General features: G+C 52.0%; 112 protein-coding genes, 1 tRNA gene and 1 other annotated feature (1 of these 114 running past the window's edge). Of the genes, 47 read left to right on the top strand and 66 right to left on the bottom strand.

Going from position 1 to position 114,512, the window contains the following annotated elements; all coding sequences use genetic code 11:
- Both grxC and SK33_RS00560 read right to left on the bottom strand, forming a co-directional pair.
- Positions 1 to 225, bottom strand: the 5' portion of a protein-coding gene (gene grxC, locus SK33_RS00565) for a glutaredoxin 3 (protein ID WP_003024152.1). It extends 27 nt beyond the left edge of the window; 225 of the gene's 252 nt are visible here — the first part of the coding sequence; it begins with the start codon at positions 223 to 225; its stop codon lies beyond the left edge, outside the window.
- A gap of 52 nt (positions 226 to 277) precedes the next feature.
- Entirely contained in the window at positions 278 to 709 is a 432-nt protein-coding gene (locus SK33_RS00560) for a rhodanese-like domain-containing protein (protein ID WP_003024148.1), read from the bottom strand.
- A 248-nt stretch (positions 710 to 957) separates the two neighbouring features.
- Between SK33_RS00560 and gpmM the strand changes: the two genes are divergently transcribed.
- Genes gpmM through SK33_RS00545 form a run of 3 tightly spaced genes read left to right on the top strand, consistent with a single transcriptional unit; the run spans position 958 to position 4,734 of the window.
- Positions 958 to 2,502 carry a 2,3-bisphosphoglycerate-independent phosphoglycerate mutase gene (gpmM, locus tag SK33_RS00555; protein WP_003837640.1) on the top strand — a complete coding sequence of 515 codons (1,545 nt, stop codon included), beginning with the start codon at positions 958 to 960 and terminating at the stop codon, positions 2,500 to 2,502.
- A gap of 33 nt (positions 2,503 to 2,535) precedes the next feature.
- Positions 2,536 to 3,795, top strand: a complete 1,260-nt coding sequence (gene envC, locus SK33_RS00550; protein ID WP_229235822.1) for a murein hydrolase activator EnvC — start codon at positions 2,536 to 2,538, stop codon at positions 3,793 to 3,795.
- A gap of 3 nt (positions 3,796 to 3,798) precedes the next feature.
- Entirely contained in the window at positions 3,799 to 4,734 is a 936-nt protein-coding gene (locus tag SK33_RS00545) for a divergent polysaccharide deacetylase family protein (RefSeq protein WP_003024138.1), read from the top strand.
- On the opposite strand, the gene SK33_RS00540 is transcribed toward SK33_RS00545, so the two are convergent.
- The 3 genes from SK33_RS00540 to kbl form a co-directional block, all read right to left on the bottom strand.
- A complete protein-coding gene (locus SK33_RS00540; protein WP_003024135.1) occupies positions 4,735 to 5,772 on the bottom strand; it encodes a glycosyltransferase in 1,038 nt (345 codons plus the stop codon). It abuts the gene before it with no gap.
- 192 nt (positions 5,773 to 5,964) lie between these two features.
- Positions 5,965 to 6,990 (bottom strand): L-threonine 3-dehydrogenase, encoded by a 1,026-nt coding sequence (gene tdh / locus SK33_RS00535; protein ID WP_003024132.1) that lies wholly within the window; start codon positions 6,988 to 6,990, stop codon positions 5,965 to 5,967.
- 9 nt (positions 6,991 to 6,999) lie between these two features.
- Positions 7,000 to 8,196, bottom strand: coding sequence for a glycine C-acetyltransferase (gene kbl / locus SK33_RS00530; protein ID WP_003024131.1), 1,197 nt, complete (start codon positions 8,194 to 8,196; stop codon positions 7,000 to 7,002).
- A gap of 215 nt (positions 8,197 to 8,411) precedes the next feature.
- On the opposite strand from kbl, the gene rfaD reads away from it, so the two are divergent.
- Genes rfaD through SK33_RS00495 form a run of 7 tightly spaced genes read left to right on the top strand, consistent with a single transcriptional unit; the run spans position 8,412 to position 15,683 of the window.
- Positions 8,412 to 9,344, top strand: coding sequence for an ADP-glyceromanno-heptose 6-epimerase (gene rfaD / locus SK33_RS00525; RefSeq protein WP_003827312.1), 933 nt, complete (start codon positions 8,412 to 8,414; stop codon positions 9,342 to 9,344).
- A gap of 12 nt (positions 9,345 to 9,356) precedes the next feature.
- Positions 9,357 to 10,403: an ADP-heptose--LPS heptosyltransferase RfaF gene (rfaF, locus tag SK33_RS00520; RefSeq protein ID WP_048218830.1), complete on the top strand. Its 1,047-nt coding sequence runs from the start codon at positions 9,357 to 9,359 to the stop codon at positions 10,401 to 10,403.
- 3 nt (positions 10,404 to 10,406) lie between these two features.
- Positions 10,407 to 11,375, top strand: coding sequence for a lipopolysaccharide heptosyltransferase RfaC (rfaC, locus tag SK33_RS00515; RefSeq protein WP_048218831.1), 969 nt, complete (start codon positions 10,407 to 10,409; stop codon positions 11,373 to 11,375).
- 16 nt (positions 11,376 to 11,391) lie between these two features.
- A complete protein-coding gene (locus tag SK33_RS00510; protein WP_178317504.1) occupies positions 11,392 to 12,675 on the top strand; it encodes an O-antigen ligase family protein in 1,284 nt (427 codons plus the stop codon).
- Entirely contained in the window at positions 12,668 to 13,681 is a 1,014-nt protein-coding gene (locus SK33_RS00505; protein ID WP_048218833.1) for a glycosyltransferase family 2 protein, read from the top strand. Before SK33_RS00510 ends, SK33_RS00505 begins: the two co-directional genes overlap by 8 nt.
- 1 nt (position 13,682) lies before the next feature.
- Complete coding sequence (gene rfaQ, locus SK33_RS00500; RefSeq protein WP_032950525.1) at positions 13,683 to 14,738, top strand: lipopolysaccharide core heptosyltransferase RfaQ; 1,056 nt, start codon at positions 13,683 to 13,685, stop codon at positions 14,736 to 14,738.
- Positions 14,739 to 15,683 (top strand): glycosyltransferase family 8 protein, encoded by a 945-nt coding sequence (locus tag SK33_RS00495; RefSeq protein ID WP_003837619.1) that lies wholly within the window; start codon positions 14,739 to 14,741, stop codon positions 15,681 to 15,683.
- Between the two features lie 30 nt (positions 15,684 to 15,713).
- Here SK33_RS00495 and SK33_RS00490 read toward each other — a convergent pair whose 3' ends face one another.
- Genes SK33_RS00490 through SK33_RS00475 form a run of 4 tightly spaced genes read right to left on the bottom strand, consistent with a single transcriptional unit; the run spans position 15,714 to position 19,736 of the window.
- Positions 15,714 to 16,721, bottom strand: a complete 1,008-nt coding sequence (locus SK33_RS00490; RefSeq protein ID WP_048218834.1) for a glycosyltransferase family 8 protein — start codon at positions 16,719 to 16,721, stop codon at positions 15,714 to 15,716.
- Between the two features lie 50 nt (positions 16,722 to 16,771).
- Positions 16,772 to 17,791 carry a glycosyltransferase family 8 protein gene (locus SK33_RS00485; protein ID WP_048218835.1) on the bottom strand — a complete coding sequence of 340 codons (1,020 nt, stop codon included), beginning with the start codon at positions 17,789 to 17,791 and terminating at the stop codon, positions 16,772 to 16,774.
- A 30-nt stretch (positions 17,792 to 17,821) separates the two neighbouring features.
- Positions 17,822 to 18,619 carry a lipopolysaccharide core heptose(I) kinase RfaP gene (gene rfaP, locus SK33_RS00480; protein ID WP_048218836.1) on the bottom strand — a complete coding sequence of 266 codons (798 nt, stop codon included), beginning with the start codon at positions 18,617 to 18,619 and terminating at the stop codon, positions 17,822 to 17,824.
- Complete coding sequence (locus tag SK33_RS00475) at positions 18,612 to 19,736, bottom strand: glycosyltransferase family 4 protein (RefSeq protein WP_048218837.1); 1,125 nt, start codon at positions 19,734 to 19,736, stop codon at positions 18,612 to 18,614. The genes rfaP and SK33_RS00475 overlap by 8 nt, the downstream gene beginning before the upstream one ends.
- Positions 19,737 to 20,160: 424 nt before the next feature.
- Here SK33_RS00475 and waaA point away from each other — a divergent pair, with 424 nt between their 5' ends.
- On the top strand, positions 20,161 to 21,438 hold the full coding sequence (gene waaA / locus SK33_RS00470) for a lipid IV(A) 3-deoxy-D-manno-octulosonic acid transferase (protein WP_003837609.1): 1,278 nt from the start codon (positions 20,161 to 20,163) through the stop codon (positions 21,436 to 21,438).
- 8 nt (positions 21,439 to 21,446) lie between these two features.
- A complete protein-coding gene (coaD, locus tag SK33_RS00465; protein WP_003024099.1) occupies positions 21,447 to 21,926 on the top strand; it encodes a pantetheine-phosphate adenylyltransferase in 480 nt (159 codons plus the stop codon).
- Positions 21,927 to 21,964: 38 nt separating this feature from the next.
- Here coaD and mutM read toward each other — a convergent pair whose 3' ends face one another.
- The 4 genes from mutM to radC form a co-directional block, all read right to left on the bottom strand.
- Positions 21,965 to 22,774 carry a bifunctional DNA-formamidopyrimidine glycosylase/DNA-(apurinic or apyrimidinic site) lyase gene (gene mutM, locus SK33_RS00460; RefSeq protein WP_003024097.1) on the bottom strand — a complete coding sequence of 270 codons (810 nt, stop codon included), beginning with the start codon at positions 22,772 to 22,774 and terminating at the stop codon, positions 21,965 to 21,967.
- Positions 22,775 to 22,872: 98 nt separating this feature from the next.
- Positions 22,873 to 23,040, bottom strand: a complete 168-nt coding sequence (gene rpmG / locus SK33_RS00455) for a 50S ribosomal protein L33 (protein ID WP_003024094.1) — start codon at positions 23,038 to 23,040, stop codon at positions 22,873 to 22,875.
- Positions 23,041 to 23,060: 20 nt separating this feature from the next.
- The gene (gene rpmB / locus SK33_RS00450) at positions 23,061 to 23,297 is read right to left on the bottom strand and encodes a 50S ribosomal protein L28 (RefSeq protein WP_003024071.1); all 237 of its coding nucleotides are present in this window, start codon (positions 23,295 to 23,297) and stop codon (positions 23,061 to 23,063) included.
- Between the two features lie 218 nt (positions 23,298 to 23,515).
- A complete protein-coding gene (gene radC / locus SK33_RS00445; RefSeq protein ID WP_048218839.1) occupies positions 23,516 to 24,181 on the bottom strand; it encodes a RadC family protein in 666 nt (221 codons plus the stop codon).
- A 171-nt stretch (positions 24,182 to 24,352) separates the two neighbouring features.
- Here radC and coaBC point away from each other — a divergent pair, with 171 nt between their 5' ends.
- From coaBC to slmA, 3 genes are all read left to right on the top strand, one after another.
- Positions 24,353 to 25,573 carry a bifunctional phosphopantothenoylcysteine decarboxylase/phosphopantothenate--cysteine ligase CoaBC gene (coaBC, locus tag SK33_RS00440; RefSeq protein WP_113772692.1) on the top strand — a complete coding sequence of 407 codons (1,221 nt, stop codon included), beginning with the start codon at positions 24,353 to 24,355 and terminating at the stop codon, positions 25,571 to 25,573.
- The gene (dut, locus tag SK33_RS00435) at positions 25,551 to 26,009 is read left to right on the top strand and encodes a dUTP diphosphatase (protein ID WP_048218841.1); all 459 of its coding nucleotides are present in this window, start codon (positions 25,551 to 25,553) and stop codon (positions 26,007 to 26,009) included. Before coaBC ends, dut begins: the two co-directional genes overlap by 23 nt.
- 116 nt (positions 26,010 to 26,125) lie before the next feature.
- Complete coding sequence (gene slmA, locus SK33_RS00430; protein WP_048218842.1) at positions 26,126 to 26,722, top strand: nucleoid occlusion factor SlmA; 597 nt, start codon at positions 26,126 to 26,128, stop codon at positions 26,720 to 26,722.
- 82 nt (positions 26,723 to 26,804) lie between these two features.
- Here the strand turns inward: slmA and pyrE are convergent, their stop codons facing one another.
- Both pyrE and rph read right to left on the bottom strand, forming a co-directional pair.
- Positions 26,805 to 27,446 carry an orotate phosphoribosyltransferase gene (pyrE, locus tag SK33_RS00425; protein WP_003024058.1) on the bottom strand — a complete coding sequence of 214 codons (642 nt, stop codon included), beginning with the start codon at positions 27,444 to 27,446 and terminating at the stop codon, positions 26,805 to 26,807.
- Between the two features lie 65 nt (positions 27,447 to 27,511).
- Positions 27,512 to 28,228, bottom strand: coding sequence for a ribonuclease PH (gene rph / locus SK33_RS00420; protein ID WP_003024054.1), 717 nt, complete (start codon positions 28,226 to 28,228; stop codon positions 27,512 to 27,514).
- Positions 28,229 to 28,353: 125 nt separating this feature from the next.
- On the opposite strand from rph, the gene SK33_RS00415 reads away from it, so the two are divergent.
- Positions 28,354 to 29,217 (top strand): YicC/YloC family endoribonuclease, encoded by an 864-nt coding sequence (locus SK33_RS00415; protein WP_003024052.1) that lies wholly within the window; start codon positions 28,354 to 28,356, stop codon positions 29,215 to 29,217.
- Between the two features lie 259 nt (positions 29,218 to 29,476).
- Positions 29,477 to 30,094: a trimeric intracellular cation channel family protein gene (locus SK33_RS00410; protein WP_003024049.1), complete on the top strand. Its 618-nt coding sequence runs from the start codon at positions 29,477 to 29,479 to the stop codon at positions 30,092 to 30,094.
- On the opposite strand, the gene ligB is transcribed toward SK33_RS00410, so the two are convergent.
- Positions 30,091 to 31,770, bottom strand: coding sequence for an NAD-dependent DNA ligase LigB (gene ligB, locus SK33_RS00405; RefSeq protein WP_048218933.1), 1,680 nt, complete (start codon positions 31,768 to 31,770; stop codon positions 30,091 to 30,093). The two genes, SK33_RS00410 and ligB, sit on opposite strands and share 4 nt — an antisense overlap.
- Positions 31,771 to 32,031: 261 nt before the next feature.
- On the opposite strand from ligB, the gene gmk reads away from it, so the two are divergent.
- From gmk to recG, 5 genes are read left to right on the top strand one after another with little or no spacing between them, the layout of a single operon-like run.
- Entirely contained in the window at positions 32,032 to 32,655 is a 624-nt protein-coding gene (gene gmk / locus SK33_RS00400) for a guanylate kinase (protein WP_003024042.1), read from the top strand.
- Positions 32,656 to 32,709: 54 nt separating this feature from the next.
- Positions 32,710 to 32,985, top strand: coding sequence for a DNA-directed RNA polymerase subunit omega (gene rpoZ, locus SK33_RS00395; protein ID WP_000135058.1), 276 nt, complete (start codon positions 32,710 to 32,712; stop codon positions 32,983 to 32,985).
- 18 nt (positions 32,986 to 33,003) lie between these two features.
- Positions 33,004 to 35,118: a bifunctional GTP diphosphokinase/guanosine-3',5'-bis pyrophosphate 3'-pyrophosphohydrolase gene (gene spoT, locus SK33_RS00390; protein WP_048218843.1), complete on the top strand. Its 2,115-nt coding sequence runs from the start codon at positions 33,004 to 33,006 to the stop codon at positions 35,116 to 35,118.
- A 4-nt stretch (positions 35,119 to 35,122) separates the two neighbouring features.
- Positions 35,123 to 35,812, top strand: coding sequence for a tRNA (guanosine(18)-2'-O)-methyltransferase TrmH (trmH, locus tag SK33_RS00385; protein ID WP_032950540.1), 690 nt, complete (start codon positions 35,123 to 35,125; stop codon positions 35,810 to 35,812).
- A gap of 5 nt (positions 35,813 to 35,817) precedes the next feature.
- Entirely contained in the window at positions 35,818 to 37,899 is a 2,082-nt protein-coding gene (recG, locus tag SK33_RS00380) for an ATP-dependent DNA helicase RecG (protein ID WP_048218844.1), read from the top strand.
- Positions 37,900 to 37,941: 42 nt separating this feature from the next.
- Here recG and gltS read toward each other — a convergent pair whose 3' ends face one another.
- Positions 37,942 to 39,147 (bottom strand): sodium/glutamate symporter, encoded by a 1,206-nt coding sequence (gene gltS, locus SK33_RS00375; RefSeq protein WP_003024029.1) that lies wholly within the window; start codon positions 39,145 to 39,147, stop codon positions 37,942 to 37,944.
- A gap of 225 nt (positions 39,148 to 39,372) precedes the next feature.
- Here gltS and xanP point away from each other — a divergent pair, with 225 nt between their 5' ends.
- Together xanP and SK33_RS00365 are read left to right on the top strand one after the other, a co-directional pair.
- Positions 39,373 to 40,764: a xanthine/proton symporter XanP gene (gene xanP / locus SK33_RS00370; RefSeq protein ID WP_003024026.1), complete on the top strand. Its 1,392-nt coding sequence runs from the start codon at positions 39,373 to 39,375 to the stop codon at positions 40,762 to 40,764.
- Between the two features lie 121 nt (positions 40,765 to 40,885).
- Positions 40,886 to 42,595 carry an AsmA family protein gene (locus SK33_RS00365; protein ID WP_048217049.1) on the top strand — a complete coding sequence of 570 codons (1,710 nt, stop codon included), beginning with the start codon at positions 40,886 to 40,888 and terminating at the stop codon, positions 42,593 to 42,595.
- 42 nt (positions 42,596 to 42,637) lie between these two features.
- Here SK33_RS00365 and SK33_RS00360 read toward each other — a convergent pair whose 3' ends face one another.
- From SK33_RS00360 to SK33_RS00320, 9 genes are all read right to left on the bottom strand, one after another.
- On the bottom strand, positions 42,638 to 43,315 hold the full coding sequence (locus tag SK33_RS00360) for a D-lyxose/D-mannose family sugar isomerase (protein ID WP_032937161.1): 678 nt from the start codon (positions 43,313 to 43,315) through the stop codon (positions 42,638 to 42,640).
- A gap of 49 nt (positions 43,316 to 43,364) precedes the next feature.
- Entirely contained in the window at positions 43,365 to 44,225 is an 861-nt protein-coding gene (locus SK33_RS00355) for a ketose-bisphosphate aldolase (protein ID WP_003024018.1), read from the bottom strand.
- Between the two features lie 80 nt (positions 44,226 to 44,305).
- A complete protein-coding gene (locus tag SK33_RS00350) occupies positions 44,306 to 45,157 on the bottom strand; it encodes a class II fructose-bisphosphate aldolase (RefSeq protein ID WP_003024015.1) in 852 nt (283 codons plus the stop codon).
- A gap of 11 nt (positions 45,158 to 45,168) precedes the next feature.
- Entirely contained in the window at positions 45,169 to 46,260 is a 1,092-nt protein-coding gene (locus SK33_RS00345) for a PTS fructose transporter subunit IIC (RefSeq protein WP_048218845.1), read from the bottom strand.
- Between the two features lie 26 nt (positions 46,261 to 46,286).
- Positions 46,287 to 46,607 (bottom strand): PTS fructose transporter subunit IIB, encoded by a 321-nt coding sequence (locus tag SK33_RS00340; RefSeq protein WP_003844521.1) that lies wholly within the window; start codon positions 46,605 to 46,607, stop codon positions 46,287 to 46,289.
- 19 nt (positions 46,608 to 46,626) lie between these two features.
- The gene (locus tag SK33_RS00335; RefSeq protein WP_003024008.1) at positions 46,627 to 47,097 is read right to left on the bottom strand and encodes a PTS sugar transporter subunit IIA; all 471 of its coding nucleotides are present in this window, start codon (positions 47,095 to 47,097) and stop codon (positions 46,627 to 46,629) included.
- 26 nt (positions 47,098 to 47,123) lie between these two features.
- Positions 47,124 to 48,677 carry a BglG family transcription antiterminator gene (locus tag SK33_RS00330; RefSeq protein ID WP_048218846.1) on the bottom strand — a complete coding sequence of 518 codons (1,554 nt, stop codon included), beginning with the start codon at positions 48,675 to 48,677 and terminating at the stop codon, positions 47,124 to 47,126.
- Positions 48,678 to 48,999: 322 nt separating this feature from the next.
- Positions 49,000 to 51,318: an alpha-xylosidase gene (gene yicI, locus SK33_RS00325; protein WP_048218847.1), complete on the bottom strand. Its 2,319-nt coding sequence runs from the start codon at positions 51,316 to 51,318 to the stop codon at positions 49,000 to 49,002.
- 10 nt (positions 51,319 to 51,328) lie between these two features.
- The gene (locus SK33_RS00320) at positions 51,329 to 52,711 is read right to left on the bottom strand and encodes a glycoside-pentoside-hexuronide family transporter (RefSeq protein WP_048218848.1); all 1,383 of its coding nucleotides are present in this window, start codon (positions 52,709 to 52,711) and stop codon (positions 51,329 to 51,331) included.
- A 291-nt stretch (positions 52,712 to 53,002) separates the two neighbouring features.
- Between SK33_RS00320 and SK33_RS00315 the strand changes: the two genes are divergently transcribed.
- A tRNA-Sec gene (locus SK33_RS00315) sits at positions 53,003 to 53,097 on the top strand.
- A gap of 71 nt (positions 53,098 to 53,168) precedes the next feature.
- On the top strand, positions 53,169 to 53,750 hold the full coding sequence (locus SK33_RS00310) for a DUF6680 family protein (RefSeq protein WP_048218849.1): 582 nt from the start codon (positions 53,169 to 53,171) through the stop codon (positions 53,748 to 53,750).
- Position 53,751: 1 nt separating this feature from the next.
- Here the strand turns inward: SK33_RS00310 and SK33_RS00305 are convergent, their stop codons facing one another.
- On the bottom strand, positions 53,752 to 53,943 hold the full coding sequence (locus tag SK33_RS00305; RefSeq protein ID WP_003844491.1) for a toxin-antitoxin system HicB family antitoxin: 192 nt from the start codon (positions 53,941 to 53,943) through the stop codon (positions 53,752 to 53,754).
- Positions 53,944 to 54,079: 136 nt separating this feature from the next.
- Between SK33_RS00305 and SK33_RS00300 the strand changes: the two genes are divergently transcribed.
- From SK33_RS00300 to SK33_RS00290, 3 genes are all read left to right on the top strand, one after another.
- The gene (locus SK33_RS00300; protein WP_048218850.1) at positions 54,080 to 54,370 is read left to right on the top strand and encodes a SymE family type I addiction module toxin; all 291 of its coding nucleotides are present in this window, start codon (positions 54,080 to 54,082) and stop codon (positions 54,368 to 54,370) included.
- Between the two features lie 117 nt (positions 54,371 to 54,487).
- A complete protein-coding gene (locus SK33_RS00295; RefSeq protein ID WP_044700470.1) occupies positions 54,488 to 54,664 on the top strand; it encodes a hypothetical protein in 177 nt (58 codons plus the stop codon).
- A gap of 405 nt (positions 54,665 to 55,069) precedes the next feature.
- Complete coding sequence (locus tag SK33_RS00290) at positions 55,070 to 55,444, top strand: Rap1a/Tai family immunity protein (protein WP_016151201.1); 375 nt, start codon at positions 55,070 to 55,072, stop codon at positions 55,442 to 55,444.
- A 116-nt stretch (positions 55,445 to 55,560) separates the two neighbouring features.
- Here the strand turns inward: SK33_RS00290 and misL are convergent, their stop codons facing one another.
- Positions 55,561 to 58,365: an intestinal colonization autotransporter adhesin MisL gene (gene misL / locus SK33_RS00285; protein WP_048218851.1), complete on the bottom strand. Its 2,805-nt coding sequence runs from the start codon at positions 58,363 to 58,365 to the stop codon at positions 55,561 to 55,563.
- A gap of 74 nt (positions 58,366 to 58,439) precedes the next feature.
- Positions 58,440 to 59,057 carry a helix-turn-helix transcriptional regulator gene (locus SK33_RS00280; protein WP_003023988.1) on the bottom strand — a complete coding sequence of 206 codons (618 nt, stop codon included), beginning with the start codon at positions 59,055 to 59,057 and terminating at the stop codon, positions 58,440 to 58,442.
- Between the two features lie 575 nt (positions 59,058 to 59,632).
- Here SK33_RS00280 and SK33_RS00275 point away from each other — a divergent pair.
- The 3 genes from SK33_RS00275 (at position 59,633) to SK33_RS00265 (ending at position 62,706) form a co-directional block, all read left to right on the top strand.
- The gene (locus SK33_RS00275; protein WP_048218934.1) at positions 59,633 to 60,403 is read left to right on the top strand and encodes a winged helix-turn-helix domain-containing protein; all 771 of its coding nucleotides are present in this window, start codon (positions 59,633 to 59,635) and stop codon (positions 60,401 to 60,403) included.
- Positions 60,403 to 60,867 carry a hypothetical protein gene (locus tag SK33_RS00270; protein WP_032950552.1) on the top strand — a complete coding sequence of 155 codons (465 nt, stop codon included), beginning with the start codon at positions 60,403 to 60,405 and terminating at the stop codon, positions 60,865 to 60,867. Before SK33_RS00275 ends, SK33_RS00270 begins: the two co-directional genes overlap by 1 nt.
- A 342-nt stretch (positions 60,868 to 61,209) precedes the next feature.
- Complete coding sequence (locus tag SK33_RS00265) at positions 61,210 to 62,706, top strand: C69 family dipeptidase (protein ID WP_005121531.1); 1,497 nt, start codon at positions 61,210 to 61,212, stop codon at positions 62,704 to 62,706.
- A 36-nt stretch (positions 62,707 to 62,742) separates the two neighbouring features.
- Here SK33_RS00265 and SK33_RS00260 read toward each other — a convergent pair whose 3' ends face one another.
- Positions 62,743 to 63,645: a LysR family transcriptional regulator gene (locus SK33_RS00260; protein WP_048218852.1), complete on the bottom strand. Its 903-nt coding sequence runs from the start codon at positions 63,643 to 63,645 to the stop codon at positions 62,743 to 62,745.
- Between the two features lie 104 nt (positions 63,646 to 63,749).
- Between SK33_RS00260 and SK33_RS00255 the strand changes: the two genes are divergently transcribed.
- The 3 genes from SK33_RS00255 (at position 63,750) to SK33_RS00245 (ending at position 66,085) form a co-directional block, all read left to right on the top strand.
- Positions 63,750 to 64,757 (top strand): zinc-binding alcohol dehydrogenase family protein, encoded by a 1,008-nt coding sequence (locus SK33_RS00255; protein ID WP_048218853.1) that lies wholly within the window; start codon positions 63,750 to 63,752, stop codon positions 64,755 to 64,757.
- 1 nt (position 64,758) lies between these two features.
- Positions 64,759 to 65,064, top strand: a complete 306-nt coding sequence (locus tag SK33_RS00250; protein ID WP_048218854.1) for a putative quinol monooxygenase — start codon at positions 64,759 to 64,761, stop codon at positions 65,062 to 65,064.
- 118 nt (positions 65,065 to 65,182) lie between these two features.
- Positions 65,183 to 66,085 (top strand): carboxylate/amino acid/amine transporter, encoded by a 903-nt coding sequence (locus SK33_RS00245; protein WP_003023973.1) that lies wholly within the window; start codon positions 65,183 to 65,185, stop codon positions 66,083 to 66,085.
- A gap of 28 nt (positions 66,086 to 66,113) precedes the next feature.
- Here the strand turns inward: SK33_RS00245 and nlpA are convergent, their stop codons facing one another.
- The 10 genes from nlpA to SK33_RS00195 all read right to left on the bottom strand — a co-directional run bounded on the left by nlpA (position 66,114) and on the right by SK33_RS00195 (position 76,005).
- A complete protein-coding gene (nlpA, locus tag SK33_RS00240) occupies positions 66,114 to 66,932 on the bottom strand; it encodes a lipoprotein NlpA (RefSeq protein ID WP_048218855.1) in 819 nt (272 codons plus the stop codon).
- 123 nt (positions 66,933 to 67,055) lie between these two features.
- Entirely contained in the window at positions 67,056 to 67,970 is a 915-nt protein-coding gene (locus SK33_RS00235) for an Rpn family recombination-promoting nuclease/putative transposase (RefSeq protein WP_048218856.1), read from the bottom strand.
- 210 nt (positions 67,971 to 68,180) lie between these two features.
- Positions 68,181 to 68,924 (bottom strand): 2-dehydro-3-deoxy-phosphogluconate aldolase, encoded by a 744-nt coding sequence (dagF, locus tag SK33_RS00230; RefSeq protein WP_032950565.1) that lies wholly within the window; start codon positions 68,922 to 68,924, stop codon positions 68,181 to 68,183.
- A complete protein-coding gene (gene dgaE / locus SK33_RS00225; RefSeq protein WP_048218857.1) occupies positions 68,911 to 70,020 on the bottom strand; it encodes a D-glucosaminate-6-phosphate ammonia lyase in 1,110 nt (369 codons plus the stop codon). The genes dagF and dgaE overlap by 14 nt, the downstream gene beginning before the upstream one ends.
- A gap of 3 nt (positions 70,021 to 70,023) precedes the next feature.
- Positions 70,024 to 70,884 carry a PTS system mannose/fructose/sorbose family transporter subunit IID gene (locus tag SK33_RS00220; protein WP_005121522.1) on the bottom strand — a complete coding sequence of 287 codons (861 nt, stop codon included), beginning with the start codon at positions 70,882 to 70,884 and terminating at the stop codon, positions 70,024 to 70,026.
- Positions 70,881 to 71,630, bottom strand: coding sequence for a PTS mannose/fructose/sorbose/N-acetylgalactosamine transporter subunit IIC (locus SK33_RS00215; protein WP_003023960.1), 750 nt, complete (start codon positions 71,628 to 71,630; stop codon positions 70,881 to 70,883). The genes SK33_RS00220 and SK33_RS00215 overlap by 4 nt, the downstream gene beginning before the upstream one ends.
- A 25-nt stretch (positions 71,631 to 71,655) precedes the next feature.
- Positions 71,656 to 72,141, bottom strand: coding sequence for a PTS system mannose/fructose/N-acetylgalactosamine-transporter subunit IIB (locus SK33_RS00210; RefSeq protein WP_003023959.1), 486 nt, complete (start codon positions 72,139 to 72,141; stop codon positions 71,656 to 71,658).
- Between the two features lie 12 nt (positions 72,142 to 72,153).
- Positions 72,154 to 72,579, bottom strand: a complete 426-nt coding sequence (locus SK33_RS00205; protein WP_003023957.1) for a PTS sugar transporter subunit IIA — start codon at positions 72,577 to 72,579, stop codon at positions 72,154 to 72,156.
- Between the two features lie 120 nt (positions 72,580 to 72,699).
- Positions 72,700 to 75,498, bottom strand: coding sequence for a transcriptional regulator DagR (gene dagR, locus SK33_RS00200; RefSeq protein ID WP_048218858.1), 2,799 nt, complete (start codon positions 75,496 to 75,498; stop codon positions 72,700 to 72,702).
- Between the two features lie 90 nt (positions 75,499 to 75,588).
- Complete coding sequence (locus SK33_RS00195; protein WP_048218859.1) at positions 75,589 to 76,005, bottom strand: GNAT family N-acetyltransferase; 417 nt, start codon at positions 76,003 to 76,005, stop codon at positions 75,589 to 75,591.
- Positions 76,006 to 76,135: 130 nt separating this feature from the next.
- On the opposite strand from SK33_RS00195, the gene SK33_RS00190 reads away from it, so the two are divergent.
- A complete protein-coding gene (locus SK33_RS00190) occupies positions 76,136 to 76,429 on the top strand; it encodes a YicS family protein (protein WP_008323809.1) in 294 nt (97 codons plus the stop codon).
- A gap of 94 nt (positions 76,430 to 76,523) precedes the next feature.
- Positions 76,524 to 77,906, top strand: a complete 1,383-nt coding sequence (locus tag SK33_RS00185; RefSeq protein WP_048218860.1) for a glycoside hydrolase family 1 protein — start codon at positions 76,524 to 76,526, stop codon at positions 77,904 to 77,906.
- A 46-nt stretch (positions 77,907 to 77,952) separates the two neighbouring features.
- On the opposite strand, the gene nepI is transcribed toward SK33_RS00185, so the two are convergent.
- Entirely contained in the window at positions 77,953 to 79,146 is a 1,194-nt protein-coding gene (gene nepI / locus SK33_RS00180) for a purine ribonucleoside efflux pump NepI (protein WP_003840662.1), read from the bottom strand.
- A 214-nt stretch (positions 79,147 to 79,360) separates the two neighbouring features.
- Between nepI and SK33_RS00175 the strand changes: the two genes are divergently transcribed.
- A complete protein-coding gene (locus SK33_RS00175; RefSeq protein ID WP_048218861.1) occupies positions 79,361 to 79,720 on the top strand; it encodes a type II toxin-antitoxin system RelE/ParE family toxin in 360 nt (119 codons plus the stop codon).
- Entirely contained in the window at positions 79,704 to 80,027 is a 324-nt protein-coding gene (locus SK33_RS00170; RefSeq protein WP_003023937.1) for a helix-turn-helix domain-containing protein, read from the top strand. The genes SK33_RS00175 and SK33_RS00170 overlap by 17 nt, the downstream gene beginning before the upstream one ends.
- A gap of 66 nt (positions 80,028 to 80,093) precedes the next feature.
- Here SK33_RS00170 and SK33_RS00165 read toward each other — a convergent pair whose 3' ends face one another.
- From SK33_RS00165 to rbsK, 8 genes are all read right to left on the bottom strand, one after another.
- Positions 80,094 to 80,546, bottom strand: coding sequence for a DUF1198 family protein (locus SK33_RS00165; RefSeq protein ID WP_003023933.1), 453 nt, complete (start codon positions 80,544 to 80,546; stop codon positions 80,094 to 80,096).
- Between the two features lie 125 nt (positions 80,547 to 80,671).
- The gene (gene uhpT / locus SK33_RS00160) at positions 80,672 to 82,063 is read right to left on the bottom strand and encodes a hexose-6-phosphate:phosphate antiporter (RefSeq protein WP_003023929.1); all 1,392 of its coding nucleotides are present in this window, start codon (positions 82,061 to 82,063) and stop codon (positions 80,672 to 80,674) included.
- 142 nt (positions 82,064 to 82,205) lie between these two features.
- Positions 82,206 to 83,534, bottom strand: a complete 1,329-nt coding sequence (locus SK33_RS00155; RefSeq protein WP_003023927.1) for an MFS transporter — start codon at positions 83,532 to 83,534, stop codon at positions 82,206 to 82,208.
- Between the two features lie 9 nt (positions 83,535 to 83,543).
- Positions 83,544 to 85,046 carry a signal transduction histidine-protein kinase/phosphatase UhpB gene (gene uhpB / locus SK33_RS00150; RefSeq protein ID WP_048218862.1) on the bottom strand — a complete coding sequence of 501 codons (1,503 nt, stop codon included), beginning with the start codon at positions 85,044 to 85,046 and terminating at the stop codon, positions 83,544 to 83,546.
- Positions 85,043 to 85,636: a transcriptional regulator UhpA gene (gene uhpA / locus SK33_RS00145; protein WP_003023923.1), complete on the bottom strand. Its 594-nt coding sequence runs from the start codon at positions 85,634 to 85,636 to the stop codon at positions 85,043 to 85,045. Before uhpA ends, uhpB begins: the two co-directional genes overlap by 4 nt.
- 153 nt (positions 85,637 to 85,789) lie before the next feature.
- Entirely contained in the window at positions 85,790 to 86,803 is a 1,014-nt protein-coding gene (locus SK33_RS00140) for an aldose 1-epimerase family protein (protein WP_048218863.1), read from the bottom strand.
- A gap of 11 nt (positions 86,804 to 86,814) precedes the next feature.
- Positions 86,815 to 88,131, bottom strand: a complete 1,317-nt coding sequence (fucP, locus tag SK33_RS00135; protein WP_003023919.1) for an L-fucose:H+ symporter permease — start codon at positions 88,129 to 88,131, stop codon at positions 86,815 to 86,817.
- A gap of 27 nt (positions 88,132 to 88,158) precedes the next feature.
- Entirely contained in the window at positions 88,159 to 89,079 is a 921-nt protein-coding gene (rbsK, locus tag SK33_RS00130; protein WP_003844463.1) for a ribokinase, read from the bottom strand.
- Between the two features lie 324 nt (positions 89,080 to 89,403).
- Here rbsK and SK33_RS00125 point away from each other — a divergent pair, with 324 nt between their 5' ends.
- Positions 89,404 to 90,189, top strand: coding sequence for a DeoR family transcriptional regulator (locus SK33_RS00125; RefSeq protein WP_003023916.1), 786 nt, complete (start codon positions 89,404 to 89,406; stop codon positions 90,187 to 90,189).
- A 1-nt stretch (position 90,190) separates the two neighbouring features.
- On the opposite strand, the gene ilvN is transcribed toward SK33_RS00125, so the two are convergent.
- The 3 genes from ilvN to ivbL all read right to left on the bottom strand — a co-directional run bounded on the left by ilvN (position 90,191) and on the right by ivbL (position 92,379).
- Entirely contained in the window at positions 90,191 to 90,481 is a 291-nt protein-coding gene (ilvN, locus tag SK33_RS00120; RefSeq protein ID WP_048218864.1) for an acetolactate synthase small subunit, read from the bottom strand.
- Positions 90,482 to 90,484: 3 nt separating this feature from the next.
- Positions 90,485 to 92,173 carry an acetolactate synthase large subunit gene (ilvB, locus tag SK33_RS00115; RefSeq protein ID WP_048218865.1) on the bottom strand — a complete coding sequence of 563 codons (1,689 nt, stop codon included), beginning with the start codon at positions 92,171 to 92,173 and terminating at the stop codon, positions 90,485 to 90,487.
- A gap of 107 nt (positions 92,174 to 92,280) precedes the next feature.
- Complete coding sequence (ivbL, locus tag SK33_RS00110) at positions 92,281 to 92,379, bottom strand: ilvB operon leader peptide IvbL (protein ID WP_003827118.1); 99 nt, start codon at positions 92,377 to 92,379, stop codon at positions 92,281 to 92,283.
- A gap of 521 nt (positions 92,380 to 92,900) precedes the next feature.
- Here ivbL and tisB point away from each other — a divergent pair.
- The 3 genes from tisB (at position 92,901) to emrD (ending at position 95,325) form a co-directional block, all read left to right on the top strand.
- Positions 92,901 to 92,990 carry a type I toxin-antitoxin system toxin TisB gene (gene tisB, locus SK33_RS00105; RefSeq protein ID WP_003840643.1) on the top strand — a complete coding sequence of 30 codons (90 nt, stop codon included), beginning with the start codon at positions 92,901 to 92,903 and terminating at the stop codon, positions 92,988 to 92,990.
- A 123-nt stretch (positions 92,991 to 93,113) separates the two neighbouring features.
- The gene (locus tag SK33_RS00100) at positions 93,114 to 93,947 is read left to right on the top strand and encodes a DMT family transporter (protein WP_048218866.1); all 834 of its coding nucleotides are present in this window, start codon (positions 93,114 to 93,116) and stop codon (positions 93,945 to 93,947) included.
- A gap of 193 nt (positions 93,948 to 94,140) precedes the next feature.
- Complete coding sequence (gene emrD, locus SK33_RS00095; RefSeq protein ID WP_003023905.1) at positions 94,141 to 95,325, top strand: multidrug efflux MFS transporter EmrD; 1,185 nt, start codon at positions 94,141 to 94,143, stop codon at positions 95,323 to 95,325.
- Here the strand turns inward: emrD and SK33_RS00090 are convergent.
- Both SK33_RS00090 and dsdC read right to left on the bottom strand, forming a co-directional pair.
- Entirely contained in the window at positions 95,252 to 96,334 is a 1,083-nt protein-coding gene (locus SK33_RS00090; protein WP_048218935.1) for a cellulase family glycosylhydrolase, read from the bottom strand. The two genes, emrD and SK33_RS00090, sit on opposite strands and share 74 nt — an antisense overlap.
- A 78-nt stretch (positions 96,335 to 96,412) precedes the next feature.
- Entirely contained in the window at positions 96,413 to 97,339 is a 927-nt protein-coding gene (gene dsdC, locus SK33_RS00085) for a DNA-binding transcriptional regulator DsdC (protein WP_048218936.1), read from the bottom strand.
- Positions 97,340 to 97,568: 229 nt separating this feature from the next.
- Here dsdC and dsdX point away from each other — a divergent pair, with 229 nt between their 5' ends.
- Entirely contained in the window at positions 97,569 to 98,906 is a 1,338-nt protein-coding gene (gene dsdX, locus SK33_RS00080) for a D-serine transporter DsdX (protein WP_048218867.1), read from the top strand.
- A gap of 17 nt (positions 98,907 to 98,923) precedes the next feature.
- A complete protein-coding gene (gene dsdA, locus SK33_RS00075) occupies positions 98,924 to 100,246 on the top strand; it encodes a D-serine ammonia-lyase (RefSeq protein ID WP_048218868.1) in 1,323 nt (440 codons plus the stop codon).
- Positions 100,247 to 100,248: 2 nt separating this feature from the next.
- On the opposite strand, the gene SK33_RS00070 is transcribed toward dsdA, so the two are convergent.
- From SK33_RS00070 to ibpA, 6 genes are all read right to left on the bottom strand, one after another.
- Positions 100,249 to 100,761 carry a radical SAM protein gene (locus SK33_RS00070; RefSeq protein ID WP_003023893.1) on the bottom strand — a complete coding sequence of 171 codons (513 nt, stop codon included), beginning with the start codon at positions 100,759 to 100,761 and terminating at the stop codon, positions 100,249 to 100,251.
- A gap of 14 nt (positions 100,762 to 100,775) precedes the next feature.
- A complete protein-coding gene (locus SK33_RS00065; protein WP_048218869.1) occupies positions 100,776 to 101,138 on the bottom strand; it encodes a DUF202 domain-containing protein in 363 nt (120 codons plus the stop codon).
- Positions 101,128 to 101,475, bottom strand: a complete 348-nt coding sequence (locus SK33_RS00060; RefSeq protein ID WP_003023888.1) for a YidH family protein — start codon at positions 101,473 to 101,475, stop codon at positions 101,128 to 101,130. The genes SK33_RS00065 and SK33_RS00060 overlap by 11 nt, the downstream gene beginning before the upstream one ends.
- A gap of 185 nt (positions 101,476 to 101,660) precedes the next feature.
- Positions 101,661 to 103,322, bottom strand: coding sequence for a putative transporter (locus SK33_RS00055; RefSeq protein WP_032950587.1), 1,662 nt, complete (start codon positions 103,320 to 103,322; stop codon positions 101,661 to 101,663).
- A 124-nt stretch (positions 103,323 to 103,446) separates the two neighbouring features.
- Positions 103,447 to 103,875, bottom strand: a complete 429-nt coding sequence (gene ibpB / locus SK33_RS00050; RefSeq protein ID WP_003840609.1) for a small heat shock chaperone IbpB — start codon at positions 103,873 to 103,875, stop codon at positions 103,447 to 103,449.
- Between the two features lie 92 nt (positions 103,876 to 103,967).
- Complete coding sequence (gene ibpA / locus SK33_RS00045) at positions 103,968 to 104,381, bottom strand: small heat shock chaperone IbpA (protein ID WP_003023882.1); 414 nt, start codon at positions 104,379 to 104,381, stop codon at positions 103,968 to 103,970.
- Positions 104,375 to 104,447 (bottom strand) — a sequence feature (ROSE (Repression Of Heat Shock gene Expression) occurs in the 5'-region of heat shock genes and acts as an RNA thermometer to modulate expression.). Its footprint overlaps the gene before it by 7 nt.
- A 238-nt stretch (positions 104,448 to 104,685) precedes the next feature.
- Between ibpA and SK33_RS00040 the strand changes: the two genes are divergently transcribed.
- The gene (locus SK33_RS00040) at positions 104,686 to 105,018 is read left to right on the top strand and encodes a YceK/YidQ family lipoprotein (RefSeq protein ID WP_003023879.1); all 333 of its coding nucleotides are present in this window, start codon (positions 104,686 to 104,688) and stop codon (positions 105,016 to 105,018) included.
- Between the two features lies 1 nt (position 105,019).
- Here the strand turns inward: SK33_RS00040 and SK33_RS00035 are convergent, their stop codons facing one another.
- Positions 105,020 to 106,246 carry a DUF3748 domain-containing protein gene (locus SK33_RS00035; RefSeq protein ID WP_048218870.1) on the bottom strand — a complete coding sequence of 409 codons (1,227 nt, stop codon included), beginning with the start codon at positions 106,244 to 106,246 and terminating at the stop codon, positions 105,020 to 105,022.
- A gap of 99 nt (positions 106,247 to 106,345) precedes the next feature.
- Between SK33_RS00035 and cbrA the strand changes: the two genes are divergently transcribed.
- Entirely contained in the window at positions 106,346 to 107,464 is a 1,119-nt protein-coding gene (gene cbrA / locus SK33_RS00030; protein WP_048218871.1) for a colicin M resistance lipid reductase CbrA, read from the top strand.
- 4 nt (positions 107,465 to 107,468) lie between these two features.
- Here the strand turns inward: cbrA and yidA are convergent, their stop codons facing one another.
- The 5 genes from yidA to dnaA all read right to left on the bottom strand — a co-directional run bounded on the left by yidA (position 107,469) and on the right by dnaA (position 114,512).
- On the bottom strand, positions 107,469 to 108,281 hold the full coding sequence (yidA, locus tag SK33_RS00025; protein WP_003023871.1) for a sugar-phosphatase: 813 nt from the start codon (positions 108,279 to 108,281) through the stop codon (positions 107,469 to 107,471).
- Positions 108,282 to 108,487: 206 nt separating this feature from the next.
- Positions 108,488 to 110,902, bottom strand: coding sequence for a DNA topoisomerase (ATP-hydrolyzing) subunit B (gene gyrB, locus SK33_RS00020; RefSeq protein WP_003844435.1), 2,415 nt, complete (start codon positions 110,900 to 110,902; stop codon positions 108,488 to 108,490).
- A gap of 28 nt (positions 110,903 to 110,930) precedes the next feature.
- Entirely contained in the window at positions 110,931 to 112,004 is a 1,074-nt protein-coding gene (gene recF, locus SK33_RS00015) for a DNA replication/repair protein RecF (protein ID WP_003023865.1), read from the bottom strand.
- Entirely contained in the window at positions 112,004 to 113,104 is a 1,101-nt protein-coding gene (gene dnaN, locus SK33_RS00010; protein WP_003023863.1) for a DNA polymerase III subunit beta, read from the bottom strand. The genes recF and dnaN overlap by 1 nt, the downstream gene beginning before the upstream one ends.
- A gap of 4 nt (positions 113,105 to 113,108) precedes the next feature.
- On the bottom strand, positions 113,109 to 114,512 hold the full coding sequence (gene dnaA / locus SK33_RS00005; protein WP_003023861.1) for a chromosomal replication initiator protein DnaA: 1,404 nt from the start codon (positions 114,510 to 114,512) through the stop codon (positions 113,109 to 113,111).

Raw genomic sequence — 114,512 nt, 5'->3', positions numbered from 1 at the left:
ACGCGCATCCAACGCATACAAGTCGTCACAACCGCCAATGTGCTGTGCATCAATAAAAATCTGCGGAACCGTCGTACGGCCACTGCGCTTGATCATCTCTTCACGCTTTACGGCATCGCCGTCAATCGGAAGCTCCTGGAAACTCACACCCTTGCTGTTCAACAGCGCTTTTGCGCGATGGCAAAACGGGCAGGTTGCTTTGGTGTAGATCTCAATATTGGCCATGACTTATCTCCAGTGTTCTTTTTACCCTGCGGCATGAAAGAAGACGGGTAAATTACTTGCCGCGAACCAGTGGCAGATTCTCACCACTCCAGCCCGCTACGCCGTCTTTCAGTACGGATACCTGCTCAAAACCGGCTTTAATCAGCGCAGTTGCTGAATCCTGGCACTGCATGCCTGAACCATCAACCACAATCACAGGTTTGTTTTTGTGTTTTTCAAGTTCGCCAAAATTGTTGGCTTTGATTTCGCTCGGCAGCAGGTTAGTGGAGCCTGCGATATGGCCTTTGCGGAAGTCGTCGCGCTGGCGTAAATCCACAACAACGGCGTCTTCTTTGTTGATGAGACGTGTAGCTTCGCCGCGAGTAATCACCTTCACTTTTGAGGTCAGGCTCTTAAACGTGGTAAATAATACAGCCGCCAGTAACGCAATCCAGGCGATACTCAAGACAGGGTGGCGACTAACAAATTGCATAATTTCTTGCATGGGGGGTAACAACTCCCGACTCAGTGATTAAAAAACCAGGAAAGGAGTATACCTGCGCGTTGGCGCAAATACAGCCAGAGCGTGCATTGGATTGCATTTTTGCGGGGCGCTACGGAAAAAAAAATGTAAATCGGTGTTCCCCTTAGCACGCGATCCCCCATTATTTGATCTTCGGGGGCTACTTTATCGATTCAGCTGTAGTAAAATTACGCAATTATTTTTTATCTCTTGAGTGTGAGGTTGTCGCAATGTCGGTTTCTAAAAAACCTATGGTACTGGTGATTCTGGATGGCTACGGCTATCGCGAAGACAGCCAGGATAACGCCATTTTTAGTGCTAAAACCCCGGTAATGGATGCGCTGTGGGCAAAACGTCCGCATACCCTGATTGATGCGTCCGGTCTGGAAGTCGGCCTGCCCGATCGCCAGATGGGCAACTCCGAAGTGGGTCACGTCAACCTGGGCGCGGGCCGTATCGTGTATCAGGACCTTACCCGTCTGGACGTTGAAATCAAAGAACGTACTTTCTTCGCTAACCCGGTGCTGACCGATGCGGTCGACCAGGCAAAAAATGCCGGGAAAGCGGTACACATCATGGGTCTGCTCTCTGCTGGCGGCGTTCACAGCCACGAAGATCACATCATGGCGATGGTAGAAATGGCCGCTGAACGCGGCGCTGAAAAAATCTATCTGCACGCTTTCCTTGATGGTCGTGATACCCCGCCGCGCAGCGCTGAACATTCACTGCAGAAATTCGAAGAGAAATTTGCCGCGCTGGGCAAAGGCCGCGTAGCGTCCATCATCGGTCGTTACTACGCTATGGACCGCGACAACCGTTGGGATCGCGTTGAACAGGCTTACGATCTGATGACGCTGGCGAAGGGCGAGTTCCAGTTCGCTACGGCGGTTGAAGGTCTGCAGGCTGCTTATGCCCGCGACGAAAACGACGAATTCGTTAAAGCCACCGTGATCCGTGCCGAAGGTCAGGCAGATGCTGCTATGGAAGATGGCGATACGCTGATTTTCATGAACTTCCGTGCTGACCGTGCGCGTGAAATCACCCGTGCGTTTGTTAACGCTGATTTCGACGGCTTCGCCCGTAAGAAAGTCGTTAACCTCAACTTTGTGATGCTGACCGAATACGCGGCAGACATCAAAACTGCGGTTGCTTACCCACCAGCATCTCTGGCCAACACCTTTGGTGAGTGGATGGCGAAGAACGAAAAAACGCAGCTGCGTATTTCCGAAACTGAAAAATATGCGCACGTGACCTTCTTCTTCAACGGCGGCGTAGAAGAGCCGTTCAAAGGCGAAGACCGCATCCTGATCAACTCTCCGAAAGTTGCGACCTACGATCTGCAGCCGGAAATGAGCTCTGCTGAACTGACTGAGAAGCTGGTTGCAGCGATTGAGAGCGGTAAATACGACACCATCATTTGTAACTACCCGAACGGCGACATGGTTGGTCACACCGGGGTGATGGAAGCAGCGGTTAAAGCGGTTGAAGCGCTGGATCACTGCGTTGAGCAGGTGACTAAAGCGGTTGAGTCCGTTGGCGGCCAGTTGCTGATCACCGCAGACCACGGTAACGCAGAGCAGATGCGCGATCCGTCCACCGGTCAGGCACATACTGCACATACCAACCTGCCCGTTCCGCTGATTTATGTCGGTGGTAAGAACGTCAAAGCAGTCGAAGGCGGCAAACTTTCTGATATCGCCCCGACGATGCTGACGCTGATGGGTATGGAAATCCCGCAAGAGATGACTGGTAAGCCGCTGTTCATCGTGGAATAATCCCTCCCCATGAGGGGAAAGGCGATTAATACCATCACTCGGGCCGTGAAACCGCGTAAGTTTTCAGTCAGGCCCTTGTTCTACGCCAGCGCGCTTAGCGCTGGCGTATTGCTGTGCGCCTTTTCCGCCCACGCGGACGAACGCGACCAGCTCAAATCGATTCAGGCCGATATCGCGGCAAAAGAACGCGCGGTACGCCAACAGCAACAACAACGTTCCACTCTCCTCGCTCAGCTTAAAGCTCAGGAACAAGCCATCGCCGTTGCCGCAAGGCAGTTACGCGAAACGCAGAACTCACTGGCACAGCTGAACGCGCAAATCGCAGAGATGAACGCAGCACTCGCGAAGCTGGAAAAGCAACGAGCAGCGCAAGAGCGCAGTCTGGCAGCCCAGTTAGACGCCGCGTTTCGCCAGGGTGAACACACCGGTATTCAGCTCATCCTTAGCGGCGAAGAAAGCCAGCGCGGACAGCGCCTGCAAGCCTATTTCGGCTACCTGAACCAGGCGAGGCAAGAAACTATCGCGCAGCTGAAACAAACCCGCGAAGAGGTCGACTCGCAAAAAGCCGAGCTGGAAGATAAGCAAAGCGAACAGCAGACGCTACTGTACGAACAGCGCGCTCAGCAGGCTAAGCTGGAACAGGCACGTAACGAACGCCAGAAAACGCTTTCGAGTCTGGAATCATCGATTCAACAGGGTCAGCAGCAGCTAGGCGAAATGCGCGCCAACGAATCGCGCCTGCGCAACAGCATTGCTCGCGCCGAAGCCGCAGCCAAAGCACGCGCGGAACGTGAAGCCCGCGAGGCGCAGGCCGTACGCGATAAGCAACAGGATGCATCACGGAAAGGCTCAACCTACAAACCGACCGAAAGTGAAAAATCTCTGATGTCACGTACCGGCGGTTTGGGTTCGCCACGCGGCCAGGCATTCTGGCCCGTTCGGGGTCCAACCCTACATCGTTATGGCGAACAACTGCAGGGTGAGCTACGTTGGAAGGGGATGGTTATTGGTGCATCCGAAGGCACCGAAGTTAAAGCCATTGCCGATGGTCGCGTCATTCTGGCGGACTGGTTGCAGGGCTATGGCCTGGTGGTCGTCGTTGAGCACGGTAAAGGCGATATGAGCCTGTACGGTTATAACCAGAGCGCACTGGTCAGCGTCGGTACGCAGGTTCGCGCCGGGCAGCCTATAGCACTAGTGGGTAGCAGCGGCGGTCAGGGCAGGCCGGCACTCTATTTCGAAATTCGTCGCCAGGGTCAGGCGGTCAATCCACAGCCGTGGTTGGGAAGATAAGTTTTGCCACAACAATTTCGTCGTCTACTACTCTCTCTCGCCAGCCTGCTGGCCTTCGCAACACCTGTTTTTGCTGGCAAACTCGCCATCGTCATTGATGATTTCGGCTATCGCCCACACACTGAAAACCAGGTACTGGCGATGCCTTCTACCATCTCCGTTGCCGTTCTGCCTAACGCCCCACATGCGCGTGAAATGGCAATCAAAGCGCATAACAGCGGGCATGAAGTCTTAATCCATCTGCCAATGGCACCGCTGAGCAAGCAGCCGTTAGAGAAAGATACTTTACGCCCTGAAATGAGCAGCGAAGAGATTGAGCGAATTATTCGCGACGCGGTAAGCAAAGTACCGAATGCGGTCGGTCTGAACAACCATATGGGCAGCGCGATGACCTCCAGCCTGTTTGGCATGCAGAAGGTGATGCAGGCGCTGGAGCGCTACGATCTCTACTTCCTGGACAGCATGACCATTGGTAACAGCCAGGCAATGCGCGCAGCGTCAGGGACCGGTGTGAAAGTCATCAAACGCAAAGTCTTCCTGGATGACACGCAAAACGAAGCCGATATTCGCCGTCAGTTTAATCGTGCAGTCGAGTTGGCGCGCCGCAACGGTTCCGCAATCGCCATTGGCCACCCTCACCCGTCTACGGTTCGTGTCCTGCAGCAGATGCTGTATAGCCTGCCAGCCGACATCACGTTGGTTCGCCCAAGCAGCCTGCTCAATGAACCGCAGGTGGATACCTCCAGACCAAACCTCACGCCACCGAAGAACGGTACACCTGATGCGCCGCGTAATCCTTTCCGCGGGGTGAAATTATGCAAACCGAAGCAGCCGTTAGAGCCAGTGTACGCCAGCCGCTTCTTCAGCGTGCTCGGCGAAAGCATTACCCAAAGCACGCTGGTGCAATATATGCGCCTGCAGTGGCAGGGCTGGCAATAATCACTCTTTGCTATCCAGCGTTAAATGAGCCAGGCGGCGCGGCGTCAGTGCTTTATCGCGCCACTGGCTAAAGCGGATGGCCCACAACAGCACCTGATAGCCCAGCTTAACGCTGCAAATATTGCTTACCATACGCTTGAACATACCCGACACGAATACTTCAGCAATCATGCGCTGGCGGATTTTCTCGTCTGGCTCTTTACGTATGCAATGACAAACGCGCAGCGCTTCGTAAATCACCTGCTGTTTGAATTCCGGGTAAATGGGAATACGCCCGGCGTAGTCGTGATTCATCTTATCCAGCAGACGGGTAATTTTGATGTAGTGGCGCTGGTAAGCGAGGTTTTTCAGCCCGGTGCGCGGCAGACGGCTAACAGATGCGCCGTGCAGGAAGTATTTATACAGAGGGATTTCCGTGTAACGCGCGCGCTTCGCATTAAACATAAACTCCGTCGTCCAGATAATATCCTGGTGATGCAGGCCAGACAGGAAGGTCAGCCCCGCGTCGCGGATAGTCTGATGACGATAAACGCCCATCCAGACAACGTGTCGCCAACGGCGGCTGGCTAACGCTTTGCGTAACCAGTCTGGCCCGGTCATCACGCCGGTAGAACGAATACGATCGGTAGGAATGGATGCCCAAGTGTGGCCGGTTTCCGCAATACACCAATCAGCGTTGCACTGCGCAACATCCAGGTTGTCTTTCAGCGCCATAGTCATCAGCGTTTCATACATTTCCGGGTAGGCAATATCATCGCCGTCTACGTACGCGATGTACTCCCCCCTGGCGACTTTCATACCGGTATTGCGCGCCGCCGAAACGCCCCCATTGCGCTGGTGCAGCAGATGAACGTGCGGATAACGATCCGCATAAGACTGAGCAAGCTCCGCAGAGTTATCCGTAGAGCCATCATTAACAATGATGATCTCCAGGTTCTTCCAGGTTTGCGCAATCAGCGAATCCATACACGCAATGAACGGTTCACCCGTGTTGTAAAGCGGCATAATGACGCTCAGGAGACCAGGGATATAGGTCATATCAAATCCAGCCAGACAATAGAGTAATCGGCACTTTTTAGCATATTAAGCGGTAGATTTTCAGAAAAAATTATTAATTCTTTAGCGGAAAATGCGCCGGGCGGGAGAGATTGTGCAGGCAAAAAACGCCCCGGATGATTAATGATAATCAACATCCGGGGACAACACACAGAATCCACAGGGTGGATACGGTTAATCCCAGCTCAGGATCACTTTCCCTGACTGGCCTGAACGCATCGCGTCAAAGCCCTGCTGGAATTCATCAATGGAGAATCGATGGGTGATGATCGGCGACAAATCCAGACCAGACTGGATCAGTGCAGCCATTTTGTACCATGTCTCAAACATCTCACGACCGTAGATACCTTTAATAAACAGTCCTTTAAAGATAACTTTCGTCCAGTCGATGGACATATCAGATGGCGGAATACCCAGCATAGCAATACGGCCACCGTGATTCATGGTGTCCAGCATAGCGCGAAACGCTGGCGGCGCCCCGGACATCTCCAGGCCCACATCAAACCCCTCGGTCATACCCAGTTCAGCCATCACGTCGGTCAGATTCTCTTTCGATACGTTGACCGCGCGAGTGATACCCATTTTGCGCGCCAGCTCAAGGCGATACTCATTAACGTCGGTGATCACCACGTGGCGTGCGCCAACGTGCTTCGCGACCGCCGCCGCCATAATACCGATTGGACCCGCACCGGACACCAGTACATCTTCCCCAACCAGATCGAACGACAGCGCCGTGTGCACTGCATTACCGAACGGATCGAAGATAGACGCCAGGTCGTCGGAGATATTGTCCGGGATTTTAAATGCGTTAAATGCCGGGATCACCAGGTACTCCGCAAAGCAGCCCGGACGGTTTACACCGACACCGGTGGTATTGCGGCACAGGTGAGTACGTCCACCGCGGCAGTTACGGCAATGTCCGCAGGTGATATGACCCTCACCAGAAACACGATCGCCGATTTTAAAGCCTTTAACTTCCTGGCCGATGCCAACAACTTCGCCGACATATTCATGCCCAACGACCATCGGTACTGGGATGGTTTTTTGCGACCATTCATCCCAGTTATAAATGTGAACGTCAGTCCCGCAGATGGCTGTTTTACGGATTTTAATCAGCAAATCGTTATGACCGACTTCCGGTTCAGGAACGTCTGTCATCCAAATGCCCTCTTCCGCTTTCAGTTTGGATAACGCTTTCATTTCACATCCTCAGGCAATAACGCCCAGTTGTTTACCAATGCGTGTGAACGCCTCAACAGCACGCGTAATCTGCTCAGGGGTATGCGCCGCAGACATCTGGGTACGGATACGCGCCTGGCCTTTTGGAACCACCGGATAGAAGAATCCGGTAACGTAAATCCCCTCTTTTTGCAGCTCGCGGGCGAACGCCTGCGCCACTACTGCATCACCCAACATCACCGGGATGATCGCGTGATCCGCACCGGCTAACGTAAAGCCTGCGGCAGACATTTGCTCGCGGAACTGACGTGCGTTCGCCCACAGGCGGTCGCGCAGGTCGCTGCCAGCCTCAACCATTTCCAGCACTTTAATGGAGGCCGCAACAATCGCTGGCGCCAGTGAGTTGGAGAACAAATAAGGACGGGAACGCTGACGCAGCCACTCAACAACTTCTTTGCGCGCTGCGGTGTAACCACCGGATGCGCCGCCGAGTGCTTTACCCAGCGTACCGGTGATGATGTCCACGCGACCCATCACGTCACAGTATTCATGAGAGCCACGACCATTTTCGCCGACAAAACCGACGGCATGGGAATCATCAACCATGACCAGCGCGTCGTATTTATCCGCCAGATCGCAAACGCCTTTCAGGTTAGCGATCACACCATCCATAGAGAACACGCCATCAGTGGCGATCAGGATATGACGAGCGCCCGCTTCACGTGCTTCTTTCAGGCGAGCTTCCAGTTCCACCATATCGTTGTTGGCGTAACGGAAACGTTTTGCTTTACACAGACGAACGCCATCAATGATAGAAGCGTGGTTCAGGGCATCGGAAATAATTGCGTCTTCTGCGCCCAGCAGCGTTTCAAACAGGCCGCCATTGGCGTCGAAGCAGGAAGAGTAAAGGATGGCATCTTCCATACCGAGGAATGCCGCCAGTTTTTGCTCCAGTTGCTTATGGCTATCCTGGGTACCGCAAATAAAGCGAACCGAAGCCATACCAAATCCGTGAGAATCCATACCCGCTTTTGCCGCTGCAATCAGCTCCGGGTGGTTGGCCAGTCCCAGATAGTTGTTCGCACAAAAGTTAATAACGTGGCTTCCGTCCGCCACGGTGATATCCGCCTGCTGGGCAGATGTAATAATGCGCTCTTCTTTAAACAATCCTTCCGCACGTGCGGTGTCGAGATCGTTGGTTAACTGTTTGTAAAAATCCCCACGCATTTCAATTCTCCAGACTGGGCAAATTTCAGCACATATTACCCAAAGCTATACGTTGATACGAGATGACGCATCATCACTTCTTCAAAATGAAGCATAAATCACGTGTACCCGCACGGCTTATCGGTGAATGGCTGAAGCCTGAGCCATGTAGTGATATGATAGAAAGTATTCGTGTCTGAGATTGTCTCTGACTCCATAATTCGAAGGTTACATTTATGATCATCGTTACCGGCGGCGCGGGCTTTATCGGCAGCAACATCGTTAAGTCCCTGAATGATAAAGGCATCACCGACATCCTGGTGGTGGACAACCTGAAAGACGGCACCAAGTTTGTTAACCTGGTGGATCTGAATATTGCTGACTACATGGACAAGGAAGACTTCCTGATCCAGATTATGGCCGGGGAAGATTTCGGCGATATCGAAGCGATTTTCCACGAAGGCGCATGCTCTTCCACCACCGAGTGGGACGGCAAGTATATGATGGATAACAACTATCAATACTCCAAAGAGCTACTGCACTACTGCCTGGAGCGTGAAATCCCGTTCCTGTACGCATCCTCTGCCGCCACCTATGGCGGTCGCACTTCTGATTTCATCGAATCCCGTGAATATGAGAAACCGCTGAACGTCTATGGCTACTCAAAATTCCTGTTCGACGAGTACGTGCGTCAGATCCTGCCAGAAGCCAACTCACAGATTGTTGGCTTCCGCTATTTCAACGTCTACGGACCGCGTGAAGGCCACAAAGGCAGCATGGCAAGCGTTGCTTTCCACCTCAATACCCAGCTTAACAATGGCGAAACACCAAAACTGTTCGAAGGCAGCGAAAACTTCAAACGTGATTTCGTTTACGTTGGCGATGTGGCTGCGGTAAACCTGTGGTTCCTGGAAAACGGGGTATCAGGCATCTTTAACCTCGGTACCGGTCGCGCAGAATCTTTCCAGGCCGTTGCTGACGCAACGCTGGCGTACCACAAAAAAGGCAGCATTGAGTACATTCCATTCCCGGAAAAACTGAAAGGCCGCTACCAGGCGTTTACTCAGGCAGACCTGACCAACCTGCGCGCCGCGGGCTATGACAAGCCATTTAAGACCGTTGCTGAAGGCGTAACGGAATATATGGCCTGGCTGAACCGCGACGCATAAGGCAGGCAATCTATGAGGATTCTGGTGGTTGGCCCGTCATGGGTGGGCGACATGATGATGTCGCAAAGTCTCTATCGCACGCTCAAGGCGCGCTTTCCCCAGGCGATAATCGACGTGATGGCACCTGCATGGTGCCGTCCGCTGTTATCGCGGATGCCGGAAGTCAATGAAGCGATCGCGATGCCGCTTGGGCATGGCGCTCTGGAAATTGGTGAACGGCGTAAGCTCGGTCATAGCCTGCGTGAGAAGCGCTATGACCGCGCTTATGTGCTGCCTAACTCGTTTAAATCCGCGCTGGTGCCCTTTTTTGCAGGTATTCCGCATCGTACCGGTTGGCGTGGTGAAATGCGCTACGGCCTGCTCAACGATGCGCGTGTGCTGGATAAAGACGCATGGCCGCTGATGGTCGAACGCTATGTGGCCCTGGCCTACGATAAAGGCGTCATGCTGTCGGCTAAAGATTTGCCGCAGCCTCTGCTGTGGCCACAGTTGCAGGTCAGCGAAGGTGAAAAGTCTCTAACCTGTAGCCAGTTCTCCCTTTCTGCCGAACGCCCCATCATCGGTTTTTGCCCAGGTGCGGAATTTGGTCCGGCGAAACGCTGGCCACACTACCATTATGCTGAACTGGCAAAACAGCTGATCGACGAAGGTCATCAGATTGTGCTGTTTGGCTCGGCAAAAGATCATGAAGCCGGAAATGAAATCCTGGCAACGTTAAGCGTTGAGCAGCAGGCCTGGTGTCGTAATCTGGCGGGCGAAACGCAGCTGGAGCAGGCCGTTATTCTGCTCGCCGCCTGCAAAGCGGTCGTCACCAACGACTCTGGATTAATGCACGTTGCCGCAGCGTTGAATCGACCTCTGGTAGCATTGTATGGCCCAAGTAGTCCGGACTTTACCCCGCCGTTGTCGCACAAAGCGCGGGTCATTCGTCTGATTACGGGCTATCACAAAGTGCGCAAGGGCGATGCGGCAGAAGGCTATCACCAGAGCCTGATTGACATCACACCCAAGCGTGTACTGGAAGAACTCAACGACCTGTTGTTACAAGAGGAAGCCTGACGGATGCGGGTTCTGATCGTTAAAACGTCGTCTATGGGCGATGTACTGCATACGTTGCCCGCATTAACCGATGCGCAGCAGGCTATTCCGGGTATTCAATTTGATTGGGTGGTGGAAGAAGGATTCGCGCAGATCCCTTCCTGGCATGCAGCCGTTGACCGGGTCATCCCAGTGGCGATTCGCCGCTGGCGTAAAGCCTGGTTTTCAGCGCCGATTAAAGCCGAGCGTAAAGCATTTCGCGATGCGGTACGTTTGCAGCAGTATGACGCGATAATTGATGCGCAGGGTCTGGTTAAAAGTGCGGCGTTGGTGACGCGTCTGGCACGTGGCGTCAAGCATGGTATGGACTGGAGTACGGCACGCGAGCCGCTGGCTAGCCTGTTTTATAATCGCAAACATCACATTGCTAAACAGCAGCATGCGGTAGAACGTACGCGTGAATTGTTCGCCAAAAGTCTGGGATATGCCAAACCGCAGTCGCAGGGTGATTACGCTATCGCTCAGCATTTTGTGAATGAATGTAATGCTGATACAGGCCAATATGCCGTATTTCTGCATGCCACAACACGTGATGATAAGCACTGGCCAGAAGCCAACTGGCGGGAGCTGATTGAGCTGTTAAATAATACGGGCATCCGTATTAAACTCCCCTGGGGCGCCCCTCATGAAGAAGAGCGCGCCAAAAGGCTGGCGGAAGGTTTTCCCTACGTTGATGTCCTGCCGCGAATGAGTCTGGAAGAGGTTGCTCACATTCTGGCGGGAGCAAAATTTGTGGTGTCGGTTGATACAGGTCTCAGCCATTTAACCGCCGCATTGGATCGCCCCAATATTACGTTGTATGGCCCAACGGATCCCGGACTGATTGGGGGATATGGGAAGAATCAATATACACAGCAGAGCCATTCCGGAAAATTGCAGGATCTGGACGCAAGCTTAGTCAACGTATCGCTAATTGATAATAATTTGCTTTAACTTTAAGAGACGAACCATGCTTCGCCAACACATGTTTTCTCGTTTTGTTTGTAGTATAAAAAATAATCCATTCGATTTTATATACGTCTTATTTTATGCTGGGATCCTGGTAACTCTTGCGATGGTGCTGGTCAATCCAGATGAAGCGCTGAAGGTATTTATTTTCTCCACGGCTCTGTCTCTGCCGCTCATAGGAAAAAATATAAAGCATGTGTGCAGTAACAAACAAAATCTGGTTTTGCCTGTTATGTTGCTGCTCTTTGGTTTACTCCAGATTATTTGGGTAGAAGTATTTAAACAATCTGGCTCAGCCTTTACCGGTGCCTATCGTTCATACCAGAACGGTGGCAAAGTGATGATTTTCACCGCGCTGGTTATGACCGCGCTGGCATCGCGAGAGCCATGTGCCAACAAAACTCGCATTACCAGTCTCTGGACGATTCTTACAGCAATAGGTTTGTATCTTTTCGCAGGCTACGAGGTCGTCGGGGCACCAGATATGATGACCTACCGTGTTGCGCTGGGCTTTGAACACCAAACCGGCACATCCTACGCTCTGACGCTAATTGCATTATTAGCGTCTCAGGCTATTATTAATCTCCGTCTAAAACACACCGTTGCACTCTATCTGTTACATTTTTTGATATCGCTGGCAGTCATCATCACAACGCAAACTCGGGCTGCTATTTTGGTATACCCGATCCTGAGTGTCGGCCTATTCCTGATGTACTATCGTCACAACCGCACCATGCTATTAAGGGCACTGCTGGGTTTTGTAATACTGGTGGGAGTTGCTGCGATTCCCTTAAAACCAATCATTGAAAGCCGCTATCAGAACTTCCTGGTCGATCTGCACTCTTATAATCAAGACAATAGTAATACCTCTATTGGTGCGCGACTGGCGATGCAACGGGCAGGGATTGAATCTGGGAAAGGTCATTACTGGGGGCAGTCACTTGAACAACGCGGAGCAGAAATTCAGCGACTTGCCGTGCAAGATACTTCCTTACAAGGGGCACTTGAGTTCATTAACGTCCACCTGCATAACGAAGTCATTGATACCTTTTCGCTAAAGGGCATCCCTGGGGTTGTTGTGCTACTCTTGCTCTATATCGCCATGTTTTTAACAGCTTACTGGCAACGTAGTCCCTTGTTGTTCGTTATCTCAGGCGCAATCGCTATCTATGGCTTGAGTGATTTATTATTGTATGCCAAAGGTGAAGCCCTGAGCAGCGTACTGGCGTTATGTGTAGCAGCAGTACTGAGCTCGAATCCAACAAGAGAACGATGCCATGGTTAACACTTCCGGTTATTTACTGAGCATTATTATACCTACATACAACAACGCTGAACTCATCACAGCGACGTTGGCGTCTATACATCAGAGCATCACTGATGATGTAGAGGTAATAATTGTTAATGATGGCTCTACAGATTTAACCGAAGAGCGTATAAATGCGTTTTACCGCGAAAAAGATTGCCATAATGTTAAATATATAAGCCAAAAAAATCAGGGCGTTGCAATCACTCGTAACGTTGGGCTTGCCCATGCGACAGGGAAATATATTGGCTTTGTAGACAGTGATGATATTGTCTGCGCAGATTATTTCACTATTCTTCTCCCTAAGTTGAGAGATGAAAAATATGACATTCTCGAATTTAATTTAACCCGAGATATAAAAAATCTGTATCAGAATTCATCTGGTATAGAAAACGACATTAGTCAGCACGAAATTATATTATCAGATGATAATTATACTCCTCTTCTGCCAATATTTCGGGCAGGGCAATGGCATCTCATGACAAAAATCTTCCGTCGTAACGTTATTGGCAACGATCGATTCGAAGAACATCGTCGGTATGAAGACATGATTTTCTGCCCTTTCCAATACTTTAAATGCCATAAAATATTAAAGATTGAAAACAAATTGTATTTTTACCGGAAAAATGAAAAGAGCATTACCGAGAACATTATTGATAGTGATGCGGAAAGTATCTTTTTTGCTATGCGAAAAATGTATAACTATATAAATAAAAATAGCGCAAAACGTACTGTTGCCACACTTATGATCATCAACTGTTTTCTGGAAGGACGTAAACTATTACGCAAGAAAAAAGGTTATTATCGCTACAGCGAAAGTATGCTGAATGACATTCAGAATGCACTAGCATGCTGCGATACGAAAATCGTCAAGAAAAAAATAATTCTTAAGATGAAATATCCCCATATTGATCGTTCTATTTCTGAAATAAGATATAAAACAATATCTGCTTTTAAGAACTTATTTTTTCGAAAGGGATTTTAACATGTTTGAAAAAATTGACCGAGTTCTTATTTGCAAGCTCAAGTTTTATGGGGATGTTCTGCTAACAACACCAGTCATTGCCAGCATTCGGGCTCGTTATCCACATGCTAAGATCGATCTGCTCCTCTATAAAGATACCAAAGCAATCTTAGCCGCCCATAAAGATATTAATAATTTTTATCTGATTGAGAAAAAACAGGGCCTGCTGTCAACAGTGAAAAATTACCTTTCAGTGCGTAAACAACTGAAGAAAAACCACTATGACCTGATTGTTAACCTCACTGAACAATGGCCAATTGGTGCGCTTATCGCCTCTTTACGCCGTCCTTCAATTGCCTTCCAGCGCGAAAAAGATCAGTGGAACCGGCTTTTTACGCGAGTAACACCCTCCATTGGGACGCATATTGTTGAACAAAACCTATCGATTCTAAAAGGCATTGGCTTTAGCGAAACAGAACTGAAGAAAGAGATGTCGCTGAGTTATCGTCAGGACGATTATCAACATCTGGTATCCCTGTTACCCACGTTGCCTACGCAGAAATATGTCGTTATTCAACCCACAGCCAGACAAGAGTTTAAATGCTGGGATGATGAGAAGTTCGCGCATGTTATAGATCACCTGCATCAGCGTGGTTTGCATGTTTATCTTACCTGTGGGCCAGCAACAAGTGAGCAGCAGCAGGTTCAGCGCATTGCTGATCTGTGCCAATCTTCCCCTGACCTGACGCTGGCAGGTAAAACGACCTTCCTGCAACTGGCTGCGTTGATCGACCATGCTGTTTTGTACATTGGTGTCGATTCTGCACCGATGCATATGGCAGCAGCGCTAAAGACACCGCAAGTTTGCCTGTTTGGCGCCACCAATTATCAACAGTGGAAGCCATGGTCGGATAAAGCCGTTTTGATTTGGGCTGGCGATTATCATCCGATGCCTTCTCGGGATGAACTCGACCGGTCAAAAAAATATCTGACATGGATACCGGAACAGGCCGTGATTGACGCTATCGATACGGTACTTCATGATAGTGGCTTTAATAAAGGTAATGAGAAAGCATAAATGGACAACAAAAATAACGTCATTAATATTGCTTACTGCACGGATGCCAATTATCTGGAATATGTAGCAGTGTCCATTATGTCTGTCATAATGAACAACCCGGAACAGGATCTGTCATTTTTTGTCTTTGTCTATGACGTTACTGACGAAGAAATCAATAAACTGCGTTCAACCAGTGATAAAATTCAGGTTATCAATATCGATAAAGAAGAGATTGAAAAGTATAATAATGACTTTGCAATCAAACACTTGAACCGTTCGACCTATATGCGTCTGGCCGTACCGCGCTTACTAAAAGATACCGTTGAGCGTTTTATCTACTTAGATGCCGATACCCTGTGTTTTGATAAGCTAAATGACATTAACAGCATTGATATCAGCAACGTCATTTGTGCTGTCAGTCACGACTCTCTCGATATTCACGATACAAAAAATGCCAAGCGTCTGGGCCTTAGTACTGGTCATTATTTCAATGCTGGTTTTTTGTATATTAACATTGAAAACTGGATCAAGTTTGATATTGAAAACAAAGCAAACACCGTGTTATTTGAACAAGGTAAATCCTTGCCTTACTTTGACCAAGATGCACTCAATATCGCAATAGATGGTAACGTTAAGTTTATTGATAACCGATGGAATTTTTTGTTCAACTGGTTTACCGATCAACAAAAAGAGATATTCTTCTACCAAAAAGATATTCTGCCAAGAATTATCCACTTCACTGGTGGAAGGAAGCCCTGGTATAAAGAACATACTGGGCTTTCACAGCAACTTTATCTCTTCTACCATCATTTCACGCCATGGCGAAATACTGCATTGCGCTCCTATGCTCCACGCATGAGACCTACTGATTATCGGGTCTATTCACGCCAGGAAGCTAAAAAAGGGAATTATTGCGCCTCGATCAAATGGTATTTGAAATACCTTAAGACTAAATTACGTTAATAAAAAACTCCCTTACGGGAGTTTTTTTACTTACTTTTTTAATTTTTCCCGCAAATAACCAATATAGCTTATTATCGAGGCGAAATATTTCCCTTGTAATCTTTCATGCCTTGATTTCTTTTTATATTGTTTTGGCGTTCTGGCGAGTAACAATGGAACATCCGCCCAAGGCGAAGCCTTCCAGGCGTCAACAAAAAACTGTGCTGAAGGATAATTTGCCCATGAATTCCAGGGTTTAGTCACGCCTATATAATGGATAAGGATGGTATCATCTGTTATATATTCTTTATAACTTGAGGTATCCTTACTTTTGAGTTCTTGTTTAATGCCGTAAATTGCATCATAAATTCTTGGTAAAAAAATTGTCTTACCAAAAAACATTATATTTAAGACATCCTGATCCAGAAAAGCGAATTTTCTTGTCTTATCCAGGAGGATCGAAAATGCTTCCGTGAAGAACTTTTGTTTTTTCCATTCTTTTAAATTTGCAAATATAACACCGGCATTGAAATATTGTTCGTTAAATTCCGGAGTATTAAGTCGCTGCGCGGCATACACCCGACTATCTTCAACATCCTGAATAACCGCTGCAACATGATGTTCCAGATTGATTTGTGTTAACTCAATAAGTGATCCTTTACATACAACATCAGCGTCTATATAGAGAAGATTATCGATCTTTTCGCTAAGATACTCAAACGCGATAAATCTGAAGTAGGTCGCGTGTGACCATGCATTCCCACACGGAAGGATCTTTAATCCTTCGGCATCCATCACATATACAGTTATATTGGTAGAAAACTGCTTAGCTAGTTTTTCTAATCTTTTGCGGTAATCTGAGTCAAGATAATCAGTAAAAAGATGAAAATGTATGCTGATATCTTTGTTATGTAGTAAAACGGACGACATCGAAACTGCCGCCCCAAACATAAAGTTTTGATCAACCCCCCAAGCAATATTGAGCTGTGGGGTTTGAGTTTCTGGAGCCCCAAAAACCTCAATGGTGTCTTTAATAGACTGATGACAATCAAAATTCATGTACTACACCTTTTTATAAGCTATCTGAAAATTATCTGCACATCTAAATACTAATGAGACCGTGCACTATGTAGTTTGTTTTTTATATACATCACATGACTAAGTATCGAACGAATATATTTACGCTGCACTCTTTCATGTCGTGATTTACGTTTATACAGTTTTGCTGTGTTTGCATTTAACAAGGATTTTTCCGCCCATGCGGATTTTTTATAGGCATCAATGAAGAATTTAGCCACCGGATATTTAGCCCATGTATGCCATGGCTTAGTAACACCGACATAATGTATTAATACAGTATCATCTGTAATATAATCCTTGTAAATTTTATCATTTTTATTTTTCAGTTCCTGATCAACACCATAAATGCAGTTAAAATCTCGTCTCAGGAAAATGACATTACCGACAAACAATATATTCAGAACATCCTGGTCAAAATACAGAAGTTCCTTTTGGCGTTTATCTAAGATAGAAAATGCCTTTGTCAATAACTGCTGCTCACGCCAAACTTGAAGATTCGCAAATACCACTCCGGAGTTAAAGTACCCATTACTCAGTTCAGGAATACCGAGTCTGTTACCGGATTTAGTACGTACTTCATCAACATCATTGATAACAGCAGCATATTCCCCACAGAAGTTAATCTCGGTAAGTTCTCGTAGAGAACCTTTGCAAATAACATCTGCATCAAGATACAGTACGGAGCTTAACTCTGTGCTTAAATATTCAAATGCGAAATAACGATAGTACATTGCATAAGTCCATGCTTTTGTACTCGGCAGTTCACGAAATGCAGCGTTATCGAACACAAGGACAGTGACTGTCGTACTGTACATCTGCGTCAGGCGTTTTACGCATTCCAGATAATCATCATCTATATAGTCTGTTGCTATATAAAAGTGGATATCAATATCAGGATTATTCACTAATACTGAGGTCATAGAAATGCCAGAACCAAACAAAAAATTACGATCGACACCATACGCAACACTTAATTTTTTACTCTTGTCATGCGAGGAGCTGTCGATAACATGTTTTTGAATGATTAGCTTCTGGAAATCAATGTTCATAATAAAATGGCCTCAAACTTCATGTGTTATTTATAGCGCTTTTCTAATTGTTCTTTGTCTTATTTTTTGCGCTTTTGTGACAGTCTGTTCAAACAACCTGACTTCCTGACGAAAGATTTCACGTAGTGGCTTCGAAAAATAGACACGTAAAAAACGGTAGATATCTCTGGACGTCAACCCGATCTCAAGTGAAGAGAAATAGAGTCCAATCAGATCCTTATCCCGCCAGCGGCGTGGTACATGCTGGCGTATTTGTGCACGATGCAAATCAATTACGGAAAGTTTGATATTCGCAACGTCTTCCGGCATCGGCTGCTGGAGCAGGAAATGGCATATATAGCAATCCCGGTGATTTACCCCGCCCCGATGCATTTTACCCACCATTTCTGCCACCCGGGTAATAATTGTCCGTTTTAATACATAATCAGGGGGCTCAACTTTCCACCTTGCACAAAAATCTTCAAGGCTGATAGCAGGAGAGAGATCTTCAGTGATGATAAATGAGGTGCGCTCTAACGGATTCAGTCCTTTCTGCCCAAATGCCACGCCGGTCATGGTGTCAACACTCAGTTCCTGTAAGCGATGAATTGCCAGCCACTCACGGTCTGCGCCAAGTACAGGCATACGTAAAGAAATAAGGTTCTTCACCACTTCTTTAAGCGTGGTTCCATGATGATATTTAAGAAAATAACCCTTACCCATCATCTCAAAACGTAGGGTACGTCGTGTTTCCAGGGCGCGAAAAACCTCACCGTCCAGCTTAGCGACTTCAGTAAACGGGTCTTTTCCTTGCCACTGCGTGGCAAATGGTTCTTTTAATTCAATCATTCTTAGGACCTAAAATGATATCTGCAGCTTTATCTGCCAGGCTGTAGAGATCTTTTGTATCAGCAAAATGCCGTGCGTTCCCGGCCCAACGACTTCTCTGCTCATTATTTTGCAGCGCATCGAAAAGTGCTGTATTCAGATTTTCCTGCTCAAAAGGTTCAGGGATCACTACCCCGCACTGGGCGGCATCAATATAACCTGCATAGCCGCAAACTTCGGTAGTTAATACCGGCAGTCCGGCAACTACAGCTTCTAGCAAGACAATACCGGCGGCTTCCTGTACAGCTGGATGAAGTAATAAATCAGCAGCAGACATCAATTCTGCGACATCGTCCCGCCCCGAGAAGAACTGCACTTGTTCTTCAACCCCCAATTGACGAGCCTGAGCGCGATAGCGATTGGCCTTATCCTGACCAACAACCATCAATCGTATCCGGTGGCGAATGACATCAGGCAAAGAAGCCAACGCCTGTAATGTTCTTGGCACGCCTTTGCGTTTGAAATCGGAACCTACCTGTAAGAGCAAGATCTGATCGAGACCAATACCATTTTTTTCTCTAACAAGCAGCCGGCTGTTTTCAGGTTGCTGGCTGTACTTTCTGTCAGGGTAGATTCCTGGAGGCAGAATACAAAAGCGCTGGCTCTCAGTTTGGTAATGATGTTTGAAGTCACCAATTTGTTTATCAGTTAACATCAAAAGCGTAGTGCCGACACCCTGCTGAAATACGGCTTTTTCAAATGCAGAGTAGTGTCGGTACCTGCGCGTCAATTTGTAGAAAAAGCCTTTCTCGCGGGCAACCTTCTCCGCATAGCAAACGTCCGCAGCGTAATACACATCCAGGCCAGGCATTTTATTAAAACCAACGACACGATCGACGGGATGTTGAGTTAAATAATTCTGAACCCACTGATAATATTGCTCGTTTTTCCCATGATTCGTTCTGGATGTAACGGGGACGAGTATAATCTCCAGCCCTTCCGGACGCTCGCCCTGCCATGACTGGGTAAATACCTGAACATGATGGCCACGAGAAGCAACCGTCAGCGCTACTCGCAAGAAATCACGCTGTAACCCACCATAGGGAAAATACTTGTACAAACAAAAAGCAATATTCATGCATTAATATCCGCATCGCGTCGCCAGGCATATCAGGTTTGAAGCATCAGAATCGTGTAATCCTTGCCTAAAGCATCCAAAGATGACTTTCTGTGCTTTCGAAACGTTTCTGCCCGCTAGCTACCTGAAATTGCGCAGTAGTATATCATTTATTACCAAGCATTCCGAAATGAATGTTTTTTAAACAAAAAACAAAATAAACCATTAAAAACATACAGATAAATAAGACACCAGTTCATCAGGAAATGCACACCGCACAAGAGGTTAAGACATATAAATGCGGCCATGTGAATTTTTGAAATAGCCATCAGCGAAATCAGTTCCCCACCAATTCCATCGTTTTGATACAACCTGGATAAAAATGATGGTAAAGCCATAGTTAAATACATAGAATCCCCAGCACATTCATAAGTCAGCTACCATTATGCTCGAATTGCTTTACACCGCCCTTTTCTACCTTATTCAGCCTTTGATCTGGATACGGCTTTGGGTGCGCGGACGTAAGGCTCCGGCCTACCGTAAACGCTGGGGCGAACGCTACGGCTTTTATCGCCGCCCGCTAAAACCCGGCGGGATCATGCTTCATTCGGTTTCTGTGGGCGAAACACTGGCTGCAATCCCATTAGTTCGCGCTCTGCGTCACCGTTATCCCGACTTGCCGATCACGGTCACCACTATGACGCCAACCGGTTCCGAACGCGTACAATCTGCTTTTGGCACTGACGTTCAGCATATTTATCTGCCTTACGATTTACCGGATGCCCTGAACCGTTTTCTGAATAAAGTTGACCCCAAACTGGTGTTAATTATGGAAACCGAGCTGTGGCCAAATCTGATCGCGGCACTCCATAAGCGTCACATTCCTCTGGTTATTGCCAACGCACGTCTTTCTGCTCGTTCAGCAGCTGGCTATGCGAAATTAGGTAAATTTGTTGGCAGACTACTGCGTCGAATTACGTTAATTGCCGCACAAAACGAAGAAGATGGCGCACGTTTTATTACACTTGGTGCCAGAAGCAATCAGGTCACCGTTACTGGCAGCCTGAAGTTTGATATATCCGTCACGCCACAACTGGCCGCAAAAGCGGTGACATTACGTCGTCAATGGGCTCCTCACCGTCCGGTATGGATTGCAACCAGCACCCACGACGGCGAAGAAAGCATCATCATTGCCGCCCATCAGGCGTTATTAAATCAGTTCCCGAATCTTTTACTAATTCTGGTTCCCAGACATCCTGAACGGTTCCCGGATGCAATTAACCTCGTACGCCAGGCTGGGCTAAGTTATACCACTCGTTCTTCGGGTGAAGTTCCGTCCTCAGGCACTCAGGTTGTGATCGGCGATACCATGGGTGAGCTGATGTTGCTGTATGGCATTGCCGACCTTGCTTTTGTCGGCGGTTCACTGGTTGAACGTGGTGGGCACAATCCACTGGAAGCCGCGGCACATGCTATTCCAGTGCTGATGGGACCACATACGTTTAATTTTAAAGATATTTGCGCCCGCCTCGAACAGGCAAGCGGATTGATCACCGTCACCGACGCACCTACGCTGGTAAAAGAAGTATCTTCTTTACTGACCGATGCAGATTATCGTAATTTTTATGGCCGTCACGCAGTTGAAGTTCTGTATCAAAATCAGGGCGCGTTACAGCGTCTGCTGCAGCTGCTGGAACCTTATCTGCCACCCAAAACGCATTGAGGCAAGCCATGCAAAAACGGGCGATTTATCCAGGAACCTTTGATCCCATAACTAACGGCCATCTTGATATCGTGACGCGTGCGACCAGCATGTTCGATCACGTGATCCTGGCGATTGCTGCAAGTCCCAGTAAAAAACCGATGTTTACCCTTGAAGAGCGCGTCGAGCTGGCGCAACAGGCAACGGCGCATCTCGGCAATGTGGAAGTTCTGGGATTCAGCGACTTAATGGCAAATTTTGCCCGTGATAATCAGGCTAACATTCTGATCCGAGGCCTACGCGCGGTAGCAGATTTTGAGTATGAAATGCAGCTGGCGCACATGAACCGCCACCTAATGCCGCAACTGGAAAGCGTCTTTCTGATGCCGTCTAAAGAGTGGTCATTTATCTCATCGTCACTGGTGAAAGAAGTCGCCCGCCATCAGGGTGATGTGACGCACTTTCTGCCGGAAAACGTCCATCAGGCGTTAATGAGTAAGTTGAAGTAATGTGCCTGGCCGGATGCTGCATCCGGCCAGCAATGACACTATTTCTGACAGCGACGGCAATAGAACGTTGTACGCTGGGCGTGTTTTGTCGCAACAATCGGTGCGCCACATGCGCGGCAAGGTTCACCTTCTCTCCCATAGACCTGTAGCTCCTGGGCAAAATAGCCCGGCTTACCGTCACTTTGCAGAAAGTCCTTCAGCGTCGTCCCGCCCTGCTCGATAGAACGCAGCAAAACCGCCTTGATAACGCGTACCAGCAGTTCGCACTCATCCTGCGACAGCGATGACGCCAGACGGTCAGGATGGATACCAGCCGCAAACAGCGACTCGCTGGCATAAATGTTTCCCACCCCCACCACCAGCTTGTTATCCATCAGCCAGGGTTTAATCGCCGTTTTCTTCTTTGCACATTTCTGCTGTAGATAACCGGCGTTGAAATCGTCACTCAGCGGCTCAGGGCCAAGATGGGCGAGGACATTATGTCCATCCAGCTCTTTAGTCCACAGCCAGGCACCAAAGCGACGGGGATCGGTATAACGCAGAACTTTGCCATTGCTCATCACTAAGTCAACGTGGTCGTGCTTATCTGCCGGAAGCTCTTCAGGAAGGATACGCAAACTACCCGACATCCCCAGATGAATGATTACCCAGCCATCCGGCAGCTCCAGAAGCAGGTATTTTGCGCGCCGCTGTACGCTCAGGACAGGTTTATCGCTCAGGCGATAGATTTCCTCTGATACCGGCCAACGCAAACGACCGTTACGCACAGTCGCGTGCATAATCGTTGCCCCTACCAGATGCGGCTCAATCCCACGGCGACTGGTTTCGACTTCAGGTAATTCAGGCATAGTATCTCCGGCGGTGTATCAGGTCTCATTAATATGGGGACGGCCAGAAAACAAAAAACCCCGCCGAGGCGAGGTTTTTTGCTACATCGAAACTAAAATTATTTGATTTTAGCTTCTTTGTACAGTACGTGCTGGCGTACAACTGGATCGAATTTTTTCAGTTCCAGTTTTTCCGGCTTAGTACGTTTGTTCTTCGTGGTGGTATAGAAATGACCAGTACCAGCAGAAGAAACCAGCTTGATTTTCTCACGAATACCTTTAGCCATGATTTATTTCCTCTTAGTACTTAGTACTTTTCGCCACGGGCACGCAGTTCAGACAGAACTGTTTCGATGCCTTTCTTATCAATTACACGCATACCTTTAGCAGATACACGCAGGGTGACAAAACGCTTCTCGCTCTCAACCCAGAAACGGTGAGAGTGCAGGTTCGGCAGGAAACGGCGTTTAGTCGCGTTCAGTGCGTGGGAACGGTTGTTACCGGTCACCGGACGCTTGCCAGTAACTTGGCAGACTCGGGACATGTCTATTCTCCAAAAATCAAATTAGCTCGAGCTTCGTATGGGGTATCGGCGCCTCGTCAGGCTTTACAGCCCGGTCATCGCATAGTTCTAAGTGAACTCTCGATTGCCAGGCCCAAATGCCAAACCCGAGATTCTCAAAGGTGGCGTAGTATACGCTGACCCGGCGTTATGCTCAAGTCCCGAACAGACAAAGATCCCGATGGATCGCGTAAAGTGCGTTAAATCCAACCGCGTTCCGCAAAAGAAACGTACTCTCCGCGCCCAATGACCAGATGATCAAGCACCCGGATATCCATGAACTGACAGCATTTCACAACACGCTCGGTGATGAGTTTATCTGCTTTACTCGGCTCTGCACACCCCGAAGGGTGATTATGCGCAAGGATCACAGCGGAAGCATTCATTTTTATCGCTTCGCGGACAATTTCTCGCGGATGTACCTCGACGTGGCTTAGTGTCCCGGAAAAAAGTTTGCTGTGTTTAATCACTTGATATTGAGAATCCATAAAGATCACCAGAAAGATCTCGCGTTCCTCTTGCGAGAGCTGGCTTTGCAGAAATTCACGCGCCATTTCCGGGCTAAGTAGAGCACGCTCCTCTATCACTCGCACGTTATAGTAGCGTCTTGCCAGCTCCGCAATACCCTTCAACTGTGCATACTTCGCGATACCGATTCCCGGAACATAGCTAAAATCCATGTAATCAGCAGACAACAAGCCATACAACGACTCAAAATGCTGAAGCATCTCTTTCGCCAGCGTAAGCACATCTTTACCCTGAATGCCAGTACGTAAAAAAAGCGCCAGTAACTCAACATCGGTCAGCGAACTGGCCCCCTGCGCCAATAGCTTTTCCCGGGGCATCATACTTCCTGTATTTTCCATGTTTCTCCCTCCTCTCGCGTCCGCATAGTGGCATAACACCGACGGTGAATCGACGCGCTGTTTTCACTTCTTCGTAGCGCCTCGCAAAGTAGAAGGCGGTCAAAAGCACGACACATTGCGGATTGTGATAAAATATCCGCCTTCTGGTGAAACCCAACAGGAAAGATCATGATGAGCCTGGCCGGTAAAAAAATCGTACTTGGCGTCAGTGGCGGCATTGCTGCGTACAAAACCCCTGAACTGGTGCGTCGTTTGCGGGAACGCGGCGCTGACGTCCGCGTGGCGATGACCGAAGCGGCAAAAGCGTTTATTACTCCCCTGAGTTTACAGGCAGTTTCAGGTTACCCCGTTTCTGACAGCCTGCTTGACCCCGCTGCCGAAGCCGCGATGGGCCACATTGAGCTGGGGAAATGGGCCGATTTGGTTATCCTGGCCCCTGCGACGGCAGACCTGATTGCCCGCGTTGCCGCCGGTATGGCCAACGATCTGGTGTCTACGATTTGTCTGGCAACACCCGCGCCTGTTGCCGTGCTGCCGGCCATGAACCAGCAGATGTACCGTGCAGCCGCGACCCAGCACAATCTGGGTATTCTTGCCTCACGCGGTTTGCTCATTTGGGGCCCAGACAGCGGTAGCCAGGCATGTGGCGATGTCGGTCCTGGACGTATGCTGGATCCGTTAACGATTGTGGATATGGCGGCAGAACATTTTTCGCCTGTCAACGATCTGCAACATCTCAACATCATGATTACGGCGGGTCCGACGCGTGAACCGCTTGATCCCGTGCGTTATATTTCCAACCATAGCTCCGGGAAGATGGGATTTGCTATCGCGGCAGCTGCAGCAAAGCGCGGGGCAAACGTCACACTGGTATCGGGTCCGGTTTCGTTATCCACACCACCATTTGTTCAGCGGGTTGATGTGATGACCGCGTTGGAAATGGAAGCCGCTGTGCAGTCTGCAGTGCAACAACAGCATATTTTTATCGGCTGCGCTGCAGTCGCTGATTATCGCGCTGAAACTGTCGCCCACGAAAAAATAAAAAAACAAGCGACGCAGGGTGATGAATTAACTGTAAAAATGGTCAAAAACCCGGACATTATCGCCGGTGTTGCCGCACTGGATGCTAACCGTCCTTTTGTCGTTGGGTTTGCCGCCGAAACAAATAATGTGGAAGAATATGCCCGGCAAAAACGCATCCGCAAAAACCTTGATGTGATCTGTGCGAACGACGTTTCGCTGTCAACTCAAGGGTTTAACAGCGATAGCAACGCATTACACCTTTTTTGGCAGGATGGAGACAAAGTCTTACCGCTTGAGCGTAAAGAACTCCTGGGCCAATTATTACTCGACGAGATCGTGACCCGTTATGATGAAAAAAATCGACGTTAAGATTCTGGACCCGCGCGTAGGGCAACAATTTTCGCTCCCGACGTACGCCACTTCTGGTTCTGCCGGACTTGACCTGCGTGCTTGTCTTGATGACGCCGTAGAACTGGCACCGGGCGCAACAACGCTGGTGCCAACCGGGTTAGCTATCCACATTGCCGATCCTTCTCTGGCAGCGGTGATGCTCCCGCGCTCCGGATTGGGCCATAAGCACGGTATCGTGCTGGGCAATCTGGTTGGTTTGATTGATTCCGACTACCAGGGCCAACTGATGGTGTCCATCTGGAACCGTGGTCAGGACAGCTTCACTATTGAGCCGGGCGAACGTATCGCGCAGATGGTATTTGTACCAGTCGTGCAGGCTGAATTTAATCTGGTGGAAGAGTTTGAAGCCACCGATCGTGGCGAAGGTGGCTTCGGCCATTCCGGGCGCAAGTAACCCGCAGAAAAGTATCCCATAGCGTAATAACGCAATAACACACCGCAAACAAAAGTTTGCGGTCGCTGTGTGGATGCCTGCCTGGCAAGAGCTTATTTTCAGGGGTATTTTGTAACATGGTAGAAAAGCAAACTGCGAAAAGGAATCGTCGCGAAGAAATACTTCAGTCTCTGGCACTGATGCTTGAGTCCAGCGATGGTAGCCAACGCATCACCACAGCAAAGCTGGCAGCCTCAGTTGGCGTATCCGAAGCGGCATTGTATCGCCATTTTCCCAGCAAGACTCGCATGTTCGATAGCCTGATTGAGTTTATCGAAGATAGTCTGATTACCCGTATCAATCTGATTTTGAAAGATGAAAAGGACACCAGCGCGCGTCTGCGTCTGATCGTTCTGCTGATTTTAGGGTTTGGTGAGCGTAATCCGGGCCTGACGCGAATTCTGACCGGACACGCGTTGATGTTCGAGCAAGACCGTCTGCAAGGTCGCATTAACCAACTTTTTGAGCGCATTGAAGCGCAGTTGCGCCAGGTTCTGCGAGAAAAAAGAATGCGTGAAGGTGAAGGCTACACCATGGATGAAACGCTTCTGGCCAGCCAGTTACTGGCTTTCTGCGAAGGTATGCTATCCCGGTTTGTACGTAGCGAATTTAAATACCGCCCAACGGATGATTTTGACACCCGCTGGCCGTTGGTTGCCGCTCAATTGCAGTAGCGATTTCGTCTTGTCCGGCCTACGTAAACCGTAGGCCCGGTAAGTGCGTAGGCCGGATCAGCGCAGCGCTATCCGGCTGTCCTTATACACCGTATGCTTCGCGATAGGCTCGTACTGCCGCCAGGTGCTCCGCCATCTCCGGTTTCTCTTCCAGATACGCAATCAGGTCTTTCAGGGTGATAATAGAGATCACTTTGCAACCGTAATCACGTTCCACTTCCTGAATAGCGGAAATCTCGCCGCGACCGCGTTCCTGACGATCGAGAGAAATCAGTACCCCCGCCAGAGTGGCGCCATTCGCCTGGATAATTTCCATCGACTCACGAATCGCCGTACCTGCGGTGATAACATCATCCACCAGCATCACGCGCCCCTCAAGTGCGCTACCGACCAGATTGCCACCTTCACCGTGGGTCTTCGCCTCTTTACGGTTAAAGCAGTACGGCAAATCTTTATCGTGGTGTTCAGCCAGCGCAACGGCCGTTGTAGTCGCAATCGGAATACCTTTGTACGCTGGACCAAACAGCAAATCGAACTCAATACCGGAATCCACCAGCGCTTCGGCGTAAAAACGGCCTAACAGAGCCAGGTCGCGCCCGGTATTAAACAGTCCGGCGTTGAAGAAATAGGGGCTTTTACGCCCGGATTTCAGCGTAAACTCGCCAAACTTTAGTACCTGCTTGCTAAGCGCAAACTCAATAAACTGGCGCTGATACGGTTTCATGGATTCGCTCCTCATCTCACTTTATTACAGACAAAAAAAAGGCGACTCATCAGTCGCCTTTAAAATCAATTTTCTAACGCCGCCTTCTGCGTCGCTACAATGGATTCGATTCCCCCTCGGGCTAACGCCAGTAGGGTGAGAAGTTCTTCATGGCTGAATGGCTCACCTTCCGCCGTGCCCTGAACCTCTATAATGCGACCGTCTTCAGTCATCACTACGTTCATGTCGGTTTCTGCAGCAGAGTCTTCAACGTACTCGAGGTCACAGAGCGCTTCACCGTTAACAATGCCCACGGAAACCGCGGCGACCATCCCTTTCATCGGGTTAGTTTTCAGTTTACCGCTCGCGACCAGCTTGTTCAGCGCATCCGCCAACGCAACGCATGCGCCGGTAATTGATGCGGTGCGGGTACCGCCATCTGCCTGGATAACATCGCAGTCCAGCGTAATGGTGAACTCACCGAGCGTCTTCAGGTCAACGGCAGCGCGCAGCGCACGAGCGATCAGACGCTGGATTTCCATGGTACGACCGCCCTGCTTACCTTTCGCCGCTTCACGGGCGTTACGGGTGTGTGTGGCGCGTGGCAGCATGCCATATTCTGCGGTGATCCAACCCTGGCCCTGACCTTTCAGAAAACGCGGTACGCCTTCATCAATAGAAGCGGTACATAGCACTTTGGTATCACCAAATTCGACCAGCACGGAGCCTTCAGCGTGTTTTGTATAATTACGGGTCAGGGTGACGGGACGCACCTGATTGGCACTACGACCTGCTGGACGCATGATAAAATCTCCGGCTTGAAACGAATGTGGCTGCGCATTATACGGACTTCCGACTGTTATTCCTATCCTGACAAGACGTGGATGGCTATAATCCTCCCATCTCATCTTTAAAAACAGGAACGTCTATGATCCGCAGCATGACCGCTTACGCCCGGCGTGAAATCAAGGGTGAATGGGGTAGCGCTACCTGGGAAATGCGCTCGGTAAACCAGCGTTATCTGGAAACTTATTTTCGCCTGCCGGAGCAGTTCCGTAGTCTCGAACCCGTAGTTCGCGAACGTATTCGCACGCGTCTGACGCGCGGTAAAGTCGAATGTACGCTGCGTTTTGAGCCTGATGCCAGTGCACAAGGCGAGCTGATTCTGAATGAAAAACTCGCTAAACAGCTCGTTAGCGCTGCTAACTGGGTCAAAATGCAGAGTGATGAAGGTGAAATTAACCCAGTTGATATCCTGCGTTGGCCAGGCGTAATGGCAGCCCAGGAGCAAGATCTGGACGCCATTGCCGCCGAAATCCTCGCCGCGCTTGACGGTACGCTGGATGACTTTATCGTTGCGCGTGAAACCGAAGGTCAGGCACTGAAGGCGTTGATCGAGCAGCGTCTGGAAGGCGTCAGCGCTGAAGTCACAAAAGTGCGCGCACATATGCCGGAAATCCTGCAATGGCAGCGCGAGCGTCTGGTAGCCAAACTGGAAGATGCTCAGGTGCAGCTGGAAAATAACCGCCTTGAGCAAGAACTGGTGCTGATGGCACAGCGTATCGACGTGGCTGAAGAACTGGATCGCCTGGAAGCTCACGTCAAAGAAACCTACAACATTCTGAAGAAAAAAGAGGCGGTTGGCCGTCGTCTGGACTTCATGATGCAGGAATTCAACCGTGAGTCGAATACTCTGGCATCGAAGTCTATCAATGCCGAAGTGACTAACTCCGCAATTGAACTAAAGGTATTGATCGAGCAAATGCGCGAGCAAATTCAGAATATCGAGTAAGTCACCATCTCACGTAGCCCGTCAATAAACGGCGGCGCTACGTGCTTTTCCCGACGCTATCAGTTCTCATCTATGCGACAAGAATTATATTTTCTCATCATTTATTGTCACCACTCATATCACAAAGCGCATGCCATAATGTGTTTACAACAATTTCGCATTAGCTGTAGTTATTAGAATCACTTCACCTTAGAAAATCTCAATCGTGACAGTGCGCACAAATCGTTAACCTTAGCCCCCAGCAAATCAGGGGGAATACATGCTGTTACACGTTTTATACTTAATTGGTATTACTGCCGAAGCCATGACCGGTGCGCTTGCGGCTGGGCGTCGTCGTATGGATACATTTGGCGTCATTATCATTGCCACCGCGACAGCCATTGGCGGTGGTTCAGTACGTGATATTCTTCTCGGCCATTATCCGCTCGGCTGGGTAAAGCACCCTGAATACGTCATTATCGTAGCCACTGCCGCGGTACTGACCACTATTATTGCTCCCGTGATGCCCTATCTGCGCAAAATATTCCTCGTACTGGATGCGCTGGGCCTGGTGGTCTTTTCTATTATCGGGGCTCAGGTGGCACTGGATATGGGCCATGGACCGATTATCGCCGTGGTCGCTGCGGTCACTACCGGGGTTTTCGGCGGCGTATTACGCGATATGTTCTGCAAACGCATCCCGCTGGTGTTCCAGAAAGAACTGTATGCCGGCGTATCATTTGCCGCTGCTGTGCTATACATCGTGCTACAGCATTATGTCTCCAGTCATGATGTGGTGGTTATCTCTACCCTGCTCTTCGGCTTTACCGCCCGACTACTGGCACTGCGCCTGAAGTTAGGTCTGCCAGTATTTTACTATCGCCATGAAGGCCATTAAGGCATAAAGCCCGCGATCCGCTGAGCAGCTAACCAGTTGCTCAGCGCTGTGACCTCTCGATCCTCCAGCCACTGAATAACCTGCCGTGCCCGCTGCTCCCCCATGAAAGGAAGCTGCCGCCAGCTTTGTTCATCGCGTTCTTGCAATTGCTGCCACGAACCATCCCGGCTGGCATTCAGCGTTGCCTGTGTTAACGGTATTCCCATGGCAATCACCCAGCGCGTGAACGGAAGATCGCGTGACAGGTTGAATTGATGCCATAACTTCTCCCCTTTGCTTATACCAAATGTCGACTGTAGTTGTTCCTGAGTTAGCCCGAGCCAGGAAAAGATATGCTCAAAGCGATACACCTGGTGGAGCTCCCGCCATCCCGCCTCGCCGATGCCCTCCAGCCCCAGCACCTCATTGGCCCCCAGCCAGACCAGTCTGGCAACAAACTGTTCCTGGCACTCCGCTGTGGCATAAAAACAGGTTAATGAATTGAAGCGCCCCTCAGGTGGCACTGGCTTACTACGCTGGGTACTGCGCCAGACCACCTCATCTATACGGGGGATCCCTTGTCCGGCCAGGCTCACCAGAATCTGATCGCCAGGCGCGATATCCCATTCATTCCAGCGTCGAACGGAGCCAATATTGACGCGCTGTACGCGTTTATCATCCAGCATGACGGGAGTCAGCAATGCTACCACCGCAATTTTCCCGCTTTTACCAACGGAGAACTGAATACCGGTTACCTCAGATACCCTGGCCACGGGAGGATATTTCCACGCAGCCAGCCAGTCTCCCTGTCCGGGTAGCCAGTATCGCGCCTGCGGCTCTTTTCCTGTTCGCACGACCACGCCATCAGTGACAAAAGGTAATGCTGAAGTCCACCACTTTGCTCGCACTTGCTCTACGTCATCCGCACTCTTCACGGCCTTGGTAAAATGTTGCGTGAAACTGAACCCGGCAGCAGTGAGCTGCTCCAGTCTTTCAGACATGACCGCAGGACCATCGGGCCAGGCCCAGATAAAAATAGCCAGCGAGCCTAATAATTCCGGATTGCTCTGGCGCATCATCAATCCAGCAACCTTCGAGCGGGCGTTCATTCCCCCTCTCTGCTTCTGAATATGCCCCTCTTGCTGCAAAAAAATCTCACCCTGCAACGTACTGTTAGCGAGATTCCCCTTGGTCGAATGTGGTACGGAAGGGATCTGAAGAACCTTTTGCGTCCAGTCTTCGCCTTTCAGGCCATTACCACGGCTAATCGCCCGTACCAGATTGCCATTGCGATAGACTAACGTCACTGCCACGCCATCCACCTTCGGTTGCACCCAGAGATCGCTGCGCGCGTGCATCCATTGCTGTAGCGCTTGCTTATCGGCAAGTTTTCGAACTCCCGTGTGGGGAACGGGGTGTGATACTGTGCCACCCATTGGTGGCGCAGACAGATCTGGTGGAACTTCATCGCCAAAACAGCGCTGCCATTGAATTAGTTGCGCATTGAGCTGGTCATAAACGCCGTCATCTACGGCACTTTCACCCTGTTTCCAGTAACTGTCATTCCACTGTGTTATCTGCTGCTGTAGTCGTGAAATTTCCTCGTTTGCCCTGGCAGGCGACCAGACGGGGCATACCGCCCATGCGGGTAGATACCCCATTAGCAAAACCAGCCCTATGCCTTTCCATAATCCCATGTTACCTCCGCTGAGCACTGCATTTCCTGGCAGGTATAGCGCGAAATAATAGGGAAACAGAGCGGCAAAAAAGCATCCTGCGAGCACCGTTCCTGACATTTGCACGTATTGCTGCAAATCATCGATAAAACAGGAAACTGATACGCAAAACGCAATAAACATGCGCAAAAAGTGTGACAAGGGCTACGTCACATAGCGGCTACGTGTATAATAAGCCCGTATGTAGGCTCTCTTTCGACAATCACATACATTAAGATACTCATGGCTCAAGGCACGCTTTATATTGTTTCTGCCCCCAGTGGCGCGGGTAAATCCAGCCTGATTCAGGCTTTATTAAAGACCCAACCGTTGTATGACACCCAGGTTTCTGTTTCGCACACCACGCGCGCACCGCGCCCGGGGGAAGTGCACGGTGAACACTATTTCTTTGTGAACCATGATGAATTCAGAACCATGATTGGCAGAGACGCGTTCCTGGAACACGCGGAGGTTTTCGGTAATTACTACGGCACCTCACGTGAAACCATTGAGCAAGTATTAGCATCCGGCGTAGACGTCTTTTTAGATATCGACTGGCAAGGTGCGCAGCAAATTCGTGAAAAAATGCCGCATGCGCGCAGTATTTTTATTTTGCCGCCATCTAAGATTGAGTTGGATCGCCGTCTGCGTGGCCGCGGTCAGGATAGCGAAGACGTGATCGCAAAACGTATGGCGCAAGCTGTTGCAGAAATGAGCCATTACGCCGAATATGATTATCTTATTGTGAACGATGATTTCGATACCGCCCTGGGCGATTTGAAAACCATCATTCGCGCCGAACGTCTGCGCATGAGCCGCCAAAAGCAGCGTCATGACGCTTTAATCAGCAAACTGTTGGCAGACTGAACCCACATTCAGTATCATGCCCAGTCATTTCTTCACCTGTGGAGCATTTTAAGTATGGCACGCGTAACTGTTCAGGACGCTGTAGAGAAAATTGGTAACCGTTTTGACCTGGTACTGGTCGCCGCGCGTCGCGCTCGTCAGATGCAGGTAGGCGGAAAGGATCCGCTCGTACCGGAAGAAAACGATAAAACTACCGTTATCGCGCTGCGCGAAATCGAAGAAGGTCTGATCAACAACCAGATCCTCGACGTGCGTGAGCGCCAGGAACAGCAAGAGCAGGAAGCCGCTGAATTACAAGCCGTTACCGCTATTGCTGAAGGTCGTCGTTAATCACAAAGCGGGTCGCCCTTGTATCTGTTTGAAAGCCTGAATCAACTGATTCAAAACTACCTGCCGGAAGACCAGATTAAGCGTCTTCGGCAGGCGTATCTCGTTGCACGTGACGCTCACGAGGGCCAGACACGTTCAAGCGGTGAACCCTATATCACGCACCCGGTAGCGGTAGCCTGTATTCTGGCCGAGATGAAACTCGACTACGAAACGCTGATGGCTGCACTGCTGCATGACGTGATTGAAGATACCCCAGCCACCTATCAGGACATGGAACAGCTTTTTGGTAAAAGCGTTGCAGAGCTGGTAGAAGGGGTATCGAAGCTTGATAAGCTTAAGTTTCGCGATAAGAAAGAGGCGCAAGCCGAAAACTTTCGCAAGATGATTATGGCGATGGTGCAGGATATCCGCGTCATTCTCATCAAACTTGCCGACCGTACCCACAATATGCGCACGCTGGGCTCATTACGCCCGGACAAGCGTCGCCGCATCGCCCGTGAAACCCTCGAAATCTATAGTCCGCTGGCACACCGTTTAGGTATTCATCACATTAAAACCGAGCTGGAAGAGCTGGGTTTTGAAGCGCTGTACCCGAACCGCTATCGCGTGATTAAAGAAGTGGTTAAAGCCGCTCGCGGCAACCGCAAAGAGATGATCCAAAAAATCCTCTCGGAAATCGAAGGGCGTTTGCAGGAGGCAGGTATCCCGTGTCGCGTAAGCGGGCGTGAGAAGCACCTGTACTCTATTTACTGCAAAATGGTGCTCAAAGAGCAGCGTTTTCACTCCATCATGGATATCTACGCATTTCGCGTCATCGTTCATGATTCCGATACCTGCTATCGCGTACTCGGCCAGATGCACAGCCTGTACAAACCACGTCCTGGCCGCGTGAAAGACTATATTGCCATCCCAAAAGCGAACGGATATCAGTCTTTGCACACCTCAATGATCGGCCCTCATGGCGTCCCGGTTGAAGTACAGATTCGTACTGAAGACATGGACCAGATGGCAGAGATGGGTGTCGCAGCGCACTGGGCTTACAAAGAGCACGGCGGCGAAAGCAGCACCACTGCGCAAATCCGCGCTCAGCGCTGGATGCAGAGCCTGCTGGAACTGCAGCAGAGCGCCGGTAGCTCGTTTGAATTTATTGAAAGCGTTAAATCTGATCTCTTCCCGGATGAGATTTATGTTTTCACACCGGAAGGGCGCATTGTCGAACTGCCCGCCGGTGCAACGCCTGTCGACTTCGCCTACGCCGTGCATACAGATATCGGTCACGCCTGCGTCGGCGCGCGCGTCGACAGACAGCCTTACCCGCTTTCACAACCGCTCTTTAGCGGTCAGACAGTTGAGATTATTACCGCCCCGGGTGCGCGTCCGAATGCCGCGTGGCTCAACTTCGTCGTCAGTTCGAAAGCCCGCGCCAAGATTCGCCAACTGCTGAAAAACCTCAAGCGCGATGATTCCGTCAGTCTGGGCCGTCGACTGCTCAACCATGCCCTGGGCGGTAGCCGTAAACTGACTGAGATCCCGCCAGAGAGCATCCAGCGTGAGCTTGAGCGCATGAAGCTCGCCACTCTTGACGATCTGCTCGCAGAAATCGGTCTGGGTAACGCCATGAGCGTGGTGGTAGCGAAAAACCTCCAGCAGGGCGAAGCAACAGCGAACGTACCAGCACAATCTGGCCATGGTCATTTGCCGATCAAAGGCGCTGACGGCGTGCTAATCACCTTCGCGAAATGCTGCCGTCCAATTCCAGGCGATCCTATCATTGCCCACGTCAGTCCGGGTAAAGGTCTGGTGATTCACCATGAGTCCTGCCGTAATATTCGTGGCTACCAGAAAGAGCCAGAGAAGTTTATGGCAGTGGAATGGGATAAAGAAACAGAGCAGGAATTCATCACCGAGATTAAGGTGGATATGTTTAACCACCAGGGTGCTTTGGCGAATCTGACGGCGGCAATCAACACGACCACCTCCAATATTCAAAGCCTGAATACGGAAGAGAAAGATGGTCGCGTCTATAGCGCCTTTATTCGCTTGACCGCTCGCGATCGCGTGCACCTGGCGAATATCATGCGCAAAATTCGCGTCATGCCGGACGTAATAAAAGTCACCCGTAACCGAAACTAGTCTTATGAATGAACAGCGCTATGCACGTATCCGCGAGATGCTCGCACGTCGTCAGCCCGATCTGACCGTCTGCATGGAGCAGGTTCACAAACCTCATAACGTTTCTGCGATTATTCGTACTGCAGATGCGGTCGGCGTGCATGAAGTCCACGCCGTCTGGCCGGGTAGTCGTATGCGCACCATGGCCTCTTCTGCCGCAGGCAGCAACAGTTGGGTGCAGGTGAAAACTCACCTTACTATTGGCGATGCGGTCACACATTTAAAAAACCGCGGCATGCAGGTTCTGGCAACTCATCTGTCAGATAAAGCCGTGGATTTTCGCGATATTGATTACACGCGCCCCACCTGCATCCTGATGGGCCAGGAGAAAACCGGCATCACTCAGGAAGCGTTGGATCTGGCTGATCAGGACATCATCATTCCCATGACTGGCATGGTGCAGTCGCTGAACGTTTCGGTCGCCTCCGCGCTGATTCTGTACGAAGCACAACGCCAGCGGCAAAACGCTGGGATGTACCGACGAGAAAACAGCATGCTGCCACAAGACGAGCAGCAGCGCTTACTGTTTGAAGGCGGTTATCCGGTGCTGGCGAATGTCGCTAAGCGCAAAGGTCTTCCCTACCCTCACGTAAACACGCAGGGCGAAATTGAAGCCGATGCAACGTGGTGGGCCACTATGCAATCTGCGAGATAAACGCGATGAAAGGCCGTTTACTGGATGCCATCCCACTCAACTCTCTGACCGGCGTTGGCGCAGCGCAAAGCAGTAAACTGGCGAAAATTGGCCTGCACACCGTACAGGACCTCCTGCTACACCTCCCCCTGCGTTACGAAGACCGTACCCATCTGTACCCAATTGGCGAACTGCTGCCGGGCGTCTATGCCACCGTTGAAGGCGAAGTGCTGAACTGCAATATCACCTTCGGTGGCCGCCGGATGATGACCTGTCAGATCAGCGATGGCTCCGGCATTCTCACCATGCGCTTTTTCAACTTCAGCGCAGCAATGAAAAACAGCCTCGCCACCGGTCGCCGGGTGCTGGCCTACGGTGAAGCCAAACGCGGGAAATACGGCGCAGAGATGATCCACCCGGAATACCGTGTGCAGGGCGATCTCAGCACGCCGGAATTACAGGAAACGCTTACCCCTGTTTATCCGACTACCGAAGGCGTGAAGCAAGCCACGCTGCGCAAGCTGACCGATCAGGCACTGGATCTGCTCGATACTTGCGCCATTGCCGAACTGCTGCCGCCAGAGCTGTTACAGGGCATGATGAGCCTGCCCGAAGCACTGCGCACGTTGCACCGCCCCCCACCGTCGCTGCAACTCAGCGATCTGGAAACAGGACAACATCCGGCGCAACGACGCCTGATTCTCGAAGAACTGCTGGCGCATAATCTCAGCATGCTGGCATTACGCGCCGGGGCGCAGCGTTTTCATGCCCAGCCGCTGAGCGCAAACAATGCGCTGAAAGATAAGCTGTTGGCGGCGCTACCATTTAAACCGACTGGCGCACAGGCTCGCGTTACCGCTGAGATCGAACGTGATATGGCACTGGATGTCCCAATGATGCGCCTGGTACAGGGTGATGTCGGCTCCGGTAAAACGCTGGTTGCGGCGTTAGCCGCCCTGCGCGCTATCGCACATGGGAAGCAGGTTGCGCTGATGGCCCCCACCGAATTATTGGCTGAACAACATGCGAATAACTTCCGCAGCTGGTTCGCACCGCTGGGCGTTGAAGTGGGCTGGCTGGCGGGCAAGCAGAAAGGCAAAGCGCGTCTGGCGCAACAGGAAGCCATCGCCAGCGGTCAGGTGCAGATGATTGTCGGTACCCATGCAATTTTCCAGGAACAGGTTCAGTTCAACGGTCTGGCACTGGTTATCATCGACGAACAGCACCGCTTCGGGGTGCATCAGCGTCTGGCGCTGTGGGAAAAAGGTCAGCAGCAGGGTTTCCACCCGCACCAGCTCATCATGACTGCCACGCCAATCCCGCGCACGCTGGCGATGACCGCCTATGCCGATCTCGACACCTCAGTAATTGATGAACTCCCACCGGGACGTACGCCGGTCACCACGGTCGCCATTCCGGATACCCGCCGCAGCGACATCATTGATCGCGTGCGCAACGCCTGTACCCACGAAGCGCGCCAGGCATACTGGGTTTGTACGCTGATTGAAGAGTCTGATCTGTTAGAAGCTCAGGCAGCAGAAGCAACGTGGGAAGAGCTTAAGATTGCGCTACCAGAACTCAATATTGGCCTGGTACACGGCCGTATGAAGCCCGCCGAGAAGCAGTCAGTAATGGCGGCCTTTAAGCAGGGTGAACTGCAACTGTTGGTTGCCACCACGGTGATTGAAGTGGGCGTGGACGTGCCAAACGCCAGCCTGATGATTATTGAAAACCCGGAGCGCCTGGGCCTGGCCCAGCTGCATCAGCTACGTGGCCGCGTAGGTCGTGGCGCGGTGGCCTCCCACTGCGTCCTGCTGTACAAATCACCGCTGTCTAAAACCGCGCAGAAACGCTTGCAGGTTCTGCGAGACAGCAACGACGGGTTCGTGATTGCGCAAAAAGATTTAGAGATTCGCGGCCCCGGCGAGCTGTTAGGTACTCGCCAGACCGGAACGGCAGAATTCAAGGTCGCAGATTTACTGCGTGATCAGGCGATTATCCCGGAAGTTCAGCGCATTGCTCGCCATATTAACGAACGCTATCCGCAACAGGCCGTGGCGCTAATAGAGCGCTGGATGCCGGAAACCGAACGCTACTCCAACGCATAGTCGATTCATAGCGGCGGCGGAGGTTACCCCGCCGCACAGCCGTTATTGCGCAAAAATCGGTAACAGCAGATACAGCTTAATCACCAGCGCGTTGACGATATCGATAAAGAATGCCCCCACCATCGGCACCACCAGAAACGCCATATGGGATGGCCCAAAGCGTTCGGTAATCGCCTGCATGTTGGCAATCGCCGTCGGCGTCGCGCCGAGGCCAAAACCGCAGTGTCCGGCAGCCAGCACAGCGGCATCGTAGTTCTTACCCATCATGCGCCAGGTAACGAATATCGCATACAGAGCCATGAAAATGGTCTGCACAACCAGGATTGCCAGCATCGGCAAGGCCAGAGAAGCCAGTTCCCATAGCTTCAGGCTCATCAGCGCCATCGCCAGGAACAGTGACAGACTAACGTTACCCAGCACAGAAACCGCACGTTCGAACACCCGGTAAAAGCCCAGTAGCGCCAGACCATTGCTGAGGATCACCCCAACAAACAGCACGCAAACGAAGGTCGGCAGTTCCAGCACCGTCCCAACCAGCATTTGCGCAACGATTTTACCCACCGTCAGACAGATAGCGATCAGCGCGATGGTTTCAATCAGCACCAGTGAGGTGATCATGCGTCCGACGTCCGGCTTTTCAAATGCGGTCGGCACAGCCTGATCGTCCGGCATACCGTCTGGCGTGGTGGAGTGTTTGACCAGATAGCGTGCCACCGGGCCGCCAATCAGCCCACCCAATACCAGACCAAACGTTGCGCAAGCCATCGCCACTTCAGTCGCATTGGTGAAGCCATAACGTTCAATAAACAGCTTGCTCCATGCGGCCCCGGTTCCGTGTCCACCAGAGAGGGTGATCGAGCCAGCGATCAGACCCATCAGCGGGTCCAGACCCAGCAGGGTCGCCATACCAATACCGATGGCGTTTTGCATCAGCAACAGGCCAACAACCACAATCAGAAAAATACCCACCACGCGGCCGCCAGCACGCAAACTTGCGATATTGGCGTTCAGACCGATAGTGGCGAAGAAGGCCAGCATCAACGGATCGCGCAGGGTCATATCGAAGTTAACTTCCCAACCCATGCTTTTTTTCAGCACCAGCAGCGCAATCGCCACCAGCAGGCCGCCCGCTACGGGTTCGGGAATGGTGTATTTTTTCAGGAAGGAAACAGACTGGACGAGCTTACGTCCCAGCAGCAACACAAGGGTTGCCGCAACCAGCGTTGATAACGTATCGAGATAAAACATTTACAGCTCCATTAGTGCGTTTAGCACAATCACGCACGATGCATTCCAGACCGATTTTTAGCTCTTATTGAGTTTTCGGGGTGGATTTTAAGCAGAAAATGATGAAAAGTTATATAAAAATGTTTGTTTATCCGTTTTAAATATTAAGAATACCTGCTAGCAAACGTTTGCTTTTCCGCCCTAGTCAGATAAAATCACCGCTTTTCCACCATGGGATTGCCTCTGATGTCCGTTAACGCCGTAGAGTCAACAAATGCGCAACCGGTTGCGCAGACTCACAACAGTGAACTGATTTACCGTCTTGAAGATCGCCCCCCGTTAGCCCAGACCTTGTTTGCCGCCTGTCAGCATCTGCTGGCCATGTTCGTCGCGGTAATTACTCCCGCTCTGTTAATTTGCCAGGCGCTTGGTTTACCGGCTCAGGATACTCAACACATTATCAGTATGTCGCTGTTCGCCTCCGGCGTAGCTTCTATCATTCAGATCAAAGCCTGGGGGCCGGTAGGCTCAGGGCTGCTATCCATTCAGGGCACCAGCTTTAACTTTGTTGCGCCACTGATTATGGGCGGTACGGCGCTAAAAACCGGTGGCGCAGATGTCCCAACCATGATGGCGGCGCTGTTCGGTACGTTGATGCTGGCAAGCTGCACCGAGATGGTTATCTCACGCGTACTACATTTGGCGCGGCGGATCATTACCCCATTGGTCTCAGGCGTGGTGGTGATGATTATCGGCCTGTCGCTGATTCAGGTGGGTCTGACATCAATTGGTGGTGGCTATGCCGCAATGAGCGACAACACCTTTGGTGCACCGAAGAATTTACTGTTGGCAGGCGTGGTACTGGCGCTAATCATCCTGCTTAACCGTCAACGCAACCCTTACCTGCGTGTTGCGTCATTGGTGATTGCGATGGCGGCAGGCTATCTGCTGGCCTGGTTTATGGACATGCTGCCGCAAAATACCGCACCGGTAAGTCAGGACCTGCTAATGGTGCCAACGCCGCTGTATTATGGCCTGGGTATCGACTGGAGTTTACTGCTGCCGCTGATGCTGGTCTTTATGATCACCTCACTGGAAACCATCGGCGATATTACGGCCACCTCTGATGTCTCCGAGCAGCCGGTTTCTGGTCCGCTGTATATGAAACGCCTGAAAGGCGGCGTGCTGGCGAACGGCCTGAACTCGTTTGTTTCCGCTGTGTTCAACACCTTCCCGAACTCCTGTTTTGGGCAGAACAACGGGGTTATTCAGTTAACGGGCGTTGCCAGCCGCTACGTCGGTTTTGTGGTGGCGTTGATGTTGATCGCGCTGGGCCTGTTCCCGGCGGTTAGCGGTTTTGTACAGCATATTCCTGAGCCAGTACTGGGCGGGGCAACGCTGGTAATGTTCGGTACTATCGCCGCATCCGGCGTGCGTATTGTGTCCCGCGAGCCACTGAACCGCCGCGCGATTCTGATTATCGCGTTGTCGCTGGCCGTCGGCCTGGGCGTCTCCCAGCAGCCGTTGATCCTGCAGTTCGCCCCGGACTGGGTGAAAAACCTGCTCTCTTCCGGCATTGCCGCAGGCGGTATTACCGCTATCGTTCTGAACCTGGTGTTCCCGCCAGAGAAGCAATAAGCAAAATGCGGCGTTGATTCTGAATCAACGCCGCTGTAACGCTCTTTCACCATTCCCGCCTTGAGCATTGCGTCTAAATCGTGCATAACTTGACTATGTGCACTTCGCGGGATGGAAGACCATGAAATTTATTGGAAAGCTGCTTCTTTACGTGCTGATCGCCCTTGCAGTGGCGATCCTCGGCCTTTATTTTCTACTGCAAACCCGCTGGGGCGCAGAGCACGTCAGTGCCTGGGTTTCACAGAACAGCAGCTACCATCTGGCCTTTGATGCCATCGATCACCGGTTTTCTTCCCCTTCCCATATTCTGCTGGAAAACGTCACCTTTGGCCGGGATGGTCAGCCCGCCACGCTGGTCGCCAAAACGGTCGATATTGGACTCAGTAGCCGCCAAATCACCGACCCGCTGCACGTAGACACCATTTTGTTGCAAAACGGCACGCTGAATCTTTCCCAGCAAACCGCGCCGTTACCGTTTCAGGCCGATCGCCTGCAATTGCAGGATATGGCGCTTAACAGCCCCGGTAGCGAGTGGAACCTCAGCGCCCAGCGCGTTAACGGCGGCGTCATTCCCTGGAGCCCTGAAGCAGGTAAAATTCTCGGCAGCAAAGCGCAAATTCAGCTCAGCGCCAGTTCGTTGACGCTCAACGATGTCCCGACCACCAACGTCTTGATTGAAGGCAGCATTGACCATGACCGGGTGACGCTTAGCAATATTGGCGCAGACGTGGCGCGTGGAGCATTAACCGGCGTAGCGCAACGCAATGCCGACGGGAGCTGGGTAGTGGAGAATCTGCGCCTGAACGATATCCGGCTGCAAAGCGACAAATCGCTGGCCGACTTTTTTGCCCCGTTAAGCACCATTCCTTCCCTGCAAATTGGTCGTCTGGAAGTAACGGATGCCCGTCTGCAAGGCCCTGACTGGGCGGTGACGGATCTCGATCTGAGCTTGCGCAACATGACCTTCAGCAAGGACGACTGGCAAACTCAGGAAGGAAAATTGTCGATGAACGCCAGCGAGTTTATCTACGGCTCTCTGCACTTCTTCGATCCGATTCTGAACGCCGAGTTCTCACCACAGGGCATTGCGCTGCGCCAGTTCACCACCCGCTGGGAAGGCGGTATGGTCAGAACATCCGGAAACTGGCTACGCAGCAACAAAGCGATGGTCCTCGATGATGCCGCTATTGTCGGTCTGGAATACACGCTGCCGGAAAACTGGAAGCAGCAGTGGATGAAACCTCTGCCAACATGGCTAAACAGCCTGACGCTGAAGAAATTCAGCGCCAGCCGCAATCTGGTAATTGATATCGACCCGAGTTTCCCGTGGCAGCTCACCGCGCTTGACGGTTACGGCGCTAACCTCGGGCTGGTACAGAACAATCAGTGGGGGATCTGGAGCGGGAGCGCCACCCTCAACGCCGCTGCTGCTACCTTTAACCGCACGGATGTACGTCGTCCTTCGCTGGCGCTGACGGCGAACAACAGCACCATCAATATCAGCGAACTGAGCGCCTATACGGAAAAAGGGCTGCTGGAGGCCACCGCCAGCATTTCGCAGTTGCCTCAGCGTCAGGCTCAGATCAGCCTGAACGGACGCGGCGTGCCAATGACGATCCTGCAGCAGTGGGGCTGGCCCGCACTGCCGCTTTCCGGCGATGGTAATATTCAGCTTACCGCCAGCGGCAATATTCAGGCCGATGCGCCGCTCAAGCCAACGGTCAGCGGGCAACTGCATGCGGTGAACGTGGAGAAACAGCAGGTCACGCAGACTATGCAGGCGGGTGTGGTTTCAGGGAGTGAAGTCACAGCACCACCACCTGCGCAATAATTTATTGCCCGGTGGCGCTTCGCTTACCGGGCTTACTCACGCTCATAAACGAATATATTCACTGCACAACAGCCACTTCACCGGCTCATCCTCTTCAATCGCCGGGAAGCGACCGCCAGGTTCCAGAAAGTGGTTGTCATGCTGGTCGTCATTGACCATCGAGATTTCCCAGCCCAGCACGAACGCCTTCTCCGCCCAAAAGCGATGATACAAGCGCGGCGGCAGGCACACCCCCTGTCCCGGTTTCAATACCAGCGTCTCGCCAGCGTCAACGGTACGCCGCTGACCATCGACGCTAACTTCAACAATACGCCGTGCGTCATACCCGTCATCAGGCGTGGCCCATGCCAGCTGCATACATAAGTCACCGCCGCCGCGATTCACGATATCTTCCATTTTATGGCGATGAAAATGCCATGGCGTTTGCTGATCCTGCTGAATTTGCAGCATCTTTTCGGCGTACGGTTTGGGGTAATCCGCTGACCCCATCAGACCATTGCGCAACGTCAGTAACGTCAGTCCCGTTTGCGCAAAATCTCCACGCCCAAAGTCGGTAATATCCCAGCCCAGCTGGAGATCGCGCACTTCACGCCACAGAGATTGATCCTGTTGCCGCCAGGCATCGATCGTAAAATACGCAAAATCAGGCAGACAGACCCGAAAAGTCTCGGCGATGGCATGCGCTTTATCGACGGCATAATTAATATGTGAACGCTTCATTCCACTTTTCCTTGTTGCGAAAGAGGCGGGTCGCCCCGCCTGCATGCCGTTAGTAAAGTGATGCTTTGCCGGTTGAACCGAACAATTTCATTTTGTGGCGGATCACGTCCCGCGCGGCGCTAATGGCTTCTGGGTAGATTACGTTCGGGTCCCACCAGGTTTCTTTTGCCAGGATTTCGCGGACTTTCTGGAAGTAGGCATATTTCATATCGCTGGAAATGTTGATTTTGCCAACACCCAGCGTGACGGATTCGGCAATTTCCGCATCCGGGTTCGCGGAACCACCGTGCAGCACCAGCGGAATATCCACACGCCCGGCGATGTCGCGCAGGATATTCATTTGCAGCTCTGGCTGCATCCCTTTCGGGTAGATCCCGTGCGCGGTTCCAATCGCCACCGCCAGCGTGTCTGCACCGGTTCGGGCGATAAAATCCTCTGCCTGAGCAGGATCGGTATAAGTAACCTTCGACACGCCGCCTTCCACTGACGTCCCGGTCTGACCAATCGTACCCAACTCCCCTTCCACAGAAACACCTACCGCATGCGCCAGCTTGACCACTTCGCGGGTCAGCGCCACGTTCTCTTCATACGGCAGCAGCGAGCCATCAATCATCACCGAGGTAAACCCACACTGAATCGCCCGCAGCACATGCTCAACCGAAGCGCCGTGGTCCAGATGCAGAGTAAAGGGAACCGGGCTACGCAGAGTGATATCGCGGACATAGCTAAAAAACGCATCGCCGACAAAATCATGTTCACTGGGGTGAATAGAGATAATCGCCGGGGTATTGGTCGCTTCCGCTTCCTCCACTACTGCACGTACAAAGCAGCTGTCCGCCACGTTGAATGCGCCGATAGCAAAACCGTGCTGACGAGTAGGTTGCAGTAATTCTTTCATCGAAACTAACATGTTAATTCTCCAGTTTCAGGGTGTAGAAAGCCCTGCCAGTGCGTCATCGCAGAGGCATAGAAGGCGTTACAGAAAATGAATCAGGCTTTGCCGATAGCGCCGCTGGCCTGCAGGTACGGAATAATGGCTTCCTCGCAGGCCTGCTCCATCAGGGCCAGGGCATCAACGAGCTCACCGGATGTGTCACGACACAGGGTATGCAGTAGCGCAGCCTTTCCGGCTTCGAAAACCGCCGCACCAACGTTTATCTTGGCGACGCCAAACGTCGGGCAACGCTGTAGCTGATCAAACGGCGTCCCGCTGCCGCCATGCAGCGCCAGAGGTACAGTTGATAACCGGGCTATTTCCTCCAGCCGCAGGAAATCAATAGCAGGTGTGATACCCGGCGCGTACATGCCGTGTGCCGTACCCACCGACACCGCCAGCAAATCGATCCCGGTCTGTTGGATAAAGGGTTCCACGTCGGCGGCCTGAGTCATCAAATCAGCGTTAGCGGCATGGTCATAGCGCGGAGCATCGGCCAGATGGCCCAGCTCGCCTTCCACGCACAGAGAAACGCTGGCTGCGAGCTCGACCACTGCCCGGGTCTGGCGAATGTTCTCCTCCAGCGCAAAGGCGGAGGCATCGATCATTAACCCGCTGAATCCGGCGCGAAAAGCCTGACGAATGCGTACAGGATCCTTTCCATGATCCAGCGCCAGCGCGACCGGTACTGAGGCTTCCTCTGCCAGCGTTTTGACAACCGCAGCCGCTATCGGGGCCGGAAAATGCTCCAGATGCCCCTGATACAGATTCAGAATAATGGGCGCACGGTGTTTCTCTGCCACCCGAACCGCCGCGCGGGCGCTTTCCAGGTTCATGCAGTTAATGGCCAGCAGCGCGTACTGCTCGCGCCAGGCTTTCGTCACCATGCTTTTCATATCGGCAAACATACGGCCTCCGGTTATTCCAGGGTGAAGGTGATCTCTTCGTCTTTCAGTTTTTGATCGCTGAGTTCATCAAACTCTTCGTCACGCTCGGTCACCGGTTTCTTCCACAGCGACAACATGACACCGCAAATCACTGTGCCGATCCCCAGCGCCAGGCAAAACAGCAGCGGATGCGTAAAGAGCGGAACCACAAACATGCCGCCGTGCGGTACCGGGCTTTCGACACCCCACACCATAATCAGGCCGCCCGCAATCGCCGAGGCCACCACGCAGGAGCCCACCACACGCAACAGATCGCGCGCCGCAATCGGAATGACCCCTTCGGTAATCATGCAGATCCCCATCGGGAATGCGGCCTTCAGCGCCTCACGTTCCGCACGGGTGTACTTGTGACGCGTCAGCAGGAAAGAGAGCGTAATGCCGAACGGAGGGATCATCGAACCAACAAACTTCACCGCTTCCGGACCGTACACACCGCTGACCAGCATGCCGTCAGCAAACAGCGACATGGTTTTATTCACCGGTCCGCCGAAGTCGAATGTCGCCATCGCACCGAGGATAGCGCCCATCAGAAAGCGGGATCCGCCCTGCATGGACTCCAGCAGATGAATCAACGCGTCCTGCAGCCAGGCTATCGGCTTGCCAATTAGCGTCATCATCAACAGGCCGCCAATGACGGTACTCAGTACCGGCAACACCATGATGGGCATCAGCCCCTGCATCGACTGTGGCAAACGGATATAGCGCTTAAGTAGCAGTACGGTATAACCGACCAGGAACCCGCCCAGCATCCCGCCGATAAAACCGGTATGAATTTCGCCGCAAACAAAGCCGACAATCAGGCCCGGCGCAAATCCGGGACGATCGGCAATGGAGTACGCAATCGCCGCACTAATCAGCGGTACGATTAACCCCATCCCCCAGCCGCCAATCTGGTTGAGCATCCAGGGTATGGTTCCTGTTTTTTCACCCACGTTAGTGCCGCCAAGTATTTGCCCGAGAGCAATACAGATCCCGGCGGCGACAATTAACGGGATCATCCACGAAATCCCCGTTAATAAATGTCTTTTTATTTCCTGAGATAGCGGAATTTTATTTTCACCCATGTGAAATCCCTCCAGAATGAGGATCGCTACTGGTTATTATTAACTAATGATTTTTCGACCTTTTCAAGAAACTGAATGGGCGATTTTATGACGATTTCGGTTTTCACTCGCACGATGCGTTTATTTGAAAATCGTTCCTCCCCTTTTATTTTGACATCGACAGCAAGAATTACGACATCAGCTGCAGAAATATCCTCTGTCAGCAGTTCGTTCTCCGTGCCGATAGTTCCCTGGGTTTCAACTCTTATATTATGACCAAGCGCTTTAGCACCTTTAATTAGCTTCTCACGGGCAATATAGGTGTGCGCAATACCCGCCGTACAGGCGGCAACACAAACAATATTCATAACATGCTCCACTTTTTATTTAGCAGACATTGGATTCAGCATATTGGCTAAAAAGCTCAATAATTTTCTGTGGACTGCTTTCGACTAACAGTTGTTCAATAATGTCGTCATCCGCCAACGCGCCGGCAACCTGCGAAAGCAGACGAATATGTGTAGTGTTTTGATCTTCAAGACGTACGGCAAACAGAATGATGCAGCGCACGTTGCTGCCATCCAGGGTTTCCCAGGGAATATCCTGGCGGGTACGCCCAATTGCCAGCGTGGTATTGACCACCGCCGAGGATTTCCCGTGCGGGATCGCAATATGATTTTCGAAGCCGGTCGAGCCTTCTGATTCACGCTGCCAGACATCCTGAATAAACGTTTCCCGACAGCTAATTGCCCCATCTTTCTGCAGAATATCCGTCAGTTCCTCAATAGCCTCCGTTTTGTTTGTGGCCTTCATGTCCAAAATAACGCGATTTGTATTGAGTATTTTCGTGATGTCCATCAATCATACCTCATGGAGTTCAGACATTAATTTTCGACGACCAGCGACGTCGCCCGATGTAATTTTTCCGTAATAACCGTTTCTGTTACCCGCTTAATATCTGCATCATTGAAAAAGGCGGTGACATACACGACCGGCATAGCAACAGCAGGTAAATTTATCGTCGATACCACCAGTTCAATATCGTCAGTCATTACGGAGGGCAGGCTGCCTGCCGATACCACGCCGACGATAGTCCAGTCCGGAAAGGCGCGCAGAATACGGCTTTTGAGTAAGTGAGAGGTGCCAATACCGGTTGAGCAGACCAGCAGCACACGCTTACGCGCTATCTGCCGCTCCATTGCGGCTTGAAAATGCACGGTTAAATATCCCACCTCATCATCCGACACGGGCCGCTCGCCCCAACCGCTAAACACCCGATTCACCGCGCACTGGGTCAGACGCCACACGTCCTGCAACTCGCCTTTAATATCCTCCAGCAGCGGATTACGAATGCGGATCTGGTAGTTCAGGCGGTTAATCAGCGGCTTAATGTGGATCAGCAATCCGTCATACAGCGCCGTGTCCTGGCTAAGATCGCTGTCGACCATCTCGGCAAAGGAGGCAATCAACCGATGGGTAATCAAACGCGCTTCGTCGCTAGAGTGCATATGGCCAATCACGCTCACGTCGTTATGCTCTTCAATTACCACGCCGGAAGAGATAATGTATTGATAAATAAACCAGACTTCGTCTTCCGGCAGCGGGTGGGCAATGCGTTTTTCAATATGCTGAATCATCCGGCTGGCAATGGAAAAAATATTCTCGTCACATGAGGTGATATTTTCATCTTTTCTCGGCAGCGCATTGCCCCGCGTGATGCGGTACATCATGATCAAAATATGGGTAAAGATATTGACGTAATAAGGCTCGCCCAGAGACCAGCACAGGTCGTTCTCCATTTCCTGCAATAACGTCTGGACAAATAAAACATCTTCTTCGCCAAAGTAATGCACTAAGGCTTTATAACTGCCCGGGTCAAGGCGTGAATAAACCACGTTACCAGGTTCATTATGGTTAATCACGCCGTTAATCAGCGACGCCATCGCCTGGCGTACACCGCTCTCGCTGCCTTCGATATGCGTGCCGCTCTGACTGCGAATCAACGACAGGCCCAGTGGGGTAATCCAGGATTCAATTACTTTCAGATCATTAACAATCGATGCGCTACTAATGAAATAACGTTCGGATAATTTACTGATCGACGTTTCATGCGGCGTTTCGCTTAATAACTGTGAGGCTATCTTGACTCGCCGTGAATTATTCATCATGCCGTCAGTATCATCACCTTCCGATCCTAATAACTGATCCATATATAAAAGGTCGGTAATATTATCGGAACTTAATATCACCCCAGCACCAGCACGTTTATCGATGGTTATTTTCCATTCTGATAACCAGGGTTCCAGTAAGCGCAGATCGCGCTGCACAGTTTTCTCTGAAACAGATAAATACTCGGCAATTTTCAGCAGCGTGACATATTCCTTCTTAGACAGAAGAAACTTTAATAATCTGTTTTGTCGCGAGGTAATCATTTGCATTATTTACCCTTATCACACACCAGATTAAATAGCTAAAGAAGCGCTTATGCTCCACGTGTAATCCGTGATGATAAATATAAGAGGACTACGATGCGTCAACAATACTAAATCGTGTCCAGTAATCCGGACAGAAATAAGACAAAAAGAGGAAATAGTGAGATATTTACGGCGCAGATCACATTTTTCGCGGGAATCAGAGTGATACCGCTCGCAAATATGCAGAGATAAAAATTTAATTCAGGATGTTTTGGATTTTCAGATCTGGAATGCTGCTCGCAGCGTGGGCCGGATAAAACGCATCCGGCACCACGTCGACACATGCTTACAAGGTAATCGTCAGCTCACTGCCCTGTGGAGTAATAACTACACCCAGCTCACTGCCCATATGCGACCCGCATTTAATGCCGCCAATTTTCTGAATATTTCGCAGGCACAGCGTCCAGTTACGTGCCTCACCGTTCCCTTTCACAGTGATGGTATTACCTACACGCGTCGCCTTCAGCGTGAAGATAACCGAGCCGTCCATCGCAGGCACTTCACACACCGCTTCCCGGCCCTCCTGCAGATGGAACAGCTGGAACGCGGTTCCTTCATGCCAGGCGTAGTCCGGCTTCTGGTTATTGCTGCCCAGCGCCAGCAGGGTGTTCTCGCGCACGTAGACTGGCAGACTCAGGAAGTCATGCTGCTGTTTATACCAGCGACTGCCAGACACCTCGTCGTTACGCCACAGATGCGTCCAGCGTCCTTTCGGCAGGTAAAACTGTACATCGCCCGCCTCGCTAAACACCGGCGCAACCATCACGCTATCGCCCAGCATGTACTGGCGGTCGAGATAATCACACGCCGGGTCGTCCGGGAACTCCAGCATCATTGCGCGCATCATCGGCGTTCCTAGCTCATGGGCGCGCGCCGCTTCGCGATACAGATACGGCATCATGCGGCATTTCTGCTCGGTGAAGTAGCGCACCACATCGCAGGATTCGTCATCGTACGCCCACGGCACGCGGTAGGATTTGCTACCGTGCAGACGGCTGTGGCTGGAGAGCAGCCCGAACGCACACCAGCGCTTGTAGACGTGCGCCGGGGCGGTATTCTCAAAGCCGCCAATATCGTGACTCCAGAAGCCAAAGCCGGACAGACCAATGGACAACCCGCCGCGCAGGCTTTCGGCCATCGATTCATAGTTGGCATAGCAGTCGCCGCCCCAATGCACCGGAAACTGCTGCGCGCCGACCGAAGCTGAACGGGCAAACAGCACCGCCTCTTCTTCACCGACAGTCTCTTTCAGCACGTTCCACACCAGTTCGTTGTAGATGTACGCATAATGGTTATGCATTTTCTGCGGATCGGCACCGTCAACCCACTGAACGTCAGTAGGAATGCGTTCGCCAAAGTCGGTTTTGAAGCAATCCACGCCGATATCCACCAGACCTTTCAGCTTGTTGGCATACCACTCACAGGCTTGAGGATTAGTGAAGTCATAAATCGCCAGGCCCGGCTGCCATTTATCCCATTGCCACAGGGAACCATCCGGCCGCTTGAGCAGGTACCCCTTCTCTTTCAGCTCGTTGAAAATCGGTGATTTTTGCCCGATATACGGGTTGATCCACACGCAGACCTTCAGCCCTTTTTCTTTCAGGCGGCGGATCATGCCTTCCGGATCCGGGAAGGTCACCGGATCCCACTCAAAGTCGCACCACTGGAAGGCTTTCATCCAGAAGCAGTCAAAGTGAAAAACGTGTAGCGGCAGATTGCGCTCGGCCATGCCGTCGATAAAGCTGTTGACCGTCGCTTCGTCATAATTGGTGGTGAACGACGTGGTCAGCCACAGGCCGAACGACCAGGCGGGCGGCAGCGCGGGACGGCCAGTGAACTGGGTATAACGGTTCAACACGTCCTTCGGCGTTGGGCCGTCGATGACGAAATATTCCAGATACTCGCTTTCCACGCTGAACTGCACTTTCGACACCTTTTCAGAGCCGATTTCAAACGACACACACTGCGGATGATTCACCAGCACACCGTAACCGCGGTTGGTGATATAGAACGGGATGTTCTTGTAAGATTGCTCGGTGCTGGTGCCGCCGTCACGGTTCCAGGTTTCTACCGTTTGCCCGTTACGCACCAGCGCGGTGAAGCGTTCGCCCAGTCCGTATACCGTTTCCCCAACACCCAGATCCAGGCGCTCAAACATATAGTTGCGCCCGCTGTGGGTATCCTGCACGTAGCCGTTATTTTTTAGCTGACTGCCGGTAATACGTTCGCCGTTACGCAGGAAGTCCAGCGACCAGAATTCCCCTTTGGTAACGCGCACGCTCAAGTTACCGCTCTTCAGTTCGGCAAACTCAGTGGTGTTGTGCATCTCGACCTTCACATCCTGCAGCACATTTAGCGGGTAATGCGGACCGGTATCAAGCGCGCCCTGGAAGTGCTCCATACGCACACCGACCACGCCTTCCTGCGGCGAGAAGAAGCGCAGGGTAAACAATGGGGTATCCAGTTGCCAGGTACGTTCACGCACGTCACGCGGCGCAACGTAGACAATCATCTCATTGCCCTGCTGTTCAACCTCGAACACCTGAATCGGGTTAATCACGTTCAGACCGGGCTGAATCAGCCAGTTTCCATCGCTAATTTTCATTGTCGGTTCCTTAGTTCTGTAATTCTTTCGTCGTAAAATCCTGCTGATTGCGGCGCGCACCCTGAGCCAATTGATTCATGATTTCAGTCAGATACGGCGTTTTCAGGGTATAGAAGCGTTTGGCAATCACGGCACTCAGCAGGTAGCAAATAGCCGGGACAATAGTGAACAGCCCGATGATGATGCTAATGGTGGCGCTGTTCTGGGTTTTCGCTGCGGCGTCGTAGCCCCCGCCTGCCAGCATCCAGCCGATCAGCGCCCCGCCGAGCGCCAGACCCAGCTTGAGCACGAACAGCGTGCCCGCAAAGCTGATCCCCGTCAGACGTTTTCCGTTGCACCACTCGCCGTAATCCACGGTGTCGGACATCATTACCCACTGAATTGGCGTCACGAGCTGATGCAGTACGCCAATCACGAAGATGAAGACGAACATAGTGATGTTGGCGTGCATCGGTACGAAGAACATCGCCAGACTGACGACCGCCAGCGCGGCGTTGGTCCACCAGAAGACGCTGACTTTGCATTTCCAGTCAGTCAGCGGTTTTGCCAGCGCAGAGCCGATCAGGTTGCCGACGCAATAGGTGGTGAGGAAGGCGACAAACACTTCTGGGGTGCCCAGAATCCAGGTGACGTAATACATCATCGCCCCGCCGCGTACGCAGACGGCCAGGATGTTGAGGATGGTCAGCATGCCGACGATGCGCCATTGATCGTTCTGCCAGATGTCGCGCAGGTCTTCACGCATCGAGGTGGTACTCGGCGGCGCTTCCACGCGTTCTTTGGTGGTGAAAAAGCAAAACGCCAGCATCAGGAACGCCACAACCGAGAGCACGGCAATCCCGCCCTGAAAGCCGAACGCTTTATCCTCGCCGCCAATCAGATCCACCAGCGGCATCATCAGCACGGTGGAGAGCATGCCGCCCGCCGTCGCCAGCACAAAGCGCCATGATTGCAGGGAGATACGCTGCGTGGGGTCATTGGTGATCACGCCGCCCAGCGCACAGTAGGGAATATTCACCACGGTATAAAGCAGGGTCAGCAGCGTGTAGGTGATTGCGGCATAAATCATTTTGCCGTTCAGACTGAGATCTGGCGTACTGTAGGCCAGCACACACACCAGACCAAACGGCAGCGCGCCAAACAGCACCCACGGGCGGAATTTCCCCCAGCGCGAGCGGGTGCGGTCGGCCAGCAGCCCCATACAAGGGTCTGAGATAGCATCCAGCGCGCGGGCCAGCAGGAACATGGTGCCGACAAATCCGGCCGGAATACCAAAAATATCGGTATAGAAGAACATCATATATAACATGACATTATCGAAGATAATGTGGCTGGCAGCATCGCCCATTCCGTAGCCAATCTTCTCTTTAACAGACAGAATCTCACTTTTCATTACGCATCCTTGTTAGCACTTTCACACGCACTGATACCGGTTACAGTTCTTGTAAACCATCCCTGTGAGCGCGGGTATTCCGATATCTCGTTATCAAATTACGATTCTTGTTTTCTGTGATCGGGGTAGCGTCGAAAAAATGTGATGAAATGTAACTAACGGATTTATTGAGGATTTATATGAAACTGGTCATGGTATAGATAAACGGAAGTTAAAAAAGTGAGTGAGGGGGTGTGGAAACGTTTGGAAGTAGCTATAATGCGCCCCGCCTCCATGTAGCAATCGAGGCGCGGAAGATCGTCATCTCCGGTGAGGTGGCTGGACTTCAAATCCAGTTGGGGGCGCCAGCGTTCCCGGGCAGGTTCGACTCCTGTGATCTTCCGCCAAAATTCTCATATCATCCTCAAAGATTTTATTTCATTTCAATTGTCATAACCTTCAGAATTAAGGAAGAGACATGAGTTGGGCACTAGCTATCGCTACTATTTTTGCTACCCTTTTAAGTCCCTTGCTCGCAGTCAGAGTACAAAAGCTTATCGAGAAACATTCAGAAAAAAGAAACATAAAAGTTAATATATTCACCGAACTAATGGCAACAAGATCGGCCGCAGCTCGCCTTTCCAATGAGCACGTTAGAGCGCTGAATATGATCGACTTAGCATTCTATGGTGATTTAAAAGGAAGTATAAACAAAAGAACAAAATCCGAGAAAAAAGTCCTTGATGCCTGGAAAGAATATTTCACTCATTTATGTACTCACTGTCCAGAAAGTGAGAGTGGTAACACGTTGTGGAATCAAACTAGCGATAGACTATTTGTGAATTTACTTTCTGTTATGGCTGAAGATATAGGCTACGATTTTGATCGAGTTCATTTGCAGAACGCTATTTATATACCTGTAGCTCACGGACAAATGAATTTAGATAATCAAAAAATTCGTAAAGGCCTAGCTTCAATTTTCTCTGGTGAAACAGCATTAAAAATGGATGTAGTTTCTTTTCCCGAATCTTCTGACGCTCAAAATTCTCAATTGAACTAGCCTACATTTCTGGCTCAATACCTAATTTACGTAATTCATTTCTCCCCAAGGTTTTGAGCCAATTCCCCAAACTCATCCCCTCAGCCTTTGCTGCAGCCTCGAACTGCGCCTTTAACTCAGGTGTGATACGAATCTGGAAAGTTGGAGCCTTTCCGGATTTGGACTGATTTGGGTCGCGTTTAGCCGTTGACATGTACGTACCTACAAGCGCAAGATATCACCAATCAGGTACGTACCTTTACACCTAACGACCTGATTTATAAACGCCCTCGCCCGGTATTCGCAGTACCCGACGAGAGCTAACCTCACCAACTATCAAGGAGTTGATTATGGCTGATTCGCATTCTACCCCAGACAGCGACCAATTCGGAACCGAACGTTCGGTAATTGTGGGATATCGCCCGAATGTTTTCGACAAATCCACACCAAAAATTATTCTTTCCGGCAAGTGGCTACGCGCAGCGGGGTTTGATACCGGGCAACAGATTAGCGTAAAAGTGATGAACGGTTGTATCGTCCTGATGGTCTATGGCGAGCAGGAGCAACGGCTGCAGGATGAGCTGCAAGAAGCAAATCAGAAGTTAAAAAGAATTGAGAGCACGTTGGCGACTCTCCAGTGAAGTACAGCTGAACCTGCAAGCAGTACTTACAGGTTCACTTGGTGCCGGATGGCGCTTGCGCTTATCCGGCCTACTCTCCTGGAAAATGAAGCCAAAGTGTAACGGGAACCCAAACAAATGAATCACCACGAAAAACCAGACACCATCTTTTCGATTGACGACGATGAAAAAGTCGAAGAAATAAAAATTCAGTTACTGAAAGCCAAGATTCAATGTGCACAATGTGATATTCATTCTGATAATATTGTTAACGGCGATAATTTCTTTGATGAATTAATGGAGCCTGATAAATGAAAAAAGCAATATAAACTTACGGGCAATAATCAATAATTATGATATTTGAAGCAGCAACTCATTATTCATGAATCAGAAACGCATTAGAAATGATTCAATCACTACACTAAAAATCATAATAAAAATACTATCCTGATGGCCTATGCCAAACGATAAACATGACAGCACAATAAACACCATATTATAATCCCGCTAAAAATACACAGGCATCCTTTTTCTTTAATCAGGAAGGGACAGCCTCGTTTCTAATAAATTAGATTATTGGGTTACATATGAAAAACGTATTCATGGCAATGGTTATCGCTCTCGTCACTATCACCGCATCATCCACTGTTTTCGCATGCCCGAAAGGAGAACACCCGCACGGAGGTACAGGCTCGCACCATAAAGGTGGATGGTGTTCATATGATCAGTAAAATTGCCATTCCTGTCTTGTTATTGCTCTGTTTTTCAACACCTGTGCTGGCAAAATCGACATTGAATATCGACGGCAACTCGCTTTATCACGGTTATCAGTTGTATGAGAAAGGTTTTGATTATTTGAATGTTCGGGATGAACAGACAGCAGTGATGTATATGTCTTTTGTTGCCGGTGTAGCGGGGACACTATCAAAAGAAAATATCATCTGTAATGAAAGCATAACCATTGGGCAGGAAGCTGATATTGTTGGTAATTACCTCCAGACCCATCCTAAAGAACGAACAAAATACAGTCCTTCTGAATTGGCCATGATTGCTTTGGGCAAAGAACTTGCTTGTAACAAAAATAGTAATAGCTAGCGCTGCACACAGCTTGTATTGTCGGATGGCGCTAACGCTTATCCGACCTACAATTCCCCCAAAAAATAAAGCCGCTGACCCATTATTCAGCGGCTTTTCTGTTACTTACAATCCCGTCAGAAATTGTATTTCACGCCCAGCATACCGCGGGTATCGCTGTAGCCTTTGTCGCCGATCTGTTGGGCCACGTTGCTCCACACGTTGAGGCGCGGGGTGATTTGCCCTTCTACGCCGACTTTCAGCTCGCCGATGTTCTTCGTGCCGCGCATGTCGTTGCTCACATCATCCATCTTCACGCTGGTCGTCTGCGTGTTGTGGATCCAGTTGGCTTCGACAAACGGCTGGAACTCGCGTGATTTACCGTCGTCGATGGCGTTGTGACCGTTGATAAAGGCCTTCACGCCCAGGCGGGTCATCAGGTTGCCATCGGTGTTGTCTTTCACGCGGGTACCGTTCGCTTCGCGGTGGCTGTCGGCCTGCACGTCCATCCATACCACCTGCGCTTTCGGTTGCAGCCAGTAGCTGTTGCGCTCGTTTTCACCCAGTTTGAAGCTGTAACCGGCTTCTACCGAAGCGGTTATCCCGCTGGATTTGTATTTCTCTGTCGCCTGCTCCTGGCCCATCACCTTGTTATCAAACCAGTTGTACAGCATCCAGGTGTCCACGTAGGTGCCGGTTTTGTCTGCGTCATTGGCATACCATGTGCCGTACAGCCCTACGCTGTAACCGGTGACCTGACCACGTGAATGGTAGCCGGTCAGGCTGGACTGCGTGCGGTTCTGGCTGTTGGCGTAACCTGCCATTGCGCCGATGTGCCAACGGTCTAGACCGTCGCTACTCCACTGCGCCAGATCGCCGCCTAACTGCAACACATAGCTGTTGCTTTGGGTTTTCAACTGCCCGCTACCGTCTTTGAAGCGGGTATGCGCCCCGACGTTACGCATCCACATACTGGTGACTTTTTTCTCGCCCGTCAGCATGTCGATGTACTGCGTCTCTCCCAGACGATCGTGCAGTCGGGTCATAAACAGCGTGTTAGCGGCATAGTTGTTCGCCAGATAACTGCCTGCTTCCGGACGGTATTGCTGCTCAGTAACAGGAGGCGCAACAGGTTCTTCCGGCTCAGGGATGATCGGGTCTACAGGATCGACCGGGTCTGGATCAATGGGGTCAACCGGGTCCGGATCAACAGGGTCTGGGTCATGCGGATCGACCGGGTCCGGTTCTTCCGGATCCGGCGGAGCAGGAATAAAGCTGGTCAGATACCAGTTGCTGCCCTTTTGCACCACGTTATAGTCGTACGCACCGGCAACAATACGACCTGCTTTCTCAAAAGTACCGTCAGAATTACCGGCTACTTCGATGATCTCAATACCTTCAACGGTCTGCGCCCCGGTTCCGCCAATGTTGTTCACCGCCACAAACGCATTACCCGCGGTGTTGCCGAGCACTTTCAGCTTGTCGGTTTCGGAGGTGTCGTCATTCAGGACGGTATTGAAAACCAGTTTGCCGCCGTTGCCGGTGAAATCTTCATTAATGGTAAGCGTCTGCCACGGTTCGCCGTCAGTATGCCCAAAATTCACCACTGACCCGCCGTTCAGCGTCAGGTCGGTGAGCGTTGAGCTGTTGGTCATGTTCCAGGTCGCATCGCTCATTTGCAGCGAGATAACCCCCGTTCCGGCCGTGACGCTGGTGATGTATGACGCCCCACTCCACAGCGAGTTGTCGGTCATGTTGAGCGTAATGGTACTGTTTTGCTGTGGCAGGCTGCTGGTTGCAGCAGTCGCGCCAGCGGCATGAAGATCGCCATCGATGAGGAAGCGCCCGCCAGCAGAGCCATCTACGGAGCCGCCCGTTTCGGTACTGATGGCATAACTTTCATTGCTGTGATTGCCCGCCATGGTAATGGCGGCACCGCCAGCCAGGTTTATTGCCCCGCGTGAAGTCGCATATAGGCCGCGTGGTGCTTTGCTGTAAGACGCCGCTTTCGCCGAATTGTTTACGTTGATCGTCGCGTTTTCGCCGAGATTCACGGTCGCATTGGTGGAATAAACCGCATGTGCGCTAACGCCGTTGACCGTAATCGTAGCATTGTTGCCCAGTTCCGTTTTGGAAGATGAGGCGGCATAGATCCCTGTCGAGGAAGCGCCCGATGTCTCGATAGTGGCGTCATCACCAAGGCGGATCGAGGACCCGCTCTGCCCGGTGCGGAGACCTTCTGAACTGTCACCTATCGTCACAATGTGTGCCCGGTCGCCGACGACAATCGTATTTTTGGCCTGCGTAGCGTCTTTCATCGCGTTTGCAGTGATACCACGCCCCTGATAACCGGTGGTTTGAATATACAGATCGTCGCCGACATATATGTTGGCTGAACCTTTCCAACCCTGGCTATAGGAGTTGTAACCGGCGTTAATACCGTCACCATCCTGACCGTCCACATAAATGCTGGTGCGATCTCCGGTGATGATAAAGACCGGGTTATCCGGCGTATTAGCCCCGTGCGTGCGAATACCATCAACATCCTTACCATTATTAGCGGCATTCTTCGACTGTGTGCGGATCGTCAGGTCATCACCAAAAATAACACCCGGGCTACCCGTCGCACTGTTCTGAATAACGGTAATGGAGTGTTCGAAGGCTTCTGCTCCCGGCCCATTCAGCGTTAATCCATGACCAAAAACGGGAATGGTGCCGGCACTCCACTGATAAACATAATTCGGCGTAGCGCTGGTTTTAGCGAAACTGGCATTCGCCTGTGCAGGAAATAAAGCCTGCAACTCCGGAGGCAGACTACTAACCAGACCGCTGGAAGGAAGACTATCAACATCAATCCAGGCTGCATGGGCCGAAAATACCATAGAAGTTAATGCGGCTGAAACCGCGATGGCAATACGAGAGTAAGATTTGGGATTTGGCATATTAGCCTCCTGCTATTAGGCGTAGAGCGTCCACCACATCGCAAGGATGTGAAATAATAAAAATCAGAAATGCGTTATAAAATATTCGATAGTATTTTATGAATACTATGGCCCAACTTATCTTCAAGCCGGAGCTTATAGACATATATTTTCTTAATATCAATATTATCTATTTGGGTAATTTGCTGAATACTTTTTCCTGAGACAAATCGCTTCAGTAATATCATTTCTGTATAGTTGAGTGTGCGCCCACGTTTACTGTTAGCGAGATGACCGGTAAATAATCGTCTCATTTTCTGATGCTGTACGTCATCATCATCATCAGAATATATAATCCCTTGTATTTTATTGCTTTTCGACAGCCAGTAGTTGGCTAACGGCGCCAGGTTCCGGTCCGCTATTAAAACAATATGCATGCCGCTATAAGCCAGACGATCAACCCATTGCGGGTCGGCAAACAGGCGCAGGTTCGGGAAAGAGAAGTCCACAAAAATAAACCCGCGCGACAAATGGTTTTGATTATTAAGCAGAAGTTTTTCAATAATTCCTTTTTGCAGAAAGCCATTTCCCTCAGGCCAGATAGCAAAAGCGGCACGGTGACAGTAACTGGCGCGAACCGCAGCATCCGGAAATAATTGACAGGATAATTCACAGCTTATGCAACGAACACTCTGTGATGGTGATCTCTTCATCAAAATGACTCCTGTTATTTTTCCATAAATATTTCATTGGTAAATAAATGTGTCAATCCGACACGTACGACATTCCTTGTCAGTTAATAACAGTGGCGCTAATAAAATGTAATAAACTCCTGATGCGCTAATAAGTATGGACTGTGATTAATACGATTGCGCTAAGCTTTTTTGTGCCTTATCTCAGAATAACAGCCTGGGCATTAGGAATTTTATGCATAAATTAAAACCATAGGATAAATCCCAAAAAAGCACTATTTGCTAAAAAACAACCGATGTAAACGATACTCATTAATTACACAATACTGATAACTCAATCACCCTTGAAGTGCTGTGGATAAATATAATGATAATTCAGATAAACCTGTAATGAATTCTCATTATTTAACATTAGTTAATTTTACCTAAGAACTTACTCAGCTAACACATTGTATGTAAAGAATATTTAACTCTTAAATGAAATTCTTATCTGCGATCACGTACAAAGAGTGAGGCATATTATCGATTTGGATGTAAAATTTAAGGTAAGTGTTGGCACATGCGGTGATACGTTTTGGTTACTGAGGGCTGGGCAATTGTACCTTATCAATCAGTTGGTCGAATTTAATCCTGATAACAAAAGCCTGGTCAATCGACAGACAGGGCGAGCAATACAACTTCAGCTCCCAGCCTCGCTCTGTTTTCTCTATTTAATTACTCACGCAAGTGACATTGTTTCTCAGAACACGTTGATTAAAGTGGGCTGGGGTGAGAGAAATAATGTGACCACCACCAACACATTTTACCAGGCTATTCTGACGCTACGTAATGCTCTGGCGGATGTGGGTCTGCCGAGAGATACGGTGAAAACAATTTCCCGGCGCGGGCTTACATTAAATGAAAATACGCAGATTGAGGCGATAACACATCCTCAAAGTGAAGTTTACCAGCCACCGGTTATTGAGGATTACGCGCCCCCAAAGATAATTGCTCCCGCGCCTCAACAAACGACGCGGGGACCCTGGTGGTACATTATATTTAGCACGGGCATCGTTATTGCCACCCTGATTATCTGGCTGGTGTGGTATCAGACGCGCCCTGTTACGCCGTTTAGTAAATTCGTGTCTGTTTCTATGCAAGTTCCCTCTCGGCAAAACTGTAAAATTTATTACTCACCGAATGAGCACGACCAGGAGAATTATTTCAATCTGATGCAACTGCATCCCTATCTCTGTGAAAACAACAAGCATGTCTTCCTTTCCGGCTACCGCAAAGCGGAGAGGATCGTGGCATTTGTCTGTGATAAAGATGCGCGGATAGATGCTAACGCGTTTTGTGCTACCCACTATTACTGGATGCGCGGGTAATGAAAAAAATACATCACCTTATTTTGCTGGTAATCGGTCTGGCGACGTTGCTCGGTTCAGGCGGGTGGCTATGGTATTCACGCTTTGCCGAAAAGCCGCTGAGTTGCATCGGCAACATGGAATGGAATATTGGCAGCAATCGCTTTGCCGGTACGTTATCGTTTCGGATGTACGATAATGCAGGTTTGGCCACCATTACCGGAAAACTTTACGGACGTAATACCTCAGACATCAGCAGGAACATTTATTTCAACTACACCAGACAGCACGAAGCCCGGGTGCTACAGGCGATGCAGGTGGTCAAAACCTTCGCAGACAGCGCCGATGAAACGGATATTAACAACACCTTACCCGGTTTTTACCGCCAAAGCGGACAAACCCTGAGTCTGGTCATGGAAGAGTATAAGGGCGCATGGATCTTTGCCAGCTCCAATGTACCCTCGCTGTATTGCCGCAAGAGGTAACGTCATATCCGGAAACAAAAAGCGCGCCCCCTCAATGGAATTCATATTTGCCATCATCGACTTACGCGACATGGGTCACTGAATCCTCTAATAACCCATTGCTATTCTTCATCCCGAATCAGGAAACATCCTGAATATCACGATATCCATTGCGTAATAATTAAGCGAAATGGGCGTTTTATTTTGCCCAGAAGACTTCAATCTACGGATAGATATTTGGAGAAGGCGTGGGCAGGGGCGTTTATCTCTCTCGCGAGCAATGTCTGAGGGTTCAGACGTTATCGCATTTCAGGAAACGGTATGTTTCCGGTGTATTTTTGGCGTACATATGAGGGATACGTAATGTTTACTTTTAAAAAGTGCCTGATTGCACTTTCTATAAATTTGGCCGTTGTTTCATCAGGTTTTGCTTGTACGACCCTGCTGGTCGGTAACGAAGCATCAGCGGACGGCTCGATGCTGGTTGCCCGTAGCGCTGACAGCGATGCCCTGAAAGCGCAACATTTTGTCATTCACCCGGCAAAACAGAATCAGACCGGGGTATACAGCACCAAAGCACATAACGGTGCGAATGACTTTACCTGGCCGCTCCCCAAAAACTCTCTGCGTTATACCACTGTTCCAAACTGGAAAACCCAACTGCACGGCGCGACCGGATTTAACGAACTGGGCGTTGGCGTGAGCGGCACAGAATCTATTTTTGCCTCACCAAAAGCGCTGGCCGCCGACCCTTACGTTGAGGATAAAGGGATCACCGAAGACGATATTCCGGATATTCTGCTGTCGCAGAGTAAAACCGCGCGTGAAGCCGTGGCGCTACTGGGCCATATCGTTGAGACCGTCGGCGCAGGCGAAGGCTTTGGCGTTGCCGTCGTCGACGATAACGAGATCTGGTATCTGGAAACCGGCAGCGGCCATCAGTGGATGGCGCAGCGTCTGCCAAATAACCAGTATTTTGCCACCGGTAACCAGGGCCGCTTACAGGATTACGATCCGAAAAACCCGGACATGATGGCGTCAAAAAACCTGATTCAATTTGCGACCGAAAAGGGTCTGTACGAACCGGCAAAAGATGGCAAATTCAACTTCTCCAAAGCCTATACCCGTGATGACGAGCGTGACCGCACGTATAACGACCCTCGCGTATGGACCATCCAGAAAGAGTTCAATCCTTCCGTAAACCAGGATATGGCCAAAGGACGTGAATTCCCGGTCTTCATGACGCCAGAGAAGAAAATGACGCTGGACGATGTGAAGGCCGTACTGCGTAACCATTATGAAGGCACCAGCCATGACCCCTACACCAACGGCCTGAACGGCAAAGAGCCATGGCGTCCGGTCAGCGTCTTCCGCACCTATGAAGCGCATGTTATGCAGGTCCGTCCGTGGTTGCCAAAAGAGATCGGTGAAACGACCTACATTGGTTTGGGCATGGCCGATCTCACCGCCTTTGTTCCGTACTACAGCGGCCTGAAAGCGTATCCGGCTAACTATACGATGGGTACCGATAAAGCGGACGATCAGTCTATCTACTGGAAATATCGTAAATTACAAACGCTGACGATGACCGATTATCCGAAGCTCGCGCCAATCGTCAAAAAAGCCTACAAAGCGTGGGAAGACAAAGTGGCGAAGGAGCAAAAAGAGGTCGAAGCAGAGTATCTGAAGATGGCGAAAACTGATAAACCAGCCGCCGATAAGATGCTGAATGACTTCAACCTGCGCATCATGGCCGACGCCGAGAAGCTGACGGAAGATCTGACTAATCAGCTATTTACCATCCGCACCAAAGATATTCAGTCTGATATCTTCTTTGCAAACGCAGCGAAAAAAGACTGAGTAACGACGCGATAGTATTCTGGCGTAAAGCGCTTATTAGCTTTGCGCCAGCATTTCACACCGCGCCTTCACTGCGTCGTGCAGCAGACGGACTGCCGTTGAAAGCTGCTTCCGATGGGGGCAAATCATATTCAGCGGGACTTTCTCCCCCTGATAATCCGGCATCAGCAGTTGTAATCGACCGTCACGCACATCTTCGCTGACATCCAGCCACGACTTGTACGCCACACCTTCCCCGGCAATTGCCAGCCGTCGGATCACTTCCGCATCGTCGCTCATAATGGTGCCGTTAACCTGCACACTACTGACCTCGCCGTTGCGCGTAAACGTCCAGCGATCGTGCAGGCGGCCGCGTAATACGAAGGTCATGGCGTTGAGCTGTGTTAAATCATCCGGGGTTTGCGGCGCGCCGTTTTGCGCAACCCATTCCGGTGATGCCACCAGCACGCGTCGATTACTCGGTGCAACGGGCAGCGCAATGTATGAAGCGTCTTCGGTATTGCCATAGCGAAACGCAACATCGACGGGGTCTTTAAAGACATCCGTCACCTGATCGGAGAAAAAAATCCGCAGGCGCAGCGCGGGATAGCGGCGTCGAAACGACTGAAAGACCGGCAGCAGCAGGTTACGGCCAAGATCGGAAGGCACGGCGATTTGCAGCGTGCCAGAAACTTCATCTTCTGGGGTCTGAATTTTTTGCAGCCCGGCATGCATCACGTCCAGCATCTGGCGGGCATAGGGTAGCCAGACCTCACCCTCCGGCGTCAGGCGTAGGCTGCGCGTGGAGCGGGCGAACAAGCGGATAGCCAACGTAGACTCCAGGCGTTTGATAGCTGAACTGACCTGAGCAGGCTGAACGCCGACTTCTCGCGCGGCATCGCTAAAACTATTCAGCGCCGCGGCGCGGACAAACAACGTGAGATCTTCAAGCCGGAACATTTTCACTCCCCGAGTATAAGTCCTGTCGCCGTAGGGCTATTTTTCCCGTTCTGCTACCGGTTTACCATCGAATTATTCAACTGATTCCTGTGACCGGAGAGACCATGAAAGCCATCGCTATTACCCGCGCCGCGACCGACGGCAATAACATTGAATTTTTACAAGAGATTGACCTGCCCATGCCAGTCGCTACCGGGCACGATCTGCTGGTTGAAGTGAAAGCCATTTCCGTCAATCCCGTTGATACCAAGGTTCGCGAAGGTTTTAACGCCGATGTGCCGCGCGTTCTGGGCTGGGACGCCGTTGGCGTGGTGAAGTCCGTGGGTGAAGCCGTCACCCTGTTCACACCTGGCGATGAAGTCTGGTACGCCGGAGCGCTGGGCCGCGCTGGCAGTAACAGTGAATTTCAGCTGGTTGATGAACGTATTACCGCGCTGAAGCCAAAAACACTGGATAATGCTTCTGCTGCGGCGCTGCCGCTGACCGCCATCACCGCCTGGGAAATGCTGTTCGACCGTCTGGGCGTTGAGGAGAATAGCAATGAAGATGATGTGTTATTGATCGTTGGCGCGGCTGGCGGCGTCGGTTCTATTCTGACGCAACTGGCCAGTAAGCTGACCAAAATGACCGTCATCGGTACGGCATCACGTCCTCAGAGCCAGAAATGGGTTCGTGAAGCGGGCGCTCATCATGTGATTGACCACAGCAAGCCTTTGACGGAAGAGCTGGCACGGATAGGCATTAAAGAGGTGACGCACGTTGCCAGCCTGAACAATACCGAGCAGCACTATTCGCAAATTATTGCCGCCCTGGCACCGCAGGGCAAACTGGCGTTGATTGACGATCCGCACACTCTCGATGCGCGTCCGCTGAAGGCCAAAAGCATTTCGCTGCACTGGGAGTTTATGTTTACCCGTTCGATGTTTACCACCCGCGACATCATTGCGCAGCATCAGTTACTGACCCGCGTGGCACAGCTGATCGACAGCAACACCCTCCGCACCACGCTGGGCGAACATTTTGGCGCGATCACCGCGGCAAATCTGCAAAAAGCCCACGCGCAAATTGAAACCGGTCGTTCGGTCGGCAAGATTGTGCTGGAGGGGTTTTAACATGTCCGATTCAGAAGTGATTTCAATTATTGCGATACTGAAAGCCAAACCAGGGAAAATCGATGCACTGAAACAGGCACTGCAGGCTCTGTTACTGCCTACTCGCCGGGAGCCGGGCAATATTGAATATGCCCTGTTCCAGTTACGCGACACGCCGGATGTGTTTTACGTGCGCGAATCCTGGCGCGGACAGGCCGGTCTGGACGAACATATCGCTCTGCCACATTTCCAGGCGTTCATTCTACAAATGAACGATCTGCTAGCCGAACCGCTACGGCTGGATTATCTGACGCCGATTGCGCCATAAAATAACTACCGAAGCCCCCTGCCGCGTGGGGGGCTACACCAGTCATGTCTCACTCGCTTCGCTATCTCTGCTATGATGCCTGCACACAAATAAAACAAAACAACATGCCGAGGGAAAGATGAGTTCCACCAGAAGAGGGATGATGAACGTCCTGATTGCCGCCGTATTGTGGGGAAGTTCAGGCGTTTGCGCGCAGTACATCATGGAGCAAAGTCAGATGTCGTCGCAGTTTCTGACCATGACACGTCTGATTTTCGCCGGGCTGATTCTGCTGATGCTCTCTTTCGTTCACGGCGACAAAGTGTTCTCCATTATCAAAAACCGCAAAGACGCCATCAGCCTGCTGATTTTTTCCGTAGTTGGAGCGCTCACCGTACAGCTCACCTTTCTGCTGACCATTGAAAAATCCAACGCCGCCACCGCGACGGTGCTGCAATTTTTGTCACCGACCATTATCGTGGCGTGGTTTTCCGTGGTGCGCAAAGCTCGACCGGGGATTTTAGTGCTGACTGCAATCTTCACCTCGCTCATCGGTACCTTCTTACTGGTCACCCACGGTAACCCGACGTCGCTGTCTATCTCACCTGCCGCGCTGTTCTGGGGAATTGCCTCGGCGTTTGCCGCCGCGTTCTACACCACCTACCCCTCAACGCTTATCGCGCGTTACGGCACGCTGCCGGTCGTCGGCTGGAGTATGTTAATCGGCGGCATGATCCTGCTGCCGTTTTATGCCGGACAGGGTACTAATTTTGTGGTGAATGGCAGTTTGATTCTGGCGTTTTTCTATCTGGTGGTCATCGGCACGTCGCTGACGTTTAGCCTGTACCTGAAAGGCGCGCAGATGATTGGCGGACCGAAAGCGAGCATTTTAAGCTGCGCAGAACCGTTGAGCAGCGCGTTGCTGTCACTACTGTTGTTAGGTATTACGTTTACCCTGCCAGACTGGCTGGGCACGCTTTTAATCCTCTCATCGGTAGTACTGATCTCAATGGACTCACGTCGCCGCGCCAGAGCGGTTTAACCCCAACCGGCGCGGCAACGGGTCACGATTACCAACCCGGAACCGCGCCGCCGTTAAAGATAGTTTCTGCCGCCTTTGCCACTTCCGGTGACTGATAAGATTGCAGGAATTCTTTCACATTCTCGGCATCTTTGTTGTCTTCTCGCGCCACCAGGATGTTCACGTACGGTGAGTTTTTGTCTTCGATAAATACGCTGTCATGTACCGGGGAAAGACCGGTTTGCTGGATGTAGGTGGTACTGATAATCGCTACATCCACTTTCTGATCGTCCAATACGCGCGGCAACTGCGCGCCTTCCAGTTCCATAATTTTCAGATGCCGCGGATTATCAGTGATATCCAACGCTGTTGGCAGCAGGCCGGTATCCGCTTTCAGCGTAATTAACTTCTCTTTTTGCAGCAGCAACAGCGCCCGCCCGAGGTTGGTTGGATCGTTAGGTATCGCAATCGTTGAACCGTCTTTAAGTTCAGCGACGGTTTTGATTTTCTTCGAATACCCTGCCATCGGGAACACAAAGGTATTGCCCACCGCAACCAGCTTATAGTCGTGTGCTTTATTATCTTGTTCGAGGAACGGACGATGCTGGAAGACGTTGGCATCCAGCTCACCATGATTGGTGGCATCGTTGGGCAGCAGAGAACCGCTAAAACCCACCAGCTCCACCTCAAGGCCATATTTTTCTTTCGCGACTTTCTTCGCGACCTCCGCCACATCCTGCTCGGCACCGTTAATCACACCCACTTTAATATGCTTTGCATCACTGCTCTGTTGATCGCATCCTGCCAGCAATAATCCCGCCAGTAATACCGCCGCCCCAGCCCCGAAATAAGGTATTTTCAGTTTCACGTTTTATCCTTTTGCAATAACCGCCTGATGAGTAATGAAATGACTATAGCGGCAAGGCCGCTGCGGTTTAAAAAACGAAAAAGCATCAGCAAGAAGAAAAAAGCATAATGGGAAAAAGTAAAATTAGTCGGAATCTGTTGTTAATTCATCAATGGAGAGCCCGGTAATAATCAGCACCAGTTCACGATCGAGCCCCTTCTCAAGCATGGCATGGGCTATCCGCAACGCTTCGTCTTGTTTGCCTTCGCGTTTGCCTTCTAGCAACCCCGTTCTTCGCCCCGACTCACGTAAACATTCTGCAATCGTCATTAATCTCTCCTTGTGTTGGGGAACGCGTAAAGCCACCTCGCGAATAAACGCCTCGAAACGCGGGGCGCTGCCAGACTGCATCAGATAATTAAATAGCGTTTCTACCTGGCTGTCATTAGCGTATCCCTTAACCAGCAGAGCAACCAGGTTATCCACCAGCACCATCAAATCGCGCTCGCGTATATGCTTCTGGACAAGCTCCAGTAGCGCCATCCGCCGATGCTGCATAACCTCATCATCAGACACCACCGTGATGTCTACCAGCGGGAAGGCCGCACCATAAAGCTGCCGCGCAGTTTCTGGATCGTCAAATTCATCCAGCCAACACAGCGAGTACGGATACGGGCTATCGACGCCATGATAAAAAAGTATCGGCACCACCAGCGGCAGCGTTTTGTGTCCTGCATCAAGGTGTTTCTGCATCGCAGCAATGGCATAACGCATCATCCGGAATGCCATATGAGCATCCGGTGAACTCTGGTGTTCAATCAACGCGTAGATATAGCCTTTACCGGTTCTCGTTTTTAGCGACCACAGAATATCGGAATAACTGGCACGCAGGTCTTCCTCAATAAAACTCCCGGATTCCAGCTTCAGTGTATTCAGATCGCAAAGTTCACGTAATGGTGCGGGGAGATAGGTATCAAGAAAATCCCGTGCCGTTTCTGGATGGCTTAAGAATTTTTTAAATACGGCATCATGCGGCGTAGAGGTTGTTGGTTTTTGCATGGCGATCCGTCACCAGAAGAACAAGATGACGGGACATTACTCGCCAGTGATACAGACGACATCAGGGAAATTACCCCTTTGCGAGGCGTTTTCGAGGATAAATAGATGCTGCTGCAATGCATTCATTTTCCATGAATGATGTTCGCAAAAATGCCCGGTAGGCGAGATCACCTTCGGGCATTTTTTGTGTGCCATCCGGCGATAGCAACATCACACCAGGGCTTTGACTATCTCCATCAACCTGATGATATCTGCAGGCCGGGTATTACCGGTCTGTGGGTCGATAATCGAGCTGTAAACATGCGGCATGACGCGCGATACTCCTGCTTCCAGACAGGATTGCAGGATAATGCCGAAGTTATCGAGATCGATACCGCCGGTCGGTTCAATCAACGTCATGCCGTTGCGTGCCGCTGTCGTCGCCAGTGCGTACAACTCAGGCAGGGACTGCTCACCGCCCATTGGGAAGAACTTCGCCGCATGCGCGCCAGAGTCCAGCATCATACGTACCGCTGCATCACAGGAAACGTGGGCTGGCGTGCCCTGGCTGCTGCTGACGCCAGTGGAGATCAACACTTCCCCCGGCGTGCCCGTGGGACTGACTAACGCGTTGATATGGGTCTGTTCACCGCCCGTTGCCGCCAAGGCGCCTGCCGCAAACCCACAACCGGTAAAGGTCTGGTTGACGTGTGCCGGATGGACCTGTGAGGCAATCATTGCCGCTTTGTAATACTGCGCCGGGTCGCCCGCCCCCAGCCCCACGGAAATCGACGGCACGTCGACCATCCAGCGTTTTACTTCCTTAACCCCTTCCTCAACCGAGGAGAACTGCGCCGAAAGAATGCCGATCACCGCGTGACCTTCGGCAGCGTCATAGATTTCCCGGGCGTTGGCGATATCCTTCGCCAGCACGTTAATAGCCACTTTATTGCGATAAAAATTAATGTGCTGCATGGTCTGCAATCTCCTTTAGTCGGGCCACGATCAGTGCCATTTCCCCTTCTGCAACCGTACGCGGGTCAAGACTAAAGACGCCCTGATGAAGGTTGTAACGGCGAGCGTAAATCGCGATATCACCCTCTCGCAGCTGCGCTTCTACGGCGTAAGCATCCATCCCCAGCTCTTGTGCATTCACCCGAATACGAATCCGCCAGATGGCGCGCCCGGCTTCGTCCTGCTCAATATCCGCATCCAGTCCGCGAATCGCTGAAATCGCCTGCGCCACGGGGCGAAGCTCTTCGGCGGTGACCACGGTTTGCCCCTGATGATAGTTTTCCAGGGCATACACCAGCCCGACCATATTCTCTTTGCCGATCTTCATCGCCCGGGCAATTCCGTGGTGCTGCGCTTTACACGCGGCAATCCACTGTTTCTTCCCGGTGATAAACCCGGAGGTCGGCGCGTTAAAGGCTTTTGCTCCGCTGTAGACCACCATATCCGCCCCGCTCGCCACCCAGGCGTGTAAGTCTTCCTCAGCGGCGGCATCGACAATCAGCGGCAGGTTATGAACCTGCGCAACCCGTACGAAGTCTGCAATGCTCAACATGCCTTTCTGCACGCAGTGGTGCGATTTCACGTACAGCAGCGCGGCGGTGTTATCGGTAATCGCGCTCTCCAGCTGCCAGCAGGCCGCCAGATTACTTGAGCCAACCTCCACCACCCGTCCGCCGCCTAAGCGGATCGCGCTGGTGATGGGCGCACCGTAGTCAACGTTATGCCCGCGCAGCATGACCACTTCATTGGCCATACCCGCGCTGTCCGGCATCAGCGTGACACTAGCCTGGTCACCGCGGGTAATGGCGGCGGCAACGGCAATCGCAATACCCGCCGAGGCGCACGAAGTAACATAGCTGTCCTCCGCGCCGGTGTAGCGGGAAACCAATTCACCGGTACGGTCCACCAGCCGGTCAATTTCAACAAAGGCCGAAGCTGCCCGCGCGGTGGCTTGCATCACTTCCGGCGCGACGCTGGAAACGCCCAGAATCGTCATCTTGCCGCAGGCGTTAATGACCTGTTTTAGCCCCAATTGTTGGTAGATATTCTGTGTCATGGCTTACAACACTCCCAGCAGCGAGCAGACCACGCTGAGTGCGACAATCGACAGCAAAATCGTGGTGTAACGCGGCCCTTTCTTCACCAGATAGAAATAAATGGCGAACACCGCCGCCAGCGGCAACAGACCGGGGGCAATAGAGTCGAGGATTTGCTGAACCACCACTTCAGAGCCTTTCAGGGCGCTGAGTTTTAACGGCGTGGTGATCTTGACGTAGCTCGCAGAAAGTGCGCCCATCATGATCAGGCCCAGTACGTTCGCGCCGTAGATCAGTTCCTTAATTCGCCCTCCCTGCAGCAGACCGATAATCGAGTCACGTCCCAGCGTATAGCCTTTGTGCACCATACCGTAGCTGATTGCCAACGTAATGGCCGGGTAGAGGATTAACGGTACAATTCCGCCCATCGCGCTGCCATTGGCGGCGAACGGGATAAAAATGGCAATTAACAGCGGCATCACGGCTGCCCAGATGATGGAGTCCCCCATCCCGGCCAGCGGTCCCATTAGCCCGGTTTTAATCCCGGTAATTGAGGCATCGCTGATCGGCTCGCCGCGGGTTTTCTGTTCCTCCATCGCAATGGAGATCCCCTGAATCACCGCCCCGAACGTCTGCTCTGAGTTGAAGAAGTTCAGATGGCGTTTCAGCGCTTCTACCTGTTCCTCTTTTTGCGGGTAGAGCTTTTTGATGATCGGCGTCATCGAGGCGCAGAAAATCAGGCTCTGCAAACGCTCATAGGAGCTGGAAACTTCCGCGCCCAGCCAGTAGATAAACCAGGCTTTGGTGATGTCTGCTTTGGTCAGCGTGCCGCTTTCACGCGCACGCTCCACCAGTTCATGTTGCATTACGTCGCTGCTCATCATGCTGCTCCTTCATTTTTCGCCAGACCTTTAATCAGGAAAGCCACGCAGGTACCAAAGATTGCCATCGCCATGATGTCCACCTTCAGGTACAGCACTGCGAAGAATCCGCCGATAAACCACGGCAGCAGGCTCTTTTTACCGATCACCATAATGGTGATGGCGAAGCCCAACGCTGGCAGAATGCCGCCCATAATTTCAAAGGAGTGCGTCAGCCAGTGCGGCATCAGCTTGAGGAAGCTTTCCACCACGTCCTGACCAAAATAGTTGGCGGCGAAAACCACCGGGAAACGCAGTACAAGGCCAAGCAACGCCGGGTAGAGGAATGCACAGCGCATGATGCCCGCCATGTTGGCCGTTTCCGCATGTTTGTCGGCCATATGCACCCATGCCGCGTTTAACGTGCGGCGCAGCTGGTCGAGGAACACGCCGATGACGCCAAACGGGATCGCCAGCGCGATAGCCAGGTTCGGGTCCATTCCGGCCTTCACAGCGATAGGAATTGAAATACAGGCGGCCAGCGCCGGATCCGACGGGACGTTACCGCCTGGCGTAGAGGTCACGCCGAGATAAACCAGCTGCATACCGGCACCGATGATCATCGCCGTTTCCATGTTGCCTAACAGCAGGCCAACGAATACGGCAATCACGACCGGTTGCAGCAGCATAGCGGAGAAGGTGTAGCCAAGGCGTAAACGGGCAAACCAGTAATACAGCCCCATCAGGCTTGCAAAGACTAAAGTATCCATAGTTAAGTACCCTGTTATCAAAGAATTAGAATTTTTTCAGGATATCATCCAGCGACTGAGGCTTATCTTCCGGGATAGTCTGGAAGAACACCTGAATCCCACGATTTTTCAGGTCGCTCAGAATGCCGACGTCTTTTTCATCCAGCGTAATGTTCTGGAATACCGCTTTGCGGTTTGGCCCACCGCCCAGCCCACCGACCTGAATGGTAGTGACGTCAAACCCCAACTGGACCGCTTCCTGAACCGCCGCCAGAGAAGGGAACAGCACCAGCACTTTGCCGTCACCAAGCTGGTTTTCTTTCCAGGCGGCCGCAAAACTTTGGTTACCAAAGCAATCCACTTTGATGTTTGGCGGCGCGGCCATCAGGTAGATGTTTTTCATAAACGGATCGGCATCAAGCTCATCGCTAACCACCGCAATCCGGTTGGCCTGAGATTGCCCAACCCATTTGGTCACCACTTGTCCATGAATCAGACGGCTATCGATACGACATAAAACGATGTTTGCCATGATGTTTATTCCTTATTGTGATTGTTGTAATTGACGCACGTGGGCGACAACGTCCAGGCAACTGCTACGCCCGGCGTCGACCAGTTCAGCCACGCAGGTGGTCAACTGGCCATGCTCGCGTTTGTCGAGCGCCTCCAGCAGCAAAGAGGCGTTGAGCCCGGAAATAACAGCCACCGGGTAATCGGCGCTCAGCCGCGCCGCCACGTTGGAGGTGGTGCCGCCAATAAAATCGGTCAGGATCAGTGAGCCTTCCGGCATGGTTTTCACTACGGCTTCGACGCGCTGATAAAACTCGCCGAGCGTATCAACGGGCATCAGCGCAATTTCCGTCACGCCTTTGATTTCACCCATCACCATGCGCAGGCTGTTGCAAAGCTGTTGCCCCCAGCCGCCATGGGTCAGCAGCAGGATCTGGGGCAAGGATTCAGTGGTAGTCAAAATGGCCTCCTGGCTCGATTACATAGACATAGATAAACAGAGCAAAGGCTGTGCCAGAATTTGTGTCACGCGGGGAGGAGAGGAGCGCTGGCGAGGCAGGAAGCCGCGCCAGTAAAGGGATTAGCTATACAGCAGTTCGTAGATATAAAAATATTCCGCGTCCGATAAGCGAATGGCATAGGCCTCTTCGATCGGCAGGAAAGCGGATTTAATGACACTAAACGCGCGATTATCCAGATCCGGCTTGTTCTCCAGCGCCATCTGTAACGGTTTGCGGTTAATCACGATACGCTCGACCATACAGCAGCAGTGGATCAGGAAGCGCAGTGTCACCTGACGGCTCGGTTTGAGCGAAAGCGCGGTGGTCAGATGATTCAGCACGCCTTCCATCTCTTTGAGAATACGCTGCGGGTTGAGCACCGAAATATGGTTAATGATGCTCTCCATAGTCAACGCGCTGATAAAACGCATCGCGCTGCGCTCCATCTCCAGACGGCGTTCGCTGCTGGAGAGATCTGGCGTCAGCAGGCTGAGTACCAGCTCGGGGCCTTGCTCAGAGAACAGCTCCTCGAGCGAGATAAACGGAATATCCGGCAGTCCTGGCTGGAAAGTGCCCACTATTCCCGCCAGGCGTTCACTGGCGTTAATCGCCTGCTGCACGCGCTCCAGGCTGCGAACTTCGTTGTAATCGAGGATCACCATCCGTGTATCCTGCGACATCAACTCACCGAAGCTCTCTTCCAGCACCTTTTTGATTTTTTCTGCCGTTCCCATCCCAGTGATGCAGGAGATAACCAGCACTTTACCGCTATTTTCCTGCTGCGGCGTACAGAGCTGACAGGGAATATTTTTGCTCTGCATCAACGCCGCCAGTTGCGGTAAGTCACTGGTTTCGTAGCTTAAATCCAGCCCGATTTCCAGCAGGCTGGTGAGCGTGATATTGGGCATCAGCAGAACGTCTATCTGGAATAATTTGCTGATCGTACTGCCAAAATGGACCAGCGAGCCAATATCCACCATCAGGATCAATCGGCGATATTGCCGGGTCTGGATCATCTGCGTCAGGGCTTCCAGCGTGTCATGCACCGACTGCTCAAAAGGCATATCGATAGCGCTGAACACCTCGCGCTCCAGCACGCGATTCACGTACTGCGCCTGACTTGTGGCGGTCGTCGCACCGTGGGCAATCAAAATCACCCCGCAGTCAGGACTGGCGTCAATCCGTTGGCGGTAATGGCGACACTCTTTGAGGAACAGGCACAGCCAGACCACCTCCGTCGCCGGACACTGAATATGCAGCAGTTCATTGATTTTTCGGCATAACAGCGTAGCGTTTTCGTATTCATCTTTGCAGCGATCGAGGATCAGGCTGGAAGAATAAAGTTGCGGAATAAGGCCGCGTTGCACATAGCCAATCAGCGCCAGGAAGTGTTTGCGCAGCGGGTTAACCAGATTTTCCGGCAGCGTAAAACCGAGCACCTGTTCAACGCAGCCGATCAGCAGCGTGACTCGCTCTTCAATCTGATCGCCATAGCGCGGAGGATGCGCCACGCTGTCGCGGCTGTAGAGACCATATTCAAATATCGAACTGAGCTTGTTTTTGAGGATTGCCAGCGTTTCGGCTGGCGGCACGTTGCTGTTACGCAGGTTGATATATTCGCGGGTCAGGAAGCTGTAGAAGAGATCGCTCTCTTCTATTTCGGCTCCGGTCGCCAGCGAGTTTTTCAGCGCGGGCAGCGTGCGGGCATCGATGCTTAAATGCTCTTTGCCTTCGAACAGTGCGCCAACCAGCAGACGCTGTTCAGGCGTAGCGTTAAAGGGGATCTCGGTCAGACGTTTATCCAGCTGTAGCGTGTCGCTGTGCTCGGTCATCCCTGAGGCCCAGGCCTGGGCGCAGAGAAACTGAATGTCACTCTTAAGCTGACCAATGTTGCCTTCCAGCGGCTTGTTCAACAGCCAGAGCAGCAGGGTACGGTCGATGCTTATCGTACGCTCGATTTTGCGGCTCTCACGCTGTAAGAAGCCAACGATCAGTTCAACCTGCTCTTCCACCGAACGCTGGCGGATGCCGGGGAGATCGATACATACCTGAATACGTCGCTGGAAAGTGCGCAGCAACGCCGAACTTACCGGTTCGGTGGTCGCACATATCAGGCGAACCGAGATTGACCGCGCCACGGCGCTGGAACCCAGCGGCCGGTATTCGCCTTTGTCGAGAATAGAAAATAGCTTTTCCTGACCTTCATACGGCAGACGATGCACTTCGTCGAGCAGCAGATAGCCACCGTCGGCTTGCTCGACCAGACCGGGTTTATTTTCATTTGCGCCGGTAAATGCCCCCTGTCGATGACCAAACAGGTGCGAAGAAAGCAACTCCGGGTTATGGGCGTATTCCGCGCAGTTAAAGTAAACCAGCGGCGGCGACGCTCCCACTGCGCGTTCGCAGGCGAAACGATGCATCAGTTCGGCAAAAAAGGTTTTGCCGACGCCGGAGGGACCGGTCAGCAGAACGTGCAGCCCGTGGGGATACAGCACCGCCGCGCGGCCTTTTTCCACCGCGTCGCGCAGGCTGCGATCGTAACCAATCAGGCCAGAAAAGGGATCGTCTGTCGCCTGGTTTTCCTGAACAGGCAACAGGTCGGCAACGGTTTGCACTTCACGCTCGGACTCATCCAGTTTGCGCCCCAGCAGCGTTTCAATCGTCTGACGATGCAGAAAGAATACCGGGCGTCCGCGGCTTTTAATCGCCAGGCCGTCGTTCCAGAGCTGATTGAGATCTTTACTGACCGAGTTGCGCGCCAGTCCGAGGTTAAAGCCGATAGCTTCTGCTGTGAACGCCGTTTCCTGCGCCAGATGAGCAAGATTCAGTCCTCGCGTCAGCCGTTCCAGCTCCCCCAGTATTATCTCAATCCGTCTCATCTCTTTACCGCTTAAGAAATAAATGATTGTTCAGAACATACACTATTCTGCTGCGCAAGAAAGTGAGGCGGCGTCCAGACCTTTCGGTCATCAAAACGTTTTCGACAAATAATGCCGCGCGGAGCCGGTTTCCGGAAAGTTATCGAGGGTCATTTGCAGCTGATAGCCATTTTTCTGATAAAACGGCAGCGCCTGGAAACTCATGGTATCCACCAGCGCATGCAGGCATCCTCTCTCACGCGCTGTCTGCTCGGCAGCCTGCATCAATTTTGTGCCGTAACCGCCTTTGCGCAGCGAATCATGCATCCACAGGAAATCAATACACAGCCATTCGCCTTTGATTTTGCCAATCAGCCCGCCCAGAATTTCATTGCTTTCATCGCGCCAGTACACCGCCAGGTCGCCAAAATTGGTGGTTCTCAGGAACTGGCGGTTGTAGGTGCGCAATCCGGCAAGCAGGGCATTTTGATCGTCTTCGGTAATGGTATCTGTAATCTGTATTTGCATCCTATCCTCCTGAAAAACTACAACTTCTGGCTGATTATTTGTTTAGAAATTAACACAGGCTGATGAGTGAGGCGCATGCCGTCTACACTTACTCTTGAGATGATGCGCATCGACAACAAGGATTATTATCATGAAACGAGCCGCTTTACCGCTTATTGCCATTCTTTTCACGCTGTCGGGTTTAGCGCAGGCCGATTCGGCTTACGGCTCTCTACAGTCCGTTCATGAAAAAAATACTGTCTTGAAGGACTTACGCAAGATTTGCACCCCACAGGGGTCGCCATCCGATGACGTGTGGGAAAAAACGATTATGTCTGATACACGTAATCAGCAGCATATCCGCGAGGCTATTCTGGCAATACAAAGAAATAACCAGAACAACTACTGGGAAGCACTTGGCAAAGTTGAATGCCCGGATTTATAAACATCTTGTTGTAAAATGAGCACTGTAACCGGTTTCTGTGTCGCAAAAAAACGTATTGTTGCCAGAACGTATAAATAGCAATGGAGCAATAACAATGCGATACCGTTTTCCAGAAAACTTCTGGTGGGGCAGTGCCTGCTCGGCACTGCAAACCGAAGGGGATAGCCTGAACGGCGGCAAAAGCCAGACCACGTGGGACGTGTGGTTCGACCGCCAGCCAGGTCGTTTCCATCAGGGGGTTGGTCCGGCGGACACCTCAACGTTTTATCAGCACTGGAAACAGGATATCGCACTGCTCAAACAGCTGAAGCACAACAGCTTCCGTACGTCTCTGAGCTGGTCACGCCTGATCCCGGACGGTACCGGCGATGTTAATCCGGAAGCCGTCGATTTCTATAACAACGTCATCGACGAGCTGCTGGCGCAAGGCATTACACCGTTTATCACCCTGTTTCACTTCGACATGCCGATGGTGATGCAGGAGAAAGGCGGCTGGGAAAACCGTGAGGTGGTTGAGGCGTTTGGCCGCTACGCGCAGACCTGTTTTAACTTATTCGGTAACCGGGTTAAGCACTGGTTCACCTTTAACGAGCCGATTGTCCCGGTGGAAGGTGGCTATCTGTATGACTTCCATTACCCTAACGTGGTGGATTTCAAACGCGCGGCCACCGTGGCGTATCACACTGTACTGGCGCATTCCACAGCGGTACGGGCGTATCGCGCCGGAAACTACGGCGGTGAGATCGGTGTGATCCTAAATCTGACGCCCTCTTATCCACGCTCTCAGCACCCGGCGGATGTGAAGGCCGCGCACCATGCGGATCTGCTGTTTAACCGCAGCTTCCTTGACCCGGTACTAAAAGGGGAATATCCGGCGGATCTGGTCGAATTGCTGAAAGAGTACGATCAGCTACCAACCTGTCAGCCAGGCGACAATCAGCTCATCGCCGAGGGGAAAATCGACCTGCTCGGTATCAATTATTATCAGCCGCGTCGCGTGAAATGTCGTGATACTGCGGTCAATCCAAACGCGCCGTTTATGCCGGAGTGGCTGTTTGATTATTACGAAATGCCGGGGCGTAAAATGAACCCTTACCGTGGCTGGGAAATTTATGAACCTGGTATTTACGATATTATTACTAATCTTCGTGATAATTACGGCAACCCGCGCTGCTTTATTTCTGAAAACGGTATGGGTGTGGAAAATGAGCAGCGTTTCGTTGAGCATGACCAGATCAACGACAGCTACCGCATTGAATTTGTTTCTGAGCATCTTAAATGGCTACATAAAGGCATCAGCGAAGGTTGTAATTGTCTTGGCTACCATATGTGGACTTTTATTGATAACTGGTCCTGGCTCAACGGATATAAAAACCGCTACGGTTTTGTTCAGTTAGATTTAGAAACGCAAAAACGTACGGTGAAAAAGAGCGGCGAATGGTTTGCCCATACTGCCGAAAACAATGGTTTTAATTAAAAATAACCAGGATGCCGGATAGCGATCCGGCATACCGAGCTTTAGTTTATTGCATACCCTTTATGCGAACTTTTGCTGCCACCAGAAGCGCCGTCAGCAGCATCAGACTGCCGGAAAGCATCAGGGGTGACAGCAGTCCGAGAGTATCGAGCGCATAGCCTCCCACCGCAGCCCCACAGGTATTGGCAAGCTGGATCACGGCGACCTGCACCGATCCGGCTTTTTCTGCCTGATCGGCAAGCGAGCGCGTGATCCACGTCGACCAGCCGACCGGTACCAGCGCAAACAACAGTCCCCAGATAATCGCAATACCCGCCGCCACCACTTTGTCACTGCCCCACAGAATCAGGACCAGTGCACTGAGCGCCAGCACCAGTGGCGCACCGGCTAACGCCAGTTTGACCGAACGCTTCAAAATCATCGACGAAAGCGACGTACCAACAAAGCTGGCAATACCGAAGCTCAGCAGCACCAGCGTCAGGCCATCAACGTCAAAGCCCGCCAGATTCATATAGATCGGGCGAATATAGGTAAAGAAGGCGAACTGCCCGGCAAAGGACATGAAGATGGCAATCATCCCGGCCATCACCCCCGGTCGCTGCAACAGGCTGAACATGTTTTGTTTCTGATGCGAAGGCTCGCCAGGCAGCGAAGGCAACGCTCTCACCACCCAAATTGTGCACAGCACGCCCATCACCGCCGCCGCATTAAACACATTACGCCAGCCAATAATGCCGCCTAAAAAGCTCCCCAGCGGCGCGGCAATCACCAGCGCGATGGAGACTGCGCCAAAAATAACCGACAGCGCTTTCGGCACCGTACGAGCTGGAACCAGACGCATGGTCAGCGACGCCGACATCGCCCAGAAGCCACCAAGCGCCAGACCGAGACAGGCGCGGCCAACGAGCAGCAGCGAAAAAGAATTGGCAAAGGAAACCAGCAGACAGGAAAGCGTCAGCAGCACCGAAAACAGGATCACCACATAGCGACGATCGGTCGCCTGAATAATTTGCGTCACAAACAGGCTGGCGAACATGGCGACAAATGCCGTCACGGTCACCGATTGCCCCGCCACACCTTCAGAAATCCCCAGATCCTGCGCCATCGGCGTTAACAGGCTAACGGGCAGAAACTCAACGGTTATCAGGCAGGCAACACAGAACGCCACGGCAAATACCGCCGACCAGTTAGGTCGGGAATTTGCCTCAGCGCGGGATTTTTGTTCAACAGCTTCACTCATTTTGTTACCTGCGTGGGGTTATTGTAGAAAAGTTACGCAGTGTAACATTAAATTTGTGACGTATTTAACGTTTCAGCAACTCTACCGTTTTGCATTGTCACTTGCGTAGAGGCTCGCACATTCCGAACGTGGCTGATTTTTCCCCTTTTTACAGCTAACTAAATGCATAGTATATCACCAGGTGCTATATTTATGGTTACAGGATGTCAACCCGATGCGAGTGTTCAAAACCAAATGGGTTACCAGGGAAGCGAAATCTCATGCGATTAATGACAATGAATTATGTGAAGCAATAGCCGCCACTCTTCAGGGAAGAGCAGACAATCTCGGCGGAGGAGTTTATAAAAAGCGGCTTAATCAAAATCGCGATCGCGCCATCATCCTTGCGAAAGGCGGAGAGCATTGGTTTTATACGTTCTTGTACGCCAAGCAGAACATAGCAAATATTAACAGTAGCGAGTTAAGCGGCTTTCGTGAACTGGCGAAGCATTATGCAAGCCTCGGTGATATGAAAATAGCAGCACTGATTCAGAGTAAAGAACTGGTAGAGGTCTGTCATGACAGCAAAGAATAAATTCAAAAGCCCTGCCTTTGAAGCCATCCATAGCGCAGCTTCTGGATTATTTAGCGTTGGTGCAATTCCACAGGAAACGATGCGCGATTTTGACAAAGCCAGTCTTAGTCACGTGGAAGATCTTCAACCGACTGAGATTAAAGCATTGCGTGAAAAGCTAAATGTAAGCCAACCCGTTTTTGCCCGTTATCTGAACACCAGCGTATCGACAGTGCAAAAATGGGAGAGCGGAGCTAAACGACCTGGTGGGATGTCATTAAAACTACTCAGCATCGTGCAAAAACATGGCCTGGACGTTCTGATGTAATTAGCCACTGCCAGATAGCGACACGTTTTGTCGACCTGAGAACCGTAACGCCATCAGGCATGACTATCAATGCAACCAATGCACACCATCTTCGGGCTGGAAAAAGGCGTTATAGCGCATTTGAAACGCATTAAGCTCCTGCATATCCGGCTCCATTTCGCGCAAAAAACCGAGCGCCAGACGCACCTGCGCGTCGGTAATCGGCGCGGCCAGCCGAGCTTTTTGCAGCCAACGGTGCCACTGCAGCAGATTCGGCTCACTGCCGTCGACAATCACGATTTGCCAGATCAACAGCACCTGGGCCGCATTTTGCAGATGCGATTCGTCAGGCCGGTGGAGGTACTGTAAAAAAGCCTCACCCTGTACTTTTCCCATCTGATCGATCATCGATTCTACTGGCACGACATCAATGTTCAGTCGCTCGCTCAGACGGCGAATTGCCCGCCGCGACCCGGACGTTAGCACCCGAAATCCCACCACAAAAACAACCACCAGGGTGGCCAACATTATCCAAATCATGCGCACATCCATTACCAAACAGGATGCCCATCATAGCGGCAAATTTATCGCTGTCGATGGATGAACGCCACGGCATAAAAAAGCCCGCCATTAAGGCGGGCAAAAGTTACCAATGCACACTTAACTTAAGCGACTTTCAGTTGTTGAATCTTTTTCTCGCGGCGAATTTTACGTTCTTCAAACACGGCCACGATGGCCATCAGACAGATACAACCGATGGCGGCGGTGTCCAGCGCGGCGAAGGTTCCTGCCCAGCCGGTGAGGCCGAAAATCGGCGTGCCGTCGGCAATCATCCCCAGACCAAGCTTGGCGAAGCTGTCACCAATCAGATAAGCAAAGGTGCCTTTAATCCCATCGGCTGCGCCGATCGCTTTTTTCGGTACAAATCCGACTGCCGCAACGCCGATTAACAGCTGCGGACCAAACACCAGGAAGCCCAGCGCAAACAGCGAAGCCAGATAAACGTACTGGTTGCTGGCGTGCTGATAAACGCCCAGGGTGGCGATAATCAACGCCAGCGCCACGCAGGCCACCAGCGCACGGCGACCATTCGCCAGGTCAGAGAGCCAACCCCACAGCAGCGTGCCGACCAGCGCGCCCACTTCAAACAGGGTAAAGCCCTGAATCGCCACTTCTTTGGAGAGCTTTAGCTCCTGGAAAGCGTAGACAGTGGACCACTGGTCAATACCGATACGCACCACGTACAGGAAGATGTTCGAGAAACATAACAGCCAGATCACTTTGTTTTTCAGCACGTACTCAACAAAGATCTGCCATTTCGTCATCTCGTTTTCTTCGGTCTCTTTGTCTTCTTCGCTGATCTCCTCACCGAACAACTCTTCAGCTTTACCAAGACCATAAGATTCCGGGGAGTCACTGCCGTAGCGCAGGCCGATAAAACCAACAATCAGCGCGATAATCGACGGGAAGATAAACATCCCGATGACGTGACCGTCGAACAGATAGTTAGCGCCAAACAGCGCCACGCCTGCCGCACCCGCACCGCCGAGGTTGTGGGAGATGTTCCACATACCGAGGTAAGAACCCCGCTTGCGACGCGGCGTCCATTTGGTGATGGTAGAATAGCTACACGAGCCGCCGGTACTCTGGAAGAAACCACTCAGCGCATAGAAGGCGATCATCAGAAACAGGCTGGTTGAACCCGCGCCCATGCTGGCGCTGAAGCCGAGCATACAGATGGCAGAGAGGATCAGCATAAACGGCAGGAACTGCTTGGTGTTTTTGCCGTCCGCGTAGTAGGAAACCAGCGTTTTTCCCACGCCGTAGGTGATGGAGAAGCCCAGGCCAATCATCCCCAATTGCGTCATGCTCAGCCCGTAGGTGGAGATCATGTCGTTCTGCGCGATGTTGAAGTTTTTGCGGATCAGGTACATGGTCAGGTAGCCGATAAAGACCACCAGATAGGACTGCATGAACGGTTTGAACCACATTTTGCGCCGCACATCGAGCGGCAGATCCAGGGTCGGCTTGCGCACCTGGTTGAGAAAGGCCAGCATTTGACACTCCCGAGCTAATTTTTATACCTGCGAATAGCAGGCATTGTAAAAATCAGCCGGGAGACGTGCCTGAGACAGCGTCCAGGTGAAACCGGGAAAATTTCTTAGTTTTGCCCCACTCAGGGCAAAAAGGTGAGGTGCATCACGCTTCGTTGAGATCGCGCGGAGCCTGGGCGTTTAAAAACGGCAGCAGCAGCAGCGCGGAAATCCCCGCCGCAATGGCGATCACCACAAAAAACCCGGTCCAGTGCCAGACCTCCATCACCTTCGCCAGGGGCCAGCCGGAGAGCGATGCCCCCAGATAGGCAAACAGCCCAACAAAACCGGTTGCTGCACCTGCTGCCTCTTTGTGCGAACACTCCGCTGCCGCCATGCCGATCAGCATCTGCGGGCCGAAGACGAAGAATCCGGTGGTGAAAAAGCACGCTGCCTGCATCACGTAACTGGCGAACGGCATCAGCCACAGCGAGCCAACGGAGAGCAAAATTCCGGCGGCAAAAATCAGGTTCATTGGACCGCGGTTGCCGTTAAACAGCTTGTCCGAGCCCCACCCCGCCACCAGCGCACCGACAAATCCCCCCAGTTCGAACATGGTCACGGCGGTATTTGCAGTCACCAGATCCACGCCGAGCGTCTCAGACATGTACAGATTGCCCCAGTCATTAATCGCTGCACGGACCACGTACACCAGCACATAACACAATGACAGCAGCCAGATATAAGGATTCAGCAGCACATAGCGGGTGAGGATCTCTTTGCGGCTCAGCCCTGCACCTTCCTGCTGCTGAGCAATTTCTAGCTCATCATGCCGCCAGTCGCCAATCGGCGGCAGACCAATCGCCTGCGGTCTATCGCGCAGCCGCCAGCAGAGGAAAACCCCCACCACAATCGCCAGCAGCCCAGCGATCATCATCCCGGCGCGCCAGCCGTAGTGCAGCGCTGTCGCCGCCATCACGATAGGGATCAGCGCCCCGCCGACGTTGTGCGCGGTATTCCACAGCGCCCACCAGCCGCCGCGCTCGGTACGCGAATACCACGCGGTCAATAAACGCGCGCAGACCGGCGACCCCCAGCCCTGGAAAAAGGCGTTCAGCGCCCACAGCACCGCAAAGGCCCACAGTGAGGTAGAGAATCCAAACAGAATGTTCACCACGCCGGTGGCGATCAGCCCGATGCCCATAAAATAGCGGGCGTTGGAGCGGTCGCTGACGATACCGGAAACAAACTTCGACAGGCCGTAGGTGATGTAAAACAGCGTCGCCAGTAGCCCAATATCGCTGCGGGTCAGCACGCCGCTGGTGAGGATATCCGGTACGGCGGCATTGAAGCTTTTGCGTGTGAAATAGAACAGCGCGTAGCCGAGCCAGATAGTGGTCAGGATATGCCGCCGCCAATAGCGATAGCGGGCATCCACTTCCTGCTTGTCGGTGATGAGCGGCGCATTGGCCGGGGCTTTTAAAAACGCAAACATGGCCGCTCCTTACACATAACGTTGAGGCAGTGACACGCTGACCCGCGTGCCGTGCGTACAGGAAATCGACAGCGATCCTCCGAGGGCGCTAATCCGTTCACGCATCCCGGTGAGGCCAAATCCATGCTGATTCGACCCCGGCGGCAGGCCGCTGCCGTCGTCCTCAATCACCAGCATCAGCCGTTCATCCTGTTGCCAGCCCTGAAGCGTCACCGCGCTGGCGTTGGCGTGCTTAACGATGTTGTTCAGTCCTTCCTGACAGACGCGAAACAGTGTCACCCGCTGGCTTTCGCTGAGTGCAGATTCGTCAATTCGCCAGTCGAGATGGCTGACGATGCCGCGGCTTTCCAGTTCCATTTCGCGCATCAATGAGCGGATGGCCTGTTCCAGCGTGAGATCGTCCAACTGGCGTGGTCGCAGGCGGCCTAACAGGCGACGCACCGAATCGTACACGCCGAGAGAAAGTTGTTCGATGTGTGCTCCGCTACGCTTCACCCCTGCGTTTTCCGGCGCCAGGCGCTGGACAATACCCGCCTGGGTACGAATGGCGGTGATGGTCTGGCCGATATCATCATGCAGTTCGCGCGCCACGTCCCGGCGCACGCTCTCTTCGGTCTCCAGCAGGCGTTCAGCCAGACGATGGTTGCGTGCTAATTCGTTTTGCAGCGACTGGTTAAGCTCACGCAGACGCTGAATGCCCGCGCCGAGCAGCAGCCCGGTCAGGCTTTGCACCAGCAGCGAGAGCAACAGGTCGACGGGATGATCGTGCCAGGTCTGGCTGGCAATCAGCGCGATGGCGTTCATCAGCGTCGCAATCAGCGCCCCCTGCCAGCCGTAGTGCCAGGCCAGCGCAATGATCGGCAACGCGAGGCAAAACGGTGTGAAGCGCGAAAGCTCGGCGGGTAAACCGAGCTGTAGCCACAGGCTGACGCTAAACAGCAGCAGGTACCAGACCAGATGCCGCCCGCGCCAGTTCACCGGCTGCGACACCACCGCAGGGCCCAGCGGCAGCCAGGTGGTGCTGGTCAGATAGTGCCAGAACACCAGGCAGATCGGCGCCAGCGTTAATCCGCCGGTGAGCGTCAGCAGCAACGCGTTCCATGCCTCTTCACCCTGCCCAAGCCAGGGCAGCGATTGCAGCAATGCCGCCGCCGTAAGCGCCGCGCCCTGCAACAGCAGCGTACGCCAGTCACGCTGATGGCGGTATCGCGATATCAGCATCACCGGGAGTAACGTGAGGAAGCTGCCGATCATCAAAAGTGGCAAATGGGCCAACACCACTTCCTGTTCCAACCAGAAAAGAAGCAGCCATTCCGCGCCCAACAGCACCGGCCAGTAGTCACGTGGACATTGCAGCATCAGCCCCAGACGCAGGCCAAACGGAAACAGCAGTACTGCCAGCTCCGGGCGCTCAACCAGATGCAGGCTGATGCTCCACAGGCAAAACCACGCGGCAGAGAAGATAAAGAAGCAGGCAACAACGGTGATTAACCGGGAACAGAGCGTGTTCATTGCCAGCCGTCAAACATCCGGCGGGCCAGTTCGACGTCGTTGCTGACGCCCAGCTTTTCCATCAGGTTGGCGCGATGCACGTGCACCGTTTTCGGCGACAGACCCAGTTCAGCAGCAATCTCTTTGACCGCCATACCTTGTGCCAGTTTTTCCGCCACCTGACGTTCGCGTTTGGTGAGCGGATCCTGGCGACCAGCCGCCAGTTTGACGGCGATGTCCGGCGTCAGGTAACAGCCGCCGGTCGCAACGGTATGCACCGCTGCGATCAGCTCATCCGGGCTACAGCGTTTAGAAAGGAAACCACGCGCGCCCGCGTTGAGCGCCTGCTCCACCAGCGCCGGGCTGTCGTGGACGGAGAGCATGATAATCGCCATTCCTTTTGGCAACTGGCTTAACAGTTCAAGACCGGAGATATCTGGCATCGAGATATCACAGATACAGACCTGCACGCCGCGCCCCGGTAATCCCGCCAGCGCCTCACTGCCTGAGCCAAACTCAGCCACCACCTGCAAATCAGGTTCCAGCCCCAGCAGTTGGGCAAAGCCGGAGCGGACGATAAGGTGGTCGTCAATAAGGGCAACGGTAATCATGGATTCATCCTGGCGCTAAGACATGCCTGATGGCGCTGCGCTTATCAGGCCTACGGGCGGGTGCCGTTGTAGGCCGGATAAGGCATTAATACCGCCATCCAGCAAAAGCGCTTACCTTAACGATAAGCGCGTTGCTGTTCAAGCCTTGAGCGATCATGCTATGCCCGTTGTGACGGTAAATGTGCGGGTGTGTTTCGGTTCTATCTGAATCAACGTCCCGTTTCGCTCCGCTGCCAGGAAGCCTTCAGGGCGACAAGTCGCGGGTAGGGCGAAGGCTGCCACCTGCTGATCGCCGTTATAGAGGATCCAACGGGTGACATAATTCAGCTCCGCGCTGGAGAAACGCGTCACGAACGTGGTGCCATCAGGTGCGATCATGCTAAATTCAGGCTTATCTGTGTATCTATCCAGTTGGTCAGCGAAGAAAACGATTTCCGGATCGTAAAAATCGGGTTCATTAAGGCGCATCAGCGAAGTCTCACCCTGAATAATCCGCTGATTAAACGCCAGCCACTGCTCGGTAGGCTTAACATGTGCGGGTACCGATTCACGCAGCGTTATGGCTTCATCCGGGATATTCTGGCTGAAGGTCGCTTCCGGGACGTAGGCATAGTTCATATGGCACATGTACTGCAAAGGCATTGCCACTGAAGCGAGGTTAGTGACCGACATCTGAATATCAAACAGCGCGCTCGCCTTGCGCATGACCACCGCAGGATACGCCTGATAATGATGACCGAACCCCATCACATACTCGTAGCGTCCGCTCACGCGCAAATTCTCGCCTTCCAGCTCCAGCCAGGCCTCATCCATCGCAGCACAGGCCATTTCACCATGCAGCGGGTGAGAATCTTCCGGCGACGGGCAGCCATTAGCCAATAGCCCCGAGTGGAAAGCAAAGCAGCCGTAGGTCGCGACCACTTCTGCAGCCGGTTTTGGCTGACTGAACATGTTGCGCATGGTCAGATCATGCCCGTCAAACTGCGCATCCCAGATCATCTGCCCCATCCAGGGCAGAATAACCAGATGTCCACGACTGTTTTCTATCTTCAGCCCTTCCATACCGCTGGCATAACGAAACGCGGTAACCATGAAATCGCTATTTTTCAGTAAGATTCGCGGATGCTCTGCAAAGAGTTCCCGCCACAGCGTGATACGTGTTGTCATGATCGTTCTCCTCAGGAAACCGTCGCTTCAGCCAGATTGTTGCGTACTTTGCTTTCACGCCAGAAGTAGATACCGACGTACACGAAGCACAGCATGGAGACCAGGAACGAAAGTTGCAGCGAGTGGAACATATCAGCCACATAGCCCTGAATTGCCGGAACTACCGCAGCACCGACAATCGCCATGACAATGACAGCTCCCGCCATTTCAGTATGCTCGTTATCCACAGTATCCAGCGTACCGGCGTAGATTGTCGCCCAGCAGGGTCCAAACAGGACGCTCACCAGCACGGCGACGTACACGGCACTGAAGCTTGGCGCCAGCGCAACATAGACGAGGAACAGCGCGCCAATAATGGAGTATAGGATCAGCACTTTTTCCGGATTGAAGCGCGTCATCAATATGTTGGCGATAAACTTGCCGATAAAGAAGCAGGCAAAGCTATAGACCATGAAGGTTGAGGCGTCACGCTCGTTAATATCACCTAATTCCAGCGCCAGACGGATGGTGAATGACCATACCGCGACCTGCATCCCCACGTACAGGAACTGCGCCACAATTCCACGACGGAAACGGGCATTGCTGGCCAGATAACGCAGCGTGTCCATCGCTGACGGACGCTTATGACTCGCCGTTTGCGCGACTTTGCAGGTCGGGAAGCGGGTCAGCAGGAACAACACCATCACCACAACCAGTACCATAATCATGTACTTGTAAGGCTCAAGGGTATTTTCCAGCATCAACACTTTAAAGTTGTGGATCTGTTCCGCGTTCATCCCAGCCATCTGTTTTTCCAGACTCTCGCCTTCAGAGAAGACCAGATATTTGCCCAGCAGAATACCGGCAGCTGCGCCAATGGGGTAAAAGGTCTGGCTGATGTTCAGGCGTAAAGTGGCATACGCTTTTGGGCCAATCATGGAGCTGTAGGTATTAGCTGCCGTTTCCAGGAAGCTCAGGCCAATCGCAATCGCAAAAATTGCCGCGAGGAACATGGTGTAAGTGGCCATGTGCGATGCCGGGAAAAAGAGCGTACAGCCAACAATATAAAGCGTCAGTCCCATTAAGATGGCGATTTTATAGCTGGTCTTTTTAATCACCAATGATGCTGGAATCGCAATTAAAAAATAACCGCCATAAAAGGCACTCTGCACTAATGCCGAAGCAAAGTTGCTGAGTGAAAATACGCTTTTGAATTGCGTAATCAGAATATCATTTAATGCGGCTGCGCATCCCCATAATGGGAATAAACAGGATAACAAAATAAACTGGAACAGAGGCGTCTTATTCAGATAGCCGTCGGGCATCTGAATGATGTTTTTATCGTTCATAGTGCTACCTTTTACAATGCAGGAGTATTATTCGTTTAAGGTAAGAAACTCATTAAATTGTTCGATGCTTGGATAAGATGATTGAGTGCCTTTCCCGGTAACGCTAAATGCAGCGAAGAGAACGGCTTTTTTCATGGCGGCTTCGACATCACCGCTTTGAACGTAATAATGGGCAAAACAACCGATGAAAGCGTCGCCTGCGCCACTGGTATCGACAGCGTTCACTTTAAACGCCGGAACATGGACTTCCTGGTCACGCGTCATCCACAACGCACCTTTCTCACCCATGGTGACGATAATATTGTTCAGACCTTTATCAACCAGAGAACGTGCCGCTGCGCGAATATGGTCATAAGTATCCACTGGCATACCGGTTAATATTTCCAACTCGGTTTCGTTCGGCACAAAAAAATCACATTTACAGGCATAAGACATATCTAATTCCCGTAATGCAGGGGCGGGATTTAGTAACACTTCAATACCGTGTTTTTTGCCAAATTCAATCGCGTGATAAACGGTTTCCAGCTGCACTTCCAGTTGCAGGACAATAAGCTGACATTTTTTCAGATCTTCCGCCGCACGATCGATATCTTCCGGGGAGAGAAATTTGTTCGCTCCTTTAATAATCAGAATACTGTTGCTGGAGTTCGCATTAACAAAGATCGGTGCGACACCGCTGCTGGTGCAGGGTACCTTTTCGACATAGGTGGTATTAATCCCCCAGGATTCGAGATTGCGAATAGTGTTATCCGCAAAAATATCATCACCGACTTTTGTCAGCATCAGTACTTTGGAATTGAGCTTAGCAGCCGCAACGGCCTGATTTGCGCCTTTGCCCCCGCAGCCAATTTTGAACGCCGGCGCTTCCAGCGTTTCCCCTTCTTTGGGCATCTGGTTGATGTAGGTGATGAGATCCACCATGTTGGAGCCAATAACCGCGATATCCATTTTACTACCTCTCAGAAACAATCACACTACAATGATATTAAAATAACATTATCATGTTACTTTCGTATCATTTGTGACTAGGATCGCGATTGGAAGATCATTTTATTGTTTATTTATTACGCTAAATGTTGCGACCCCATCACACTACAAATAATGAAGTTGCTTACAATTGACTGAAAGTTAACTGGATATAATCAATAAAACGTGAAAAAACACGCTTTTATTTCCGAATAGTCAGACGTATAGTAATGCGGCAATGCCATGTTCTCAGAAACACAAAAATGTTACTGAAGGAACATGGGAACATGATTCGTGGAGAAGCACATGGAAACTAAGCAAAAAGAACGTATTCGACGTCTGATGGAATTGTTGAAGAAGACCGACCGAATCCATCTGAAAGAGGCGGCACGAATGCTGGAAGTTTCCGTGATGACTATTCGTCGGGATCTCAGTCAGGATGACGAGCCGTTACCGCTTACGCTGCTCGGTGGTTACATTGTGATGGTGAACAAGCCCGCCGCCATCGTTAATGCCCCAGTGCCTGCGCAAAAACAGTATCACCGCGACGATTTACCGGTTGCCATTCTGGCCGCGGGACTGGTAAGTGAAAATGATCTGGTCTTTTTTGATAATGGTGCGGAAATGCCGTTGGTGGTCAGCATGATCCCGGATGATATTTCCTTTACCGGAATTTGCTACTCGCACCGGGTATTCGTGGCGCTAAATGAAAAACCCAACGCCACGGTGATTCTTTGCGGAGGCACCTATCGGGCGAAAAGTGACGCCTTTTACGATACCAGCACCCCCTCTCCGCTGGATGCGCTCAACCCACGAAAAGTATTCATCTCCGCTAGCGGCGTCCATGAGCATTTCGGCGTTAGCTGGTTCAATCCGGACGATCTAGCCACAAAACGCAAAGCGATGGAACGCGGATTACGCAAAATTCTGCTGACGCGCCACGCCCTGTTCGATGAGGTCGCCCCCGCCAGCATTGGTCCACTCTCCACCTTTGACGTACTGATAAGCGACCGTCCGTTACCAGCAGATTACGCAACCCACTGCCGGAACGGCTCTGTCAAAGTGATCACCCCGGATTCAGACGGCGACTAACTCACTCAAAGAACACGGTGATTTTGTTAAACATCGACGGATCGGACTGATTGCGGGCCACTTTCTCCACATCTTCAAGCTTGTCGATCTGGCTTATCATCTGCTCAAGACGTTGATCGTCGTTGACCAGTAGCCAGATGCGGCTCTTATCGCTGTCCTGAATCGGTAGACAGAGAATGCCTTCCACGTTGAATGCGCGGCGGGCAAACAGCCCGCAAACGTGAGTCATTACGCCCGGATGGTTGCGTACGGTGAGTTCCAGGATTACGTTGTCATGAGTCTGCTGTTGCATGGCTTATTCCCCCACCATTTCTGTGTTTGCCGCACCCGGCGGCACCATCGGGTACACTTTTTCTTCGGCATCGATGCGCACGTGGATTAGCGCAGGTCCAGGGCGATTAATAATCTCCTGCAACGCTGCCTGTGGGTCCGCTTCGTTATTCAGATCGCAGGTTTCGAGACCAAACCCGGCAGCTATCTGCATAAAGTTAATCATCCCCGGATAGGTCGCGGCAAAAACGCCCTGCTTATAAAACAGACTCTGCTGCTGATATACAAGACCTAACGCTTCGTTATTCATCAGAATGATTTTAATATCCAGCTGATTTTCGCTGGCGGTCGCCATTTCCTGAATATTCATCATCAGGCTGCCATCGCCGGAGAAGCACAGCACTTTTTTGTCTGGGTTGGCCAGGGCCGCACCAATCGCCGCAGGCAGGCCAAAGCCCATGGTTCCCAGACCGCCGGAGGTCAGCCACTGGCGCGGACGGTTCAGCGGGTAAACCTGTGCCGCCCACATCTGATGCTGGCCTACGTCGGTAGTGATAATGGCGCTGTCGTCTACGCAGGCAGCCACGGCGTTGATCAATCCATAGTGGCTGAGCGGATTTTTTTCCTGGGGGATCGTGCACGGAAATTCTTGCTGCAGGTCAGACACCAGTTGATGCCACTCTTCACGCGGCTGCGCTTCAATCTGCGGGATCAATTGTGCCAGAACCTCATCGACATCTGCCTGGATCGCCACGTGCGGCTGTTTGATTTTACCCAGCTCCGCGCGGTCAATATCCACGTGGATGATTTTGGCATTCGGGCAGAACTGTTCGGTTTTACCAATCGCCCGGTCATCAAAACGTGCGCCCAGAACAATCAGTAAATCCGCTTCTTGCAGAATAAAGTTGGTGCTGCGCGCGCCGTGCATGCCCAGCATGCCTAACGACAGCGGATGCGCTTTTGGCAGCATGCCGAGCGCCATCAAGGTCATAGTGGTCGGCAGTTTTGCTTTTTCGGCCAGCTCACGAACACGTTCCGGCGCGTTAATTACGCCGCCACCGAGATACAGCACCGGGCGTTTGGCGGCGTTAATCATAGCTGCAGCATCGCGAATGCTGTCCTGGCCGAACGCTGGTGCCGCCATTTTCTGCGCGGGTTCCGGCATCTCTTCAATTTCAAAAACGGCGGTTTGAATATCCTTAGGAATGTCTATCCACACCGGGCCTGGACGTCCGGACTGCGCAATGCGGAACGCATCGCTCATGACCTGCGGTAATTCACTGATATGGCGGACCAGATAGTTATGCTTAGTGATGGGGATAGAGATGCCGTAGGTGTCGACTTCCTGGAAAGCGTCGGTGCCGATCATTGAGGCCGGAACCTGCCCGGTGATACACACCAGCGGGATGGAATCCAGACGCGCATCGGCAATGGCGGTTACCAGGTTGGTTGCGCCCGGTCCGCTACAGGCCATACAGACAGCGGGTTTGCCATCGGTTCTCGCCATTCCCTGCGCGATAAACCCCGCGCCCTGCTCGTGGCGCGCCAGGATATGACGGATTTGTGTGCTTTGGCTTAAAGCGTCATAGACGGGAAGAATCGAGCCGCCTGGAATACCGGTGACGACCTGAATCCCCTGACGTTCCAGGAAATGAACGATGAATTCTGCGCCCGTAAAACGCGTACGCTTGGATGTTATGCCCGAACTTGCCATGCTCCAGTCCTTTTATTCTGGGCCTTTGCTCCGGGCAGGTCTCTGAAACGAAAAACCCCGCCCGGTTTGCGCCGGCGGGGTTTTGGAATCGTGTGTTGATTCGGACCCTACGGCGCATTGCCGACGACCACCACCACACGCACGACGACCGCTGCGCGAGATGGCGCAGTTTTTAGTAGGGTCGCAGTCAGCATGGAAGGGTTCATTAGGGACCTGTCTGTTTGTTGATTAACTGGATTTATACAAACACAGGTTTTTCAGCGTGACAATGGAAAAATTTTCATCTGCACAAAAATGCTTCAACGATCACATTTCATTGTATGTCGTGCAAAAACAAAAAACCCCGCCGGAGCGAGGTTTTTTCAGCGTTGTGCGGTTGGTAGCCGCCGAACACACTGTGTTATGTCAACGAAAAAAGTATACGCGTTCTACGAAGAACACGCAATTTCGGCACGAATTTTGATGTTTTTGAGTATGGAACATGAATAGCGTAACGTCCATAAAATACTGTTAATTTATACAGTATTTATCTATAATGTCTCGGTACGCAATGTGTTATGCGGGGGCCGCATCGTAAACCGGCGCATCAAAGTCCTGGCTGAAACGGGTGGTGCCGTCAGCGCCTTAACCCCCGCGTGAGCACACTGTGTTATGTCAACAAAGGTGCTGGCAACAGGCAGCGGCGAGGTACGTCAGCACCGTGCTCCTTGTACCAAAAGGAGAGCGTATGAGCCTCGTGGATATCGCTATTCTTATCCTCAAACTCATTGTTGCAGCACTGCAACTCCTTGATGCCGTTCTGAAATACATTAAGTAATTCAGATTCAAGTCGCACCTAAGGGGGGCGGATAACACTCCGCTCCCCTTTCACCTTCTCCCTGGTGCTTGTATCGCGTCAATATGTTACGTTTTTATGACATCCTCAGGGAAGAATTACGCCATGACGCTTTCTGTTTTCTGCATTTTGCTGTTCGCCGCACTGCTGCATGCCAGCTGGAATGCCATCGTAAAAGCGGGAAACGACAAGCTGTACTCGGCGATCAGCGTCAGCGGAACCGCTGCGATTATGGCGCTGATTTGTTTACCCTTTGCGCCGCAACCCTCTGCCGCCAGCCTGCCGTTTTTAGCTGTCTCAACCGCATTACAGGTGGTCTATACCGTCCTGGTCGCTAAAACCTATCAGGTTTCGGATATGAGCCAGACCTATCCTCTGATGCGCGGCACAGCGCCACTGCTGGTCGCGATTATCAGCGTCCTGTTTCTTGGCGATAGCCTTTCGCTACTCGCCTGGGTGGGGATTGCCACCATCTGTCTGGCTATTCTCGGGATGGCATTTAACGGACGCAGCGGTTCGCAACGCGGGATTATCCTGGCGCTCATTAACGCCTGCTTTATCGCCGGTTATACGCTGGTTGATGGCACCGGCGTACGTTTATCAGAAACCGCGCTGGGTTATACGCTGTGGACCTTCTTTCTGAACGGCTCCTGCCTGCTGGGCTGGGCGATGATCGCCAGACGCCGGGAAGCGTCGCGCTATCTTGTACAGCAGTGGAAGAAAGGTATTCTTGGCGGCATTGGCACAATGGGTTCTTACGGCCTGGCGCTGTGGGCCATGACCCAGGCTCCGTTGGCGGTAGTCGCGGCGCTGCGTGAAACCTCAATCCTGTTTGGCGCGCTGCTCGCGTGGCTGCTACTGAAAGAGAAGGTTGCCGGAATACGTCTTGTCGCGGCTACAGGTATTGCCGTAGGCGCAGTTTTACTACGCTTATCATGATCGCGTTGTAAACCCGATGCAATCCGGCAACATTTGTTGCCGCTTTTTGTTTACATTTCCTGCCGTCCATCACATAAACATTCCAGCCCACTATCTGGCCTTCTTTTTCTGTTGTGGTAGATTCCACGCGCATTTACGGGAAAGTGCAGCACCTTATTCTTCTTTTTTCTCTTTTTTAAAAGTAATCAGCGAAATGAAAAGGCATAGAAGCGTCAATTTGTTGTTGATGTTGGTATTACTGGTGGCGGTAGGTCAGATGGCGCAAACCATTTATATCCCCGCGATTGCTGATATGGCGCGTGAACTGAACGTTCGCGAAGGGGCGGTGCAAAGCGTAATGGCCGCCTATCTGTTGACCTATGGTCTATCACAACTGGTTTATGGTCCCCTTTCAGACCGCGTTGGCCGCCGCCCGGTTATCCTCGCCGGGATGTCTATTTTTATGCTGGCCACGCTGGTCGCGATTACCACGCATAGTCTGACGGTACTGATTATCGCCAGTGCCATCCAGGGGATGGGAACGGGCGTCGGCGGTGTGATGGCGCGAACGTTACCGCGCGATCTGTACGAAGGCACGCAACTACGCCACGCCAATAGTCTGTTAAATATGGGGATTCTGGTCAGTCCGCTGTTAGCTCCGCTGATTGGCGGTGTGCTGGATACAGTGTGGAACTGGCGTGCCTGCTATATTTTTCTGTTGATTCTGTGTGCGGGCGTGACGTTTAGCATGGCACGCTGGATGCCGGAAACGCGCCCTGCAGGTGCGCCGCGTCCACGGCTGATCGCCAGCTACAAAACCCTGTTTGGTAATAGCGCTTTCACCTGTTACGTGCTGATGTTGATCGGTGGTCTGGCGGGCGTTGCGGTCTTTGAGGCCTGCTCCGGAGTATTATTGGGCGCACGTCTCGGTCTAAGCAGCATGGTGGTCAGTATCCTGTTTATCCTGCCCATCCCGGCGGCGTTTTTCGGCGCATGGTTCGCCGGTCGCCCGAATAAACGTTTCTCGACGCTAATGTGGCAGTCGGTGACCTGCTGTCTGGTAGCGGGTTTAATGATGTGGATCCCAGGGCTGTTTGACGTGATGAACGTCTGGACGCTGCTGGTTCCTGCCGCACTATTTTTCTTCGGCGCCGGAATGTTGTTTCCGCTGGCAACCAGCGGTGCAATGGAGCCTTTCCCGTTCCTGGCAGGCACTGCTGGCGCGCTGGTTGGGGGATTACAGAACATTGGTTCCGGCGTGCTGGCGTGGTTCTCTGCCATGCTGCCGCAGACCGGGCAAGCCAGTCTGGGCCTGCTGATGACCCTTATGGGGCTGTTGATTTTTGTTTGCTGGCTTCCGCTGGCGTCACGCGTGTCGCATCAGGGACAGGCGGTTTAAGCGTATGATGGCCCGGCTTATCGCCGGGCTTTTCGCATTCTGGCGCGATAATCGTCGTCAGTAACGGCTCCAGCGCCGGACGCCAGGCCCCCTCCTCACCATCATAGAACTGCGCATCCGCATTGATAGCATAGGGAATTTTCGCTTTTTTCAGCTCGCACGCCATAAAGCGGGCAAACGCCATTTGCGAGGCAGAAGGCGCGTTTTTGACGGTTTCTCCCGGCGACCAGCCCCCTACCCAACTGACATGCCCGGTTTTCTGCTGCCAATGAATGGCGGTATTGATACGGGCGCGAATGGCGGCCTTTTCTGCCGCAGTCCCTGAGGTCCACGGATATTTGCCGTTATTTTTCAGCGGTCCCCACGGAAAAATATGCCATTGGGCCAGCACCGTATTCTGACTTTGCGGCGGCAGCTTTAGGTTGGCCAAATCTTCCGGAGCGGCATGCAGTTTCGGCGCGATAAAAATCATTCGCTGTGGATCGATGGCATGGATGATTCGAATGGCTTTGTCATACACGCGATTGAGCGACGACTGATTATGGTTGAGCTTATCAGAGGGGTCGTAGATCAGGTCGAACCCCAGCAACGGCGAGCGTTGACCAAAGTAATGCGCCACCGCCACCCACCAGTTAACCACCTCTTTTTCGTTCCCGGCGCTGGGGTCTTTTTTATATTCGTCTGCCTGATAGGCGATTATCGGGATCACGCCATACTGCTCGCAGGCTTCCACCAGCTTGCGCAGATGAATCAGCCGCGCCTCCGTAGGCTCTCCCGCTACGCGAATGCGTACGTGGGCCAACCCTTTCGCCTTGTAGTCCCGCACTACCAGCGGATCGAATTCACGGATACCCCGATCGGTGCGCGCCCAATCTACGTCCATCCCAACGCCAAGCTGCTGCGCATACTGCGCCGCCGTCAGCGCAGGTTGCGCGGCACATACGGTGGCGCTGGCCAACAGTAAAAGGGAAACAATCGGCTTTAACACGGTCGTCCTTACGCAAATCATCAGGAGTGATATCACGTATTTAGCACGCTTTTTCACTTTCCGTGTAGAGAGAAAGCGTAAAAAATATTCGCGGTCCGCTTATTTTACCTGTTCCTGAAGCCAGCTAATAAACGCCTCGATTTTCGGCCACTGCCTGCCGGGCAGCGTGGTGATGTAGTAATGCTGATGGCATTTCAGCGCCATATCGCCAAAAGGCGCGACCAGTTCTCCGCTGTCGAGACGTTTTTGCACCAGCCGCTTTCGGCCCATCGCCACGCCGATATGGTTCATGGCGGCAATTACCGCTAAATCAGAACGATCGAAACCAATCCCCGATGATGTCGGCAAATTCGCCGTAAAATGCTGCGCCCAGCTGTGCCATTCATCGGTTCCTGAGTCGTTACTCCATGCCTGTCTGTCGTGCAGCAAGGTGCAGTGCGGCAAATTCACTAACGAACCGGTAAGGTCATGGCGGCGAGCGAAGTCCGGGCTGCATACCGGCAGGATCTCTTCATCCATCAGGAAGTGGTGCGTAAGCTGCGCGGAAGGCGCATCGTCAAAATAGATAGCCAGATCGACCCCGGCACGCTGCAGATTGACGTTGTCGTTGCCGGTCAGGATGGTCAGTGAAATTGACGGGTAGCGACGGGTAAAGTCACCGAGCGCCGGAACCAGCCAGCACTGGGCGATAGAAGGTCGAGAGTAGACGGTGAGCGTCCCGGACAACTCCTGATTTTTAATATCGAGGATTTCCTGATTCAGCGTATCCAGCGACGATTTCAGCGCCCAGAATACCCGCTTACCCTCGTGGGTGAGTTCCACTTTACGGTGCGAACGGACAAACAGCTGAATGCCCAGTTCATCTTCCAGTTGATTAATGCGATGGCTGACGGCGCTGGGGCTTAACGACAGCTCATCTGCCGCCAGCGCAAACGACTGATGCCGGGCCGCCACTTCAAAAGTATACAGCTTTGACAGCTGCCAGCCATTGAGCAGCCGGTTTCTGACCTCGCGTAGGGGATCCAAACTCACCTCCAGTCCTCCTGATTCATTCGCCGGAGTGTAAAAAACTTCGCTGCAAAAATCAGCATAAAGATGAATCAAGGTGAACCATATCGCATAAACATAGCGTAATTAGACGTAAATCACTCACTTGATGCAATCTGCCTCATGTGAAAGGAGATTTATATCGTTTGTCAGACGGTGCCTTATTTTTGTCCAATAACCTTATATTAATCACAGGGCAAGGTGAGCTATGCACTCTCAAATCTGGGTTGTGAGCACGCTGCTGATAAGCATCGTGTTAATCGTTTTGACCATCGTGAAGTTCAAATTCCACCCGTTTCTGGCGCTGCTGTTAGCCAGTTTCTTCGTGGGTACGATGATGGGGATGGGGCCGCTGGATATGGTCAATGCCATTGAGAGCGGCATCGGCGGTACGCTGGGCTTCCTCGCGGCGGTTATCGGCCTTGGGACCATTCTGGGCAAAATGATGGAGGTGTCCGGCGCGGCCGAACGCATCGGTCTGACGCTGCAGCGCTGCCGCTGGCTTTCCGCCGACGTCATTATGGTGCTGGTCGGGCTGATTTGCGGGATCACGCTGTTCGTTGAGGTCGGCGTGGTGCTGTTGATTCCACTGGCCTTTTCGATTGCTAAAAAAACCAATACCTCATTACTGAAGCTGGCGATTCCGCTGTGTACGGCGCTGATGGCGGTACACTGCGTCGTACCTCCGCATCCGGCCGCCCTGTTCGTGGCGAATAAGCTGGGCGCAGACATTGGCACCGTGATTGTCTACGGCTTACTGGTGGGTTTAATGGCTTCGCTTGTCGGTGGGCCGCTGTACCTGAAATTCCTCGGTAACCGTCTGCCATTTAAACCGGTACCGGCTGAGTTTTCCGACCTGAAAGTGCGCGAAGAAAGTACGCTGCCATCGCTGGGTGCGACGCTGTTTACTGTACTGCTGCCGATTGGCCTGATGCTGGTCAAAACCGTCGCTGAGCTGAACATGGCGAAAGGCAGTACGCTGTATACGCTATTGGAGTTTATTGGTAACCCGATCACCGCGATGTTTATCGCCGTTTTCGTAGCCTATTACATTCTCGGTCTGCGTCAGCACATCGGTATGGGTGCGCTGCTGACCCACACCGAAAACGGTTTTGGCTCGATTGCTAACATTTTGCTGATTATCGGCGCAGGCGGCGCATTCAACGCTATTCTCAAGAGCAGCGGGCTGGCGGATACTCTGGCGCTGATCCTCTCAAACATGCATATGCACCCGATTCTACTGGCGTGGCTGGTCGCTCTGATTCTGCATGCGGCGGTAGGCTCTGCCACGGTGGCGATGATGGGCGCAACGGCAATCGTGGCACCGATGCTGCCACTCTACCCTAACGTAAGCCCGGAGATCATCGCCATTGCCATCGGTTCCGGCGCTATTGGCTGCACGATCGTCACCGATTCCCTGTTCTGGCTGGTGAAGCAGTATTGCGGCGCCACCCTGAATGAAACGTTCAAATACTATACGACCGCGACATTTATCGCGTCCGTTATTGCACTGGCTTGCACATTCCTGCTTTCCTTTATTATCTAAGCGCGAAGAGACTGACTATGGAAAACATTCAAACACTTATCGCCCAGCATCCTTTAGTGGAAGATCTGGTGGCTCTGAAAGAGACAACCTGGTTTAACCCCGGCACCACCTCTCTTGCGGAAGGTTTACCGTATGTTGGCCTGACAGCACACGACGTTGAGGATGCCCACGCGCGTCTGACGCGCTTCGCACCGTATCTGGCGCTGGCCTTCCCGGAAACTGCCGCCACTGGGGGCATTATCGAATCTGAGCTGGCCGCAATCCCTGCCATGCAAAAACGGTTGGAAAAAGAGTTCGGGCAACACATTAACGGCGAAGTCCTGCTGAAGAAAGACAGCCATTTGCCGATTTCAGGTTCGATTAAAGCGCGTGGCGGCATTTATGAAGTACTGACCCATGCGGAAAAACTGGCGTTGGAAGCCGGTCTGCTGACCACCAAAGACGATTACCGCGTTCTGCTTTCGCCGGAGTTCAAACAGTTTTTCAGCCAGTACAGCATCGCGGTTGGCTCCACCGGCAACCTGGGGATGTCGATTGGCATCATGAGCGCCCGTATCGGCTTCAACGTTACGGTCCATATGTCTGCTGATGCCCGCGCGTGGAAAAAAGCCAAACTGCGCAGCCACGGCGTAACGGTGGTGGAGTACGAAGAAGATTACGGCGTGGCGGTTGAACAGGGTCGCAAAGCGGCAGAGTCCGATCCGAACTGCTTCTTTATCGATGATGAAAATTCCCGCACGCTGTTCTTAGGCTATGCGGTGGCTGGTCAGCGTCTGAAAGCGCAGTTTGCCCAGCAGGGACGCACGGTGGATTCAGACCATCCACTGTTTGTTTACCTGCCTTGCGGCGTCGGCGGCGGCCCTGGCGGCGTGGCGTTTGGCCTTAAGCTGGCGTTTGGCGATAATGTGCACTGCTTCTTCGCTGAACCGACTCATTCACCGTGTATGCTGCTGGGGATTTACACCGGGCTGCACGATACCATTTCCGTACAGGACATCGGCATCGATAACCTGACAGCAGCGGATGGACTGGCGGTGGGTCGCGCATCGGGCTTTGTTGGCCGGTCGATGGAACGTCTGCTCGACGGTCTGTACACCCTGGACGATCAGACAATGTACGATATGCTGGGCTGGCTGGCGCAGGAAGAAGGCATTCGTCTTGAGCCGTCGGCGCTGGCAGGCATGGCTGGCCCTCAGCACGTTTGTGCCTCCACGGATTACCAGCAGATGCATGGCTTCAACGCGGATCAGCTCAATAACGCCACCCATCTGGTGTGGGCGACCGGCGGCGGCATGGTGCCGGAAACCGAGATGGCGCAATACCTGGCGAAAGGGCGCTAATCTCAGCGCAGCATCGCCATCAGCTCCATCGGTGAGCGATGCTGCTTAAGCAGGTCACGCATCACGCGCATATGCGGTGCGGTATGGTTGAAGAAAGCCTGATATCCTGCACACAGCACGCCCTTTCCATTTTCCTCGCAGTACGCAGGACAATCACCATGGTAATATTGAAACAATGAGCATGTTTGGCAACGCGTATTCATTGATGACATGGTCTGTCGTTCAATTTGTGCTGCCAGACCACACCACTGGCGGAGCGTTTTGTCGAAAAGCTGGATAGATATCTGATTAATATCTTCACGTACCCAGATATCAAATATCGTAATTAAAAATCGGCCCCACGCCTCAGACGTAACCGATTCGTCTGTCAGATGACCTGAGCCATCGTGCTTAACCAGCGGAATAAACTGTACCAGGCGAACATTTCCTTGTTGCAAACCACGGTACACTTCAACTGGTTGTAAACACTTCTGGTGGTCAATCACCACGTTTAAAACATCATCACTAACATCCATGTTCTCACATCCTGTCATGCAAAATTCCCGATAAATACGATAAGTTGGCGAACATGCGTTACAGCAAACAGTATTGCGAGGGATAACACCGCGAGGGAGATCATAAATTTGTCACGCACCGCACGAGATTCAGAAAAATCGCTATGTGTAACATCCATCAGATTACGGCTGCGGGTATAGCGCCAAAGTACGATTTCCACCATCGCCAGCACCACAATTGAAACCCAAAACAGGAAGCCCGCCTGATGCCAGTTGTGCTTCAGCGCCAGCGCCATTAACGCACCATAACCCAGCAGGGTACGAAACCAGGCCAGCGATGTTCGCTCCGGTTGTAACCCCGGGTCGGCGATACGTCGCGATTTGCGGCTATCCGGCATACAGCACCAGCGTCATGACAATCACCGCCACAATAGTCAGCATAACGCTGATAATCAGCAGGCTGTGGGTGTAGGGCAAGTCCTCTTTCAGTCGCATCGCCTTTTCGTTACGTAGCCAGCGCAGGTAGCCGTAGATCGCCAGACCGCCGGCAAACAGACACAGCAACAAGGCAAGCGCCTCACGGATGACCGGCGTGGCAAAATCCGGGGCCAGTTGATCAAGGCCAACCCCCGCCGCCAGAAATCCGAGCGCGGTGCGGATCCACGCTAGAAAGGTACGTTCATTTGCCAACGAGAAGCGATAGTCCGGTGCTTCCCCAAGGCGAGAAATCTTCATGACAGCTCCTTAAATATTGTTATCTGATCGTTATACCGGAACAGTTAAGGAGTATGAACCTGATTCTCAAACGAAAGGGCGAGTCTGGTGATGAGACAATGGAAAAGAGAGAGGGTGTTTGTAATGCCGGATGGCGAGTTGCGTTTTATCCGGCCTACAGGAGATGCAGGCCGGATAAGTCAGTTTTAACCTAATCCCCAGAAGAGCACCGCCAGCAGTTGCGGGGTGATAATCCTCAGGAACATGACCAGCGGATAAACGGTGGCGTAGGAGAGCGCAGCCGCCCCGCTGGTGGCATGCAGGTTGTTAGCAAACGCCAGCGCAGGAGGATCGGTCATTGAGCCGGCCAGCATGCCACACAGCGTCAGATAGTTCATTTTGGCGAAGATCCGCGCCAGCAAGCCCACGGTAATGAGCGGAATCGCGGTAATGAAAATACCGTAGCCCACCCAGCTCAAGCCATCGCCTTGCGTCAGGGTATGAACAAAATCACCACCTGACTTCAGACCAACCACCGCGAGAAACAGTACGATACCCAACTCTCGCAGCGCCAGGTTAGCGCTGGGAGGCATAAACCAGTACAGCTTACCGATGCTGCCAATACGTCCAAGAATCAAAGCCATAATCAGCGGCCCACCGGCCAGCCCCAGCTTCAACGCCACCGGGAAACCCGGGATAAACAGCGGGATTGACCCCAGCAGAACACCCAGTCCGATACCGATAAATACCGGCAGCATCTGCACCTGCTGCAGTTTTTGCTGCGCGTTACCGACAACATTAGCAACGGCGTCAATCGACGAAGGGCGCCCAACCAGATTGAGGATGTCCCCGAATTGCAGGCTGGCGTCGCTGCTGGCTACCAGCTCAACCCCCGCACGGTTCAGGCGGGAGATCACCACGTCGTAACGTTCTTTAAAGTGCAGATCGCGGATACGTTTACCCAGCACTTGTTCGTTGGTCACCACCACGCGCTCAACGCGTAAATCAGTCCCGCGCGTCGACAGCGATGTGTCCACCTCCTGACCAATCACCACCTGCGCGTTGTGCAGATCGGCTGGCTGCCCGACCAGGTGTAGCAGGTCGCCCATCTGGATAACTGTCCCTGGCGATGGCACCATCAATGTCTCGTCACGTTTCAGACGCGAGCAGATGATTTTGTCGCTGTTCAGAATCGGGACATCCTGAATTGCCATATTGTTGATGTTTGGGTTTTCCACACGGATGTTCATCGTCTGAATCAGTGCGTGCCCGTTGGTTAGCGTGGATTCATGCTGCTGGGCTTCAGCATCGACGTTAACGCGGAAAATAAGGCGCATCAGCCACATGGTGAGCAAAATTCCGCAAATGCCGAAAGGATAAGCCATGGCATAGCTCATCCCCATCTGGTCTACTACATCGCCAGGGGTACCCAAATCGCGCAGAATTTGCTGCCCGGCTCCCAACGCTGGGGTATTGGTGACCGCCCCGGAGAATATACCCAGTACCACGGGAAGAGGAATGGCAAAAAGTTTATGCAGAATCGCGGTGACCAGGCCACCCATGATGACAATCAGCACGGCAAACAGATTCAGCCGCAGGCCCGAAACGCGCAATGACGCAAAAAAGCCCGGTCCGACCTGGATACCGATGGTGTAGACGAACAGGATCAGGCCAAATTCCTGAATAAAATGCAGCATATCGCCGCTCAGGGTCATCCCTGCCTGATCGACAAAATGCCCGACAATAATACCGCCGAACAGTACACCTCCGATGCCAAAACCCACACCACGTATTTTTACGTTGCCGATCCATAATCCGACAACCGCCACTAATGCCAGAACGCTGACCGTCAATGCTATATCACTCATTATCCTATTCCCTGTGAATAACATCATTAAGTAAATGGATTCTCGCAGAGTACAGTCGCAATGTATGGGTGGTAAAGCACAAAAAAGCCCCGTCATTTCTGGCGGGGCAAAGGCAAGGAGCTATTTAACTATTTAATGCGGGACGTTCGCTGATAGCGATACGTTGTGGAGCAATGGCTTCAGGTTCATTCCGGGTCAAATCGATATGCAGCAAGCCGTTAGTGAAGCTTGCGCCGGAGACCTCCATATTTTCAGCCAGCGTAAAGCTCAGGCTGAACGGCTGAATGACCAGCCCCTGGTGCAACCATTTGGTCTCTTTTTCCGGCTGCTGCGGCGTACCTTTCACGGTCAGGCGCGTACCTTCCAGTTGAATATCCAAATCTTCCTGGCGGAAACCGGCTAACGCAAGGGTAATGCGGTAGTGGTTATCATCGCTCTTTTCGATGTTATAAGGCGGGAAGCTCTGGCTTTCACCGGTGTTTTGCAAAGCATTGGCCAGTTTGTCAAAACCGATCCATTGACGCAGCAGTGGGGATAAATCGTAGTTACGCATAATAATCTCCTTCTAAGAAGCGAGTAGGTACCTTTCGGCTCCCTGACGGCAAGCCGATGACTTAGTAAGGCCGCCTGAAGCGGCCTATAGAATTAGTTGATTTCGATGCGGCGCGGCTTATTCGCTTCAGGAATCACGCGCTCAAGATCGATATACAGCAGACCATTTACCAGGTTTGCGCCGCGAACATGAATGTTCTCCGCTAACTGGAACTTACGTTCGAAGTTGCGCTCGGCAATACCCTGATACAGGTAAGTACGTTCTTTTTGATCGTCCGCATGGGCGCCTTTCACCACCAGCAGATTATCCTGGGCAGTAATTTCCAGTTCGCTTTCAGCAAAACCGGCAACGGCAATTGCAATGCGGTAATGGTTTTCGTCTACCAGCTCAACGTTGTACGGAGGGTAGCCGCCATTGCTTTGGCCCTGATTGTTTTCCAGCAGGTTAAACAGACGGTCAAAACCAATAGCAGAACGGTACAGCGGGGATAAATCAAAGTTACGCATAATTAATAGCTCCTGAAATCAGCGAGAATAATTGACCTTCCATCATGGACAGGTCAGGTAGCCAGGACACCCATCAGGCATGCCCTTCATTTGTCTACACTCTAAAAATGGGTCTTAATACAAACTTTTCAAGCGTATTCATCTGACTTTTTTTGCAGTTTGTTGTCTATTGCATACACTGGGGGGAGCAGTTGTTCTCGTTAAATCGCGATGGCCGCCACAGTGCGACGAAATGGTGATGTTATTTTCGCAACGGATCGCTTTAACTCACCATGCAAACACGATAAATACAGATGAATAAATGATGATTAAAAAAATGTTGGTAACACTGACGATGTGTAGTGGGATGGCGTTTGTAAGCGGCTGTTCCAGCATCATGTCGCATACCGGTGGCAAAGAAGGGACATATCCTGGCACGCGAGCCAGTGCCACAATGATTAGCGAAAGTGATACGAACTGGGGAACCAAGTCACTGGCGATTCTGGATATGCCTTTCACCGCGGTGCTCGATACGGTATTGCTACCGTGGGATCTCTTTCGCAAAGACAACTCGGTGAGATCCCGCGTAGAAAAGAGCGAGGAGAGAACCCAGGCCACGAACGCCGTTATTCCCCCGGCAGAAATGTCCGCTCCATAAGTTAACGCCCGGTTTCAGTCACCCACAGCTGGCGGAAACCCTCGACGTCTTCCATCCACGCAACCTGTCGACCATCAGGGGAGAAGACGATCGCATCGGCCGACGGCGGGTTACCATGCCGTTCCGTTAAAAAATCAATCTTGCCCGTTTGAACATCACAACAAGCAATTCTGTTCTCCAGTACAAATCCCAGCCATTTCCCCGATGGGTGCCAGTTAAAGGCTGACTGAATATTCGTAGTGCATTGGGTAAGCTGACGCGGTGCACCCCCCAGTGGGGAAATCAGCCATAGCTGCACAATACCGCTGTCATCACGCATTAAAAACGCAATCTCAGACGCCTTTGGATTACTGCGTACCCAATGGCGAGGTTGATTCACTAGCCCCGGGAAGACGCGCTCATGGGTAAACGTCAGGCGACGTTGACAAATACCGGATGGCGGCGCAGGCATGGTCATGTCAGTCCCCTCCAGAGGCGCGTCCCCCGGCTGTTTCCAGTCGTTTTCATCCAGTGGCAAATCGACAATAAACAATTCCGGTACTTTTTCGCCATTCACTGACAACGTATCGCCGATAAACGCCAGCCTGTTTTCTCCTACCCAGCCCTCTTCATAGGCACGGTTAATCTCATCGCTACCCGGTTTTGGCGTTGGTGTCGTCTGGCTCACCAGCACGCACCAATGGCTGCCACTGTATTCACGCGGATGCTGCGCGGAGACCTTCACCGGCCCATACGGTGCAGCCACGCCGACGTTGCGTAAATCCAGCGCCGCCGAGCGCTCATGCAAAACATGGTCGTTATAGGTGAAACTGACAAACTCACCGTTTGGGCTAAAGACATGCACATGACTCCCGCCACGCAGCGCGCCTGGCGTGTACGGCGCGGTAATATCCATCGCATCCAGATTCTCCACCCCAGCCTGCGTAACAATCACCCCACGACGATGATGGAAGTCGTAATGCCATGTTTCATCAGGATTTTCAGGCCCATGAATGAATACATATTTTTCCGACTTTGGATGAACGGTCACCACGCCAACGTGCGCTCCCTGAGTAGCCCGGTAAATCACCCCCAGTTCGCCAGTATGGATATTGACGCGCTCAATTGTTTCACCGGTAAAGGAGGCGCCAGAAGGACGCACATCAAAGACCAGCCACTGGCTGTCCGGTGTCCAGGTGTTAATATTGGTAAGCTGATGATTACGCGGCGTAAAGGTGATTTGCTTCATGGGATGCCCTGATACAAGACGATTAAAGCAATCATACTTCACAAGCACTTCACTTTCAGGCTTTAGCGTATCGCCATCTTCATTTTTGCGGACAGAAAGATGGAACATTTTGACGTGGCGATTATCGGATTAGGTCCGGCAGGCGCAGCGCTGGCGCGGCAGTTGAGCGGAAAAATGCGCGTGATTGCGTTGGATAAAAAACGCCAGTGCGGCAACGAAGGTTTCACTAAACCCTGCGGCGGTCTGCTGGCCCCGGACGCCCAGCGTTCGTTTATCCGCGATGGTATAACCTTACCCGTTGATGTCATCGCCAGCCCGCAGATTTTTAGCGTTAAAACGGTTGATGTTGCCGCTTCTTTGACGCGTAACTACCAGCGCAGCTACATTAATATCAACCGCCATGCTTTTGATTTATGGCTTAAATCTCTCATCCCTGATGATGTGCAGGTGTACCACGACAGCCTGTGTCGGAAAATCTGGCGCGAGGGCGATAAATGGCATGTTATCTTCCGCGCCGACGGTTGGGAGCAGCAGATCACCGCGCGTTATCTGGTGGGGGCAGACGGTGCGAATTCACTGGTGCGCCGTCATCTCTATCCCCAGCACCAAATCCGTAAATATGTCGCTATTCAACAATGGTTTGCGGAGAAACATCCTGTGCCGTTCTATTCCTGTATTTTTGATAACGATGCAACTGACTGTTATTCATGGAGTATCAGCAAAGATGGCTATTTTATCTTTGGTGGCGCCTACCCCATGAAGGACGGACAGGCACGCTTTGACGCGCTGAAGGAGAAGCTGAAAGCGTTCCATTTCCAGTTCGGCAAACCGGTGAAAAGTGAAAAATGTACGGTTCTGTTCCCCTCACGCTGGAAAGACTTTGTCTGCGGAGAGGACAACGCATTTTTGATTGGTGAAGCGGCCGGTTTTATTAGCGCCAGCTCGCTGGAAGGGATTAGCTATGCGCTGGACAGCGCGGAGATCCTCAAATCGGTACTGCTGCGGGATACGCCAGATATGAATCACGCTTACCGTAAAGCTACCCGAAAAATACGTCTCAAACTGTATGGCAAAATCCTGAAAAGCCGGGCACTCACGTCAGCATTTTCCCGTAAATGGATTATGCGCAGCGGCGTGGCGCATATTCCCCAGGGAGACCATTCAGCACCACAAATCATGGCTGAAACAGGGCAAATGAAACAAGGCACTTGCCCATAATTTCTTAATTCAGCGCAAACTTCTCAATGGCATACGCGACGCCATCTTCGAGGTTGGATTTGGTCACGAAGTTGGCGATTTCTTTGACTGATGGAATAGCGTTGTCCATGGCAACACCCACGCCTGCGTATTCAATCATCGCGATGTCGTTTTCCTGATCGCCTATCGCCATCACCTCTTCGGCTTTAATACCTAACGCATCGGCCAGCGATTTTACGCCAGTGCCTTTATTGACGCGTTTATCGAGGATTTCGAGGAAATACGGCGCACTTTTCAATACGGTGTACTTCTCTTTTACTTCTGCTGGGATGCGCGAGATGGCTTTATCGAGGATCTCCGGTTCATCAATCATCATCACTTTCAGGAACTGGGTTGCTGGATCCATTTTCTCGGCTTCACAGAACACCAGCGGGATGGTCGCGACAAACGATTCGTGCACCGTGTAATAGCTGATATCACGGTTCGCGGTATACAACGTGTTGCGATCGAGGGCGTGGAAATGTGAGCCAACTTCCCGGGAAAGCTGCTCCAGGTAGCGATAATCGTCATAGCTTAACGCAGTTTGCGCTACGGTACTGCCATCTCCAGCTTTCTGCACCAGCGCACCGTTGTAGGTAATGCAGTAGTCACCGGGCTGTTCCATATGTAGTTCTTTCAGATAGCTGTGAACGCCGGCATACGGGCGTCCCGTGGTCAGCACCACATTCACGCCACGCGCGCGCGCTGCGGCAATCGCCGTTTTGACCGCAGGTGAAATGGTGTGATCGGGCAGCAGAAGTGTGCCATCCATGTCGATAGCAATAAGTTTGATAGCCATGAGTTCCCCGGATTAAATGAGTCCGTCCTCATGCTAACGCGATTCCGCTCAAAAAACAGCTACGAAAAGGGGGATAGAAAGGGGAATCGAGATTCCCCTTTTGACAATCGATGGTAGGCCGGATAAGGCCTGAGCCGGCAAACGTAAACGAACTGCCTGATGACGCTTCGCTTATCAGGCCTACAGGAGCAGGCCTGAGATACATGTTAGATATCGATGTTCGCCGCTTTCAGGGCGTTCTCTTCGATAAACGCGCGACGCGGTTCAACGGCATCACCCATCAGCGTGGTGAACAGCTGGTCGGCAGCAATCGCATCCTTCACGGTAACGCGCAGCATACGACGGCTTTCCGGATCCATGGTGGTTTCCCACAGCTGTTCCGGGTTCATCTCGCCCAGACCTTTATAACGCTGGATAGCGAGACCGCGACGTGACTCTTTCTGCAGCCATTCCAGCGCCTGCTCGAAGCTGGCAACCGGCTGGCGACGTTCGCCACGTTCGATAAACGCATCGTCCTCGATCAGTCCACGCAGCTTCTCGCCGAGCGTACAAATACGACGATATTCGCCACCGGTCACAAATTCATGCTCCAGCGGATAATCGGTATCAACGCCGTGGGTACGCACGCGGATCACCGGCTCGAACAGGTTCAGTTCAGCGTCTTTACGCACAAAGCTGTTCCAGGTGCTGCCGTGAACTTCGTTTTCATTCAGTACGTTAACCAGCTGGGACACCCAGGCAGTGACTTTCGCTTCATCAGCCAGATCGGCTTCAGCCAGCGTCGGCTGATAAACCAGTTCTTTCAGCAGCGCTTTCGGGAAACGACGTTCCATACGGCCAATCATTTTCTGCGTCGCGTTGTATTCAGAAACCAGTTTTTCTAACGCTTCACCCGCCAGGGCTGGTGCGCTGGCATTGGTGTGCAGCGTGGCGCCATCAAGGGCGATAGAGATCTGGTACTGATCCATCGCTTCATCGTCTTTGATGTACTGTTCCTGCTTGCCTTTCTTCACTTTGTACAGCGGCGGCTGTGCAATGTAAACGTGGCCGCGCTCAACGATTTCCGGCATCTGACGATAGAAGAAGGTCAACAGCAGCGTACGGATGTGCGAGCCGTCGACGTCCGCATCGGTCATGATGATGATGCTGTGATAACGCAGTTTGTCCGGGTTGTACTCGTCGCGACCGATGCCGCAGCCCAGCGCGGTGATCAGCGTCGCCACTTCCTGAGAAGAGAGCATCTTGTCGAAACGCGCCTTCTCAACGTTAAGAATTTTACCCTTCAGCGGCAGAATCGCCTGGTTCTTACGGTTACGTCCCTGCTTCGCAGAGCCGCCCGCTGAGTCCCCTTCCACCAGGTACAGTTCAGAGTGAGCCGGGTCGCGTTCCTGACAGTCCGCCAGTTTGCCCGGCAGACCCGCTAAGTCCAGCGCGCCTTTACGACGGGTCATTTCACGCGCGCGACGTGCAGCTTCACGAGCACGCGCAGCATCAATGATTTTGCCGACGACGATTTTCGCGTCAGACGGGTTTTCCAGCAGGTATTCGCTCAGCAGTTCGTTCATCTGCTGTTCTACCGCCGATTTCACCTCAGAGGAGACCAGCTTGTCTTTGGTCTGTGAGGAGAACTTCGGATCCGGTACTTTCACGGAAACAACGGCAATCAGGCCTTCACGGGCATCGTCACCGGTAGCGCTGACTTTCGCTTTTTTGCTGTAGCCTTCTTTGTCCATATAGGCGTTCAGGGTACGGGTCATCGCCGCACGGAAGCCTGCAAGGTGAGTACCGCCGTCACGCTGCGGAATGTTGTTGGTGAAGCAGTAGATGTTTTCCTGGAAACCATCGTTCCACTGCAGCGCAACTTCAACGCCGATACCGTCTTTTTCAGTGGAGAAGTAGAAGATATTCGGGTGGATCGGCGTTTTGTTTTTGTTGAGGTATTCAACAAACGCCTTGATGCCGCCTTCGTAGTGGAAATGATCTTCTTTGCCGTCGCGCTTGTCGCGCAGACGAATAGAGACGCCGGAGTTCAGGAATGACAGCTCACGCAGACGCTTGGCCAGAATGTCGTATTCGAACTCAACGACGTTGGTAAAGGTTTCGTGGCTTGGCCAGAAACGGACCTGAGTCCCCGTCATTTCTGTTTCGCCAGTTACTGCCAGCGGCGCCTGCGGCACACCGTGCACGTAAGTTTGCTGATGCACTTTGCCTTCGCGACGAATCACCAGTTCCAGCTTCTGTGACAGGGCGTTAACGACGGAAACACCCACACCGTGCAGACCGCCGGAAACTTTATAGGAGTTATCATCGAATTTACCGCCTGCGTGCAGAACGGTCATGATAACTTCCGCCGCCGAAACGCCCTCTTCCGGGTGAATACCGGTTGGGATACCACGGCCATCATCGGTAACGGACACGGAGTTATCAGCGTGAATCGTTACCACGATATCTTTACAGTGACCCGCGAGCGCTTCGTCGATAGCGTTATCTACCACCTCGAATACCATGTGGTGCAGACCGGTGCCGTCATCCGTGTCGCCGATATACATACCCGGGCGCTTACGCACCGCATCCAGTCCTTTCAGGACTTTGATACTGGAGGAGTCATAAGAATTCGACATCAACGTTTCTCGCTCATTTTATCTTGGGTTAATCCGTTATTTTACCCTTTTCCACGGTAAACATCTTCGAATTTTCATCGGACATGTCTATAACGTGTTCAGCGCTAATTGCGCTGACAAAGACCTGAGATTGCGTGGCTTTTAAGCGGCTGGCCAGCAGCCCGCGACGCGCATCATCCAGTTCAGAGGCAAAATCATCTATCAGGTACAGGCAGCGCCGTCCGCTTTCGCGGGTCAGGAACTCCCCTTGCGCCAGACGTAAGGCGCACATCAGCAGCTTGAGCTGCCCACGCGACAACGTATCTTCCACCGGCGCACCGTCGGCGCGAATGCGGAAATCCGCCTTATGCGGACCGTGCGCGGTGTAGGTCAACATGCGATCGCGTTCAAAACTACGTTCCAGCACTTCGGCGTAATCTGTCTCTTTCTCCCAGCCGCGCTGGAAAGAGAAGGAGAGAGAAAACTCGGGAAGAAACTGCTGGCAGGTATCCGCCATATCCTGCGCGATACCGGCGCTGTACTCCGCGCGCCAGGTGCTGATTTGTTCCGCCAGTGGGATCAGTTCTTTATCCCACGGGCGCAGTTGCTCATAACGACTCACCTGGCGCAGCGCTGCATTGCGCTGCTTGAGCAGTCGCTTCAGGTTACTCCAGGCGGTGAAAAATCCGGCTTCATTGTGAAAGCATCCCCAGTCAAGGAATGCTCTTCTGTATTTGGGGCCGCCATTGAGTAAAGTAAACCCCTCAGGCGTGATCAACTGCATCGGCATCAGGTGCGCCAGTTCCGCGACCTTGTGCCCGTCAGTGCCGTCAATGCGCACTTTGCTGTCACCCAGTTTGTCTTTCGTCAGGCCAATCGACGTCTCACGTTCTTCACCCTGCAAACGCCCGTGTAAAACAAACGACTCCTGCTCGTGGCGAATCACGCGGCCAATCTGCAAACTGCGAAACGCCCGACCATGGCCGAGCGTATAGATAGCTTCCAGCACGCTGGTTTTGCCGCTGCCGTTAGCGCCTACCAGAAAGTTAAAGCCGGGAGATAAAGCGAGATCCGCATTTTCGATATTGCGAAAATCGCGGATCAACAGGCGGGTCAGCGACATTACAGTCTCATTGGCATAACAACGTAAGCCGCGCTCTGGCTGGCTGCATCTTCAATTTGTACACTGGAGACGGAATCGGTCAGCAGAATACGCACGTTTTCGCACTTCAGCGCGTTCAGAACGTCAAGCACGTAGCTAACGTTAAAGCCGATTTCCAGTTCAGTACCAGGATAGGAAACATCCAGAATTTCTTCTGCTTCTTCCTGCTCCGGGTTGTTGGCAGTGATTTTGAGCTGGTTTTCGCTGACATACAGACGCACGCCACGGAATTTCTCGTTGGAGAGAATCGCCGCACGCGCAAACGCCTGTTTGAGGATATCGCAACCGGCTTCCAGATGTTTGTCCGGATTCTTCGGCAATACGCGGCGATAATCCGGGAAACGACCGTCAACCAGCTTGGAAGTAAAGATGAAGTCACCAACGTGCGCACGAATATTGTTGCTGCCAATCTGCACGCGCAGCGGGTTATCGCCGCCGTCGAGCATACGCATCAGTTCAATCACACCTTTACGCGGTACGATCACCGAATGGCTAGGCAACGGCTGACCGACAGGCATTGAACAGACCGCCAGGCGGTGACCGTCGGTCGCCACGGTACGCAACTCTTCCCCTTCGGTTTCAAACAGCATGCCGTTTAAGTAGTAACGCACGTCCTGATGCGCCATCGAAAACTGCGTGGCTTCAATCAGGCGCTTCATTGTCGCCTGTGGCAGGGTGAATTCGACTTCGCTCTGCCAGTCGTCCAGATTCGGGAAGTCGGCGGCAGGCAGCGTAGACAGCGAGAAACGGCTGCGGCCAGAACGCACCAGCATACGGTCGCCTTCCAGTTGAACGGCAATTTCCGCCCCTTCTGGTAATCCACGGCAAATATCGAAGAATTTACGCGCCGGAACGGTGGTCGCACCAGGTTCATGAGGCTGGATCAGCGCCACGCGCGCCACCATCTCCATTTCGAGATCGGTACCGGTAAGCGAAAGGGTGCCGTCAGCAACCTGCAGCAGCAGGTTTCCGAGGATCGGCAGTGTAGGACGTCCACCCAGCGGGCCGCTGACCTGCTGAAGCGGTTTTAATAAATGTTCACGTTCAACGGTAAATTTCATAGCGTCACGAAGATAATGTTCTGATTAAATTGGAGAAATCTTCTTTAATATCATGGCTTTCTTCACGCAACTGCTCAATCTTGCGGCAGGCATGAAGCACGGTAGTATGGTCACGCCCACCAAACGCGTCGCCAATTTCCGGCAGACTGTGGTTAGTGAGCTCTTTTGCCAGCGCCATCGCCATCTGGCGCGGACGAGCTACCGAGCGAGATCGACGCTTAGAAAGCAGATCCGCAATTTTGATTTTGTAATACTCCGCCACCGTCTTCTGGATATTGTCGATGGTGACCAGCTTTTCCTGCAAAGCCAGCAGATCGCGCAGCGCTTCACGCACGAAATCGATAGTAATCGCCCGGCCGGTAAAATTGGCGTTGGCGATCACGCGGTTCAGTGCGCCTTCCAGCTCACGTACGTTAGAGCGTAGACGCTTGGCAATAAAGAACGCTACTTCACCCGGCAGACGAATGTCGTTTTCGTCGGCTTTTTTCATCAGGATCGCAACACGCGTTTCCAGTTCGGGCGGTTCGATCGCGACAGTCAGTCCCCAGCCAAAACGGGATTTCAGACGATCTTCAACGCCGTTGATCTCCTTCGGATAGCGATCCGAGGTCAGGATGATCTGCTGATTGCCTTCCAGCAGGGCGTTAAAGGTGTGGAAAAACTCTTCCTGCGATCGCTCTTTATTCGCGAAGAATTGGATATCGTCAATCAGCAGCGCGTCAACGGAACGGTAGTAGCGTTTAAACTCTTCGATCGCATTGTTTTGCAGGGCTTTGACCATGTCCTGCACAAAACGCTCGGAGTGCATATACACCACTTTGGCGTTTGGCTTACGCGCCATAATGCCGTTACCGACAGCGTGCAGCAGGTGGGTTTTACCCAGACCCGTACCGCCATAAAGGAATAACGGATTGTAGGCGCCGCCAGGATTGTCCGCCACCTGACGTGCCGCCGCGCGCGCCAGTTGGTTAGATTTACCTTCAACGAAGTTATCAAACGTGTGTTTGACGTTGACGTTAGAACGATAGGTTGGTTCTGCCGGAGCCGGGACGTTATCCCAGCCTGGACGCGCCGCCGGAGCAGCACGTTGTGGTTGCACTTGCTGAGTCACGTGGGCGGGCGCAACAACGTTGTTGACCGGCGTTTTCAGCGTTTGCGTGACGGGTTTAGTACCGACTTCAAAGCGCAGCTGTGGGGCATCCGCTCCACAGAAATTATTGAGTAATCCATTAATATTATTAAGGTATTTATCCCTTACCCAATCGAGCACGAAACGGTTTGGCGCGTACAAAGCCAGCGTGTTATCGCTCAGTTCCGCCTGCAACGGGCGTATCCACATACTGAACTCTGTGGCTGGTAACTCATCCTGCAATCGGGCAAGACACTGCTGCCAAAGCGAAAGTGACAC

Origin of the sequence: Citrobacter sp. MGH103 (assembly GCF_001034475.2) — a bacterium.
Taxonomy (GTDB): Bacteria; Pseudomonadota; Gammaproteobacteria; order Enterobacterales; family Enterobacteriaceae; genus Citrobacter; species Citrobacter freundii.
The sequence above is the reverse complement of the archived record's forward strand: the minus strand, read 5'-3'. Positions and strand labels throughout refer to the sequence as shown.

What these genes read in the sequence shown, in the direction of transcription:
- SK33_RS00560 (WP_003024148.1), bottom strand. Translation starts at nt 709, where the DNA reads ATGCAAGAAATTATGCAATTTGTTAGTCGCCACCCTGTCTTGAGTATC.
- gpmM (WP_003837640.1), top strand. Translation starts at nt 958, where the DNA reads ATGTCGGTTTCTAAAAAACCTATGGTACTGGTGATTCTGGATGGCTAC.
- SK33_RS00540 (WP_003024135.1), bottom strand. Translation starts at nt 5,772, where the DNA reads ATGACCTATATCCCTGGTCTCCTGAGCGTCATTATGCCGCTTTACAAC.
- tdh (WP_003024132.1), bottom strand. Translation starts at nt 6,990, where the DNA reads ATGAAAGCGTTATCCAAACTGAAAGCGGAAGAGGGCATTTGGATGACA.
- kbl (WP_003024131.1), bottom strand. Translation starts at nt 8,196, where the DNA reads ATGCGTGGGGATTTTTACAAACAGTTAACCAACGATCTCGACACCGCA.
- rfaD (WP_003827312.1), top strand. Translation starts at nt 8,412, where the DNA reads ATGATCATCGTTACCGGCGGCGCGGGCTTTATCGGCAGCAACATCGTT.
- rfaF (WP_048218830.1), top strand. Translation starts at nt 9,357, where the DNA reads ATGAGGATTCTGGTGGTTGGCCCGTCATGGGTGGGCGACATGATGATG.
- rfaC (WP_048218831.1), top strand. Translation starts at nt 10,407, where the DNA reads ATGCGGGTTCTGATCGTTAAAACGTCGTCTATGGGCGATGTACTGCAT.
- SK33_RS00510 (WP_178317504.1), top strand. Translation starts at nt 11,392, where the DNA reads ATGCTTCGCCAACACATGTTTTCTCGTTTTGTTTGTAGTATAAAAAAT.
- SK33_RS00505 (WP_048218833.1), top strand. Translation starts at nt 12,668, where the DNA reads ATGGTTAACACTTCCGGTTATTTACTGAGCATTATTATACCTACATAC.
- rfaQ (WP_032950525.1), top strand. Translation starts at nt 13,683, where the DNA reads ATGTTTGAAAAAATTGACCGAGTTCTTATTTGCAAGCTCAAGTTTTAT.
- SK33_RS00495 (WP_003837619.1), top strand. Translation starts at nt 14,739, where the DNA reads ATGGACAACAAAAATAACGTCATTAATATTGCTTACTGCACGGATGCC.
- SK33_RS00490 (WP_048218834.1), bottom strand. Translation starts at nt 16,721, where the DNA reads ATGAATTTTGATTGTCATCAGTCTATTAAAGACACCATTGAGGTTTTT.
- SK33_RS00485 (WP_048218835.1), bottom strand. Translation starts at nt 17,791, where the DNA reads ATGAACATTGATTTCCAGAAGCTAATCATTCAAAAACATGTTATCGAC.
- rfaP (WP_048218836.1), bottom strand. Translation starts at nt 18,619, where the DNA reads ATGATTGAATTAAAAGAACCATTTGCCACGCAGTGGCAAGGAAAAGAC.
- SK33_RS00475 (WP_048218837.1), bottom strand. Translation starts at nt 19,736, where the DNA reads ATGAATATTGCTTTTTGTTTGTACAAGTATTTTCCCTATGGTGGGTTA.
- waaA (WP_003837609.1), top strand. Translation starts at nt 20,161, where the DNA reads ATGCTCGAATTGCTTTACACCGCCCTTTTCTACCTTATTCAGCCTTTG.
- coaD (WP_003024099.1), top strand. Translation starts at nt 21,447, where the DNA reads ATGCAAAAACGGGCGATTTATCCAGGAACCTTTGATCCCATAACTAAC.
- mutM (WP_003024097.1), bottom strand. Translation starts at nt 22,774, where the DNA reads ATGCCTGAATTACCTGAAGTCGAAACCAGTCGCCGTGGGATTGAGCCG.
- rpmG (WP_003024094.1), bottom strand. Translation starts at nt 23,040, where the DNA reads ATGGCTAAAGGTATTCGTGAGAAAATCAAGCTGGTTTCTTCTGCTGGT.
- rpmB (WP_003024071.1), bottom strand. Translation starts at nt 23,297, where the DNA reads ATGTCCCGAGTCTGCCAAGTTACTGGCAAGCGTCCGGTGACCGGTAAC.
- radC (WP_048218839.1), bottom strand. Translation starts at nt 24,181, where the DNA reads ATGGAAAATACAGGAAGTATGATGCCCCGGGAAAAGCTATTGGCGCAG.
- coaBC (WP_113772692.1), top strand. Translation starts at nt 24,353, where the DNA reads ATGAGCCTGGCCGGTAAAAAAATCGTACTTGGCGTCAGTGGCGGCATT.
- dut (WP_048218841.1), top strand. Translation starts at nt 25,551, where the DNA reads ATGATGAAAAAAATCGACGTTAAGATTCTGGACCCGCGCGTAGGGCAA.
- slmA (WP_048218842.1), top strand. Translation starts at nt 26,126, where the DNA reads ATGGTAGAAAAGCAAACTGCGAAAAGGAATCGTCGCGAAGAAATACTT.
- pyrE (WP_003024058.1), bottom strand. Translation starts at nt 27,446, where the DNA reads ATGAAACCGTATCAGCGCCAGTTTATTGAGTTTGCGCTTAGCAAGCAG.
- rph (WP_003024054.1), bottom strand. Translation starts at nt 28,228, where the DNA reads ATGCGTCCAGCAGGTCGTAGTGCCAATCAGGTGCGTCCCGTCACCCTG.
- SK33_RS00415 (WP_003024052.1), top strand. Translation starts at nt 28,354, where the DNA reads ATGATCCGCAGCATGACCGCTTACGCCCGGCGTGAAATCAAGGGTGAA.
- SK33_RS00410 (WP_003024049.1), top strand. Translation starts at nt 29,477, where the DNA reads ATGCTGTTACACGTTTTATACTTAATTGGTATTACTGCCGAAGCCATG.
- ligB (WP_048218933.1), bottom strand. Translation starts at nt 31,770, where the DNA reads ATGGGATTATGGAAAGGCATAGGGCTGGTTTTGCTAATGGGGTATCTA.
- gmk (WP_003024042.1), top strand. Translation starts at nt 32,032, where the DNA reads ATGGCTCAAGGCACGCTTTATATTGTTTCTGCCCCCAGTGGCGCGGGT.
- rpoZ (WP_000135058.1), top strand. Translation starts at nt 32,710, where the DNA reads ATGGCACGCGTAACTGTTCAGGACGCTGTAGAGAAAATTGGTAACCGT.
- trmH (WP_032950540.1), top strand. Translation starts at nt 35,123, where the DNA reads ATGAATGAACAGCGCTATGCACGTATCCGCGAGATGCTCGCACGTCGT.
- recG (WP_048218844.1), top strand. Translation starts at nt 35,818, where the DNA reads ATGAAAGGCCGTTTACTGGATGCCATCCCACTCAACTCTCTGACCGGC.
- gltS (WP_003024029.1), bottom strand. Translation starts at nt 39,147, where the DNA reads ATGTTTTATCTCGATACGTTATCAACGCTGGTTGCGGCAACCCTTGTG.
- xanP (WP_003024026.1), top strand. Translation starts at nt 39,373, where the DNA reads ATGTCCGTTAACGCCGTAGAGTCAACAAATGCGCAACCGGTTGCGCAG.
- SK33_RS00365 (WP_048217049.1), top strand. Translation starts at nt 40,886, where the DNA reads ATGAAATTTATTGGAAAGCTGCTTCTTTACGTGCTGATCGCCCTTGCA.
- SK33_RS00360 (WP_032937161.1), bottom strand. Translation starts at nt 43,315, where the DNA reads ATGAAGCGTTCACATATTAATTATGCCGTCGATAAAGCGCATGCCATC.
- SK33_RS00355 (WP_003024018.1), bottom strand. Translation starts at nt 44,225, where the DNA reads ATGTTAGTTTCGATGAAAGAATTACTGCAACCTACTCGTCAGCACGGT.
- SK33_RS00350 (WP_003024015.1), bottom strand. Translation starts at nt 45,157, where the DNA reads ATGTTTGCCGATATGAAAAGCATGGTGACGAAAGCCTGGCGCGAGCAG.
- SK33_RS00345 (WP_048218845.1), bottom strand. Translation starts at nt 46,260, where the DNA reads ATGGGTGAAAATAAAATTCCGCTATCTCAGGAAATAAAAAGACATTTA.
- SK33_RS00340 (WP_003844521.1), bottom strand. Translation starts at nt 46,607, where the DNA reads ATGAATATTGTTTGTGTTGCCGCCTGTACGGCGGGTATTGCGCACACC.
- SK33_RS00335 (WP_003024008.1), bottom strand. Translation starts at nt 47,097, where the DNA reads ATGGACATCACGAAAATACTCAATACAAATCGCGTTATTTTGGACATG.
- SK33_RS00330 (WP_048218846.1), bottom strand. Translation starts at nt 48,677, where the DNA reads ATGCAAATGATTACCTCGCGACAAAACAGATTATTAAAGTTTCTTCTG.
- yicI (WP_048218847.1), bottom strand. Translation starts at nt 51,318, where the DNA reads ATGAAAATTAGCGATGGAAACTGGCTGATTCAGCCCGGTCTGAACGTG.
- SK33_RS00320 (WP_048218848.1), bottom strand. Translation starts at nt 52,711, where the DNA reads ATGAAAAGTGAGATTCTGTCTGTTAAAGAGAAGATTGGCTACGGAATG.
- SK33_RS00310 (WP_048218849.1), top strand. Translation starts at nt 53,169, where the DNA reads ATGAGTTGGGCACTAGCTATCGCTACTATTTTTGCTACCCTTTTAAGT.
- SK33_RS00305 (WP_003844491.1), bottom strand. Translation starts at nt 53,943, where the DNA reads ATGTCAACGGCTAAACGCGACCCAAATCAGTCCAAATCCGGAAAGGCT.
- SK33_RS00300 (WP_048218850.1), top strand. Translation starts at nt 54,080, where the DNA reads ATGGCTGATTCGCATTCTACCCCAGACAGCGACCAATTCGGAACCGAA.
- SK33_RS00295 (WP_044700470.1), top strand. Translation starts at nt 54,488, where the DNA reads ATGAATCACCACGAAAAACCAGACACCATCTTTTCGATTGACGACGAT.
- SK33_RS00290 (WP_016151201.1), top strand. Translation starts at nt 55,070, where the DNA reads ATGATCAGTAAAATTGCCATTCCTGTCTTGTTATTGCTCTGTTTTTCA.
- misL (WP_048218851.1), bottom strand. Translation starts at nt 58,365, where the DNA reads ATGCCAAATCCCAAATCTTACTCTCGTATTGCCATCGCGGTTTCAGCC.
- SK33_RS00280 (WP_003023988.1), bottom strand. Translation starts at nt 59,057, where the DNA reads ATGAAGAGATCACCATCACAGAGTGTTCGTTGCATAAGCTGTGAATTA.
- SK33_RS00270 (WP_032950552.1), top strand. Translation starts at nt 60,403, where the DNA reads ATGAAAAAAATACATCACCTTATTTTGCTGGTAATCGGTCTGGCGACG.
- SK33_RS00265 (WP_005121531.1), top strand. Translation starts at nt 61,210, where the DNA reads ATGTTTACTTTTAAAAAGTGCCTGATTGCACTTTCTATAAATTTGGCC.
- SK33_RS00260 (WP_048218852.1), bottom strand. Translation starts at nt 63,645, where the DNA reads ATGTTCCGGCTTGAAGATCTCACGTTGTTTGTCCGCGCCGCGGCGCTG.
- SK33_RS00255 (WP_048218853.1), top strand. Translation starts at nt 63,750, where the DNA reads ATGAAAGCCATCGCTATTACCCGCGCCGCGACCGACGGCAATAACATT.
- SK33_RS00250 (WP_048218854.1), top strand. Translation starts at nt 64,759, where the DNA reads ATGTCCGATTCAGAAGTGATTTCAATTATTGCGATACTGAAAGCCAAA.
- SK33_RS00245 (WP_003023973.1), top strand. Translation starts at nt 65,183, where the DNA reads ATGAGTTCCACCAGAAGAGGGATGATGAACGTCCTGATTGCCGCCGTA.
- SK33_RS00235 (WP_048218856.1), bottom strand. Translation starts at nt 67,970, where the DNA reads ATGCAAAAACCAACAACCTCTACGCCGCATGATGCCGTATTTAAAAAA.
- dagF (WP_032950565.1), bottom strand. Translation starts at nt 68,924, where the DNA reads ATGCAGCACATTAATTTTTATCGCAATAAAGTGGCTATTAACGTGCTG.
- dgaE (WP_048218857.1), bottom strand. Translation starts at nt 70,020, where the DNA reads ATGACACAGAATATCTACCAACAATTGGGGCTAAAACAGGTCATTAAC.
- SK33_RS00220 (WP_005121522.1), bottom strand. Translation starts at nt 70,884, where the DNA reads ATGATGAGCAGCGACGTAATGCAACATGAACTGGTGGAGCGTGCGCGT.
- SK33_RS00215 (WP_003023960.1), bottom strand. Translation starts at nt 71,630, where the DNA reads ATGGATACTTTAGTCTTTGCAAGCCTGATGGGGCTGTATTACTGGTTT.
- SK33_RS00210 (WP_003023959.1), bottom strand. Translation starts at nt 72,141, where the DNA reads ATGGCAAACATCGTTTTATGTCGTATCGATAGCCGTCTGATTCATGGA.
- dagR (WP_048218858.1), bottom strand. Translation starts at nt 75,498, where the DNA reads ATGAGACGGATTGAGATAATACTGGGGGAGCTGGAACGGCTGACGCGA.
- SK33_RS00195 (WP_048218859.1), bottom strand. Translation starts at nt 76,005, where the DNA reads ATGCAAATACAGATTACAGATACCATTACCGAAGACGATCAAAATGCC.
- SK33_RS00190 (WP_008323809.1), top strand. Translation starts at nt 76,136, where the DNA reads ATGAAACGAGCCGCTTTACCGCTTATTGCCATTCTTTTCACGCTGTCG.
- SK33_RS00185 (WP_048218860.1), top strand. Translation starts at nt 76,524, where the DNA reads ATGCGATACCGTTTTCCAGAAAACTTCTGGTGGGGCAGTGCCTGCTCG.
- nepI (WP_003840662.1), bottom strand. Translation starts at nt 79,146, where the DNA reads ATGAGTGAAGCTGTTGAACAAAAATCCCGCGCTGAGGCAAATTCCCGA.
- SK33_RS00175 (WP_048218861.1), top strand. Translation starts at nt 79,361, where the DNA reads ATGCGAGTGTTCAAAACCAAATGGGTTACCAGGGAAGCGAAATCTCAT.
- SK33_RS00170 (WP_003023937.1), top strand. Translation starts at nt 79,704, where the DNA reads ATGACAGCAAAGAATAAATTCAAAAGCCCTGCCTTTGAAGCCATCCAT.
- SK33_RS00165 (WP_003023933.1), bottom strand. Translation starts at nt 80,546, where the DNA reads ATGATTTGGATAATGTTGGCCACCCTGGTGGTTGTTTTTGTGGTGGGA.
- uhpT (WP_003023929.1), bottom strand. Translation starts at nt 82,063, where the DNA reads ATGCTGGCCTTTCTCAACCAGGTGCGCAAGCCGACCCTGGATCTGCCG.
- SK33_RS00155 (WP_003023927.1), bottom strand. Translation starts at nt 83,534, where the DNA reads ATGTTTGCGTTTTTAAAAGCCCCGGCCAATGCGCCGCTCATCACCGAC.
- uhpB (WP_048218862.1), bottom strand. Translation starts at nt 85,046, where the DNA reads ATGAACACGCTCTGTTCCCGGTTAATCACCGTTGTTGCCTGCTTCTTT.
- uhpA (WP_003023923.1), bottom strand. Translation starts at nt 85,636, where the DNA reads ATGATTACCGTTGCCCTTATTGACGACCACCTTATCGTCCGCTCCGGC.
- SK33_RS00140 (WP_048218863.1), bottom strand. Translation starts at nt 86,803, where the DNA reads ATGACAACACGTATCACGCTGTGGCGGGAACTCTTTGCAGAGCATCCG.
- fucP (WP_003023919.1), bottom strand. Translation starts at nt 88,131, where the DNA reads ATGAACGATAAAAACATCATTCAGATGCCCGACGGCTATCTGAATAAG.
- rbsK (WP_003844463.1), bottom strand. Translation starts at nt 89,079, where the DNA reads ATGGATATCGCGGTTATTGGCTCCAACATGGTGGATCTCATCACCTAC.
- SK33_RS00125 (WP_003023916.1), top strand. Translation starts at nt 89,404, where the DNA reads ATGGAAACTAAGCAAAAAGAACGTATTCGACGTCTGATGGAATTGTTG.
- ilvN (WP_048218864.1), bottom strand. Translation starts at nt 90,481, where the DNA reads ATGCAACAGCAGACTCATGACAACGTAATCCTGGAACTCACCGTACGC.
- ilvB (WP_048218865.1), bottom strand. Translation starts at nt 92,173, where the DNA reads ATGGCAAGTTCGGGCATAACATCCAAGCGTACGCGTTTTACGGGCGCA.
- ivbL (WP_003827118.1), bottom strand. Translation starts at nt 92,379, where the DNA reads ATGAACCCTTCCATGCTGACTGCGACCCTACTAAAAACTGCGCCATCT.
- tisB (WP_003840643.1), top strand. Translation starts at nt 92,901, where the DNA reads ATGAGCCTCGTGGATATCGCTATTCTTATCCTCAAACTCATTGTTGCA.
- SK33_RS00100 (WP_048218866.1), top strand. Translation starts at nt 93,114, where the DNA reads ATGACGCTTTCTGTTTTCTGCATTTTGCTGTTCGCCGCACTGCTGCAT.
- emrD (WP_003023905.1), top strand. Translation starts at nt 94,141, where the DNA reads ATGAAAAGGCATAGAAGCGTCAATTTGTTGTTGATGTTGGTATTACTG.
- SK33_RS00090 (WP_048218935.1), bottom strand. Translation starts at nt 96,334, where the DNA reads ATGATTTGCGTAAGGACGACCGTGTTAAAGCCGATTGTTTCCCTTTTA.
- dsdX (WP_048218867.1), top strand. Translation starts at nt 97,569, where the DNA reads ATGCACTCTCAAATCTGGGTTGTGAGCACGCTGCTGATAAGCATCGTG.
- dsdA (WP_048218868.1), top strand. Translation starts at nt 98,924, where the DNA reads ATGGAAAACATTCAAACACTTATCGCCCAGCATCCTTTAGTGGAAGAT.
- SK33_RS00070 (WP_003023893.1), bottom strand. Translation starts at nt 100,761, where the DNA reads ATGGATGTTAGTGATGATGTTTTAAACGTGGTGATTGACCACCAGAAG.
- SK33_RS00065 (WP_048218869.1), bottom strand. Translation starts at nt 101,138, where the DNA reads ATGCCGGATAGCCGCAAATCGCGACGTATCGCCGACCCGGGGTTACAA.
- SK33_RS00060 (WP_003023888.1), bottom strand. Translation starts at nt 101,475, where the DNA reads ATGAAGATTTCTCGCCTTGGGGAAGCACCGGACTATCGCTTCTCGTTG.
- SK33_RS00055 (WP_032950587.1), bottom strand. Translation starts at nt 103,322, where the DNA reads ATGAGTGATATAGCATTGACGGTCAGCGTTCTGGCATTAGTGGCGGTT.
- ibpB (WP_003840609.1), bottom strand. Translation starts at nt 103,875, where the DNA reads ATGCGTAACTACGATTTATCCCCACTGCTGCGTCAATGGATCGGTTTT.
- ibpA (WP_003023882.1), bottom strand. Translation starts at nt 104,381, where the DNA reads ATGCGTAACTTTGATTTATCCCCGCTGTACCGTTCTGCTATTGGTTTT.
- SK33_RS00040 (WP_003023879.1), top strand. Translation starts at nt 104,686, where the DNA reads ATGATTAAAAAAATGTTGGTAACACTGACGATGTGTAGTGGGATGGCG.
- SK33_RS00035 (WP_048218870.1), bottom strand. Translation starts at nt 106,246, where the DNA reads ATGAAGCAAATCACCTTTACGCCGCGTAATCATCAGCTTACCAATATT.
- cbrA (WP_048218871.1), top strand. Translation starts at nt 106,346, where the DNA reads ATGGAACATTTTGACGTGGCGATTATCGGATTAGGTCCGGCAGGCGCA.
- yidA (WP_003023871.1), bottom strand. Translation starts at nt 108,281, where the DNA reads ATGGCTATCAAACTTATTGCTATCGACATGGATGGCACACTTCTGCTG.
- gyrB (WP_003844435.1), bottom strand. Translation starts at nt 110,902, where the DNA reads ATGTCGAATTCTTATGACTCCTCCAGTATCAAAGTCCTGAAAGGACTG.
- recF (WP_003023865.1), bottom strand. Translation starts at nt 112,004, where the DNA reads ATGTCGCTGACCCGCCTGTTGATCCGCGATTTTCGCAATATCGAAAAT.
- dnaN (WP_003023863.1), bottom strand. Translation starts at nt 113,104, where the DNA reads ATGAAATTTACCGTTGAACGTGAACATTTATTAAAACCGCTTCAGCAG.